This is a genomic window from Mesorhizobium sp. B2-3-4 (genome assembly GCF_006442315.1).
Classification (GTDB): domain Bacteria; phylum Pseudomonadota; class Alphaproteobacteria; order Rhizobiales; family Rhizobiaceae; genus Mesorhizobium.
The window spans coordinates 1-109,790 of record NZ_VFVY01000025.1; the positions used below are offsets into that span (position 1 = coordinate 1).

Sequence of the window (109,790 nt, forward strand, 5' to 3'; positions counted from 1 at the left end):
GCGGCGAAGGTGTCTCGGGGGCGGCCGGGGGCGGCGCCGGCGGCTTTGCCGCCTGCGGCGGGGCCTGGGCTGGCGGCTCCGGCCTTGGCGCGGGTTCCGCCGGCGGCGCGCTGGCGACATCCTGGCCACCCTCATGCGACCGCCACGTGCTGAGCCGGTCGCCAAGCAGGGCCAGCAGCACGACCACCGGCAGCACCAGGAAAGCCCGGCGCAGGCGCGGACGACCCACCGGCTCCACCTCGGCGTCCCGGCCGAACAGCGGCACTCCTGCCGCGTGCGCGGGCCGGCCGGGCAACTGGCCCGAAAGGAACAGCAGCGCGCCGATGAAACAGACGAGCGCTCCCGCCGAATACGCGCCCAGCTTCAGCGTGGCCGCGTCCAGCCCGTAGGAGCCGCGCTCGGCAACGATGTCGATCAGCGGATAGACCCGGCCCAGACAGGCAGCCGTGACCACTGCCAGGACAAGCGCCGGCACCCTGTCAGCCACCCTGTTCATCGCGCTTTCCCCTCGCCGGCCTCGGCCAAGACTATCAGCGTCGCAGGCGATCGCAAATGCGGCCGGGACCTGGCATATGGCAGGCGCAAACGCCTGAATTGTGAAGAATTCGGCGTCGTTCCCGCTCTAGAATCAGTCGAGGTCGATGGCTCTACGCTCGCCAATTGCCGTCACGACCTCATCGGAAAAGCTCCGGCAAGCTCGGCAGTGTCCAATTTGACACGGTTTTGCCGGCAAAACCGGTCCATTCCCGGCGAAACGTTGACAGAAGGCAGCGGTGTGGCACACTCCGGCCGGGATATATATTGGAGAGCTTGATCATGAAGAAGATCTATCAGCGGCCCGCCTTGGCCAAGAAAGGCAATCTGAAATTGATCACAGCCGCGACCAACGGCCCGGTCGTGACCTCAAAAGGCGGCCCCACCTGATCAGCCCGCAAGAACCAGATCGTCCATAACCATCTGCCAATGGTGTTTCGTCGAAAGGCGGACGCGAGTTACTTGCCCGAGCATCGGCGCATAATACAGCGGCGTTAGCGCCGACAGCATCACCTCGTCGCTGGCGACCAGCCGTTCGCCGAGCCAGCTTTCGATCAGCGCCGTTTCCCCTTCTGCCTTCAGCCAGGCAGCGCTGAGCAGCACCGAATGGAAGCCGAACGGCGTCTCGCGGCCGAACTCGGCCGGATAGCCGCTACTGGTGTAAGCCACGTGGTCGCCAGAGACATTGCCGTTGACATAGCCCTCGCTGTCCTTGGTGTGGTCCTTCGCCATGGCGTTCAAATTGCGCCAATCGAGCCCGGCATGGCCGCACGGGATCTTGCGGAAGCCGCGTCCAGTGACGTCGTCGAAGCCAATCATGCGTAGCCCCGCCTCGTCCGCCGGGGCCTGGGGCGAAAGCAGGCCGAGATCGGTGGGGTAAGGCGACAGCGCCAGCCGGCGGTCGAGCCCGCCGCCGGTGATCACCGCCGTATCGGCCTCGTCGGCAAGCTCGAAGCGAAAGGCACAAGCCGGAGCCAGCGTCCGGCGCTCCACCACCTGCCCGTTCGCCAGCACCGACAGCGTCGCGTCGGCGCCTGCCGCCATCCTGCCGGCCAGGCTGCGCACCGGCGCCAGCCCGACAGGCCGCGGCAGGTCCTGCGATATCAACCCGGTGGGCGAACCGGGTGCCAGCCGGAACGCCATCGACTGCGTGTCGTTGGCGCTGGGCGAACGCCAGCCCGGCGGCACTGAAACCGAGAACCGGTAATCGCCGGGCAACCGGATCGCGGCTGTCGCCGACGATGTCGACATGGCGAAATTGGCGTAACCGCCATTGTTCGTCCGCGCCGACGTAATGAAGCCGCCACGACCGTCGAACAGCCGTACCATGATGCCGGCCATCGGCCGGTCGGCAACGCCGTAGCTGCCGTCGCGGTCGACGTCGAAATAGACGAAGGACGAGCAGTTGACGGTGCCGGTGCTGCGCCGCCAGTCGGTGCGCATGGCATAGTCGTTGGCGGGGTTCGCCCGGCGCAGCGCCCGGCGGCCGAGGTGCCGCCGCCGCAACAGCCAGATGACCGCGACGACGGCGGCAATGATCGCCAGCGCCGCGACGAGCAGGCCGACAAGCGCGAGATTACTCATGGCTGACCGGCTGGTGGCGGACCGGCTTCGCTCGCGGCCGCGAGCCACTGTCACAAATGCAATGCATCAAACGGCCCCCTTGCCGATCCTGCCCACCTTAGTCCGGGAGATGATCCGCGGAAAAGGGCGATACGCCGCCGATGATGGAGCTGATGCGCATCCCTTACCTCAATTCCACCCAGACCGGTGCATGGTCGCTGGCGCCGCCCTGCCCGCGCACGTCGCGGTCGATAGCAGCGCCTTTCAGCCGGCGCACCAGCGGCTTCGACAGCAGGATGTGATCGAGCCGCAGGCCCGCGTCGCGCGGCCAGCGATTCCGGCGGTAGTCCCAGAAGGTGTAGAGCGTCTCCTTCGGGTGCATCTTTCTCAAGGCATCCGTCCAGCCTTGTTCGAGCAGCGCCGCGAAGGCGGCGCGGCTTTGCGGCTGCACCAGCGCATTGTCGTCATAGGAACGCGTGGCGTAGATGTCGCGCGGCTCGGGCACGATGTTGAAGTCGCCGGCTAGCACGACCGGCAGGCCGGTGTCGAGCAATTCACCCGCATGCGCCTCCAGCCGCGCGTGCCAGGCGAGCTTGTAGGCGAATTTCGGCCCCGGCTGCGGGTTGCCGTTCGGCGCATAGAGACAGGCAATGACGACGCCGTCCACCGCCGCCTCGATATAGCGGCTTTGCTTGTCCGCGTCGTCGCCCGGCAAGGCATCGCGGGTCAGCACCGGTTCGGCGCCGCGCGCCAGGATCGCAACGCCGTTCCAGGTCGGCTCCCCCTTCCACACCGCGCCGTAGCCGGCATCGGCAAGTGCGGTGCGCGGAAACTGCGTGTCGCGCGCCTTCAATTCCTGCAGGCAAACGACATCGGGCTTGGCCGTGGCAAGCCAGGCCAGCAGATTGTCCAGCCGGCTGTTGATGTTGTTGATATTGAAGGTGGCGATTTTCATGATCAGGAGGCGATCCGGCCTGCCCAAGCCTTCACCGTCTCGGCCAGCGTCTTCAGATGATCGGCCGTCGAAAATCCCGAAATGCTCTTGCGCGGCTTGAGATCATGGTCGCCGTCCTCCAGCCACACCACTTCGATGCTGTCCGACAGCCCATAACCGGCCACCTCATCCCTGGTACCGAATTCGTCGCGCGTGCCTTGAAAAATCAGCGTCGGCGTTTTCAATCCGGTGAGGTGTTTGGTCCGCAGTTGCTCAGGCTTGCCGGGCGGATGGAAGGGATAGCCGAGGCACACCAGCCCGGCAATTTCGCCCTTGGAAAACATCTCGTCCGCCACCATCGAGGCAACGCGCCCGCCCATCGACTTGCCGCCGATGATCAGCTTTCCCTGAACGCCCCTGGCTCTGAGGTCGGCGATCGCCTTCACATATTCCGGGTTCACCGTGTCGGCGCGCGGCGGCGGCTTGCGCTGGCCGTAGCGGCGCGCCGCCATGTAGTGGAACTCGAACCGCGCGACCTGAAAACCCACGGCGGCGAGAGCCTTGGCGGTGGCGGTCATGGAAGGTGAATCCATGGAAGCGCCGGCGCCATGCGCGAGCAGGATGGTGATAGGGGCGGTGTCGAAGCCGTCAAAGAGGAAGGTTGTCATGGGGTGATCTTTCGGTACAGGTCACGATCCTTTGTCAGCCAGCTGTCGAGATGCACGGCCGCAAACCTGCGACTGCAGATATTCCACTTGGGCGGCCAGATATTCTGGACAGCCAGTCGCATCGATACCGCTTATCCATTTGCAAGCAGCTTCACGCCCTTGAACCTGCTCAAGCAAGCAGAAATAGGCGGTATCTCGCCACGCGCCGCATAATTGGGAATTGCCATCCATCACATTCAGCGCCGATCCCCAGGTGAACCATTGCCTGATCCATGCGCCGACCTTGCCGTCGAAGTCAGCGACACACTGGGCTATGAACCCATCCACATCCTGCTCGTCGACTGCACAGTAGGGCCATCGGCCAGGAACTGAAAAATTCGAGTAAACATGATCGACCGAAACGCGGAGAAATTCCTTGCTCTGTCGCCGAGAACTTTTCGTCTTGAACTGCGCCGAACTCGGATCCTTGATTTCATACCACTGGCCAAAGTCCTTGTATAACTTGGCGAACTTCTTCCACTTGAACACAGCCACCAACGAGCAGTCATATTCCCCATACCGGCGCTCCGCATAGCAATCGAACTCAATGGTGAAGTCGGTCAGATTCTCCGCAGACGCGACCGCCAGTTTGGGGCTGCCCGACTTGAACCATCTCTCGCCAAGGCGCGCATGGAGTTCTTCGGCAACCCGCGTTCGGATGGCCTTGGCGTCGAGTGGCACAGCCCTCACCCCGCCGACTTCGCCAGTTGCATATCCACGAACTGCACGCCCTTGGCCGCCACCCCGGCCCATTCGGAGTCGGCATCCAGTTCCAGATACCGCACCCACAGTCGCCGCGCCTCGGGCAGATTGCCGGCGTCGAATTCCAGCCGCGCCAGGTTGAACACCGGGTCGGCGTAGTTTTTGTCCAGCACGATCGCCTTCTGCAGGTGCCGCCGCGCCGAGGCGTCGCGGCCTTGTTCGCTCATCAGGCCGGCGAGGTTGAACCAGGCTTCGACGAAGGCCGGGTCGAGCTTGATCGCCCTGATATAGTCATGCGCGGCCTCGGCCACGCGCCCGGCCCCGCGCAGGCAGTTGGCGCGGTTGAAGGCGGCGATCGCGTCGGTCGGATCGATGGCGAGGCAGCGCTGGTAGAGCACGGCCGCGCCATCGTGGTCGCCGCCCTCCTCGGTCGCTTCCGCTTCGGCGAACAAGTCTTCCAGCGTGTCGTCACCCTGGGCCGCGGCGCCCAGATCGAACAGCAACTGCCCGTCGAGTTCGCTCTGGCCGCCTTCGAGATAGATGGCGTCGGGCCGGCCGAACGCCGAGCCGACATTGAGCGACTTGGCGGTGAGCGATGCGACCGGACCGGAGCGGTGGACCGAGCGCGCGATCGCGCCCCATGTCGCGCCGCCGGCGATCAGCCCGGCATATTTGCGCGCCAGGATCAGGTCGCGGAAGGAATAGGGTTCACAATCATGCTCGAAGGCGTCGAACAGGCTGAGCCTGTCGACATCGGCGCCCGACAGCCTGGATTGGTCGATCAGCGACTGGCGCGACAGCGAGGATGCCTCCGGCGCCTGCATCAGGCCGAGCAGACGCAGGAACCCGTTCTCGCTCAGCACAACACGGCCCGCCGCGCGCTCGGCGCCGAGGCGGCGTTCGATGTCGCCGTCACCGGCCTTAGCCGGCCCTGTCTTGGACAACCCCGCTTTGGACAGCCCAGTCTTGGACAGCCCGGTCTTGGACAACAAAGTGCGTCCGAACACGACATGGGTGGTGCGCCTGGTGACGCCGCGCCTGAGTTGGCCGTGCTGGCGCTCCACCTCGCGTGCGGCGAGCCGGAGCGGAAAAGCCGCCAGCGCGCCGACCGTGCCGAAGACGGCGCCCGCCGGTGCCGTCATTTCTTGCTCTTGCCGACCGCCTTGAGCAGACTGGCCTTGAGCGGATTTTCAGCAGCGCCGCCCGCTGCCGCCTTCTTGGCGGCGGGCTTGGCTGCCTCGTCGGCCTTGCTCTTCGACTTTGCCGGCGGCTTCGACTGCGACAGGCTCGCCTTCAGCGCGTCCATCAGGTTGATGACGTTGCCGCGCTCGGGCGCCGCCGCGATGATCGGCTTGTGACCCTTGAGCTTCTCGCGGATCATCGCCATCAGCGCGATCTCGTAGCGGTCCTCGTAGTTCTTCGGGTCAAAGGTGGTTTCCTTCTGCTTGATCAGCGCTTCGGCGAGCTCAAGCATTTCCTGGTCGGGCTTGCCGGCCGGGATGTTGCCGAAATACTCAACCGTGCCACGCACTTCGTTCGGGTTCCTCAACGTACACACGAACATGCCGTTTTCGCGCGCACCGATTGTCACCACGCGTTCGCGGCTGGACAGCACCAGCCGTGCAATGGCGAGCTTGCCGGACTTGCGCATCGCCTCGCGCAGCACGGCGAAGGTTTCCTCCGCCATCGCGCCGTCCGGCGCCATGTAATAGGGCGCGTCCTGGTAGATGACGTCGACCTCGTCCTCGTCGACGAAGGCCTCGATGTTCATCGTATGGTTGGATTCGATCCTGACCGCGTCGAGGTCGGTGTCATCGATGATGATGTACTGCTTGTCCTCGTACTCGTAGCCCTTGACCAGATCCGCCCGCTCGACGAGCCCCAGTTCCGGGTCGACCGGCTTCATGTTGATGCGGTTGTGGGTCTTCTTGTGCAACTGGTTGAACGAGATGCGTTCGCTGGCACTGGTGGCGGGGTAAAGCCGCACCGGACAGCTGACGAGACTGAGCTTGAGATAACCCTTCCAACTTGCCCTGGGCGCCATGATGAACTCCTACGCGGCCATGCGCTGACACTATGTTGCAGCGCTTCGTCCGCAGGACGAACAAGGCTGCTTAAATCCTACACCGACCCCTGATGATAAAGCCAAATCCCTGACGAAATGTTCCGGCGGGTACGATGGGTCCGGGCGGGAGGATAATTCAAATTGTCGAAACCGTCGACGGGCTGGCATTCGTTGGCGTTGGCGATTGGTCTGAAGGCTCCTGGGATCACGACCGTGGCGGGCCGGTTCCGGACCGTGGCGGAGCTCTGAGGTTACGGTCCGGAACCCGATCCGCCACGCTCCGCAACGGCGCTACGAAGACCGAAAAACCGGCAAATCCCTGGCGAAATCATCGATCTCCGCCCACGGATCGCCAGACGTTTCCAAGAGCCCCGGCAGCGATGAATAGTTCAAGTCCTGCGGCGCATCGATCGCCTCCAGGTCGCTCCAGCTGACCGGTGTCGAGGCCGGCAGATTGGTGCGCGCCCGCAGCGAATAGGGTGCTGCCGAGGTGTGGCCGCGCGCATTGCGGTGATAGTCGATGAAGATGCGCCGCTTGCGGTTCTCCTTGCCCATGGTGGTGGTGAAAGTGTCGGGCGCGGTCGCCGCCAGATGCGTCGCGATGGCACTGGTTGCCTGGTGCAGCTTCTTCCAGTTCTGCTTTGATGTCACCGGCACGGTGATGTGGATGCCGCTGCCGCCGGAGGTCTTGGCGAAGGGCACCAGCCCGAGCCCCTCCAGTTCGCCCTTGATGTGGACGGCGGCCTCGACCACCTCGCGCCACGAAATCCCCTCGCCCGGATCGAGATCGAAGACGATCTGGTCCGGCTTGTCCAGGCTGGTGCGGTGGGTGCCCCAGGTGTGGAACTCGACGACGCCGAACTGCGCCAGCGCCAGATAGCCCTTGGCGCCCTCGACCGAGAGATAGGATTTGGTCTCGCCTTCGGAATTGGTCGCCTGGAACGTCACCACGGAAGGCGGCATGCCGGTGAAGGCGTGGCGTTGGAAGAAGCAGTCCTTGGGCAGGCCGGTAGGGCAACGCACCAGCGACACCGGCCGGCCGAGGATATGCGGCAGCATGAAGTCGCCGACCAGCGCGTAATAGACGGCGATGTCGAGCTTGGTCGGGCCGGCCTTGCCGAACAGCCGCCGTTCCGGATTGGTCACCCAGATGGTGGCAAGGTCGGCCTCCGAGATCAGCCGCTTGCGCTTGGCCGAGACCGGCGTCGACAGGCCGACATCCCTGAGGCCGCGAAACACGCCATGGCGCAGCGAATTGTCAGCGGTTCGGTTGGCAAAGTGGATGCGCGCCGAAAACAGCGGCTTCACCCAGCGCATCTCGCGCATGATTTCGCGCGGCACGCCTTCCGGCGGCGTCGCACCCGACGTGAGCGGCTCCAGCCGCGCCAGCAGGTCCTCGGCGGTTTCGCGGTCGAAGCCGGTGCCGACCTTGCCGCGATAGTGCAGCTCGCCGTCCACCCACTCCGCCATGCCGAGCGCGGCCAACCCCTCGGCCGCTTCTGAAACGGTGTAGCCGGCGATGACGAAATCGGCCTTCTCGAGCGCCTTCGTCTTGGTCCAGCTCTTGGTGCGGCCGCTCTGATAGATCGCGGTGGCGCGCTTGGAGACCACGCCCTCCAGGCCGAGTTCCGTCACCTGGTCGTAAAGCCCCTGCCCCGAGCCTTCGACATGGTCGGAGAACTGGATGGCGGAGTTGGCGCCGAGCCCGCCAAGCAGCTCGGCCAGCAGCGCCTTGCGCGCGATGAGCGGCGCCTTCATCAGGTCCCAGCCGTCGAGATGCAGCAGGTCGAAGGCATAAAAATGCAGCTTGCTGCCGGCGCCCTCGGCCAGCGCGTCCTGCAGCAGCGCAAAGCGCGAAATGCCCTTGGCGTCGAGCACGACGATCTCGCCGTCGATGATCGCATCGCGGCACGGCAATTTTGCGAAAGCGTGCGGCAGATCGCCATAGCGCTTCGTCCAGTCGATGCCGCCACGGGTGATCAGCCGCACCTGCCCGTCGCCGACATGCGCCATGGTGCGGTAGCCGTCGAATTTGATCTCATGCAGCCAGGGCTCGTTGGTGTTTTCGGCAATGCTTTCGCCGCCCGGCGGCTTCGGCACCTGGGTCGCCAGTTGCGGCTCGATGCGGCCGGGCGCCGGCGCCCTGGCCGCGCCCGGCAGGTCGCCAGGCTTCAGCGAACCAGGCTTTGGCGCGCGCTTGGCCGCGGGTTTCGGGGGCGCCGCCAGTTCCTCGATGCGCAGGCCGGATTTCACGCTTTCCGGCCGCGCTTCGAGGATGTTCAGGTCAACGTCAGCGGCCAGGTCGCGCTCCTTGAACAGCAGCCAGTTCTTCTTTTCGGAATCCTCGCCGGGCTTTGGCTTCAGCCTGGTCAGCATCCAGCCGCCATTGAGCTTTTCGCCGGCCAGCCGGATCTTGAAGGCCCCGGTGGCGAGGCTCTTCTCGACATCGTCCATCGGCGCCCATGTGCCTGTGTCCCAGACGATCATCGGCCCGCCGCCATATTCGCCCTCGGGAATGACGCCCTCGAAGTCGATATATTCAAGCGGATGGTCCTCGGTTTCGACCGCCAGCCTCTTGTCGGCCGGGTTGAGCGACGGCCCGCGCGGCACGGCCCAGCTCTTCAGGACATCGCCGACCTGCAGCCGCAGATCGTAGTGGTCCGCCGTCGCATGATGCTTGTGAACGACGAAGCGGTTGCCGTCGGCGGTGATCGACCCGCCCGCCGGCTCCGGCGTCTTCGAGAATTCGCGCTTGGCGCGGTAGGTCTTGAGCTTGGGGGAAATTGTCATGAGCAGGCGTGGGTGCCGGCTAGACCGACGCCCGGGCGCGGCGTTCCTTTACGCCCTCCCGTCAGCATCTCCCGGCAGCGTCGCCTCACAATCTCAATCGTCGATCGCCGGCGTCAGCTCGAGCTCGGCCGGCGTGAGGCCCTGCTGCAACTGGCTCAGGCGGAATTCATCGACCCAGTAGGCCTCGCCGTCGACCAGCACGCGCGCCCGGTAGGCTCCGTCCGAAAAACTTTGCGCGGTGATGTAGACCTTGTGGCCGTCGAGCGCCTTGCGCACCGCGGCGCGCTTGGCATTCTGGCCGGTGACGGGACTGAACATGACGCTGCCCTCGGTCGCCCGATATCAGACACGGCCGCTTTCGCGGCCTGGCGACTGGGTTCAAGGATGACGGAGACGCGCCGCCCTGTCAATTTCGAGGGCGGCGGCCTGGCCCGCGGCTTACGAGCCGCTGCTGTTCAACGTGTTGCCGATCTTGGTGAACTTGCCGTTGATCGCGTTGCCCAGCGCGCCCGCACCGGTGATGATGGCAAGCGCGATAAGCGCGGCGATCAGACCATATTCGATGGCGGTGGCGCCGGATTCGTCCCGGATGAACCGGGAAATTGTTGCTGACATGTCGTTGCCCTTGGCTTCTGATCCCTCGCATAACCCTATAGACACCGCAGGTTGCGGTTCGGTTAAATCTTTCGCAGTGTTTTGAAGAGGTTCCGGGGCCGCCTTGAATCAGGATGAGAGCAATGGCGCCCAAATGTCCCGCCAGGACCGGCGGCCGTCAGTTCTTCAGCCGCCGCAGGCGGCGCATCACGCCCTGCACGGCCTTGTAGAGCCGCGGCTTGGAGCGCACGAAAAGCTCGGTCTTGCCGCGCAGCCTGATATAGGCGGTCGAGCCCCTGCCCTTCAGCGTCATCGGCTCGCACAGTTCGGCCAGCACCGAGCTCGATGCACCGATATGCTGCTTGTAGCCCTGGCTGCCGACCGAAAGGTCGAAATAGCCGAGCCCTTGCGACCGTCCCCACATCATCAGCTTGCCGATCGTCGTCAGGCCCGGAGAGACGTTGGGCACCGCGTCCTGGTCGATCCCGAGCAGCAGCGCATGCAACGTGCCCTTCATGACAAGCACGTAGATCACCGCGAGATAGGCTTGACCGACCCGCAGCCCGAACAACCGCACGGAGCCGTCTGAAAGCCCAGTCAGGGCCGCATTGCGGTAGAACTCGACGATCGGCGCCTGCGTCAGCAGGTCGAAGCGCCCGAGTTCGCGAAAGCGGTTGAGCCTGAGGTCCAGCAGCGTCGCGAACTGCTCCTCGATCATGCCGGGCGTCTCGGCTTCGACCAGAGCGAGCCCGCCGAGCTGTTCGAAGCGGCGGCAATGCTTGTTGAAATTCTTCGAAAAAGACTGTTTGCAGATGCGCTTGATCAGCGTTTGCGGATCGCCGTCCATGGCCAGGCCGGAGGCGATCTGGATGGAGTCGCGCGCCACCGAAAGCAGCGCCAGCGGATTGGCGACACCGTGGATTTCCTGCGGGATTCCCGCAACATGGATGCGGTCGGTCGGCGGCAGCACGGCGCGCACGGCCGCCCAGACGGCGTCGGCGCCTTGCGTGGTCCACGGCCTGGCGTCGGCCAGCAGCGGGGCCGAATAGTCGCAGACGCCGCAGCTCAGCCATTCGATCACATAATGGCCGAGCGCCCGGCGCCGCATCAACGGCATCAGCATGACGGGCGCATCCGTGGCGGCATCGTTGACCTCCACCACCAGCAGCTCGGCGGTTTTGGGCATCAGCCGGTTTGCGATCCCTTCCACCCAGGCAAGGCCCTGGTGGCCGGTGCACAGGCCGGTCTCCTCGAGGCGCAGCCATAACGGCCTTACGGTGTCGAAGCTGGTGTGCAGCCGGGCGGTATAGTGCGTGGCGACGCCGGCGCCGGCGGTTGCCGGAGAATGGGGGCCACCGGCGACATTCGCCACCGCGGCCTTTCGCATTGCCTGGCTTGCCACATGCTTCTCCTGTCGTTCCGGCCCGCCCTCAGCATCCTCCACGCAAGCGCCGCAAGCCTCGCATCGATCCCTGGACCGCCGTGAGCAGCCTTGGATTGGCGCGGACGAAAGCCTCGGCCCGGTTACGCAACTTGATGGCGGTGCTCGCGGCACTGCCCTTCATCGTGAACCCGTGGCAAAGCTCGGCCAGCACCGAACCCTTGGCGCCCATATGTTCCTTGTAGCTCTGGCTGCCGACCGACAGGTCGAAATAGCCGAAGCCTTTCTCGCGCGCCCAGCTCATCAGCCTGCCCATGATCAACAGGCCCGGAGACACGTTGGGCACCGCGCTCTGGTCGATTGCTATCATGAGAGCATGAACGATGCCTTGATGAGCCAACAGATATTGCACCGCGATCAGGGCCTCGCCGACGCGCAGCCCGAAGATCCGCACCGATCCGTCCGAAAGGCCCTGAAGGGCCGCGTTCCGGTAGAACCCGACGGCCGTCTCCTGGGTCAGGAGGTCGAAACGGCCAAGCTCGCGAAAGCGGTCGAGGCGCATCCTGACCAGCCCGCCAAAGACGGACTCCACCTTGGCAGGTGTGTCGGCTTCGACCAGTTCGAGATCGCCGAGCCGCTCGAGCCGGCGCCAGTCCTTGTTGAAGGCCTTGACGAAGGAGGGCCGGCACAGGCGCTTCAGCAAGGTCTCGGCATCGCCCTCGATGGCGAGGCCGTAGGTGGTCTGGATGGAATCGCGCGTCGCCGGAAGCAGGGCCAGCGGATTGGCGACGCCGTTGACCTGCCGCGGTATGCCCACGATGTGGACACGGTCCGCCGGCGGCAGCACCGAACGCACCGCGGCCCACGCGGCCTGCGCGGATTGCGTGGTCCACGGGCTGGCATCGGCCAGCAGCGGCGCCGAATAGTCGCAGACGCCGCAGCTCAACCATTCGATCACCCAATGGTGGAAGGCCCTGCGCCGCATCAGCGGCACCAGCATCCTGGGTTGGCCGGTCGCGGCGTCCGCCACCTCCACGATCAGCAGCTCGGTGCCTTCCGGCAGCAGCCGCGCGACGATCCCTTCCGCCCAGGCGTAATTCTGGTGGCCGGTGCACACGCCCTGCGCCTGCAGGCGCAGCCAGAGCGGCCTTACCGCATCGAGGCTGGTGTGCAGTTTTGCCGTATAGGCGTCGTTCGCGGCGACGGCGGCGGGATGCGAAACCTGCCCGTCCGGCAGATCGGTCACCGCGACGATTTGCGCTGCCTGTCCTGACACATCGCTCTCCTATCGTTTTACCGCGGCGAACGTAACCGCCCGCCGCCAGGAGCCCAGACGGCTGTTGCGCTGCTGGTCCGGATGCTCGATGTTCCACATGCGGTGATGCACGAAATACCATGATGCCGCGAGCACGAAGATCTCGGAAAGCGCCGAACCGGCCAGCGCCCATGGCGGCGGCGCGATTGCCAGCGAGATGGCGATCAGCACCAGCCCGACAATGGCGCCGCCCATGGTGATGAACGCCACGATGCGGAAGTCGCCCATGATCTCCAGCACGATGCGCGGCATGATGTAGAGCATGATCGGGACGAAGTTCGCGATCACGAAAAGCCCGATGAACCCCACCGATGCATCCTGAAGCGCCTGGGACTTGATCATCGGCAGGAGGAACATGATGGCGCATCCATAGACCAGTGCGCCGAACCCCATGACGGCGGCCCAGATCTTCGACTGCGCCCAGACACGGCGCGTTTCGTTGTTGCGCATCAGCTTGGCCAGTTCCGGCTGCGTCATGTTGACGAAGGCCAGGCTGATGATGCGCAGCGGTGCGAACAGCACCAGCACCGCCGCCAGCGGCGCGTAGGCTGCAGGCCCGGCAATGCCCGCGACCAGCAGCGCCAGGCATTGGCCCTGAATGTTGGTGGTGGTGGCGCTGAAGGCCGACCAGCAGAGCTGCGACCAGAGTTTTGCATAGCGCCGCCGCGTCGGCATCCGAAAACTGATGCGCAGCGTGCGGGGCGCCAGCCGGACGAGGACGAAGATGCCGAACACATTGGCCGCGGCAAGCGCGTAGAACACGGTCTGCAGCATGTCCTTGGCCAACCAGATCGCCAGGCCAGCCATGACGGTGCCGGCGATCGTAAAGGCGCCATCGCTGATCGAGACGATCAGTTGCTGACGACGCGCGAAGAAGGCCGTGCGCATATGGCTGCGCAGGGACCACGCGCCGACGAAGCAGCCGGCGGCTATTCCGCTGGGATCGCCGAGCAGGCGCATGACGATCGCCGTGCCGAAGGCCATCAGCAAGGCCACGACCAGCGCCGCCGTCCCGAAGGCCACGTCATAGGCATCGACGCCGGCGCTGTTGGTGCTCTTGCCCATCCATATCGAGGCGGGAACCGCGGTGAGCGACCTGATATAGGACAGGCCGACGCCGCCCATCACCATGCCGATGGCGAAGAGACCGTAGCCTTGCGCCGACAACATGTGCAGCAGCGCGATGTTGAGAGCGAAGTGGAAGCCGCTCTGCATCGCCTCGCCGCCGATCATCAGCACCAGGCGCCGCACCAGATGGCCAGGGAGTTTCACGGCCGTGTCTCCGCCTGGCGCACGGTTGCCGTCCGGCCCGGCTTGGCGATGATCGCCTTCAGCTTGTCGGCGGCTATCGCGGCAATGGCCGCCGCCGCGACCGGCTCGCTGAACAGCGCTTCGTAGCGCGCCCGCCCGGCGGCGACAAAGGAGCGCCAGGCTTCGGGCCGCAGGATGATCTCCTCGAGTTTGCCGGCAAGCGCGGCGGCGTCGCCGGGCGGCACATGCCAGCCGGTTACGCCGTCCGCGACCACCTCGACCAGCCCGCCGATCGCCGACACCAGCGGCGGCCGGCCATAGGCCATGGCCTCGATGGCGACGCGGCCGAGCGATTCGGGACGGCGCGACGGCACAGTGACGATATCGGCCCAGCGATAATGCTCGGACGGATCGGGAATGAAGGGCAGCACGCTGACGCGTCCGGCAAGTCCCATGGTCTCGACCAGTTCGGCAAGCGCGCGCTCGCGCTCGACGCTTTCGAAGGCGCCGCCGACCAGCCGTACCTCGACGCGCGACTTCAGCTCCGCCGGCAGCGAGGCGATCGCCTCCAGAAGCACCTCCTGGCCCTTGATCCGGTTGATGCGGCCAAGCAAAAGCACCTTGAGCGGACGCTTGCCGTCATAGGTCATCGCTTCGGCCGCCGCCGGGCCAGCAACGCCGTTATAGACCACATGGGAACGCGCCGACCTCGGCTCGCCGAACGCGGCGCGGGTGGCGCGCGAGTTGAAGATGAGGTCGGCATGGCTCCAGTGCATCAGGCCGACAAGGATCCTGCGCATGGCGCCTTCGGGGATTTCGTGGATATGCAGCACCGCCTTGCGCGGGAGAAGGCGCGCCGCCAGCGCGTAGTCGGCCACAATCGAGGTGTTGACATAGGTGAGGTCGCGGTCCCGGAGCCGCCGCCATGCCCTCAGCACCGCGACCGGCAGCCGCGCCATCTCGATGGTGGCAAGGCGCGCAATGGCCTGGCGCCTCAGCACCCACAGCGGCTCGAAGACGATCCGGGTCGCATGCGGTTCGAGGATCTTGACGATCGGTCCGCTACGCGGCAGCACCACTTCGATGTCGGCTGATGGAAACGCGGCGCGCAGCGCGGCCACGCTCTCCGCGAAGCTACGGTCGGAACCATAGAGTTCGTAGCCCTGATGGATGCAGGCAATCCGCATATTCACATGCATCTTTCTGTCAGGGGTGGTGTGACGATTCCGCCGCCTGACGATATCAGCGACCGGAAAACTTCAAGTCCAACACCCCTTTGGACTTCACTGGTTGTCAGCATGGTCATCACCACACCAATGCCGCGCGCCTCCGCCGATTCTGGCGCGCAGAAGTCCATGAGCAAGGATCATGCCGGGCCTGATCTGGCCATCCGCGGGTCTTCAGGGCCCGGCAACGCCTCGTTTCGATACATAACCGGGGAAGGTTGACCGATAGTGAAACAACCCCAGCGGCCGGAAGAAATATTTTACAACCCGGTGAGATAATGGTGCCGACCCTGAGTCTGGCATGGATATCGCATGGCCGGGGTCCAGGGGTTTGGGACAGCACTCGCAGTGCGAATCGAGCGGATTTGAAAGCGCCAGCAACGATGAAATCGGCAACGCCCACCATCCTGATCCTCGGGACGCGTGGCATTCCCGCGGCCCATGGCGGCTTCGAGACCTTCGCCGAAAGGCTGGCGCTGTTTCTTGTCGCGCGCGGCTGGAAGGTCGGCGTCTATTGCCAGGACGAGGTCGAGCGGATCGACCGGCGGGTGCGCACCGAAACCTGGAAAGGCATCGAGCTCATTCATGTCCAGGTCGCCTCGAAAGGTCCGCGCGCGACGCTGGAATTCGACTGGCAATGCGTGCTCGACGCCGCCCGGCGGCCAGGCGTCTGCCTGGTGCTCGGCTATAATGGCGCGGTCTTCCTGACCTGGCTGAGGCTGATGCGCCGCAAGATCGTCACCAACATGGACGGCATCGAGTGGCGCCGGCCCAAATGGGGGATGGCGGCGCGCACATGGTTCTGGCTCAACGAGTGGATCGGCGCCTGGGCCTCGCACCGTCTGGTCGCCGACCATCCCGTGATCGCCGACCATCTGGCGACGCGCCGGCCGCGCAGCGCCATCGCCACCATCACCTATGGCGCCGACCCGGTGACGGCGGCGCCGGAGGAACCGGTGCGCGCGCTTGGCCTCGAGCCTGGCAGATACCTGATCTCGATCGCGCGCATCGAGCCCGACAACAACATCCTGCCCATCGTCGAGGCCTTCTGCGGCCAGAAGCGCGACATGAAGCTGGTGGTGCTTGGCACGCTTTCCCCCGACATTCCCTATCATGCCGCCATCCGCAAGGCGGCCAACGCCTCGGTGGTGCTGCCAGGAGCCATCTACGACCAGGCCGCGGTGAAGGCGCTGCGCTTTCACGCGCGCGCCTATCTGCATGGCCACACCGTCGGCGGCACCAATCCCTCGCTGGTCGAGGCACTGGCCGCCGGCAACATGGTGATCGCCCACGACAACCCCTATAACAGGTGGACCGCGGGCGCGGCCGCGATCTTCTTCACCGACAGGCAGAGCTGCGCCGAGCGCATGCAACAGGCGCTGGACGATGACGCCCTGGTCAAATCGTGCGGCGCGGCCGCAAGGGCGCGCGCCGACGAGGCGTTCCGCTGGGACGATGTCCTGCTTGCCTATGAAACCGAGGCCTACCGGCTTCTGGGCGTGAGCGCCGCCGGCGCCGTGCCGGTCGATCGGCCCTCGCCCGGCGCCGTATGACGGGCTGGTCGCGACGGCGGCTGCTGCGCACCGCGCTGTCGGGCGCGCTGGTGCCTGCAGCACTTTCGTCCGGACCACCCGCTCTGGCCGCCGCCACCGGCGCGTGGCGCTTTCGCCGCGGCGTCAATGCCTGGCCCTGGTTCGCGCTGACGCGTGAATTTCCCGCGCCGCGCACCGATTATGCCTGGCCGCCCTTCCAGTCGCAGCGGCCGGTGCCGACCCCGGCCGACCTGCGCCGGCTGCGCCAGACCGGGCTCGACTTCATCCGCCTGCCGGTCGATCCCGGGCCGTTCCTTGCCGCCGACGCCGCCACCCGCACGAAATTATTGGCGACGCTCGACGATGCCGTCGCGGCCGCCATCGATGCCGATCTCGGCATCATCGTCAACGTGCAGGCCAACGGCGCCACCCATTACTGGAATCCCGACCGCATGGTCTCCAGCACCGCCGCGCCGGAATTCGAAGCCTATCGCGCGCTGGTCGGCGAGCTTGCCGGCAGGCTGCAGCGCTTCCCGGCTGATATGGTGGCGCTGGAGCCGGTCAACGAGCCGCCGCAATCCTGCGACTCCAATGTCTGGTCGCTGGTCCAGGCGGCGCTCCTGACCGCGGCCCGGGCATCGTCCGCGACCTTGCCTCTGGTCGTCACCGGCGGTTGCGGCTCGATGGTGAGCGGGCTCGCCGCGCTCGACCCGCAACCGCTGGCGGCCTTCGAACCGATCCTGTTCACCTTCCACTTCTACGAACCCTATCTGTTCAGCCACCAGGGCGCGCCCTGGATGCGCGAGCCCGTCTACCGCGCGCTGAACAATGTGCCATGGCCGGCCTCCGCCGGTTCGCTCGAACAGACACTGGCCTCCGTCCGGGCACGCATGGCTCAGGATACGCAGACATCGCAAGCCGACAAGAAGGCCGCCTATGCCGAAACCGAACGCGTGCTGAAAGTCTATTTCGACGCTGGGCCCGATCGCTGGTTCATCGACAAATATCTCGGCCAGGCGCGCGCCTGGGCCGACGCCCACGGCATTGCGCGCGAACGCATCATCATGGGCGAATTCGGCGCGCTGCGCACGGATGCCCGCTACACAGCCGCGCCCAACCCCGACCGCGCCCGCTACATCGCCGATGTCCGGCAAAGCGCCGAGGCATCGGGCTTTCCCTGGGCCTTCTGGGATCTCTTCGACGGCATGGGCATGATGGACGACACCACGCGCGCGCTGGACCCGGCCATGGTCGAGGCGCTCGGGTTGAGGACGCCGGCCGACTGAGGCCGCGGGCTCATAAGGCGAAGCGACAATCCGATGGCCGCCAACCGCCTCCGCCGTCGCGGCTAGTCCATTTGGCAGCCGGCTGCCTGTGCAGACCTCGGGTGAACCTTCCGACAACAATCGATCTGGCGCTCGGAACATCCGGGCGGGATCGAAGTTGCCCAAACGCCTCGCCAAGCAGGCGCATTCACCAGGAGGACGATCATCATGGCAGCCCCAAAGACAGCGTCCCGCAAGGGCCTGAACGAACTCTTCCACGATACGCTGAAGGACATCTACTTCGCCGAAAAGAAGATCCTCGCCACGCTTCCCAAAATGGCGAAAGCCGCGCAGAGCGAGGAGCTGAAAGCGGCTTTCGACAAGCACCATGGCCAGACAAAGGAGCATGTCGCACGCCTGGAGGAGGTATTCGAGGTGATCGGCAAGAAGCCGCAGGGCAAAACCTGCGCCGCGATCGTCGGCATCACCGAGGAAGGCGCCGAGATCATGGAGGAATACAAGGGTGCACCGGCGCTGGATGCCGGCCTTCTCGCGGTGGCTCAGGCCGTCGAGCACTATGAAATCTCGCGCTACGGCACCATGAAGACCTGGGCGAGTGAGCTGGGGCTTGCCGAAGCGGTTTCGCTGCTCAACTTGACGCTCGGCGAGGAAAAGGACACCGACGCCGCGCTCTCGAAACTGGCCGAAACGGCCGTGAATGCCGAGGCCGAGGCGCGATAGGCGATGCCTGCGGGAGCTCTGGCGTATTTCTTGAGTTGGAGCTCCCCAATGGCCGAAGACGATCGCTTGTGTCGAGTGTCGTAATTGGGCGCCAGTGCAGCGCATTAATGTCATGCCCTGCATTGCGACCGGCATAGACTGTCGGGCCAATCTGTTGCTTCAAGGAGAAGTCGGATGCGTGGCCGTTGCCTATGTCGCGCCGTTGCTTTTGAAGTCGATGGGCCGATACAGGCCTGCGTGGTCTGTCATTGTGAAAGTTGCCGGCGGCAATGTTCAGCGCCGATGACCGCCTACATTGGCGTCCCGGGCGGCCAATGGCGATGGCTGGGCAAGCCACCGAAAATATTCAACTCTTCTCCCGGCGTGGAAAGAACATTCTGCGAGCATTGCGGCACGCCGCTTTCCTTCCGCTCGAAAAACATGTCCGGTGTCATGCACTTCTTCGCGGCGGCGATGGAGGAGCCGGAGACATTTGCGCCCACGCTGCATGTCGCCTTTGAAGAGAAGCTGCCTTGGTTGAAACTGGCCGATGGCCTGCCGACCCGAGTCGGGCCTGACTATACGAAAGACCCGGGATGACGAGGCGCGGGGCTGCGTCCGGGGCCGCCGCGCCCCGCCGGCACCGGCCTGTAAAGCACCAGCGCGATCAAGACGAACTTGCTGAGCAGCGTCGTCTTCGAGGCGAGGCTTTCGGAGGTGTTGAGCAGGATGATCCAGCCCAGCATCAGCAGCCATACGCCGGGATGGCAGCGGCGCGCCACTTCGAACATGAACAGCACGAAGCCGAACAACAGCAGCAAGGTGAAGAAGGCGCCCTGATAGAGGACGGTGCGGATGATCGGGTTCTCGATGCCCTGTTCGAGACCATTGATGCGGCGCAAGGTTTCGATCAGGTCGATATCAGGCCCTATGATGAGGTCGCGCAATTCCAGATGCTTGAACAGCTCGAACATTTCGACGCGGGCATTGGCGCTGCCGCTGTCGGAGACGAAGCGCTCGAGCAGCGCGTCGAAGAAGCCGTAATAGGCCGCGAGCGCGAGCGCGACGGGCAGCAGCGCGGCGAGAATGAAGGCGAGCGCCGCCCCAAGCAGGTTGACGCGCCCGGCGCGCAAGGTGCTGAAGCCATGGATAAGCATGTAGGCGCCGCCGAGGATGATCGTCAGCACCATGGCCGAGCGGCCGCCGAAGGCGACAAGGGCGCAGAATTGCAGGCCGACGAGCCCGAGCCGCATTGGCGTCGACAGCGTGCGTGAACCCGAAAGCAGCGCCAGAACGTAGATCGCGGTGACCGTGGCATTGGAGAGCGGATGGCCCTGCAGCGCGGTGGAACGCGTATCGTTGGCGAACAGCACGCCGTCGAGCCGGTAGGGGAAGACCAGCGTCTTGGTGGCGAACTCGAACAGCGCCAGCAGCGCATTGGCCGTCATCACCGCATGCACGACGCCGCGCAGCCGCGCGAAGGTCCGCTCGTCGGCCTCGCTCAGCATCAGCACGAACAGCGCCGCCGCCACGAAGGTATCGATCATGCCGGCCATGCCGGGCCGCTGCCGCGCCACCACCACCACCAGCAACGCGATCGCGATAAGCGCCATCAGCGCCGAGGCCGGCCGCCTGTCGGCGACGCTGACGCAGTAGCCGATCGGATTGCCATAGGTGCAGGAGCGCCAGGCGAAGACCAGCACCAGCACATAGGTGGAGGGATGGATCTTGGTGGCCGGATTGCCGAAAAGGCCGTCGTAATTGTAGCCCACCAGCCACAGCATGCCACCCGAAACGCTGAACAGCAGCGCCACCGAAACGACCAGTCCGGCGGCTGTCACCCAGTCGATGGAGGCTCCCGCCCGGGGCGCGGCGGCAGGGTGGCCGGATGCGGCCCATCCGGCAACCATCTCAGGCCGCCTCGTCGACCAGCAAGGCGCCTGTCGGCAACCGCCCCATGACGGAGATGGCCTGCGAGACCGCCGTGACATCGCGCATCGGCGTCGTGTTCAGCGTGGCGACCAGCACGATCTCGTCGACCATGGCGACCAGCGGCGAGGCGTTGAGATTGTCGGCCAGCGCACCGCCGTCGACGACGACGAGGTCGAAATTGCGGCTCGCCTGGGCGAGCATGTGCTGCGTGAAATAGACCCCTTGCGCCTCCGAGAAGGCAGCCTTCGGCCGGCCCTTGCCCAAGATGGCGACATTGCTGCCCGGCGCGGAGTGGCTGATCGCCTCGAAGGCAAATTCGCCGCGCAGCACGTCGAGCAGGCCGGGCTGCGGCTCCTTCTGGCTCTTGCCGGAATTGGTGTCGATGAACAGGACGCGGCTGCCGCGGGTCGCCGCCGCATTGGCGAGCAGGCGCGCTGCCCGGCCCCGTTGCGCGGCGTCCTCCGGTGCCGATGTCACCAGGACCGACGGCACGAGCGGCCAGTTCGGCGGACGCCGGCTGGAGGAAAACAGGCGCCTCAGCGCCAGACCGGCGATCGCGTCCGTCTTCTGCCCGGCCGGCCCGGCGGCCTTGCCGAAAGGCCACCAGCGGCGGCGCGCCGCCTTTGCCGGCAGCACGCCCACCACCGGCGCCTCGATGGCCGATTGCATCTGCGCGCTGGAAAGCACCGTCGGCGAGGAATATTCCGCGATCAGCGCCATGCCGGTGCCGAGCCCCAGCCCGCCGAAGAACGCGCCGAACACCAGCAGCAGCAGCGGCGGCCAGCTCTTCTTCAGCGCGGGCATGGCCGTGGAGATGATGCGCGCATTGGTGCTGTCGACGTTGATCTGCTCGCGCGTTTCCTGCGCCCGTTGCAGATAGGTGGCGTAGACGGAGCGCACCGCCTCGAGATCGCGCTGCAGTTCGCGCAGCTTGACCGAGGCCTGGTCGGTGTCGAGCGACTTGCTCTTCATGCCCGCGACCTTGGCCTCCAGCGCCTGCTGGTTGGCCAGCGCCCGCTCGTAGTCGGTTTCGACGGAGGCGCTGATGCGGGTGAGTTCGCGCGTGATGAGGGCGCGCGTGTCGCGCAGTTGCTGCTGCGCCGCGATCATCGAGGGATGGCGCGGCCCGAGTTCGGTGCCGAGCTGCGAGAGCTGGTCGACAAGCGTCGCCTCCTGCGCCCGCAGGCTCGAAATCACCGACGAGCGCATCGCCTCCGAGGTCGCGTCCGGCGCGCCGCCCGACCGGCGCAACTGGTCGACCTGCGCCTTCAGCGCCGCGGTGCGGGTTTGCGCCGCCGAAAGCTGCGTATTGATCTCGGTCAGTTCCTGGTCGCTGACCAGATTGCCCGCCGCCATCACCATGTTGTTGGCGGATTTGTAGGCCTCGACCGCATTCTCGGCCGCGAGCACGCGCTTGCGCTGCTCGTCCAGCCGCGCGGTGATGGAATCGGATGCGTCCGTGGCCATCTTGGCGCGCGCGCTCGCCTGGTCGGCCAGGTAGGCCTGCGCGATCGCGTTGGCGAGCATCGCCGCCTTGTCGGCGCTCTTGGCGGTGACGATCACGTCGAGGACCAGCACCTTGTCGGCCCGCTTCACCGCCAGCCGCCGGCGCAGCGCGTCGAGTGTCTTGCCTGTCCTGTCGGTTTCGGCCGACCCCGAGCCCAGCACGCCGCCGAGCAAACGGTTCAACAATCCGCCCTGCCCGTTGAATTCCGGGTCCTTGGTAAGGTCGGTCGCCTCGATGGCCTTGAGCAGCACGCTGTTCGACTGGACGACGGCGACCTGGCTTTCCACCATGGTGATGCCGCCGTCGGGCGGAACGCGGCTCGGGTTGACGTCGTTGGTGACCACCTGCAGGTCTTGCGGATCGACGATGATTTCAGCCACCGAACTGTAGAGCGCCGGCGTGAACAGCCCATAGAGCAGCGCCACAAGGGTCAGCAGCAGGGCGGTGGCCAGGATCAGGAAACGCCGGCGCACCAGAATGCGCTTCAGGTCACCCAGCTCGACGGTGGAGGATGGATAGGACGCGACCGGCTCCGGCGCGGCATATTGCATCACCTCCGGAGCGTGTTGTTGCGGCAACGAGAGCAGGGATGATTGCAAAGGTCGCTCCGACAACACTCCATGTGCCTGCAAAGGTTAAATTGCGGCTTCATCCTAGCTATTCCTCCAACTGTTAAAACACTGTTAATTATGTTGGGAGCTCTTCTGAATTTCGGCCCGGCGTTTACGTATTTTTGGCATGGAGCTTGCGTAAAAGAGCACGGGGCGTGTTGACAGGACGCAAGCGAGCGGGAAACGAATGGAACGGTGCAGAACCTCCCTCCGGCCTGCCCGTCCGCCCATCGTCATGCCCAAAACTCGACCACCGGCCAGTTACCGACCATCAGAATTCTAGGGGTACGACATGCAGGTCAGCCTGCGTCTGGACAGCGACTGCCTCCGTGGCTTTCACCTGATGCTGCTGCGGCGCCTGGCGGCGCTCGCCGACGTTGAGGTTTGCGTCGACGCACGACCGGGCGCGAGCGGCGTTCCGGGCAGCATCGCGGCTCTGTTCCAGCTTGAGGCGGTGATCCATGGCTTGCCCGCGGACGGGTTGGCCAAGCGCCTGCCGCCGTCGGCGCTGGCGCCCTATCGCGCAGGGCAGCCCGCCTCGCCGGACCTCGTGCTCGACCTCTGCGGCGACGTGCGGCCGGAGGCGGCACGCGTCTGGCGCGTGACCTATGACGGGGCCGCCGGCGAAGCGGCCCTGCTGGCTTCGATCCTCGATGGCCGCACCCCGGTGGCCCGCATCGAGGAGAACGGCGCCGCGGTCGCCGAAGCGCGGCTCGGAACCGAGTATGGCGGCATCGCGCTCGCCGCCTTCCAGGACATGCTGGCGCGCACCGTAAGCCTGATCCTTGCGGCGGTGACGGGCGCGGCGCGCGGTGCCTTGCCTGTCCTGCCCGAACCAATTGACGGCAGGCCCCAGCCGTCGCTGCCGTCGGCCGGCAAGCTCGGCGTCCGCGCGGGCAAGGCGCTGGCGCGGCGCGTCGTCCAGAAGATCTACCATCTCTGCTACAACGCTCCGCACTGGAAAGTCGGCTGGCGCGCGACGGGCGGGCGGGACCTGTTCGACCTGCGCGCCCATCCGGCATCCGGCTGGCAGGAATTGCCCGACGACGGCAGCCGTTTCTACGCCGATCCGTTCCCGATCCTTTACCGGGGCCAGGTGACCCTGTTCGTCGAGGATTACATCCACCGGCAGGGCCGGGCCATCATCTCAGCCGTGCCGTTCGGCCCGGCGGGGCCGCTCGGCCGCCCGGAGCCGGTGCTCGACCTGCCCTACCACCTCTCCTACCCCTTCGTCTTCGAGCGTGACGGCGAGGTCTGGATGGTGCCGGAAAGCTGCGCCAACCGCACGGTGGATCTCTACCGCGCCACCGCTTTCCCCGGCGGATGGGTGAAGGAAGCGACGCTGCTCTCCGATATCGTCGCTAGCGACGCCACCCTGGTCGAGCATGGCGGCTCGTGGTGGCTGTTCGCCACCGTCCGGGACGATGGCGGCGCCTTCTCCGACGCGCTGCATCTGTGGTCGGCGCCGGACTTTCGCGGCCCCTGGACCCCGCATCCCAAAAATCCGGTGCTGATCGACATCGCCTCGGCGCGGCCGGCCGGCCGCATGGTGGAACGCGGCGGCGAGCTGCTGCGCCCGGTGCAGGACTGCCGGCGGAGCTACGGCGCGGCACTCGGCATCGCACGCGTCACTCACCTTGATTTGAATGGCATGGAGCAGCGTGTCGAGACGATCTTAACTCCGGGCGCGCTATGGAGCGGGCGCAAGCTGCACACGCTCAACGAGGCTGGCGGCCTGGAATTCATCGATGGCTCGGCGATCGCGCCGCGCTGGAAACAGAAGAGGCGACCGTGATTAACCTAAACAATTGTTACTACCAGCCACTCGCGCTGGTTGCTTGAGGTTGATTGTGGTCCGGAAGATATTTCCACTACAGATTGTGGAGAGGAACGATGACTAGCGTGAAGGGCAGCGAAATGACCACCGCCGAGGTTGCCCCGGCCGAAGTCGACGTGGCGATCGTGGGCGCCGGAATGGCCGGCACGACCCTGGCGATGGTGCTGGGCAAGGCCGGGCGCAAGGTGGCGCTGATCGACCCGCACCGCATCCATCACGACGAGTTCCGGGCCGAGAAGATCGGCGCCGACCAGATGCAACTCTTCACCAGGCTCGGCCTCGAAGAGGCGGTCATGCGTCACGTCACTCCGGTGAGCAGCATCCACGTGTTTCGCCTGGGCCAGCTGTTCGCCCGCGAGCAGAAGTGGGAATATTCGTTTTCCTACGGCTCGCTGATCAACGGGTTGCGCGACGCCCTGCCGCGCGAAGTGCCGATCACGGTCGGCAAGGTCGCCGAGGTGTCGACCGGGCCGGACCGGCAGCGCCTGGTGCTGGCCGACGGCAGCGTCATCAATGCCCGCCTGCTGGTGGTGGCCACCGGTTACAGCGAAGCGGTGCGCCGCGCCGTTGGCGTCGAGCGCATTGAGCTGTCGAAGGCGCACTCGCTCTCCATAGGCTTCGACCTCGCCATCCCGCCGCACGAATGCGCCTACCAGGCGGTAACCTGCTACGGCAAGCGGGCGGCGGATCGCGTCGCCTATCTCACGGTTTTCCCGCTCGGCAACAAGATGCGGGCCAACATGTTCGTCTATCGCACCGTGGCCGAACAATGGACCAGGGATTTTCGCGAAAACCCTCAGAAGATGCTTAACCAGCTGATGCCCGAAATATCAGCCCAATGCGGCGACTTCGCCGTCGCCGGTCCCGTCGAGGTCAGGCAGATAAACCTGACCACGACGCAAGGCCACCGGCGCGACGGGGTCGTCTTTGTCGGCGACGCCTTCTGGACGACATGCCCGACACCGGGCGTCGGCATCGGCCGGGTCATGGTCGACGTCGAGCGCCTTTGCACGGTCCACATCCCCGCCTGGCTCGCGACACCGGGCATGGCGGCCGACAAGATCGGCGCCTACTATGACGACCCGGTCAAGGTAGCCTCCGACGAGGCCGGCATGCGTGTGAGCCTCTACGCCAAGCAGATCACCACCGAAACCGGACTGGAATGGCGCGCGCGGCGCCTGCGCAACAACGCGGCGCGCCAACTCATGATCATCGGCCGCAGGGTGCGCCATCTAGGGTTGCGGCGGGAGCCCGGCATGGCGTGAGGGTCCTCCCACCCTGGGTCGCCATCGAAGGCAGAGGCGTCTTCCCTTCTCCCCACCCTGCGGGAGGAGGGAAGCGCCGTAGCCCACCAGGACGGAGCGCCTCCACGGCGGATGCCGTGCGCTGAAAAAGAAATCCAGTATCGTTCAGCCGGAACAAGCGGCGCGCCGACAGGTTATCCCCGCAGGAGAGCCTGTCATGGTCAAGAATATCGACCGCGCGTTACAGGATGCTATTCTGGCAATGCGCATTCTACGCAAATCCATCATTGATCATGGCCACATGGAAGCCATGGCCGAATTTGACGGCTTGATGAGCGTAACCATCTCCGAGGCCGAGCGCGAACTGACCCGCTGGCAGTCAAGTCATCGCGCCGAGCGATCGGGCGAGGCAAAATGATGACGCTCTCGCCCGGACCCGGCATCGGCGGAACTTTGCGGCACAGGATTGGTTTTATGGAATGAGCATCGCGCCGGAGAACCAGGTGACCCGATCGGTCGACAAGCAAAAGCTCGAGAGGGCGGATCGCGTGTCGAGGATCATCCTCGACGCCGAGCGGCAGGCGCGGGACGCAAAGACTGCCCGCCTTCGCGAGCAGCGCCTGTCCGCCGCGCCAAGCGGCAAGGCTCCAAAGTCCGCCGCGCCAAGCGGCAAGGCTCCGAAGTCCGCCGCGTCAAAGCGGCGTGGGTGAGGGTTGCGACGGTGGTCGAGCCTCGCGGCATGCCGCGGCCAAGGTCAGCGCGGCGATGAGATCGGCTGGACAAGACTGGTCGCCATACATATCCGCAAAGACCTCGCGCACGATCGTCTCGGCGGGCCTGCCTGGGTAGGATTTGACCATCTCGCAGACGACGTTGCGGATCGTCTCGAAATCATAGGAATCGATGTGCTGGTCGCTCGAGGTCGCCATCGCCTTCTTCCCGGTCGGGGCGAAAGCATGATGACCGCTCTCAAGCATCCGCTTGCCTGGAGACGATGCGGATGACGCAATCACCATACGCTTTTCCAGGGGCGCGGCGAGTCAATTATTCCTGCCCGATCCGGCGCCTGGAGACCCTTCGCCCGGTCGCACGTTCAGTTCGAATTTCCGAACCGGCAACCCCGAGGCCTCCGTCGGAAGGCGCGATCGACCGATCGCGCCTTTGTCTTGACAGGCGAGTGATTCAGGCCGCTCAGGGCGGCGGCAGGCTGGAAGGTCCGCTGAGAGCGGTCACGGCAGAGAGCCGCTCGCGCTTCTGCCAGGTTGGCTTCTCGTATTTCTTCACCAGTTGTTGCTCCTCGCGTTGGGTACCGCGCCAAAAGAAACGCTTCGCTATCGGGTGTCAATTGTGCCACGGCACGGGCTCACGGTTTCACCACTGCGCAACGCGGTTTCGGCCCGCCTCATGAGGCAGCCCATTCACAGTGGGGATCGATGTCGCAGTCGATCGTGTGAGGATGGAAACACTCGAACGCGTCCGGCTCCCTCATCCCAGCCGCAATCCCGCTTTCGCGGCCGCCTCGCGCAGGAACGGCAGGCCGACGGCGATGACGTCGTCGGGATTGTCCGCCACCGGCCGCCAAACCGCCAGCCCGCCGGCGATGTCGGCATCGACATGGTTCATGCTTTCGAGCGTGATGGCTCCGGTATAGCCGATATCGGCGATCGCCTTCATGCAGGCCGCCCAGTCGAGCATGCCGCGCCCGGGCACGCCGCGATTGGCTTCCGAGACATGGACGTAGCCGAGATAGGGCGCCGCCGCCTTGAAGCCGGCGGCGAAACTCTCCTCCTCGATATGCATGTGGTAGGTGTCGAGATGGATGAAGATGTTGTCGGCGCCGACGCGCTCGATGATGTCGGCCGCGTCGACGCCGCGGTTGATCAGATGCGTCTCGTAGCGGTTGCAGGGCTCGATGCCGAGCTTCAGCCCATGCGCTTTGGCCGCCTGTGCGGCGTGCCCGAGGAAGCGGCACATGCCGTCGATTTCGGCTGGTGCCGGCGCGCGGCCGGAGGTCTTGCCGATCGTGCCGTAGGTGACGCCGCCAAGCGCCTTGCTGCCCACCGCCTCGCAGACGCCGAAGGCCGGTTCGAGGAAGGCCAGCGCCTCGTCCGGCCGTGCCACGACGTCGAGCGAGGCCGGCAGGCCAAGCGAGGGAATGAGCTCGACATTCCAGTGTTCGGCAAAGGCGCGCGTGCGTGCCGTATCGATCTCCTCGGGGCGCAGCAGCGGGATTTCCAAGAGGCCGATGCCGAGGCCTTTCAGCCGCTCCATCTGCGGCTCGATCAGATCGAGATCCCAGACCGGAGCGATGGCGAAAGTGTGCAGTCCAAAGACGTTCGTCAACTCAACCTCTCCCTTCATGCGCCGCCGTATTGCCGGCTGGCGGACCCACGGAATCCCGCATCAGGAGCCGGCACGGCTGCAGCCGCGCGGCCGGCGGCCCCTGCGCGCCCTCGATCCTGGCAAACAGCGCCGCCATGGCGTGTTCCGCGATCCGGTTCACCGGCTGCACCACGGCGGCGATGGCCGGCCATGTCACCTGCATCCATTCGGCATCGTCGAAGCCGATCAGCGAAATGTCGTCGGGGCAGTGCCAGCCGCGCCGGCGAAATTCCGACAGCACCACCAGCGTCCCCCTGAGGAACAGCGAGTAGACCGCCGTCGGCCGCTCCCCCTTACCCTCCCAGGCGCCGAAATAATCGCGCAGCCGCGCCCTGAGCGGCTCGACATCGCTTTCAGCCAGCACCACATCGATGCGCGTATCGGGTGCCAGCGCCAGCGCCGCGGTGCGGAATCCGTCGAGACGGGCGCGCACGGTGGCCGCCTCGACGCCAAGGCCGACCACCAATATGCGGCGGTGACCCCTGCCGACCAGTTCGCGCGCCACCTCGGCACTGGCCGCCGCACTGTCGGCCGAAACGGTGTCGAAAACCTCGTCCGACAGCACGCGGTCGATCAGCACGCCGGTCATGCCGTTGGCCTTCATGAACCAGGCCGCCGGCCCCTGCTCGTTGCGCACCGGCGCCAGCACCACGCCGGCCACCCGCCAGTCATGCATGCGGGCGAGGATCTCCTTTTCGCGCGCCTCGGATTCGCGGCTGGAGGCGGCCACCAGCGTATAGCCATGCTCTTCGGCGAGGCTTTCGAGCCGGGTGACCATCTGGCCGAAGAACTCGCTTTCGAATTCCGGCACGATGGCGCCGATGATGCGGCGCCTGGCCCTGCGCATGTCGGATGCCAGCGGATCGACCCGGTAACCCAGATGCTCGACCGCATCGAGGACGCGCCGCGCATTCTCCTGCTTCACCGTGGCGACGCCGGACAGCACCTTGGAGACGGTGGCCGCCGACACGCCGGCGCGGTCCGCCACGTCGTGGATCGACGGACGCCGCTGCTGGTCCTGTCGATGCGCCATTGGCCTCCTCCCCGAGGGCAGGCCCGCATTGGCCTTGCACGGCATGAGTAAATCGATTTATCGAGCTTGTAAATCGTTTCATCCGAGATAGATTTGCAAGCGAGGAAGCGCCAGGAGCCGCTTCGGGAGGATTTGTGCCATGTCAGACACCGCCTTGCCGCTGGTCATCAGCGCGCCCGAGCCGCGCACGCTCGACCTGATCTTCACCCCGCCGCAACTGGCGCGGCTCAAGGCGAATTACCGCATCGTCGAGACGACGGCGGACGGCGTGGCGCGGCTGCCGGCGGAGGTGCTCGCCGAGGCCCGTTACATCGTTGGTCAGCCGCCGGTCTCGCCGCAAACGCTTGCAGCCCTGAAGGCGCTGCGCTGCGTCTTCAATGTCGAGAGCAACCTCCTCGACAACATGCCCTATGAGACGCTGTTTTCGCGCGGCATCCATGTCGTCACCACCGGCCTGGTCTTCGCCGAGCCGGTGGCCGAGCTCGGCCTTGCCATGGCGCTCAACCTTGCCCGCGGCATCGTCGATGCCGACCTCGCCTTCCGCCAGGGGCAGGAATTGTGGGGCGGCGACGGCAACCGCAGCGCGCGGCTGCTTTCGGGCGCCGATGTCGGCATTATCGGCTTTGGCGATCTCGGCCGCGCGCTGAACCGGCTGCTGTCGGGTTTCCGCACCCGCACCAGGGTGTTCGACCCCTGGCTGCCGCCGTCGATCCTGAGGGAGAATGGCGTCGAGCCGGCCTCGCTGGACGACGTGCTGTCATCGAGCGACTTCGTTTTCGTCGTCGCCTCGGTAACCTCGGAAAACCAGGGCTTTCTCGGCGCCGACGCTTTCGCCCGAATGCGCAAGGGCGCCGCCTTTATCCTGCTCAGCCGTGCCGGCGTGGTGGATTTCCCCGCTCTTATGGCGGCGGTCGAGAGCGGCCATATCCTTGCCGCCAGCGACGTCTTCCCGCAAGAGCCGCTGGCGGGCGACCACCCGGTCCGCGCCCTGCCCGGCTTCCTGCGCTCCGCCCATCGCGCCGGCGCGCTCGACATCGCCTTCAAGCGCATGGGCGACATGGTGCTGGAGGACATGGACCTGATCGACCGCGGCCTGCCGCCGTTGCGTTCCAAGCGTGCCGAGCGCGAGACGGTGTCGAGGATGCGTTCGAAGCCGTCTGACCGGAATTGAGCCTGCGCCTTCTATGCGTGATTTTAGCATCAGTAGCAGCTAAAGTAGCACGATCGTGAACACCAAGCGGTTGAATCGCTTTGACATCCCCGTTCCCTCCGGGTCAGGTCCCCCGGTTAAATCTGGGCAAAGGGGACACGAAATGAAGAAGAACTATGTCAGGCCGACGCTGCTTAAGCGCCAGAAACTGTCGTTGGTCACGGCGGTTGCCTGTCCGATCTCGCAGTGCATCAAATAAGTCGACACCGGGATAAGATGAAGGCCTGAGGGGGACGTCGCAGTCCTCCGGGCCTGGTTATGACCTGGGGCGGCTGGCATTTTGCCCGGCCGACCTGTCATCTATGTAAGATATCCGACCACCAGCCGCGTCGTCTCGTCGACGAGCGTCCGGACCGTTTGATCCGGCAGCATCTTTTGGCTGCTGAGAACCGCCGTGTGCGCAAGCGCCTCGATGGTTGTCACCGCCACGAACGCCGCCATATCGAGATCGGCCACGCGCAATTCGTCGCTATGTGCGGCGAGATAGGTCCTGAAAAGCGCATAGGTCTGACGGCCGAATGCTTCGACATCGGCGAGCCGGCCCGTGCGCGGAATCTGCTCTGCCAGCACGCTATGCAGCCGGGGATCGATCCGGTGCGCCTCGATCGCCACCGCGACCAGCCGGCGCACCCCGATCTCGACCGGCAGCATGTCGATTTCCGCGAAAGCAGGCAGCACCAGCCGCATGATCTCCTCGTTGTGCCGGTCGATGACGGCCGCGACCAGCGCCTCCTTGCCCGGATAGTACTGGTATAGCGAACCGATGCTGACACCCGCCTGCTCGGCGATCCGATTGGTGCTGGCCTTGTCGAAACCCTCCTTCACCAGAATGCGAGCGGTCGCCTCGACCAGCGCGTCGACCGTCGCGCGCGACCTGTCCTGGGCGGCGGCTTTCCTGGGTTTGGTGAGTGGCTTTCGCGCCATCTTCGGCTGGTCCCAATGCGAGTAGGGGAATACGAGCAATAGCTCATATTATAGGCGAACGCGGCAGCGCTTGGACAGGGTTGCCGGAGAAATTCGGATGGAGATGCCGGCATGATCGTCGACAGGGTTGTTTCAGCGCAAGTGCGGCGAGAACAAAATGTCGGGGGAGAACCCCATGCGGACGAGCGCGTGCCGAGCCGACGAAGCCGCTTCGTCAACGCCATGCTGCGCCTCCTGCCCTCGAAGAAGCGGCTGGGGTCGGCTGCCGCCGTGCGCGACAAGGCGCGCCGCCTGGCGTTGCGGCCGGCCTCGCACCTGCCAAGGGGCCTTGGCGGCGGCCTCACCGTCACCTTGATGCATGGGGCGGGCTGGCCAGTCTACCATACCGCGCCCGCGATCCGGCCGTATGGCGGCAACATCGTCGTGTTCCTGCATGGTGGTGGCTACATCCACGAAATCGTGCGCGCGCATTGGCGCTTCATCGGCCTGCTTACCCGTGACGGCAACCGCTGCGTCGTTCCGATCTATCCGCTGGCGCCGGGCGCCACCGCCGCCGATGTCGTTCCGGCGGCCGGCCAGTTGCTGCGCCAGTCCATGCGGGAGGCCGGCGATGCGAAGGTGATCGTGATCGGCAATTCGGCCGGCGCCGGTCTCGCCCTTGCGGCCGCGCAGTGGCTTCGTGACCGGGAATACCGCCAGCCGGATGGGCTGGTGTTGATCTCGCCCGGCGTCAATGCATCGCTGAACCATCCGGAGCGGCGGGCAATCGCCGCCCGAGATCCCCTGCTGGATATTCCCGGAACCGTCGAAGGCGCGCGGCTCTATGCCGGCGGCCTCGATCCCAGCCATCCCTATGTCAGCCCGCTGAACGGCGATTTCGACGGCCTGGCGCCGATGATCGTCTTTTCCGGCACACGCGACCTGCTCTATCCCGACAGCGTCGCCCTGGCCGACAAGGCGAGGGCCGCTGGCGTCAGGGTCGAGCTTCATCTGAGAAAGGGCCAGCCCCATAATTATCCGGGGCTGCCCACCCCGGAGGGTCGTGAGGCGCGCTCGATCATCCTGCGTGCTGCCCGTCGAGGATTGGGGTGATCCGCGCGCGGAAAGAAATCCGCGAAGACAAGGCGGGAACCGCTTCAGGGGCATCCGCGTTTCGTTGTCGGATCGTCTCCCATTCGATCCGGAATGCCTCCAATCAACCCCGCCGCGCCTCAGGCCGGCGGGGTTTCTTCATTCAGGGACTGCCATTGAGGGGCTGTTATCTAGGGGGCTGCCAATGAGGAGCTGCCATTTAGGGACTGCCATTTAGGGACTGCTTGACAAAGTTTGCCGGCACGCGCTTACCTCCGGCGTGGCAACTGCTTGGGGGATTGCGTGAAAAAGACCTACCAGAAACCGCTTTTGGTGAAGCGTGACAAGCTTTCATCCGTAACCGCATTCTGCCCTCCGTCCGTTGTTTGCGGCTGATTGCGCCGATGGCCAGGAGAGACGCATGAAGAAAACCTACATCAAGCCGACGCTCTTGAAGCGTGAGAAACTGTCGGCGGTCACTGCCGACAACTGCACCTCGGTCTGCATCTGACCGAACGCCTGCCGAAGGGCTGAGACACGGGGGCTGATGCGGGGTCTTGCGGCCTTGCAAGGACCGTCCCTGGGCGATTCAAGATTCCCGCAGCCTGCCTCCCTCAGGGGAGCCTGCCTCCCCCAGGAAGAGTCGGCCTTTCGATGGAACGATCGTGCCGCCGGCTTGTTTTGCTTGCAGCCGGGCGGTGGGACGCCCGGTCTACTCCAGAAGGCCCGTCGCGAGTCGCGTCGGTGGCGGGCCTTCCCTTGATCGACACGCATGCGATATTGACCGAAGGTCCCATTCGCGCCGTGGCGGTCTTGTGCGAGATTGCCATATATAAGCAATCTCTTGAGTAATGGTCCGGACCTCTGTCGGGGGCGGTGTCGTGCCAATTCGCAGGAATCTTGCCGCGAACCTCAGACGGCTGGTCGCCAGCCATCCGTCCGTGAGCGCCGTTTGCCGCGGACTGGACATGAACCGCACGCAGTTCGAGCGCTATCTGCAAGGCAAGAGCGTGCCCAACCGGGCCACCGCGAGACTGATCTGCGACTATTTCCGGATCGACGAGGATGAATTGTACCGTGCGCCGGAAACCGCGGCACCGGAACGCCCGCTTCTGTCGCCGATGCACGAGACGCTTTACGAAAACATGGTGCGCGGCCCCAATCCCGCCATCGCCGGCGGAACCTACTTCACCTACTTTGCCGTACCCGGGCGCCCCGATCTCCTGATGCGGTCGGTCACCTTCATTCGGCGTCGGGCCGATCTGGTAACGTTCCGGCGCGTGACCCGGTGGGCCGAGGGCAATCGCCAGGGCGGGCCTCGGGCGCCGGGCTGGCACTACGGCGTGGCGATCTCGCGTTTGAACTGGATCTATTTCGCCGGCATCAACCGCCGCCAGACCGGCGAGCCGTCGATCGTGGCCGTGCAATGGGCGCCTTTCTCGGAGCCGGTCCTGGTCGGCAAGGCCTTCGTCCTGACCGGAGCCGGGCCGGCCTGCATACAGGTCATCATGCGCCAGCAAGTCGGCCGGACGAGCCTGCGTCAGGCGATGACGATGTGCGGCGTCGTCAGCCTCGACGACCCGCGGCTGGACCAGCTTGTGGCCAGCATCGCGCGCGAAGGCTAGAGTGCGTCCAGGCCACGGGGTTGGCCGGCCAGCAAGAGGATCGCGATGCTGAACACGGTCGACTATGGCGGCAAGGAAGCCGACATCGTGCGCACGCTGGAGGAAGACATCATCTTCGGCCGGCTGGCGCCCGGCACGCGCCTGGTCGAGGACGTGCTTCTGGCCCGCTTCCCGGTCTCGCGCCACACCATCCGCCAGGCGCTGTACCAGTTGGAGAGGCTCGGCGTCGCCACGCGCGAGCGCAACAAGGGCGCCACGGTGCGCCGGCTCGCGCCGCAGGAAGTGCGCCAGATCTACGAGGTGCGCGAAATGCTGCAGCGCCAGGCGGCGCTGATGATCCGCTTGCCGGCGAGCGACGCGCTGATCGCCGAACTGACCGAAATCCACCGTGTCTACAGCGCCCATGTCGACGCCGGCTATCTCCGGGGCATCCACGAGGCGAACGACCGTTTCCACCTCACCATGTTCTCGGCCTGCGGCAATGCCTATCTGGTCTCCTCGATCGAACACTACATGCGGCTCAGCCTGCCGGTGCGGGCCAACTCGCTCGCCGACCGCGAAAAACTCGAAATCTCGCGCCAGCACCATCTGATGATGATCGAGGCGCTGAAGCGCAGCGACAACTGGGTGCTGGCGCAGCTCTGCGTCGACCATCTGCAGCCGAGCAAGGCGTTTTATCTCCGGGAGGTCGAGGCGGCGACTGGTGGCGGCGGCGCCGGCTGAAGCCTGCCACCGGAAAAGCCGCGGCCAGCGATGCTGTCGGGCGCCCAGTCCATGAGAGCGGACTGATTCCACCGCTGGCAACAGCCGACGCACATTGAAAATTCTCGCGTGCGGTTCTCAATGGGCCTGAGAACGCCTCCCAGGCGATCGGTCGGGCGCAATGCAAATTCTCATCCCATCGCGTCGGGTTGCCGCAGACTTGAAACGGTATCGTTCCCTCCCCCGGTGGACAATCCATGCCGATATCGTGCTAGGTTAGTTCGCAGAACTTCACTTAGGGGCATGCAATGGAAATCGGCGGTCGCTTTGGATGTACTTTTACGGCGACCCCAGCCACGATTTTCGACCAGTTCAGCAGCTACGCATTTGCCAGCCTGATGTACGACTTCGTGGCAGTAGATTCACTCGACTATTGTATCGATCTTCATACGAATGGATATCATCCAAAGGAAGGTATGCGCCGTGCTTTTACTCTGTTCAGAGATAAGAAAATTGTTTTCGAAGCAGCCGAATTGAAGGCAGAGGGCGTTACGGCGGAACAAATCCTTAAGGCTTATCCAGATCCCCAAATTGCCATGGCAAGGTTGACAGAAATCCATCAGGCACATGAGTTGGCTAAGAATGCAGATGCCAAATTAAATAATATTGAAGAATTTATCAGAAAAAAAATCGACACACCTTCCGCCAAAAGAATGGCTATACCAAGCGAATACCACGAAGAATTTATGGAAGCCATTTCAAATATGAATAGTTGCTCAGCGGAATTTGACAGATTATCTACAAAGATAATTCTTGAAATTAGAGGATACAAGATTGATAGTGGTCATCTCGTAAAATGGGATCACGGAAATAACAACTTACTTAGACCACTGTTGGATGAAGGAAGAATTCCTCTACTATCTCAAAGCCCTGTAAAATCGACACAAAGATCTTTGTTGGGAGGCACAGAAACCTACGCTTTGGTTTTACAGCGCCTTCCTTTTCCTACCGACTTACCCGCCGATGAGTTCGTCGATTTTAGAAACGACAAGAAGGTACGCAGGAGTATTAGAGCATTCAGAGAGATCGCAGATAAGATTGCAGAAGGCGGGGCTCCCTTGGCCTTTGTGCTGGAAGAAATTTCAGACCTCTACGACGAATACGCAAAGCAGGTTGATCGCCTTAGAGCACGGCGTGTGTTGGCGAATATCAAGTTCATAGCGTCGAATCTTTTTGGTTTTGCCGAAGATATTGCCAAGCTACGCCTCGAAAATTTTGCAAAGCGACCTTTCGAGATCGTCGATTATTTTCTGGATTACAAGGAGAAAGAAAAGGCAACGGAGAACTCACCTTTCTTCTTTGTTCATGAGAAAGCGCCTCAATAGACTTATCAAAGCCCTTCACCTTCGAGGTGCGGTTGACCACCGCCGTTAGGTCGCGACGTCCACCTGAAACAATTTTTGTGCCCGGAGGTAGCTACTTTAGCTACGGGCCGGGTGGTGTCCTCGAGAGAGGTGTGGAGACAGCACATTCTATGTCGAGAGAGCGCTTCCCAAGAATTCAGCGGCCTATTGGTCGAAAAAGCTGGGAAGCCTGATCCTTAGGACGGGCTTGGTTCATTCGGCCGACCGGATGAACAATACCTGCCGATCGAAAACGCTGGCCGCACAAATTGACCTAAGACTTTAAAACCGCCCAGCCGAGAACGGCGCCAGTCTTTCGCTGTTCAGCCGCCGGCCGGCGACGACATCGGCGACCATGCGCGCCGTGATCGGGGCGAGCGTCAGGCCGAGATGGCCGTGGCCGAAGGCGTAGATCACGTTGGGATTGCCGCGCGACGGGCCGATGACGGGCCTCGAATCCGGCAGCGACGGCCGGAAGCCCAGCCATTTCGACGAAGGCTGGCCGAGCGCCGGGAAAAACTGGCGCACGCCGCGATCGAGCAGCGCCAGCCGGCGCGGATTGGGCGGCGATGCCTGCCGGCCGAGCTCGACCGTGCCGGCGACGCGCAGCCGGCCGTCCATCGGCGTCATGTAGAAGCCGAGATCGACCGGGCACACCGGGCGCGTCAAAAGGGGCGCACTGGTCGGGAATTCCAGGTGATAACCGCGCTCGGTTTCGAGCGGGATGCCGTCGCCGGCCTGTGCGGCCAGCGGCCGCGAGAAGGCGCCGGCGGCGATCACCACCTTTTTTGCCCGCACGCTCAGGCCCGGGCCGCTCAGCGTCACCCCTTCGGCATCGGCGCTGAGCCCGTTGATCTCGCCCCGGCGCAAAACCGCGCCTTTGGCCGTCGCGGCGCCGAGCAGCCGCGCCATCATCGTCCTGGGATCGGTCAGGTTCATCGACTGCGGAAAAAACAGGCCGCCGCCCTCCACCGCAGGCAGGCCGGGCTCCAGATCGGCCACCTCCCGCGGGTTCAGCAATGCCTGGTCGACGCCGAATTCGGCACGCAGCGAACGGCTGGACGCGCCTCGAGCAAGATCGCCAGGGCGGCGGTAGAGATAGAGGCAGCCATTGCGGCGCAACAGGTCGCCGGCGCCGGCCTCGGCGGCCATTTCCTCCCATGCCGGCAGCGCATCCGCGAGAAGGCCGGCCATCGCCACGGCGTTGGCATGGGTGGCCGCCGGCAGCGACTGGCGCACGAAACGGATCAGCCATGGCGCGAGATGAAAAAGCGCCGTCCAGCGCAGCGAGAACGGGCTGTCGGCATCGAAGAGCAGCTTCGGCAGCGCGCGCAGCACGCCCGGATTGCCGACCGGCAGGCAGGCGTATTCGGCGAGCGTGCCGGCATTCCCGAACGATGCCCCCGAGCCCGGCTCGTTGGGGTCGACGAGCATCACCTCGCGGCCCTCGGCGGCAAGCTGCAGCGCCGTCGCCAGCCCGACCACACCCGCGCCGACAACGGCCACTTCAACGCTGTTCGAAGATGCCACGGACTTGTCCCCTCATGCCTGTCGTCGCCAAATCCCGGCCTTCGGGCCTCAGACGAAACCCGGCAGTTGCAGATGCCCGGCCGACAACAGCTCGGCCATGGTGGTCAGCGCCGTGCGCAGATCCTCCTGCGAACGCGCGGCGCCGACATTGATGCGCACACCGTGCTGCACGGGCTCGCGGCCGACTGCGAAGGCGTCGCCCGGCAGCACCGCCACGCCGCGCTCCAGGCAGGTGCGGGCAAAGCCGGCGCCGCGCCAGGGTTCGGGCAGCCTGAGCCAGGCATGGGTGGCGCTCGGCTGGCTCTGCACGTCGTAGCGGCCGAGGATTTCGCTGAGGATCGCCTGGCGCTGGCGCAATTCCTGTTTCTGCACCTCGATGATGCGCCCCGCCGCCCCGTCCTCGATCAGCCGCGTGCCGACCAGCGCCGTCAGCGGGCTGATGCTCCAGCAATTGATGCGCAGCGCCGCCGCCACCTGGCCGGCAATGGCGCGCGGCGCGATGACGAAGCCGAGGCGCAGGCCGGGCGCCAAGCATTTCGACAGCGCGCCGATATGCACCGTCAGTTCCGGCTCCAGGCTGGCGAAGGAGGGCAAGGGCTCGTCGGCCAGCGGCCGGTAGACGTCGTCCTCGATGATCAGCACGTTGTGGCGGCGCGCCACGGCGGCGAGCTCATGGCGGCGCTCCTGGCTGAGCGTGATGGTGGTCGGGTTGTGCAGCGTCGGCACCAGGAATACCGCGCGGGGGCGCAGCTGCGCGCAGGCGGCCTCGAAGGCGTCGGGCCGCATGCCGCCGCGATCCATGGCGACGCCCCTGAGATCCAGCCCATGCACGCGGCACAGCGCATTGATGCCCTGATAGGTCACCTCGTCGGCCAGCACCACCTCGCCCTGCCGCGTCACCGCGCCAAGCAGGCAGTCGAGCCCGTGCTGGGCGCCCGCCGCCAGCACGACGCGGCCCGGATCGCCCTCGCCGGCCGCCTGCTTGAGCCAGTCGGCGATCGCCGCGCGTGCCCAGAGCGGCCCCTCGGGCGGATGGTAGTCCTGCAGCGAGGCATAGTGCCGGTCCTTGGCAAGGCGCGGCAAAAGGGCGGCGACGGCATCGAGATAGGCCGAGGTCGCCGGCCGGTTGACCGAAAGGTCGATGATGCCGCTCTGGTCGCTCGGCGCGGAGACGAAGCCCGGCCGCTCGCCGGCGTCGCGCGCCGCCACCGTCGTGCCCCGCCCCGGCCGTGCATCGAGCAACCCGCGCTCCTGCAGCGTCGCCAGCGCGCGCGTCACCGTGGTGACGTTGATGCCCAGCGCGCGTGCGATGTCGCGCTGCGGCGGCAGCCTTTCGCCAACGGCCAGGCTACCCGCGGCGATGCGCTCGGCGATCGCGTCGGCAAGACGGCGATAGACCGGGCTTTCATCCTCGGCGAGGCGAAGATCTTCAAGCATGCGGGGATTCGGTTGCGGCTGACATCTATGGCGCATCTAGCATGAGACAATATCCCACACAATAGGGATTGTCTGATATAAGGCCTCAAGCCATCCGGTCAAAATTATCACACAACTTCGCAAAAATCGGCTTGACGGGCCAAGTTGTCTGCTCATATGGTCGATTAGACACTAATTGTGTGACCATACAAGTTGGATGACGCGCCTTTGAGCGGGTCATTCCGGGAGGACGAGGCATGGATCGCAAATCGCACCTCGAATCGGCCGGCCGAACCTTGGCCGTACAAACCTTGGCCGGCTCGGCCAGGGATCGCGCACGATGAGCGTCGCCCAGGCCGCGGCGTCCACGGCCGCGATCACGCCGGCCGGCCAGGAGTTCGTCGAATTCCGCGACGTCGAGAAATCCTATGACGGCCGCGCCTTTGCCGTGACGCGGATGAACCTCAGCGTCGCGCGTGGCGAATTCCTGACCCTGCTCGGCCCGTCCGGCTCGGGCAAGACGACGACGCTCAACATGCTGGCCGGCTTCGAACGGCCGACGCACGGCACGATAACGCTGGAGGGGCGGCCGGTCGACCGCTTGCCGCCCTACCAGCGCAACATCGGCATGGTGTTCCAGAACTACGCGCTGTTCCCGCATATGAGCGTGGAGGAAAACGTCGCCTTCCCGCTCTCGGTGCGCCAGATCGCCAAGGCCGACATCGCCGGCCGCGTCGCCCGCGCGCTCGACATGGTGCGGCTGAAGCAGTTCGGCGACCGCAAGCCGGCGCAGCTTTCAGGCGGCCAGCAGCAGCGCGTGGCGCTGGCGCGCGCGCTGGTGTTCGAACCGAGCCTGGTGCTGATGGACGAGCCGCTCGGCGCGCTCGACAAGAAACTGCGCGAACACATGCAGCTCGAGATCAAGCAGATCCACACCATGCTTGGCGTCACCATCGTCTATGTCACCCACGACCAGAGCGAGGCGCTGACCATGTCGGACCGCGTCGCCGTGTTCAACAATGGCGGCATTGCCCAGCTCGGCTCGCCCGACGACCTCTACAACACGCCCCGCAATTCCTTCGTGGCGAGCTTCATCGGCGAGAACAACACGCTGCAAGGCACTGTCGGCGCGATCTCGGGCAAGCAATGCCGCGTGCGCCTCGATGGCGGCGGCGAACTCACCGCGCTCGCTGTCGGCGTCGCGCAAGGCGATGCCTGCCACGTCGCCATCCGGCCCGAGCGGCTGCGGCTGGGAACCGCCGCCGAGGGCGAAAACGCGCTGGCCGCGTCCGTCGATGGCCGCATCTATCTCGGCGACCACCTGCGCCTGCTCGCCAGATTGCAGAACGACCAGGTGCTGACCGTCAAGGTCGACACCGAAGCGACGATGGCGAACGGACAGGCCGTGACGGTCTGCTGCGCGCCCAATGACTGCCGCGCCTTTCCGGCCGACGCCGGAACGGCCGGTTCCAACTCGAAACAGGGGAAAATACAATGAAATCGAGAAGAACAAGTCTGCTCGCTCTGGCCGCCGCCACGGCCTGCATCGGCATCGCCCAGGCGGCCCTTGCCGACGAATTGTCGATCATGGCCAGCGGCGGCGCCTGGCAGGACGCGCAGCGCAAGGCCTGGTTCGAGCCGTTCAGCAAGGAGACCGGCACCAAGATCCTCGAACAGGAATATCTTGGCGATCTCGGCAAGGTCAAAGCCATGGTCGACACCGGCAACGTGCCGATCGACCTGGTGACAGTGGAAACCGCCACCGTGCTGCAGGGCTGCGACGCCGGCATTCTCGAACGCCTCGACTATTCCAAGATCGGGCCGCGCGACAAATTCATCGAAGGATCGGCGCTGGATTGCGGTGTCGGCCTCGACGCTTACGGCGACATCCTCGCCTACGATCCGACCGTGCTGAAGGAAGCGCCGACCTCGGTGCTCGACCTCTTCGACACCAAGAAATTCCCGGGCAAGCGCGCCATGCGCAAATTCCCGGCGCAGAATTTGGAATGGGCGCTGATGGCCGATGGCGTCGCACCCGCCGACGTCTACAAAGTGCTGGCGACGCCCGAAGGCGTCGACCGCGCCTTCAAGAAGCTCGACACCATCAAGAAGGACATCGTCTGGTGGGATGCCGGCGCGCAGCCGGCGCAATTGCTCGCCTCGCAGGAGGTGGTGATGACCACGGCCTGGAACGGCCGCATCCAGAACGCCATCGACACCGACAAGAAGCCCTTCAAGATCGTCTGGAACAACCAGATCCTCGAATATGACATGATCGCCATCCCGAAGGGCGCCAAGAACCCGGAGGCGGCCTACAAATACCTTGCCTACATCTCGACGCCGGAAAACAACGCCAAGCTCGCCAGTTACATAACCTACGGCCCGGTGCGCACAGATGCGGCTCCCTTCGTCGCGGCGGACGCCTTGCCGAAGCTGCCCAACGCGCCCGACCACCTGGCCGGCGCCTATCTCGTCGCCGACACCGAGTTCTGGGGCGACTATGGCGAGGACCTGGTCAAGCGCTTCAATGCCTGGCTGGCGCAGTAGGCGCTGATGTCGGCGATGCTGCCCAGCGAACTCGACCGGCCGGCGCTGGCCCGCGGCCGGTCGGCCGCCGATGCCGATTTCAAATCGGCGTCGGCGGCGATCCGGCGCGCCGAATTCGGCGACCGGCTGCGCACGCTGGCGCTGGCGGCACCCCTCCTCCTGCTTCTTGCGCTGAGCTTCGGCATTCCGATCGTGCTGTTGCTGTCGCGCGCCGTCTATGATCCCACCATCGCCGACGCCTTGCCGCAAACCAGCCAGGCGCTCGGTGAGTGGAACGGCCAGGGCCTGCCCGCCGACGCCGCCTTCACCGCGCTCGCCGCCGACCTCCGGGACAATCAGGCCAAGGGCACCGCCTACGAACTGGCCAAGGCACTCAACGCCCGCCTGCCCGGCGCGCGCAGCCAGGTCTTGAAGACCGTGCGCCAGCTCGAAGGCGCCGGCGGCAAGCCGCCGCTGGAGATCATGAAATCGGTGCCGTTCTGGTCGGCGCCCGGCACCTGGCCGGCGATTGCCAACGGTACCCATGCGCTCACCTCTTTCTATCTCCTGAGCGCACTCGACCTCAGATGGAACGCCGATGGCGGCATCGAACGGGTGCCGCCCGAACAGGCGATCTTCCTGCAAGTGTTCCTGCGTACCTTCTTTGTCGCCGCCGCCGTCACGCTCGCCACGCTGCTGCTCGGCTTCCCGCTCGCCTATCTGATATCGAGCGTGCCGAAGGGGCTGGCGGCGATCCTGATCGTGGCCGTGCTTTTACCCTTCTGGACCTCGATCCTGGTGCGCACCGCGGCCTGGACCGTGCTGCTGCAGAAATTCGGCCTGGTCAACGACCTGCTTCTGTGGCTCGGCTTCGCCACCGAGCGGCTCGACCTGATGTACAGCCGCATCGGCCTGATCATCGCCATGACCCATATCCAGCTGCCGTTCACGCTGCTGCCGATCTACTCCGTCATGCGCACCATCGCGCCTTCGCAGATGAAGGCCGCCTATTCGCTGGGCGCAAGGCCCTTCACCGCCTTCCGCCGCGTCTACCTTCCGCAGGTCTTCCCCGGTGTGATGGCGGGTTGCCTGCTCACCTTCATCCTGTGCCTGGGCTACTACATCACCCCGGCGCTCATCGGCGGCGCCAGCGACCAGTTGATCAGCAATTTCATCGCCAATTACGTCAATGTCGAACTGAACTGGGAGATGGCGGCGGCGCTCTCCTTCATCCTGCTGGTCTTCACGCTGGCCCTGTTCGGCATCTTCGCCCGTATCCTCGGCCTCGACCGACTGAAGATGGTGTAACCCATGCTGCTCTCGCCCTACCCCACCACAGGCGAACGCATCCGCATCACGCTGCTGTGGCTGTTGTGCGGAATGGTCATCCTGTTCCTGCTGGTCCCGATCCTGATCCCGGTGCCGCTTTCCTTCAACAGCGGCGCCTTCTTCATCTTCCCGCTCGAAGGGCTGTCGACGCGCTGGTACGAGGTGGTGCTGGGCACGCAGCGCTGGCAGTCGGCGATCGGCAACAGCCTGATCGTCGCCTTCGGCACCACGGTGATCGCAACCGTGCTCGGCACGCTGACGGCGATAGCCTTGTCCAACGAGAAATTCCCCGGCCGCCGCATCGTCATGCCGCTGCTTCTGTCGCCGCTGATCGTGCCTGTCGTGATCACCGCCGTCGGCTCCTATTTGTTCTACGCCCGCGTCGGCCTCGCCAGCACCTACGCCGGCATCATCCTGGCGCATACCGCGCTCGCCAGCCCTTTCGTGGTGGTGACGGTGGGGGCCAGCCTCACCGGCTTCGACCGCAATCTGATGCGCGCCGCCGCCATTTCGGGGGCCAAGCCGCTGACTTCGTTCTTCCGCGTCATGCTGCCGCTGATCCTGCCCGGCGTGCTGTCGGGCGCGGCCTTCGCCTTCGTCACCTCCTTCGACGAGGTCGTGGTGGTGCAGTTCCTGGCGAGCGCCGGCCAGCGCACCATGCCGCTCGAAATGTTCATCGGACTGCGCGAAAAGCTGTCCCCGGCCATTACCGCCGCCGCCACGCTGATGATGGCGCTGTCGATCGTCTTGCTGGTGGTTGCGAACCTGCTCGCCCGGCGCGGCCAGGGCCGCCGGGCAGCCACCGGCTGAAAGCGAAGCGCCCCGCGAAGACAGACATCGAAAGCTGAAACTTTCCGGCGGCCGCCCTCGTTGCTGCGGTATCGCCTCTCGAGGCGATGACAAGACCCTCCAATCAAATGCCCCGCTGGCTTGCCCGCGGGGCTTTTTTCGCGGCGCCATTTCGCCGTGCCGGGACCTCCGGAACCATCGGCAAATCGCGAAGTTGTCAGGGCAGCCGAAAGCCAGGCTTACCTCCGGGGATCCGCCGCATTCGCGTCGGTGGCGGCAGCAGGCCGGCCCAAGCTGAGAAGATTCTTGAAAATAGGTCCTATACGATCAAACATCGACAGAGTTTCAAGATATTTCAAAATATATTTTGGTTTTTCGGAGAGATTTTCACCTCATAATTCGGAACTTTCAGCCAAATTGTTTCGTTAGAAAGCTTGATCGTTGCTTCGACGGTCACCAAGCAACAGGGAAGGACCCAATCATGAACATCAAGATTATCTGCCTTGGCGCGATGGCGCTTTCGATGGCTGCCGGTTCGGCTCTCGCAGGGGGCGCCAACGGAACCTCCGCTCTCGATGATCCGGCCAAGATGAAGCCCTTCTATACCGACAGCGGCATGAAGACGATGGTCGGCAATGACGACTTCGTCAAAGCCTGGAAGGCCCTCACGCCCGACGACCAGACCGCGATGAAGACCGCTTGCGCCGACGAGGTCAAGAATGCCAACCCGTCCAACACGCATCCGGAATTCTGCAGCAGCGTGAAGTTGAACGGCGGCAGCTGACAAGGCACCGGCGCTACAGTCATGGAACAGCCCCGTTCGCGGGGCTGTTTTTTTGCCAGCCAGGCGGCCTTGGCTTGCACCGTCCGGGATAGTTGGGCAATTCTCCCGCGAACCGGATTTGATATCTCGCGAGGAATGAAATGGAAGCGGTCAGGCGCAGGCGCGGCTTCTTCGGCTGGTTCTTCCTGCTGTTGTTCATCGGCTTCAACATCCTGATGCTGTGGGCCGCCGATGTCGGCACGGGAGCCGCCGGCAGGCTGCCCGGCCTGAGCAGCAACGTCGTCAGCCTGGGCGTCGATCTCGGCGCCGCCATCGGCATCGCCGCCTTTGTCGTGTGCTGGGTGGTCGGTTTCCTGCTGCTTGGCCTGCTGGCCTATCTGACGCGCGGCCGCAAGGTCACCGAGCCTGTTGGATAGTCAGCCGGAGAAATCGATGTCGCTCGACCCTCTGTTCCATGCCTCGCCGCTCATCCAGGTGCACGCGCTGGCGGCGATCGCGGCGCTCCTGCTCGGCGCCGTCCAGCTCTGGCGCACCAAGGGCGACCGTCTGCACCGGGCGCTCGGTCGCGTCTGGGTCGGCCTGATGGCGGTCGTCGCCCTGTCGAGCTTCTTCATCTGGACGATCCGGCTGTGGGGGCCGTTCAGCCCGATCCACCTCCTGTCGCTGCTGGTTCTGGCCGGGCTGTGGCGGGGCATGCGCATGGCGCGCCGCGGCAACATCGCCGCCCACCGCCGCATCATGCAAAGCACCTATATGATCGGACTGGTCATAACAGGGCTTCTCACCTTCATTCCCGGCCGCACCATGTATGCCGTCGCGTTCGGCCCGCAAGGCGCCACGCCGCTGAAGCTGACGGTTTTTGCCGTCCTGGTCGTGGCGGCGGCAGCGGCGGGCCTCTACGCCGCGCGCAGCGCGAGGCCGGTTGCTGGATCAGTTCCAGGCAAAGTGTGAAACGGTGAAATGCAATAGCCGGGGCTGGAACGCATCAGCAACCATACCAGCAAAGACGCAATGAATTCGCGCACCGGGCCAAGTCGACAGGAAAAACGACTTGACGCCACAAATGAAATGTCAGCCTAATAAAGCCATACCTAAAACAAAAACAGGAATTGCTTGGGAGTAACCTGAACCAGGGGAAGACGGCACCATCACGGTGCGCCCGGCATGCGTTGCGAGGGCTGGGATCTTCGGCAACGCAGAGCGACAGTCACGGGATTCGCGGGGGGCGAAGGACCAATGGCCTTGGATGTCTGGAACGATCCGGGCGTCGACAGCCTGCTTGGCGAGATCAGAACGCTCGCCGGCCGGCCGGAGGTGGACCAGTTCTTCTGGCTGAAGGCGGTTGCCGCCAGGAACAGGGCGGCGGACGACAGATCCCATGAACTGAGATTTTTCAATGCCGCCGCGCCACCGCGCAACGCAAAGCCGCCGCGCGATGCCGTCGCGCCCGCCGACGGCATCTACAGGATAGCCAACATCGTCCTCCAGGGTGGCGGCGTTCTGGGCATCGCGCATGCCGGTTTCGTCACCGGTATGGAAACAGCCGGCGTCCGCTTCGCCGGCATTGCCGGCGCCTCGGCCGGCGCCATCATGGCCATGGGTATGGCTGCCGTGCGTGGCGACGACCTGCTGACCCCGACGCACAGGGATGTCGTGGCCATCGTCAACGCCATGCCGATGAGCGCCTTCATCGACGGCCCGTACCGGACGCGCCGCCTGATCAAGCAGTTCCTGCTCAAGCGGCAGTCTTTCCTGCCCTCGTCCTGGCCGGCCTGGCTCGGCGCCTTTCGCCAGATCCTGCATCAGCGCGGACTCAATCCCGGCAATGCTTTCGAAGACTGGATCCGGGGCGTGCTGGCCCAGCATGGCTTGCGCACCATCGACGATCTGCTTGCCCGGCTGAGGACCATCTCGCAACAACTGAACGCGGCCATCGTCGCCGCCAGGAAACTCGGACAACAGCCTTTGTCATCCCTGGAACCGGTTGACCACGAGGGCAGGCAATTGCTGCAGGTGATGGCCTCCTGCATGCCGATCGGTGTAAAATTCCAGTTTCCCGACGATGTCAGATATCTGTCCGGCGAAACCGGCGCCAACTCGCCGGCCTCGCTGGTGCGGGCATCCATGTCGATCCCGTTTTTCTTCGAGCCAGCCATCTTCGGCGTCGACAAGACCAACTGGAAAGCCTTCATCGACAGCAAATTCGGCGGGCTTGCCAGCAAGGAAAAGCTGGATGATTTCCGCGCCGTCAACGAAGTGGCCTTTCTCGACGGCGGCATATTCTCGAACCTTCCGGTCGATGCGTTCAGCGCCATCCTTCCGGACGTGCCGACGATCGCCGTGCCGCTGATGAATGCCACCCCCACCAAGCCGTATCGCCGCCGCGCGCGGCTGAGCAGCCTGGCCGGAGATGTCGGAACGGTCGCCTTCATGGTGCGCGACCAGCGCGACCGCGATGCCATCGACGTGCTGGACCGCAGAAGGCAGGTCTTCGAGAGGCGGCAGATTCAAGCCGGCGCGACGATGCCGGCGAAGTTTCCCTTCCGCCTCGCGGCCATCAACGTCCAGGACGCCGACTGGCTCAACTTCGCCATGGGCGAAAAGGACCAGAGGGACCTGTTTGTGATGGGCCTGGAGCGGGCGCGCGATTTCCTGGAACAGGATCTTGGAGGATAGGCAATGAGCGACAGCAGCAACTGGCCGGGCGGCATCCAGCAAACTTCGGGCGCAACGCCGGCGGCAGGCGCAACGGAAGACTGTTCGGATGCGGCCAAGGCGATTTTCCACAATGTGTACGTCCTGGTCAGCCGACAGGAAAATCCCGCCATCTTCTACAATGGCAAGGGCAATTCGCTACCGACGCCCAAGGGTGTCGACATTGTCGAAGAACGCAAGGCGCTGGGGTCCATCGAAAAAGTCGCCATCTCAAGCAGCGACACTGTCAAGGAGATAAACCGCCTTCTCGACCTTGCCAGCGCCAAGCGCATCGCCGAGGAGATGGACATCGTCACCTATCAGTCGAACGCGGCGCGGCTGTTCGACAGGGTCAAGGACGAGTTCGACCAGCGCCTGAAGGCATTCGAACTGGATCAGCATTCGATCGACGCCATGCTGACGGAGATCGACAATTTCCGGTCGCCATTGAAGCCGGCACCGACCAGGCAGGCCGTCGGCAATCCCGACCGGTCCGCAGCCGACGACACACTGCTGGCCGAGGCCAGCAAGGTCCTCCTGCGGTATCGCAACTTCCTGGACTACGCCCGCAATTACGCTGAGAGGACCGGCCGCGATGTCTACACCGAGGCTTCCGTCGACGCCTACAAGGAGGCGACGCGTCCCTGCGCCATCCGCATCGAGAAGAATGGGCTTTTCGCCGCCAAATCAGCCCTCATCACCGGCGGATTGACCGGCCTGGCCGTTGCGATCGCCGTGGTCGTTTTCGACAACAATCTGGTCCTGAAGAACTGGATCTTCGCCGCGACTGCGATCGCGGTGATCGCGGCCTATGTGGGTTCGGTCATATTCGAGAAGGTCAGACGCGACAATTTCATGAGCGCATTGCGTGCGGCGATTTATGGCAGCGTTCTGGAAAACAAGGCCGAACTGGGAGGAAACGGCGCGGACAGGGCGAACCCTACCAGGATGGACCGGCTTTTGAACACCGTGAGGGGGAGGCGGTCCGACCAGTATTTCAGCTTCAACAAGTTCAACTGGAATGACTGCGATAAGAGGCGCCTGAAAACCGACTCGAAATCGAAGCCGCTCGCGTCGGAACTCGATGCATTCGTCAAAACGTCGTCATCCAGGGAAAGCGTGACATTCCTGGGCAACGCGCTGATATCGATGTTCATTATCGCGCTGATGCTGTTTCCGTCCTATGCGTCGGGAACGCTGGGCCGCGACAAGCAATTCGCCTTCATTTCGCGAACCACGGAACTTGGTACATGCCTGCTGGAGCGTGGCCGTGTTCTGCTGGCCAATGGCAACAGCTATTTCGTCGAGACGCGTGGCGGCAATCCTGTCACCGAGGTCGACAAGTCGCTTGTGGTGCGCATCGAGCCAGTTCAGCTTCCCGAGCCGGACCAGGCGGACGCAAGCAAGAAAGGCAAAAATCCGCAACCCGTAAATGCCGACCTGGTGGCATCGACCGAGCGCGTCGCCAAGCTGCCGCCCTGCGACACGCCCCGGGAGAAAACGTCGGACCAGACCGCCCTGCTGGGCGCGGCCAACCTGCTGGCGGACAATATCAAGGGCGGGTTCAACACGGTCGCCGACAAGCTTGGCCAGGGAACCGGGACAGGCGGCGCGCCATCGCTGGACGGCCTGGTAAACGCCACCAATGGCTTGGCCGCCAGTGTCCAGACCGGGCTCGGCGCCGTCGCGGACAAACTCGGCAAGGGTACCGGGCAGGATGATGCCTCGCCGCTCGCCAGGCTGGTGGGCGCGACCGGAGGCCTTGCGGCCTCGATCCAGGAGGGTGCGGGCCGCATCGCCGGCACGCAGCCATCGCCCGTTGTCGTGCCCGTCATCATCGACGCCCCTGCCGCGCCGGCCTCGGCCCCCGAAGCCCATGCCGGGCCGACCTTCATCACCCAGGTCTATACCGCCGGCGGCAAGGTCTACGACTATGGCGGTGGCACCATGATGCTGCCTATCTTCCTCGACCCGGTAACCGGTGTTCAGGACAAGTCGTTCGGCGAGACAGGCATCGATACGCCGGCAAAGGCCTTCTATTTCGGCCTCACCAGCCTCACCAACCGGAATTTGCCCAACAGCGAGGCGAAAAGCGCATTGCTGCGCGAGATTGCCGCCCGCTACACCGACTGCATGGAGCGCACCAAGGCCATCTATGAGAAGGCGGGCAATGCCGCCGCCGCGCCCAGGCTGAAGCTGAGCATCGAAGGCTATGCCAGCGAGGACTGGAAAGCCGCCCGCAACGACCAAGACAGGCGCGATCTGAACCTCTATCTGGCGGAGGGCCGCCGCGCCGCCATCATCGAGGCGCTTGGCATCGACCACGCCTTGATCGACATCGACAGCAAGCCGCCACCGGCCACATTCGGCCGCTGGCAGGATGTCGACGCCGGCAAAGTGTCCAGATCATTCCTGTTCAAGGACTATGACGCCATGGCGGCCAGGCTGGACCAGAGGCTGCCGCCGCTGTCGAAGGACGGCAAGCAGCCCTCGCCGGATGAGAAGGCCGAGCAGGCCGGCATACTGGCGCATGCCGCGATCATCAGCATCGAGGGCGAGACGCCGCCCTTGTGCCGCCCCGGCGCGGGCTAGAGCAATTCGAGCAAAAGTGTGAGCGGTTTTCCCGGGGAGAAGCGCGCAGCACTTCCCCCTTGGGAATTGCGTAAAAACAAGGAGTACCCGCAGCCGGCTCAGCCCAGTTCCTGGGCGAGCCCGATGAGAAGCCCCTCTGGCCCGCGGATGTAGCAGAGCCGGTACACGTCCTTGTACTGGACGACGCCGCCGACGAGCCGCGCGCCGCGCTTGCCGAGCCTCTCGAGCGTGTCGTCGATATCGTCGACGGTGAACATGGCGCGCAGATAGCCCAGGGCATTGACCGGGGCGTCGCGGTGATCCGCCACGACAGCGGGCCTCAGGAAGCGGGAGAGTTCGAGCCGGCTGTGGCCGTCCGGCGTGCGCATCATGGCAATCTCGACATGCTGGTCGCCCAGTCCGGTGACCTGCCCGGCCCACTCGCCCTCGATCGTGGCCCGCCCTTCGAGCTCGAGGCCGAGTTCGACAAAGAAATCGATCGTCGCCGCCAGATCCTCGACGACGATGCCTATATTGTCCATCCGTTTGAGCGTCATGGTCCCGACCCTACAGGCTGCAATCCAGGCCGTAAACGCATCCGTCCTTGTTCTGGCCATGTTGCACTGCGAAAAGTGTGCTGCATTGCGATATCGGTCATCCGGCCGGGACGTGGGGCGGGCTGGGCGCAAACGAGGGAGCTGTCGTGGCGGCATCGTTTCGGCCTGATATACAGGGCTTGCGCGCATTGGCGGTCGGCGGCGTCGTCGCCTATCATTTCGGCCTCACCGCGCTCCCCGGCGGCTTTGCCGGCGTCGACATCTTCTTCGTCATTTCCGGCTGGCTGATCACGACGCATCTGATGGGCGAGATCGGCGAGACCGGCCGGCTCGACCTCTGGCGCTTCTATGCCAGGCGCGCCCGGCGGCTGCTGCCGGCCGCCATCTTCGTCATCGTTGTGACGCTCGCCGCCGGCTATTTCATCCTGGCGCCGCAGGAACAGGCGCTCTATTCGCGCGGCGCCATGTTTGCCGCGGCCTACACCATCAATCTGTGGCTGCTGCGCTGGTCGTTCGACTATTTCGCCGCCGATGCCTTGAGCAACCCCTTCATCCACTTCTGGTCGCTATCGGTGGAGGAGCAGTTCTACCTGGTCTGGCCGGCGCTGCTGGTGTTCGCCGCCTGGCTGCATCGGGGCCGGGCCATGACGGTCGCCGTGATCGGCATCGTCGGCCTCGCCTCCTTCGCCGCCTGCCTGTGGCTCACCAGCCTTTCGCCGGCCTGGGCTTTCTACTTCTCGCCGCTGCGTGCCTGGGAATTCGCCGCCGGCGGTCTGGCGACATTCGCCGCGCCGGCCCTTTGGCGAGACCGGACCTGGCTGCGGGCCATGCAGGGCTGGCTCGGCCTGGCGCTGATCGCCGTCGCCTATCTCACCTTGAGCGAAGACCTGCCCTTCCCCGGCTGGTACGCGCTGCTGCCGGTCGCCGGCACCGTGCTGGTGCTGCTGAGCGGCGCCGGCGCACAAGGCGACGTGCCGGGCGTGTCCCGCTGGCCGGCCCTGGCGCCAGCCGCCCTGCTGTCGCTGGCGCCCCTGCAACGGATCGGCACGCTCTCCTATTCGCTCTATCTCTGGCACTGGCCCGTCATCGTCTATGCCGGGATGCTGGAGCCGAACCTCGGCGTGGCGCAGCGCATCGGTTGCGCCGTGCTGGCGCTGGTCCTGTCGGCGGCCACCTACCGTCTGATCGAAAATCCGGCGCGGCGCGGCGATTGGCTGGCCGGCACCTTGCGGACCCTGCGCTTCAGTGCCGGCGCTGGCGCAAAACCGCTTCGGCTTTTTCCCGGGCTTGCCCTTGCCCCCGCGCTTGTGCTGACCGCCGCCGGCGTGGCGGCCGCCTATGCCAACGCGCATCTGGCCACGCGCAACATCGACCCCGCCCAGCGCGGCATCGAAGCGGCGGCCGAACAGCCCTCCATCGCGCGCGCCACCGACAAGAACTGCCTGCTCGACTTCCACACGGTGAAGCCCAAACCCTGCACCTTCGGGCCGGCCGACGCCGCCCACACCATCGTGCTGTTCGGCGATTCGCATGCCGACCACTGGTCGACGCCGCTGGTCGAGGCGGCAAGCCGCAACGACACCAAAGTGGTCACCTATCTCAAATCCTCGTGCCGCGCCTCGCGGCTGTCGACCTTCAACACCGTGCTCAAGCGCGACTACACCGAATGCGACGCCTGGCGCGAACAGGCGATATCGGACATCATCGCCCGCAAGCCGCGCCTGGTGGTGATCTCGGAATTCTCGATCGGCAACCTGACCCGCGACATGCCGGCCGCCAGCCGCAAGGCAGAGACCGCGCGCTGGCAGGCCGGCCTGCGCTCCACATTACAAGCCTTCAGCCGGGCCGGCGTCGAGACGGCTGTCATCCGCGACACGCCGATCGCCAACAGCTTCGCCGATTCCTGCGTTGCCCGCGCTCTGTGGTGGCGCGAGGCGCCGTCGCTGTGCGACACGCCGAGGGCCGAGGCCGCCAATGACGGTGTCGCCGCGCAAGAGCGCGCGGTGGTGAACAGCGTTCCCGACACGCTCTACGTCGACCTCACCGACCGCTTCTGCAACAGCGCCACCTGCCACGTCTTCATCGGCGGCAGGCTCGCATTCAGGGACAGGCACCATCTGGCGACGGCGTTTGCCGAAACGCTGGAAGGACCGCTGGAAAAGGCGCTGTTTTAACGGATTACCTTCCTTCGCCCGTTCACGGGAGAAGGTCGACCCTCCGTGGCCGCAGGGCAGCGAGGGACGGGCAGGCGGATAAGGGATAGCGCGACGTTCCCAGTACTCGCCTAGCCAACCCCGGCCAGATCAGCCACATAGCGTTCCAGCGTCACCTTTCCGCGCTCGGGCCTGGTCGACGGATCGTAGGTCGTGTCCACGGTCACCTCCGTCATGCGCGCATAGGATTGGGCTGCCGCCGGCGAAAAACCCATCTCCTCGAACGCCTCGACCCAATGTCCGCGGGGCGTCGAGACCACGTGAACCTGCCGGCCGAGCGCCTCGCCAAAGGCCGACGCGACATCCCCGGCGGTATAGCGCGAGGGTCCTTCGACATGATGCAGCCCATTCTTTTGCGCCGGCTCCATCAGCAGGCGCGCCGCCGCCTCGCCGAGGTCGCGTGGCGCCACCATGGGCAGTTCGAAATCCACGGGCAAAAGCGTGTTGACCACGCCGTCGCGCCGCGCCGTCTCCAGCGAGGCGTCCCAGTTGCTCATGTAATAGGCCGCACGGATGATGCTGGCCGGGATCGCCTGGCGATGCAGCTTCTCTTCCAGCCCATGCAGGACGGTGAGATCGCCGGCCCGTTCGCCCGCATGCGCGCCATAGGCGGATTCCGCGACCACTTTCTCCAGCCCCGAACCGTCCAGCGCGGCAATGATGGCGTCCACGGTCCGGCGCTCCTCGGCATCCGTGTCGGTGGAAGGATCGGCCGGCGGATTGAGCAGGAACGCCCGCCTGCCGCGCCTGAACACGCCGCGCAGCGCCTCGACATCGAGCACGTCGGCCACCGCCACCTCGGCCCCTTGCGCGGCCAGGGGCGCCGCCTTGGCCGCATCGCGCGTCACCACCGTCACCGGTTCGCCCTGCCGCAGGAGCGCTGCTGCCGCCGCCGAGCCGACATGCCCGGTGCCTCCGAGAATGATGTGCATGGTTCCATCTCCCGTGTCTGTTTCCATGGCGAGGTAATGGCTGGCGGCGGCCAAGGTTCAAAACCGGGTTCACCATGCTGACAGGTACGGCCATGCACCGTCCCGCAGCGAGGCTCGGGCATGCTGCCGGAAACCAGGGATTCCACGATTTATGGGAACAGGGCCGTGGCCGCGACGTTTATTAGGCAGACCTAAAGAAGGAGGCTGTCATGAAAAAACTCTTGCTGGCATCCGTGATCGCGGTCGCCTCGGCGGCGGCGATGATCGCCCCCGCAGACGCCCGCAGCCACGTCTTCATCGGCATCGGCGGCTATGACAACTATTACGGCAACGACTATTACGATGGGACCTATGGCGGCCGCTACGTCTATAGTCCCTACGACACCTATGACGACGGCTACAGGCCGCGTTATTTCCACCGGCACCACCGTTGCCACCTTGAGCTGGTGACGCACTGGCGCCATCACCACAGGATCACAGAGGAAATCCGCGTCTGCGGATAATCCGATGTCATGAAACTGGTCCGGCCGGCATCGCCGGCCGGACCATCGCCCCGCCCCTCACCGCCCCATCATCATCCCGTAGTGCACGGCCAGCAGGTCCAGCCCTACCTTCAACAGCTTCGTCACCACATCGCGGCTCTCACCGTCCTGCTCGGCCACGGTCTTGACCGGCTGCTCCAGGCAGCAGACCTTGCGCACCACCGCCGCCACGTCCCAATGTCCGAGCGCGCGTGTCGCGGCGGCGTGGGCGCGGCCGGCGTTGAGCACGCTGTCGGCGATGCCGCCGGTGCGGCCGCCGTCGACGCGCTCGGTCCAGCGCATCGGCTTGATGTCGGCCTGCTGGCTGCGCTGGAAATGCTCTCGGTAGCGCAGGCCGGCCTCGCGCTGCTGGCGCGACAGCGAGGTGATGCCGACGAGCGGATCGACATTGCGCACCCGCACGATGCCGCCGGTGGAGGTGTGACCGTCATTCGACACCTCGTAGACGCGCCGCGCCTCTGCCGTGCCCGGTGTCAGCCGCTTGCGGCCGAAGGCGTCCTCCCTGAGGGCGAAATCATGGCCGACCTCGCGGCGGATGCGCACCTGCTCGGCCTCGCCTTCCGGCAGCTTGGGCGCCTGCGGCCTGGTGGGTCTGGTTTTTCTCGGCATGGTGCCTCCTTGCGTTGGGTACGGTGTTTTTTTTAAAAGGCCGGCTATCGAGGGCAGTCATTCTGCCGCGTGCCTGGCGGGCACTTGCGCACCTCTTCTCGCCAGCAATTCCCGCATCACGCGCCGCTCGCGCACTTCGATGCAGAGCTGCGCGCTCGACGGGCAGAATTGCGCGTTGCCGCTTCTCACCTCGCCGCGCACGAAGCGCTGGATGGCGGCCTTGAGGTCGGCAAGCTCGGCATCGCTGACTGCGCCGAGATAGCCGCGCATCTGCATCTCGACATCAGTCAGGGCGGATTGCGGGAAGCATGAGAACATCGCCGCCAGCGCCTTCGTCGCCTGCTGCAGTTCGGCTGCCGTCATGTCCGCGGATCTCCTCGATGATGGTGTTGGCGGCGTCGCTATGGGTTTTAGGCCTGACCCAGCCGGGGGGCTTTCTGGAGCGGCTGTTGCCATGCCCGGCCGAAATGCCCCTGCCGCTGTCGTCCTGTCCAACCGCGACCCCCACGCTTTCGCGCGCCCCGCGCGCTGAAAAAGCGAAGGCTTTTTCCATCTGGTTTCTGGATTCTGGAGAATGCCGCGCCAAAACATCGGCATTTGCCCTGGCATGCGCCTTTGTTTTCAAGGCGGTGGCGGCCCCGCCGCGCGCGCCGGCGGCCGCCCTCGCCTCGCTCTTCAGTTGTGCCTTGCGCAACTCCCTGGTCAGCCTTTTATGGCCGATCTCGCCGCCCTTGCGCTCGAAGAAGCAAAGCAGCTCGGCGCTGATCGCCCGCCATCGTTTCAGAGGCAGCCGCGCTACGCGCGCCAGCCTGGCATCGTCGTCAGGCAAGGTCCCGCCGGCGTTCCACATGGCCATCAGAAGCAGCATGTAGGCGCCGATCTGCTCGGTCGAGAGCTGCAGCGTGTCGCCGACGAAATCGGAGACGTAGAGCTGCATGAAGGGCCGTTCGCTCATGCCGCGCTCCACGCTGTGCTTCCATCCTGGCTAATGGAACCAGCCATTGGTCCGGACGTTGTGACGCGTCCATGCCAAGGAGAAAACTGCCGATGACGGCCTTCATGCCGGTGACCCTGCGCTTTTGCGACAACAAGACCATGCTGGTCGGCTCGGTGGCCGACGCGGCAATCGCGCTTCGTCAGCAATGGCCCGACAAGGCCGCGCCGGCCTATCTCGACGCCGCCCGCCTTGTCGGCCTCGCGGTCGAGGGCACATGCTGCCCGCGCCCGGCATTCGAAGCCTTCCGCGACGCGGCCAGGCAACAGGGAATATTGGTGGCCAGGCCAAGAAGCCGCGCGCATGACTGGCTCGACGCCGCGGCCAGCCCCTGAAACGGCGGCGATGCAACCGCCTGCCGGCCTTGTGCGTTTATGAGCGTCGGCTTGAAAGCCGCGCCTGGACCGGAGGTGAACGCCGTGGGTACCATGAAAACCGGAGTGCCGCTCAAAGTGTCCCTCGACGGGCATGTCGAGGAGATCGACAACGTCAGTGATGCCGCCGATTTCCTGCAGCGCTGGCCGATCGAGCGGCGGGGCCATGTCTACCGCAGCGCGCTCAACGCCTGCAGTGCGGCCATCGCCGCGCAGATCTCGCAATCGGATGCGATAAAAGTGTTCACCGGATTTGCCCGTGTCACCGGCATCCTGGTTGCCCCGGCCGGCCCCGATATGATGCTGGAAGCGCGCACGGTGCAGAGCCGGATGCCCAAACAGGGCCGGCAGATGCCGAAATAGGCCAAGCGTCTTTCTCCACGTCACCATATGGCGAGAAATGTCCAATTCACCCCCCGTGGCCGCAACCCGGCCGCGAAGGACGGGCAGGGCAATGAGAGGCGGCGGCGCCGCTTCGGCAAGTGGCATCCGAATGAGATGCTTGACGTTTGATCCCGCCATGTCAGCGCTTCCCTCATCCGCCTGCCGGCAAGCTCTCATTGACAAACACGGCGCTGGAAACGCCCCTGGTGGTAGCTGCAGTAGCTTTTCAGCGCCCTGGTGCGCATGCCGCAGCACAGCATGTCCTGGCCAGGCCGCTCGCTTTGCGGGTCTTCCTCGAGCGTCAGGTCGAGCGGCGCGCGGCAGCGGTCGAACAGGCAGTCGATGAAGCGCATCGCCACGCCATGCGGCTGCCGGCCGATCGGACCGCGCGGCTGCACCGGCGGCTCGAAACGATAGGTTTGACCATCGGCGACCAGCACGCCCGCCTCGCGCCGGACAGGCCGGGACCGGGCGGGCGGCAGGTTCCGCTTCAACCGGCCGGCGGACTTGCCTGGCACCACCGGCGACGAGGCGGCGCCCCCACGGCTGGTGGCGCCCTGCATCTTGCCGGCGCCTTTCCGTTCGACCTTGGCGGTGCGGCCCGCTTTGGCCAGCGCCGTATGGTCCCCCGGCAGGCCCTTGCCGTTGGCAAAGCCAATCGCGCCCAGCATGGCGTTGCGGTGGACGATGCCGATAATGGCATTGCGGGACACCGGGGCCCCGCGCCGGGCGCTGAACGCCGCCGCGATCCTCGATGCCGAAAGCCCGTCCCTCAGCCAGCCGGCGATCGCCTGTATCTCACTGTCGCTGTAGCTTGCCATGTCGTCTCCATTGCGCGGCCGGCGGCGGCCGCGCACGGCGCCGTCGGGCAAGCGTCGGGTTTTGCCCGCGGCGCCATCGGCGCTGCCGGGACTGGTCTGGCCTGTCGGCCGTTGGGATTTCCTGCGGTTGGGCGGTTCAGCCCGGCCGGCTGGTGCGGCCAGGGGCGCAAACCGCCCTGCCCTTTGTCGGCTCGTCAGGGATGCCGTCCCGCGTCCGGATCGGAAAACGGCAGCCGGTTGGGCGGGATTGGGGGCCGGAGCCGCGGGGAGCGGCGGCTCCGGCCGTTCCGGCCGCCGGTGACGGGCGAACCGGACGCGAGGCCGATGCGTCAAGGCGATCGGCTTCGCGCGTCGCCCGGGCCGGGGAGGAGGACGGCCGGGGCGGAAGGGAAAGGACGTCGGCATCCGGCAAGATCGGCCTGGAGGCGCTGTCGACTCTGAAGGGGTTGAGCTTTTGCATGAGGTGATATAAGCATAACTCAAAAATTGATGCAAGCCATTCTTTCATGGACGGAAGCAAGACTTGTCGATCACATGAGGCCATGGTGAAAACGCAACTGTCGATCAGGGTCGGAGCCGCGATCCGCCAGGCCCGCAAGCAGCGCGGCCTGGTCATGCGCCACATCGCCGAGCACAACGACACCGATGTCGCCGCCGTCGGAAATTGGGAAACCGGGCGCAACCTGCCCAAGACCGAGAACCTTTTGAAGACCGCCGCCTTCCTGCGCGTCGACCCGGTCGCGCTCGGCCAAGGGCAAGTCGTCTTTCTCGACGATGCCGGCCCGGTGGCGGATGCCGAGATCGTCACCGATGCCGGCCCCTTGCCGGCCGGAGCGATGGATATTCCGGTGCTGGGCGCCGCGGTCGGCGGCGATGACGGCGACTTCACCCTCAACGGCGAGACGGCCGGCTACGTCCAGCGCCCGCCGGGCGTGCGCAGCCTGCCGAAAGTGTTCGCTCTGCATGTGCTGTCGGATTCCATGGTGCCGCGCTACGAGCCCGGCGACATGATCTATTGCGGCGGCCGCGACGCCGTGCCGGGCGACCATGTGGTGATCGAGACCTTTCCGGAAGAAAACGAGAAAAACGGCAAGGCCTTCATCAAGAAACTGGTCCGGCGCACGGCGGGCGAACTGGTGGTCGAGCAATACAATCCGCCCAGGACGATCACCTTCAACCGCTACGCCATCAAGCAGGTCTGGCGCGTCATCCCGCTGAAGGAACTGCTGGGCTATTAGGGCCGAGACGCTTCCCCTTGCGGGAGAAGGAAGAACCCGGCCCTCAAGCCCGCCTAACCCGCCTCGCGATCGCTCAGCATCCGCGCCTCGGTGCGCACGCGCTGGCGTTCGTCGATAAAGGCGGCCTGGATCGAGATCGCCGTGCCCGGCAGCCCGTCGTCGCGACAGGCCGAGCACACGATGCGGCCCGACAGCGCGGCCAGCGGCGTGTTGCCGTTCACCCCGAAGCGCTTCAACTGATCGGGCCGCCACCACCTGTTGCGGCCGCAATCGGCGCACTCGACCGACAGCGAGGCGACCTGCGCGATCACTGCTTCCCTGCCCGGCAACGCCATCATCCCCTGTCCTTTTGTTTCTGATTTGTTCCTATCTTCCCGTGTTTTGAAGCGGGAGTCGAGTCGCAGTTTTCAACCCTCTTCAATAGTCTCTCTTTTATGTCTATTTGAGTTATGCTTATATATGACTTGCAAAATGTGAGTCGGCGCGGAACTGCCCGCGCCCCGGACGCGGGAGAAAGAATGGATGCCGCCGATTTCGCCCGCGCCTGCGGTTACACCGGCGACAGTCCAGCCCTCATCGAGGCTTTCGAGGCGATCCGCCGCAACGGCATCGCGCAGGCCCGCCTGGATCATTTCAGACGCAAGGCCGTCATCGATGAATTGAAACAGTCGGAGCAGCTGTTCCTGGCCGCGATCGGCCCGGCGCTGTCGGCGCACGAAGCCGTCGAGGACGCCGCCCGCTTCATCGCCGGCTGGCGCGCCATGCCGGGCTGGCGCCAGGAACGGCGCCAGCGCGATCTCGCGCGGTCGAGACAAAAGCTTCTCATCGCCCGCTTCTTCCGCCGCTACGGCCATCGCCTGTGGGTGCTGGAAGCAGCCTGAAGCCGGGCATCGCTGGACCAGCCATTTGCGGGTTCCAATCCCTGCTTTTTCTTTCTAGATTGCGCGTGGGTGGCTGATCGTTCGACGTGCATAGTTTGGAATGTTTGCGACTGCCCGCTCAAAAATTCAGACCTGGATCACGGCCGGCGCTGGAACCATCGCCGCTTTGTTCGTCGCCGGCCTGATGGGGGCGTTCGGCGCCCTGCCCGCCCATGCTCCGCCGCAATTGTCGCCGGACGCCGCCATCGAGGCCGGGCGTTGGCGCCTGCAGCCGGTGCGCGCCTATGTCAGCCATGCCAGGGTGTATGGCGTGGCGCTGAAGCCGGGCCAGAAAGCGCTGGTGCTGGAAGTCGACATGACCAACCGCACCGCGCAATCAGACAAGGGCTATTTCAACGTTTTCACCCCGGAAGGCATCGCCCTGCCCGACCCCTCGCCGATGATCGCGCTGGTGCGCGACTCCACGCTGACGCCGGAACTGCACCCCGGCATGACCGAGCGCATGGCCTATGTCTGGCCGCTTGCCGGCGATGCCGCCGTGCCGGCCAATCTCGCCTTCGCCGTCACCGCCGAAATCTTCAAGCCGCATGACAATCTCTACGGCACGCCCGGCTGGTACAACCCCTACCGGCTCGGCACCGTCACACTGCCGGTCGCCGACCTGCCGGAGGGCGGGCAGCCGCAGAGCGGGCAGTCCGGGAGCGGCTCATGAGGATCCGCGTGCTCGGCAATCTCGCCATCCTGTGCGCGACCGTGGCGCTGAGCTACGGCATGCAGGTGACGAAGCCGCATTATGCCGAGCTCACGGCGCCTGTCCCCATCGATGGCGCCATGCATGACACGGTGCGGGCGCGCAGCTTCGATGTCAGGCTGGATAAGGTGATCTTCGCGCGCCGGCTCAAGACCGATCAGTTCGGCCAGGAAAAGCTTTTGACGACCAGCGGCCTGTGGGCGGTGGTGACGACAAACCTCACCGCGGTCGGCACGTCCACGACGGTGGCCGACGGCACCTGGCAGGGCCCGACCGGGCTGCGCTACCACCAGACGGAGCGGCTGGGCTACCGCCAGGACATGCCGCCGCATGGCGTCGATCCGGGGCTGGACAAACGCGGCCTCTTCGTCTTCGAAGTGCCGCCGGACCAGATACGCGGTGCCAGGCTGCTGATATCGGCGCGCCAGTTCGGCCCGCTCGACGCGCAGGCCCGCATCAGCCTCGATGGGCTGACCATCGGCGCCGACGGCCAGCCGGCCGGCATCCTGCCGGAATTCGACCTCGACGCGCCTCCATCCCAGGGCAAGTCATGAGCGCTGTTTCGACAGGCACGGAGGCGGCGGCCGACCGGCAGGCCGAGCGAAAATGGCGCCGGCGCGGTCTTGTCGCGCTTGCCATCCTGCTACCGCTGACGCTGGCCGAAACCAGCTATGACAGCGTGCGCGAATGGCTGCGTGGCGAGGATCTTGTCGCCCGCGAGGTCGCGTTCGGCCAGTCCGTGCCGTTCGGCGGCAGCGACTGGAAGCTCGCCGACCTGCGCGGCGGCAAGGCCGGCCGCCTGCCCGGCGGCGCCTTCGCCGTCATCGCCACCTTCACCGTGACCATCGGCGACCCCGACCTGCAGAAGCAATGGCTGGGCTGCAAGCTGATGCTGACCGACGCCGCCGGGCGCCGCTGGCTGCCCGATTTCATCAGCGGCGTCAGCCTGCCGGAAGGCACGATGAACTGCACCTCGGCGATCTTCTCCGGCGCCAGGAAGGGCGACACCGTGACCGTCGGCGACATTTTCATCGTGCCGCAGGACGCGGTGAAGACCATTCGCCCGGCTGTGGGATTGAGCGGCGAGCGGCCGTGGTATCTGCGTTTTCAAAGGCCGCCGAAGTGAGCGTCCTTCTCCCCGTCCCTATACGGGGAGAAAATGGCGGCAGCCAGATAAGGGGCAGCGCCAGCGCTTCGGTAAGTGGCTGCTACGCCCAATATCGCGGTCAGCGCTGGCCTTGCGAATCCAAGCTCTCAGTTCTTTTGCGTCAGCGCCGCCCCTCATCCGCCTGCCGGCACCTTCTCCCCGTGAACGGGGAGAAGGGAGCTCAGCGAAAATGCCGTCTCCAGCACGGCGGCCAGGAAACATATGCGCAGCGGCTCGATCAGGATGCCGGTGGAGGAATCCTGGAACGGGCTGCCGAACAGCAGCGTCACGCCGCGCGAAAAGATCTGCCAGACGTCGAGTTCGTGCGGGCCGATCACCCGCGTCGCGCCAAGCCATAGCCAGGCCGCGCCCCAGTCGAGCAGCCGGTAGCCGACAACAAGCGTGCACAACAGCACCAGGCTGGAGCTCACCGTCAGCCGCACGCCATTGGCGATCGGCAGGTAGCGCGAGCGGTAGCCCTTGACGAAATGCTCGACGAAATCGCGCAGGAATTTCGGCATGCCGGCATAGCGCTGGCCTAACCGCTGGACGCGGCCGTGGACCTGCATCAGCGCCGCATCGTCGCGCACGTCATAGCCATAGATCAGCGCCGCCATCACCAGCCAGATCAGCGGCAGGAGCATGTAGAAGAACAGGTTGATGGCGATGGTCGAGGGCAGGATCGAGGTGATCTCGACCGGCACCACTGGTGCGGCGCTCGCCGCCGTCACGGGGCTCGCCAGCCCGTCGCCGGACGCCTGCAGCACGGACCAGAAATTGCGGCTCATCAGCCATTGCAGCGCCGAGTCCTTCCAGCGGCTGATGACGTAGAGACCGACGAAGATCCAGTTGGTCTCGCAGATCACCACCACGATCTGCCAGAACGAGTTTGCTCCGATCCTGGTCTCCGAGGTCTTGCCCTGCATGAGCTTGGCGAGCCGCCGGATCAGCCAGGACACGGCCACCGAGATCAGGAGCCAGCGCGAATCGAGCACGTCGAGCACGTTGGCGCTCTGGCCGAAATCGGCCTGGTCGAGCGTCTCGCGCGAATATTGCCGCACGATATCGCCGAGGAACCCCCAGGCCGCGTAGTAGGCGAAGAAGGGGAGCAGCGCGATGGTGATCATGCGCACCAGCCGCGAGCCGTGCCTGCCGGCGCCGTCCGCATGCTTGCCGGCGGCCTCGCTCTCGGCGGCAGCGGCCTTGTCGGCGCCGCGCTGCGCGGCCAGCAGATTGGGCAGGCCCGGCCGCAGCACATGGAACATCGCCACCGTCACCACCAGTTGCGCCAGCGCCACCAAGGTGAGCATGGCAAGCCCGGCGAAATGATTGGCAAGTGCCACGCGCGCCGCCAGCTGCATGAGGAGATCGCCGGCCAGCACCCCGGCCAGTACAAGGGCCATGAGTTGCGGCCAGAAGCGCCGCAGCAGCGAAAAACTCAAGCTGATCGGTCTGATTATATCGGCAACCATGAGCTTCTCTCACGCTGCCACCCGCCAAGGCCTTTCTAGCAAGGCTCCAAGGTTTTGCAACCGGCGCGGCCTGCCTTGCCGGCGAGTGGCGACGTCAGCCGCGCCGGCCCTCTTTCCGTCGGATTGCTGCGCTGATTGACGGGTTCGATACACACCGGAAGGACCCGCCATGAAACGCCTTGTTCTCGCTGCCTTGTGGATGATGGCGCTGGTCTGGTCGGCCCATGCCGCCGGCGACACCGCATCGGGGCTTGCCGACGCCACCGTGCTGATCGTGCGTCATGGCGAGAAGCCCGACGGCGGCACCGGCCTGTCGCCGGCCGGCGAGGCCCGCGCGCAAGCCTATGTCGCCTATTTCCAGCCTTTGATGCTCGACGGCACGCCGTTCCGGCCCGACATGCTGGTGGCCAGCGCCGATTCCAGAAACAGCGCGCGCGAGCGGCTGACGCTGACGCCGCTCGCGCAAGCCCTGAAACTGCCGATCGACCAGCGCTTCGCCGACAAGGACGTCAAGGACCTCGTCGCGGCGCTGGCCAGCGAAACGCACGGCAAGTCGATCCTGATCGCCTGGCATCACGGCCAGTTGGGCAAGCTGATCAAGGCCTTCGGCGCCGATCCCAAGGCGCTGCTGCCGAACGGCAAATGGCCCGGCGATGTCTTCAACTGGGTGGTGGTCCTGCGCTTCGACCACACCGGGCAGCTGGTGCCGGGCTCGGCGCGCATCATCGAGGAGAAACTGGACGGTTAAAAGCCTTTTTTCCCTTGTGAGAGAAGCGACGGTCAGCGCTACCGCCTCACCCTTGATTTCAGCCAGCGGTCGAACGCCACCGCCAGGATCAGGATCAACCCGATCACGATGCTTTGCGTGTAGGACGAGACGTTGTTGAACTGCAGCCCGTTCTGCAGCACACCGATGAGCGCGGCACCCACCACCGTGCCGCCGACCGAGCCGATGCCGCCGAACAGCGAGGTGCCGCCGATGACGACGGCGGAGATGACCGTCAGTTCGTAGCCGATGCCGGCGACCGCTTCGGACGAATTCAGCCGCGCCGACAGCACGAAAGCGGCGAGCCCGGCGAAGAAACCGACGATGACATAGACCGAGACCAGGATGCGGTCGACGCGCAGGCCCGAAAGCCGCGCGGCTTCCGCATTGCCGCCGACGGCGTAGACGGCGCGGCCATAGCGCGTGTAGCGCAGCACGATGTGGCACAGGATCGCGGCGATGGCGAAGATGATCGCCGGCACCGGCACCGGACCGATCAGGCCGGTGCCGAACCAGCGCATCGAAGCATCGAAGCCCGAGATCGGGCCGCCATTGGAGATGGTCAGCGTCAGTCCGCGAAACACCGTCAGCCCGCCGAGCGTGACAACGAAGGGCGGCACTTTCAACCTGGTGATGGCGAGCCCCTGCACGCCGCCGGCGGCCGCGCCCACCACGGTCGCGGCAAGCAGCGCGGCGAACCAGCCATAGCCCTGCGTGCCCGAAGTCGACAGCGACAGCGTGTTGGCCGCGCCGCCCTTGGCCACGACCGCCGCCACCATGCCGCAGAAGGCGAGCAGCGAGCCGACCGAGAGATCGATGCCGGCGGTGAGGATGACGAAGGTCATGCCGAGCGCGATCAGCCCGGTGATCGAGATCTGCCGCGTGATGTTGAAGAGGTTGATCGGGTCGATGAAGCTCGGCTTCAGCACGGTGAAGACGACGACCAGCGCCGCCAGGAACAGCAACGGTCCGAAGCTCATCAAAAGCTTTGCGAGCGTCGCGCCGCCGCGCTGGCTCTGTTCATCGGCGATGCTCATCGTGCCTGCCCCTCCTGCTCACGCCCATCCTGCCTGTCGAGCGCCATCAGTTCCATCAGTCTTTCCTCGCTGGCCTCGACGCCCGGCATCTCGCCGGTGATGCGGCCGCGGCGCATGGTGACAATGCGGTCCGACACCGCCAGCACCTCCGGCAGTTCGGACGAGATCATCATCACCGCTATGCCGCGCGCCGCCAGTTGCACCAGGATCTGGTGCACCTCCGCCTTGGCGCCGACATCGACGCCGCGCGTCGGCTCGTCGACAACAAGCACTTTCGGATCGCGCGCCAGCCAGCGCGCCAGGATCACCTTCTGCTGGTTGCCGCCCGACAGGCCCTCGATCGCCTGCTCGGCCGAGGCCATGCGGATCGACAGCATTTTCCTGAAACCCGACAGCGCGTCGCGCTCGCGCCGCTCGGCCATGAAGCCGAAGCCGTTGCTGAAGCGGCCGAGCGAGGCGACCGAGAAATTCACCAATATGCCAAGCGCGGCAAAGATCGCCTGGTGCTTGCGGTCCTCCGGCACGAGGCCGATGCCGAGTTTGATCGCGTCGGCCGGCGAGGCCGGCGCTATTGGTTTGCCGTCCAGCGTGATCGTCCCCGCGGCGATCCGGTCGGCGCCGAAAATAGCGCGCGCCAGCTCCGTGCGACCGGAGCCGACCAGCCCGGCGACGCCGAGGATCTCGCCCGCCTTGAGATCGAGGTCGACGCCGTCGAGCACGATGGCATGCGGCGCCTCGGGATCGCGTACGGTGCGCAGACCGCGCACCGAAAGCACGACATCGCCGGCCACCGCGCGCTGTGCGGGCCTGGCGTAAAGCTCGGAGGCGGCGCGGCCGACCATCTTTTCGATGATGGCGGGCAGTTTGATCGGCCCGCCCTGGCGGTCGAGATGCCCCGCCAGCCGGCCGTCGCGCAGCACCGTCATGCGGTCGCAGATGGCGGATGCCTCCTCCAGCCGATGGGTGACGAACATGATGGCGACATTGTCCTTGCGCAGCCGGTCCATGATCGACAACAGCCGTTGCACCTCGGTCTCGGTCAGCGCCGAGGTCGGCTCGTCCATGATGATCAGCCGGCTCTTCAGGGACAGCGCACGCGCGATCTCGACCAGTTGCTGCTCGGCCACCGACAGCGCCGACACCGGCGTCATCGGGTCGATGGCGAGGCCGACACGGGCGGTGATCGCGCGCGAATCCTCCTCCATGCGTCGCCAGCTCACCAGCCCGAGCGGCCCGGTCGGCGCGCGGCCGATGAAAATATTCTCCGCCACCGTCAGCGTCGGGATCAGGCTGAGTTCCTGGTAGATGGTGACGATGCCGAGCCGCTTGGCGTCCTGCGGGTTGGACGGGGTGTATTCGGCTCCGTCGAAAGTGATGCGGCCGCCCGATGGCGGCATGACGCCGGACAGGATCTTGAGCAGCGTCGACTTGCCGGCGCCGTTCTCGCCGAGCAGGCCGAGGATTTCGCCGGGACGGACGTCGAGCGAGACGTCGCTCAGCGCCGTGACGCCGGCGAAATGCTTGGTGACGCCCTCGACGGCGAGCAGGACGGGGGACGGTGCGGCTTCAGCTTGCAAGGGCGGCTTCCTCAGTGAAGTTCATCCGGTCTCCGTCAACGCTTGAACGCCCCTCTCTGCCCGGCAGGGCAGAGAGGGGTGATGCCCCGCCGGCCTTTCCAGCCTACTTCGTCTCGTTCAGCCTCTCCGCCTTGTCGAGATTGTCCTTGCCGATGACGATCGGCGTCAACAGCACCAGCTTCTCCTTCGGCTCGGTCTTGTCCTTGGCGAAGGCGACCGCGATCTGCACGGCGGTGCGCGACTGCTTGCCGGGGAACTGTTCGACCGTGCCCGCGAGCTTGCCGTCGCGCACGGCCACCAGCGCTTCCGGCAGCGCGTCGAAGCCGTAGATCTTGACGTCGGTGAAGTTGCGCGCCGCACAGGCTTCCAGCGCGCCGAGCGCCATGTCGTCATTGGCGCAGATGATGGCGTCGGGCTTGCCGTTGGCGGCAAGGCCAGCTTCCGTCACCGTCAGCGCCTCGGCGCGGGCGAAGTTCGCGGTCTGCTCATAGATGATCTGGTACTTGTCCTTCAGCGGATCGAGCACATTGTGCACGCCCTTGTTGCGGTCGATCGCGGGGCCGGCGCCCGGCTGGCCCTGCAGGTGGAACAGCTTGGCGCCGTTGGGGAACGCCGCCACCACGGCTTGCGCTTCCGCCTCGCCGCCCTTGACGTTGTCGGCGCCGACATGGGCGAGAATGCCTTCCACGCCGTCGACACGGCGGTCGATCGTCACCACCGGAACCCCGGCCTTGACGGCTTCCTCGATGGCCGGCGCCAGCGCGTTGACGTCGAGCGGCGAAATGACGATGGCATTGACCTTCTGCACCAGCGCCGCCTCGATGTCGGCGGTCTGCTTGGTGGCCGAGTTCTGGCCGTCGCTCTCGGTCAGATTGACGCCCTGGGCCTGCGCCTCGGCCTTGATCTCGTTCAGCATGTGCACGAAGAACGGAAAGCCGAGACTGGGCACCGAGCCCAGTATGGTGAGCTTGTCGTCGGCGAAGGCCGAGCGTGCGGCCACGACCATGGCGCCCGCGGCCACGGACGTCATCAGGAATTCACGTCTGTTCATGGGTTCCTCCTCCACAGAAGCGCACGGTCCCTAAAAACCGGGACCGGTTTCAGGAAGGATCACGCGCCGGTTCAAAGTGTTGGAGCATCCTCCTTGCGCCAATAACGCATGCCGCTCCAGCTGAGCGCCGCCTAAAATTCCTCCGATCGGCGTCAACAAGAGGATGCTAACCCAGGGTCAACCATTTGTGCAACATCGATATAACAGAGCCGGGCACCGAATTGTCGGAATTATCGGAACTTTGGATCGCGGGCGCGAAAGCTTTCTACGCCAGGAACGCCAAGGCACGGCTCCACAGCAGCGCGGCCGCGGTTTCGTTATGGTCGGGCAGCGCCGGATCTGAAAAATAATGTCCCGCGTCCGGGTAGCGGAAAACCCGCACGTCCGCTCCCGCCGCCTCCGCGCCGTGCTGCCAGGCGCGGACGTCAGGAGCGGGAAAGAAGGGATCGGCATCGGCGACATGGAGCTGCACGGGCAGGCCCGATCGCAGGGTCGGGGGGGCGCTTGCCAGCCCATGCAGCAACAGCACTCCGGCTGACGCCGGACGCGCGCCCCAGAACTCGGCCACCACGCCGGCGCCCATCGAAATCCCCGCCAGCACCGCGTCGCCGGGTGTCGAGGCCAGGGCATCTCCAGCCCTTCGGCGGATCAGGTCCCAACCGATCCGGTCCTTGATCGCGAAGCCTTCGTCGAGATTGTCCGTCGCCGCGCCGCCATAGAGGTCCGGCAGCGTGACGGCATGCCCCGCGCCGCGCAGCCGCTCGGCGGCACGCCGCTCGTTTTCGCGCAGCCCCAGCACTGAGTGGAAAAGGATGATGGCGGCCATCAGAGGGGCATTGTCCTATTGCGCATCTGCAACACCGGCCAAACAGTTGAGGCTACATTAGCCAGGCCGATTGACAATTCGTCGGCGAGCGGCACTTTTCATGGATTGAGGGACCAACAGGGGGATTCCCAATGATGAAGAAGACATATCACAAACCAGTGCTGTCGAAGAGGGAAAAGCTGTCCAACGTCGTCGCTTGCCCGACCTCGGTGTGCGCGGCCTGACAAGCAAGCACAGCCGATGAGCAAGAAGACATATGAACCGCCGCGGCTGGTCAGGCGCGGCAAACTGACATTGCTTACCGCCGAGCCAATACCGATCTCGCCGCCGACCCGGTGAGTGACTGGTCGCCGGACCCGTCTGTTCGGGTCTTGCTGTTCGAGCCTCGGCCGGTTGACAGGCGGCGGCCTTGCCCCAGGTGATGGCGCAAGGCAGGGGACCGCGCAATTGACACTTCACGAGAAGCCCGCTGCCCTGGAGGTGGCGGGCTTTTTGCTTGGACTTTCGTTTTGGAGAATTCCCATGAAGCCGCATATCATCTGCCATATGCTTGCCTCGCTCGACGGCAGCCTTCATCCGAGCCGCTACACCGAAAGCCCCGATGGCAGCCGGGCCGAATGGTCGGGCCTCTACGAAGAGATCCACGGCGATCTCGAAGGCGACGCCTGGATCGTCGGCCGGGTCACCATGGCCGAGATGAGCAAGGCCGCCGCGCACCCGCCCGCGCATGCGGGTAAGGTCGAGAAGCCGCATCATTTCGCGCAGCGCGATGCCGGCTGCTTTGCCGTGGCGCTCGACGCCTCCGGCAAGCTTCACTTCGCCAAGCCGGATATCGGCGGCAACCATGTCGTGGTGTTGCTCGGGCACGATGTCGCCGACAGCCATCTGGCCGAGCTCGCCGCCGACGGCGTGTCCTACATCGTTTCGCAAACCCCCGACATCGATCTCGCCGCCATGCTGGACGTGCTGGCACGTGAGCTCGGCATCCGCCGCTTGCTTCTGGAGGGTGGTGCTGGCATCAACGGCTCCTTCCTCGCGGCGGGGCTCGTCGATGAGCTCAGCCTGCTCATTGCCCCCGCGCTCGATGCGCGGGCGGCAAACCAGGGTTTTGTCGAGTTCGGCGAGGCCGGCCTGGCGGGCAAGATGCAACTGTCGCTGACAGGCTGCGAAACGCTGGCGCATGGCGTGATCCACTTGCGCTACGCCGTCACCTCCAGTTGAGGCGCGCGGCTCAGTATTTCATCGCGTCGAGATCGGCGATCAGCGTCGGGCCGGTCGGATGCCAGCCCAACCGCTGCCGGGTCAGCGCGCTGGAGGCCGGCAGGTCCATCGGCGCGAACAGCGCCATCCAGCCGAAATGCTCCGCCGCCTGTTCCGGCGCGATCGAAACGACCGGCAGGTTGAGGCCCCGGCCAAGCGCCTCGGCGATGGCGCGCACCTCGACGCCTTCCTCGCCGACCGCGTGATAGCGCGCGCCCGGCTGCCGCTTCTCGACCGCAAGCCGGTAAAGACGCGCGGCGTCCGAGACATGACCCGCCGAATACCGATTGCGGCCCTCGCCGACATAGGCCGAGACGCCCTTCTGCCGCGCGATCTCGATGAGCGGCGAGATCAGTCCCTGCTTCACCGTGTCATGGACCTGCGGCAGGCGCAGCACCGACAGGTTGATGCCGGCCTCCAGCAACGCATTGCCGGCGAGTTCGGAGGCGATGCGGGGATTCTGGTGGCCGGGATTGAAGACATCCTCGACCGCCAGTTCGCCATGTCCGGGGCTGCCCATGCCGACGCCCGAGGTGATCACCAGCGGCCGGTCGGAGCCGGCGAGTGCCTGACCGAGCGCAGCGATGACACGGCTGTCCTTTTCGCAGTTCTCGGCGAAGCGCGAGAAATCATGGTCGAACGCGGTGTGGATCACGGCGTCGGCCCTGGCCGCGCCGTCACGCAGGCCCTCCGGCTCTTCGAGGGTTCCGCGATGCACCTCGGCGCCCGCGGCGCTGAGAGCTTCGGCACCGGCATCGGAGCGGGTGACGCCGACCACCTGATGGCCGGCCTTGAGAAGTTCGGGAACGATGGCCGAACCGATGAAACCGGTCGCGCCGGTGAGAAAGATACGCATGCAAAATCTCCTGCGGTTGCCTGCGTAATATTGCTGGTCTATTATTCCATTAAAGTAGTGACTTTATCATGGTATAATCTTTAACAGGATGACCAACAGCATGCCCACCGGTGCCCCCGGCTCGCTCGCCGCCTTCCTGAAGGACCGGCGCACCCGGCTCGACCCCGCCTCGTTCGGCTTTTCCGGGCGCCGCCGCACGCCGGGCCTGCGCCGCGAAGAGGTCGCCCAGCGCGCCAACATCAGCCCTACCTGGTACACATGGCTGGAACAGGGCCGTGGCGGCGCGCCTTCGGCAGACGTGCTGAACCGCATCGCCAAGGGCCTGCTTCTGACCGAGGCGGAACGCGAACATCTGTTCATGCTCGGGCTCGGGCGCCCGCCCGAGGTCCGCTACAGGGGCGACGAGGGCGTCAGCCCCCGGCTGCAGCGGCTCATCGATACGCTGGAGGCAAGCCCTGCCTTGATCAGGACCGCGACCTGGGATGTCGTTGCCTGGAACAGCGCCGCTCAGGTCGTGATGACAGACTACAGCGCCCTGCCCGCCAACCAGCGCAACATACTGCGCTTCATGTTCCTCAGCCCGGCAATCCGCGCCAGGCAGCACGATTGGGAAAACCTCGCCCGTTTCGTCGTGGGTGCGTTCCGCGCCGACGCCGCGCGCGCCGGCGCGGTTTCCGAGGTCGCACAGCTGGTCGACGAACTGTGCGGCGCCAGCCCGGAGTTCGACGCGCTGTGGCGGGAAAACGACGTGCTCAGCCATGGCGACGGGACCAAGCGCCTGAAGCATCCCGAGCTCGGCGACATCGAGCTCGAATACTCGGCCTTCGCGGTCGACGGCCGGCCGGATCTCAGCCTGACCGTCTACAATCCGGTCGACGGCGCGGTCGCCGACCGCATCCGCGACCTCGCCCGCCGCCGCAAGGAAAGGGACGCGAAGCTCACCGCTCCTTAAGCGCCTTCGCACATTGCCTTCAGGATCCGCAAGGTCGGCCCCCAATAGAGGTTGGCATGCGGGCGGATCGACGGCTCGGCAAAGCCGCTCAGCGTCACAGTCAGCAGCGTTCCCTCTTCCGCCGGCGCCAGGGTGAAGCCGACCACCGTACGGTTCTCGGGCACATCGGCGAGCCGCGAGGCCGACAGCGTGCTCCAGTAGTCATAGGCGAACGCCCGCTGCGGCTCGAACGACCGCACCATGCCATTGTTCTCGAACGGCATGCCATGCAGCAGCCCACGGATCACGATCGCGCCGCCGGTATGCGGCTCGAGGCTGACATCGAGCTCCTCGTCGGACATCCATTGCGCGATCATCGCCGGCGTCGTCAGCACCCGCCAGACCTTGGCCGGCTCGGCATGGATGGCGATGGCCTTGACGATCGGCGCGCAAGGATCGGTCACGGCGCGGCGCTTTGGCCGGCGGGCTCCGGCGCCAGCACCAGGGCGATCTCGTGCGCCGCTTGCGCCGCATGGCTGCGCACGGTGGCCAGATCGAGCATGCTGTAGCTGGTCGCCACATAAGGCACGGTCAGTGCCGCGACCGAATGGCCGAACGGTCCGATGACCGGAAAGGCAAGATCGATGACACCAGGCTGCAGCCCGTCCGCCACCTCTTCATGGCCGGCGGCGCGGATGCGCGCGAGCGCCTCGCGCATGTCGCCCTTTTCGTCAGCAATGCCAGAGGCTTGCAGCCATTGATTGATTCTGTCCTGCGGCTGGAACGCCATCAGCGTGCGGCCGGTCGCGGTGTCGAACAGCGGAAATTCGGCGCCGACGCGGACCCGGAAGCCGAATGCCGCCGGGCTTTCGACCTGGGCCAGGATCAGCACCCTGCCGGCATTGTGGACGCCGAGATTGCAGGATTGCTGGATGGCGTCGGACAGCCGCCGCATCGACGGCAGCGCCGCCTGGACGAGGCCGCGCAGCGGCTCGTGCCGGTGCGCCAGTTCGAACAGGCGCGGCGACAGGAAATAGGGTCCGGCCGGCCGGTCGCGAAAGATGTAGCCGCGCCGCTCCAGCGCCTGCAGCACACGGTAGATCTGGTGGATCGAGCGCCCGACAGCCTCGGAAATCTGGCCCTGGTTCAGCCCGTCCTTCTGCTCGGCCAGGAGTTCGATGATGTCGAACGCCTTTTCCAGGGCCGGTACCGAATAGTCCGGCGCTTCCGCGGTCTTGCCAGCCATGCCCCACAATCCTTCAGGCGTCAGACGGAGAGAATCAGGGGCCTACCATAGCTACAAGGCGGCCCCCATCGAAGCCGTCATCAGGCGGGCGATGCGCCGGTTAATGTCGTCGGGCACCGGCTGCGCGCCCGCCGCGAGCCCCGCGCCCGTGACCACCCGCTCCAGCGACAGCGCCTGCAGCATGAAGCCGATATCCATGGATTCGATCGAATTGCCCTTCGGCTCGACGCCGGCAAGGTTGAACATGCGCCCCTCGGCGATGAGGATGACATGCCTGCCATTGGCGAGGTCCAGCCGCCGCAGAGTGCCGTCGATATCCGTGACGGCATTGGTCATGGCGTCGAGACCCGCGGTGTCGATCTCCCAGGGAAAATGCCCCGAATTGGCCAGCACCGCGCCGTCCGCCATGGCGGCGATCGCGCTGGCCGGCAGCGCACCGGCGCGGCCGGTGGCGGTGATGAACACTTCCGCCCAAGGGGCAAGATCGGCGAGCGGCGCCACGCGGTAGCCGTCGAGCGCGGCCTCCAATGCCTTGATCTCGTCGACCTCGACAACAGCCACCCGGCCACCCAGCGCGCGCAGATATTGTGCGATGCCGCGCCCGCACCAGCCATAGCCGACGACGCAGAAGCGCCGGCCGGGGATCATCAGATTGGTGATGCGCATGAAGCTTTCCACCACCGATTGGCCGACCGCGTGCTTGTTCTCGCCGATCGCCTTCAGCGGGCTGTCGTTGATGACGATGGAGGGGAACGGCACCTTGCCGGAGAGTTCGCCGCGCAGCCGGTCGCCGCCCGAGGTCGTCTCCTCTGTGCCGCCCAGGATCGACGATGCCCCGCCCCTCCCGACGATGCCGGCGGCAAGGTCGGCGCCATTGTCGAGCAGGATGTCGGGCCTGGCGTCCAGCACCCGCCCCAGATTGGCGTGATGATCGGCGAGCGTGTCGGCGCGGCGGCCGAACATGCCGATGCCCCGGCTCTGCAGGAAGGCCACGACATCGTCCTGCGTCGAGCCATGATTGCCGGTACCGACGATCTCGGCGCCGCCTTCGGCCAGCACTTCGAGCAGCACGGCGGTCTTGGGCTCGACATGCAGGGAGACACCGATGCGCCGGCCGGCGAACGGCCTTGTGCGGCTGAACTCATCGCGAAGCCCCGCCAGCAGCGCCATGCGCGAACGGATCCAGGCGATGCGGGCGCGGCCCCTCTCGACCAGTTCGGTGTTTCCCGGGTTGGCATCAGCCGGATGGGCATCAGCCGAATTGGTAGGGGCTTGGGTCATTCGAACGCTCCGATCTTAATCCAGATTCAGCACTTGCAAAAAAGTTTTTTGCATGTGACAAATCTTGCAGAGGGTCGTCAAGCCCCGACAAGGGGACAACGAACAGAACTGCGCGGCGCGCCCGGTGTCCGGCGCGCGTCATCGGCTTCGCATCTGAAGGGGTAGAAAATGGGAAATCTGGATATAGCGGTCGTCGCCGTCTATCTCGTGGCGGTCACCGGCATCGGGCTCTACTTCGCCCGCTCGATCAGGACCGAGGAAGACTACATCGTCGCCGGCCGGCGCATGGGGCCGCTCTGGCTGACCATCTCGGCATTCGCCTCCTGGACCGGCTTGGCCGGCCTGTTCGGCACGCCCGAAATGGTGGTCCGCTACGGCATAGCGGGCTCATGGTGGTGGTACACCTTCCCGATCGGCCTGCTGCTGATGGGCATCTTCCTGGCCAGGATCGTGCGCCAGCGCATGCATGTGACGACACCCGACATTGTCGCGCAGGATTATCCGGGCTCGGTGCGTGTCGCCGCATCGCTGGTGACGAGCTGGAACTACCTCGCCTGGGCTGCCGCCCAGGTGTTCGGCATCTCCATGGTGTTCACCCTGTTCTCCGGCATGGACCCGACAACCGGCGCCATCGTCGCCTTCCTCGTCGTCATCGTCTACACCATGCTCGGCGGCTTCCTCGCCGTGGTGGCGACCGACGTGCTGCAAGCCGTCATCTTCCTCCTCGTCATCGGCGTCGTGGCGCCGCTCTTCGTCATCTTCGGACCCGGCGTGCCGCACATCTACGAGGCGACGAAGGACATTCCGGGTTTCTACAATCTGTTCGCCAACGTGCCGCCGGCGACGCTGTTCGTCTGGTTCCTGCTGTTGCCGGCCGGCTTCATCGACACGATCGGCTTCCAGCGCGTCTTTTCCGCCAACTCCCCGGACACGGCGCGCAGGGGCCTGATCAACGGCTTCATCATCATGGCCATCTTCGGCCTCGTCCTCACCTTCCTCGGCATCGCCGCCAAGGCGCTGCTGCCGGCGGGCGCCAACCCGGTCAACGCCATGCCCGACCTGATGGTGCAGCTTCTGCCGCACGGCGTCATCGGCGTGCTGGTGGCCGCCTTCCTGGCGGTGGCGATGTCGACGGCGAGCACCACGCTGCTGATCACCGCCACCACGCTGCAGCGCGACGTCATCTCGCGACTGCGCCCCGACGCCAGCGACCGGGAGAGGTTGTGGACCAGCCGCATCCTGCTCCTCGTGCTCGGCCTGGTGGCGTTGGTCGTGGCGCTGTCGGTGCCCGGCATCGTCACCATCCTGATGCTCGGCTTCTCGGTCTATGTGCCGGGCCTGCTCTTGCCGGTGCTGTCGGCCACCTTCGGCTGGCGCATTCCCTCCTGGTCGATGCTGGCGACCATCGTCATCGGCGCCGGCTCGACCGCCATCCTGGTGCTGATGGGTGAACCCGGCGGCATTCCCGCCTCGCTGATCGGCTTCCTGCTCTCGGTCGTGCCCTTCGTCGCCGGTCTGATGACGCGACCGCAACGGCAGCCGGCGTGAGCACCGGACAGGAACAGCCAAGGTCCAGGAAAAGCAATGATAAAGCTCCATCCTGAATCAGTTCCGGATGGAGCCCGATACGGAGAAACCGATGCAGAAGACCAGCTTCGACAGACTTTCGAGCGCCGACCAGGCACTCGTCACCGCGGCGGCGCAAGCGCGTGAAAAGGCCTACACACCCTATTCCAATCACAAGGTCGGCTCAGCCGTGCGCACCGCGTCGGGCCAGGTGTTTTCGGCCAGCAATGTCGAGGTCGTCACCTTGCAGCAATCGGTGCATGCCGAGCGCAACGCGGTGATGCAGATGGCCGCCGCCGGCGAACGCCAGATCGAGGCCATCGTCTGCCATGGCCCCTATTCGGGCGTGCCCTGCGCGGAATGCAGGCAGGTGATCTGGGAGTTCTGCTGCGACGATCCCCAGGTGAAGATCATCGGCTCGACCCTTGACGGCGAGATCGAGCTGATGACGATCGGCGAGATTTATCCGAGCCCCTACGGGCCGGGCACCAAGGGCATCGACCCACGCAAGTTCTGATTGCCTGGGCACGCTCCAGCCGGCCCGCCACGCTCAAGCGGCGGGCCGGGCGCCGTTACTGGATGATCTTGATGATCTTGTGGGTGCCGGGGTCGACGATGACGGTCCGGTCGTCGATCACGGTGTAGCGATATTTGACGTTGGGGACTTCGTGCAGCTCGACCGTGTCGGGCAGAGCCGTGCCGATGTTGAGTTCCACGCCGGGAACCTTGACCGAAGCCAGCGGCTGCTTCTTCACATATTCCTTGATCACCGTCTCCTGCTCGGGCTGGACGATGATGTCTTCGGCGGCGGCCGCACCGACACCGGCGAGCAGCAGGGCGGCGGCCATGGCGGCGAGATTCTTCTTCATGAGTTCCTCCATCTGGAAGTTGCACGGCACAGGATTGTCGCCGCGCCGAGGGTCGAACTTCAGCCATGGTTGAACGTTCCCGGCCTGGGCTTCGGTCCTGCCTGCCCCGGACTTAAGCCCAATCAAAAAACGCAATAGTCCGGCCAAGGCGGCCGCCGGGAACAGCCATCTTTTGCGCTCGTTGTCGCTGCAAGTTCAGGCATTGGTGCAGCAACGTCCCTTCCTGCGCCAATAGGGTTCGCCCACCGCTTCCAGGCCGTGGGCGAACCCTCAATCCCCCGGCGGGGACCGGGAGGTGAGGTGGATCCGATGTTCAGCGACAAGGAAACAAGACTTGTCGAGGCGGTATTGCTGCTGGCGGTGCCGCTATCGGCCTTGATCGCCGTTTTGCTCGTCAGCGTTACGGTGAGCTGGTAGCTGCCTTCATCGGCAATGGGGAGGTTCGGCGCGCTTTCCGCCAGCCCGTTGATTGGGCATTGCCTTCGCCGCGTGGTCAACGCTCTGCCCTGCCCGTGGAAATCGCGGTCCGCCTGTGAGGCTTTCCCTGCAGGAGCCCGGCCCGCTTTGGCGGAAGATGCGGCACGTTGGCGAGCAGGCCGGGCTGTGCCCCGGCTGCCCCGCTTGGGGGAGGCTCGGCCGATGCCTGGGCAAGATGTGCGTTTGTCGTTCCATCCGCAACCCGGACTGAGGTCCGAAGTCGCGACGCATTGGTCCCATGTGCCGAACATCGCCCGCCGATGTTCGTTGCGACGACAGGCACGTCATCTTGAGGAGGAATACATGCAGCCCGGTGAAATCCTCGCCAACATCCTGGCCACGCTCCTGGTGGTCTGCTTTCTCGCCAGCACGTTCTTCCTTTTCGGCAAGCCGCTCTGGCCTGGGCAGCATGCCCGCATGGTCGTCATCGTGCCGGTCGACACCATGACGACAGCCTCGACCGGCCGCGGCGGCAAATCCTTTCTTCCCGACACTTTCGACACCGGCCTTGCCCATCCAAGGCCGTCCTGACGCCGCGTCACGCGGATGCGCCACAGCCAAGCCGGCTTCGCGCGATCCGCCCGGAACCAAAGCGACCGGCAACGGTTTTCCAATGGAAGGGACCGTAACCACGGAAGCGGAGCAATGGAACTTTTCACCTTGGAACTGGCTACGGCGAGGCAGCGCCTCAATCGGGCGGAACTCGCTCTCGAGCGGGCAAACGCGATGCTGGACGAGGACTGTGGTGTCGGTATCAATTTGAGGCTTTGCGACAGGATAAGAGCCGCGCGGCAACGCGTCGGCGAAGCGAAGGCCCGCCTTGTGAATCTCGGCCCCGCCAGCACGGATTGAGCTGGATCAGGCTGAAGCCCGGACGCTGCGTTCGCCAGTTCAATCCCATCGAATTTGCCTGGAAGATGCGGCCCTGGAAGAACCGGCCCCGGAACCGGCAAGCTTCACGTCTTGCGCCGTGTACCGGTCGAGCGTTGATCGCTGAGATGCGGACGCCAGCCATGCACCCTGTCGCGTCCGGCGGCCTTGGCGCCGTAGAGCGCCTCGTCGGCGCGCCGTAGCAGTTCGGCGATCTCCATCGCGGCGGCGCCCGCGTCGAAAGTGCCGACACCGATGCTGACGGTGACGATGCCCTTCTCGCTGCCCGCATGCGCGAGCGCGAGGTCGCGCACCTTGCTCCTCAGGTTTTCGGCGATGACAAAGGCGCCCCGCGCGTCTGTCTCGGGCAGGACAAGCGCGAACTCCTCGCCGCCATAGCGGGCCGCCGCGTCGCCCGGCCGGCGGGCCGTCGCCTCGATGGCGCGGCTCACGGCGCGCAGGCATTCGTCGCCCGCCGGATGGCCGTAATGATCGTTGAAGCGCTTGAACCAGTCGACATCGATGATCAGCAGGCTGAGTGGCGTCGTGGTGCGCCGGGCGCGGGAAAATTCGCGCGCCAGCGCTTCGTCGAAGGCCCGCCGCGTCAACAGTTCGGTCAGCCCGTCGCGATGCGCCAGAAGGTTCAGCTTCTCGTTGAGCGCCAGAAGTTCGGCCTCGACCTGCTTGGCCTCGGTGATGTCGGAAAACACGCTGAGGCTGCCGCCGTCGCCGGTCGGCCGGGTGCGCACGTCGAGCCAGCGCCCGTCGGCGAGCCGGACCTGGCGGTGGCTGACAAGCTTCTGCGAGGCCATGATGTCCTCGATCCAGTCGTCGACCGCTTCCGGCGGCGTGATCGCTTCACCGCGTTGCGCGGAGGCGCGCAGGATGTCGCGGTAGTCGGCGCCGGGCACCCTGATGTCGGCCGTCTTCGGAAACAGCGCGCGGTATTGCGCGTTGCACAGCATCAGCCTGCCCAAGGGATCGAACATCACCAGCCCGTCAGCCATATGCGTCAGCGCATCGCCGAGCCTCGCCTGGCTCTCCGCCAGCTCGGTCTCCAACTGCTTGCGCTGGGTGATGTCGCGATTGTGCGTGATCAGGCCGACGACCGTCCCCGCCTTGTCGCGGAACGGCGCCTTCAATGTCGCCAGCCAGCCTTCAGTGCCGTCGTCGTGGTGAAGGCGCTGTTCGATGGTGGACGCGGCGCCCGATTTGAGCACGGCAAGTTCGTCCTCGCGGAATTGCTGCGCAGTATCGCGGGGATAAAAATCGAAATCCGTCTTGCCGATCAGCGCCCTGGCATCGGCCGCGTGCATCAGTTCAGCCGTTGCCGGGTTTGCGACGATGAACCTTCCGTCGAGATCCTTCACGTTCAGGCAATCGGGCAAGGTCTCGACCACGGCCTTGAAGATACGCCGCGACTGCAAGGCTTCGAGGCGACGCCGCTCCTGGTGGAGCGTGAGCCCGGACAGCGCGACCGAAACGAAGATGAGCAAGGTGGAGGGCAGCGCCACTTTTGGCAGAACCATCTCCACGACGGAATGCGGCAGCACGCTGAGACCAAGCAGCGATCCGGCCGCGGTTGCCGCGCCGAGGATCATGATGTCCGACATGGCGGGCGCACGGCCCCTGAGCGCCAGGTTGCCGGCAACGCCGACCAGCATGGTGGCCGCGATCCCGACTGCGCCGGCGAAGGCGCCGACGCCGCCCGCGAAAGTCCGGTAGGCGCCGGCCATGACCCCCGCGACGATGCCGGCGACAGGCCCGCCGAAGAAGCCGGCAACCGCAATCATCGTCGCCCTGAGATCGACCAGCACCCCCGGCTGCAACTGCATGGGCGTCAGCATCAGGATGATGGCGCCCGCACCCATCAGCAGGCCGAAGGCCGCCGCCTTTGCCGCGGCCGGCCTGCGGTCCAGCCACACATGCGTGTGAATCCAGACCGAAACAAACATCGCGACGACCGCGAGATTGGCCAGCAATTCGGACCAGGGCGAACCCATTTTCTTACGCGTCCCCCTTCATTTTACCTCTCGAGGGTGCATCGGGCGTTGGCGAAACCGCCCTTGTGGATACGTCGGGCAAGGAAACAAACCGTTACGGATCGCGCTTGGATTGTCCGGATGTGGCTGCAAAGCGGGCCCTGGAAGCCGCTAGCCCATCCCGGTTGCCTCCCTCACCAGCGCATCGCGCCGACGAAATCGATGAAGGCGCGCAGCGGCGCCGGCGTCAGGCGGCGGCCGGGATAGTAGAGGAACGGCCCTGAAAACTCCTGCCACCAGGGCTCCAGCACCGGCTCCAGCCGACCATCGTCGAAATAGGGCAGCAGCCAGTCCTCGAACAGCGAGACGATGCCGCCGCCGGCGACCGCCACTTCGAGCGCGAGCGCCATTGCCGTACCCGTGCTGACCAGCAGCGGGCCGGTCGGCTCGACGCTCACCACCTCGCCGTCGCGTTCGAACTCCCAGGGCGGCGTGAAACCGCTGGCGAAGCGGCCGCGCAGGCAGGCATGGTCGAGCAGGTCGCGCGGATGGCCGGGCCGGCCGCGCCGGTCGAGATAGGCCGTCGCGGCGGCGGTGGCGAAGCGCTGCCGGCGCGGGCCGATCGGCACGGCGATCATGTCCTGCTCCAGCCGCTCGTCATAGCGGATGCCGGCGTCGCAACCGCTCGCCAGTATGTCGACGAAACTGTCCTCGGCGGTCACTTCCAGCCTGATGTCGGGATAGGCGGCAAGGAAAGGCGGCAACAGGCGCGGCAGCACCAGTTTCGCCGCCACGACGGGCACGTTGAGCCGCAGCGTGCCGGCCGGGCGGCCGCGAAAACCGTTGACCACGTCGAGCGCCGCCTCGACTTCGCCGAGCGCGGGGCCGAGCCGCTCAAGCAGGCGTGCGCCGGCCTCCGTCGGCGCGACGCTGCGCGTCGTGCGATTGAGGAGCCGCACGCCGAGCCCGCTCTCCAGCCGCCGCACCGTCTCCGAGAGGCTGGAAGCGCTGACGTTTCCCATCCGGGCCGCCTCGCGAAAGCCGCCCGCGCGCGCCACCGCCATGAATGCCTGGAGATCACCAAGATCCGTTGCCATTGTTCGCCACTCCGCACAGCCTGTGTCGATTGCACCATATTATCGTGCGGATCCCGGCCGTCTATATTGGTCCTATCCAAAGGAGAAAGATCATGACGGACATCAGCAAGGCCGGAAGTTTCAAGCTCGGCGACCGCACCGTGAAGCGCCTCGGCTACGGCGCCATGCAATTGGCCGGACCCGGCGTCTTCGGCCCGCCGAAGGACCGCGACGCGGCCCTTGCCGTGCTGCGCGAAGCCATTGCCAGCGGTGTCGACCACATCGACACATCGGATTTCTACGGCCCGCACGTCACCAACCAGATCATCCGCGAGGCACTGCACCCCTACCCCGCCGGCCTGACCATCGTCACCAAGATCGGCGCCCGGCGCGACGACAAGGGCGCCTGGCTTCCAGCGATGGCGCCCGAGGAACTCAGGCAGGCGGTGCACGACAATCTGCGCAATCTCGGCCTCGATGCGCTCAACGTGGTCAACTTCCGCCGCACCGACGGCTTGCATGAGCCGTCCGAAGGCTCCATCGCCGGGCAGGTCTCGGTCCTGGCCGAGCTGCGCCAGCAGGGCCTGATCAGGCATATCGGCCTGAGCAACGTCACGCTTGCCCAGGTCGAGGAGGCGCGCCGCATTGCACCCGTCGTGTGCGTGCAGAACCTCTACAACATCGCCCATCGCAACGACGACGCGCTGGTCGATGCCCTTGGCGCCGACGGCATTGCCTATGTGCCGTTCTTCCCGCTCGGCGGCTTCACGCCGCTGCAGTCGGACACGCTGGCCAATGTCGCGCAGAAGCTCGGCGCGACGCCGATGCAGGTGGCGCTGGCCTGGCTCCTGCGCCGCGCCCCCAACATCCTGCTCATCCCCGGCACCTCCTCGGTCGGGCATCTCAGGGAAAACCTGGCGGCGGCCGAACTGGAGCTGCCGGCCGACGCGCTCGCCGTGCTGAACGGCATCGGCGCCGAGGCCAAGGCGGCCTGAGCCGCGCAAACGAGCACACGTCAAGTTCAGGAACGGGGTTTCGAAGTCGAGAAAAGACTTCGAAACCCCGTTCCTGTCCCGTCATTTGCAATGGACTTTGGCTTCATCTGGGATAAGATGTATAAAATCTGGTCACAGTAAGTATTTGGCGGGGAAGCAAGAGACCGATCCTGGCGGGGCATCGAAGCCAGAACCGGAACGCAAGGCGCTGGCTGGGGTCCGGCGCGAACGGTCGCGAGAAGCTCGAGCAGAACCCGGCGCGGAGCCGTGAGACTGGCTCCCGCATGGCATGAGTCATTGCCGAAACGGGGGGACGGGCATGTCGATCGATGGCTTCACGCGCGGTGTCGAGAACGCCGACAAAGCTCCGGTTCTGGTCGTCATCCTGCATGGCTGGCGATCGACGCCGCAAATGATGGAAGGTGTCGCGCAAGCCAGCCGCAGGGCGCTGGGAGCGGATGCCAGCGGCAAGAAATACCGCGTCGACACCTATGTTCCGCTGTTGCCCTATCATCGGGCCCTCAGCACGAAACGGGCTGTCGACATCGTCCTCGACATACTGCGCGCCATCGACGAAATCGACAGGCAGGGCGGCTATGCGCGCATTGTCCTTGCCGGGCACAGCATGGGTGCGACGATAGCGCGGCGGGTGTTTCTCGTCGCCGCTGCCAATCTTCCCGAGATCCAGTCCGAAAAGAAGCTGGGCAAGGAGACGCCGCGTGCATGGGCCGGCAAGGTCGACCGGATCGTGCTGCTGGCCGCCTTCAATCGTGGCTGGCACATATCGCAGCGCCTGAGCTGGAAGTATTCGATCGGCCTCAACATTTGCGGGCTGCTCGGGCACCTCGCGCCCAGAAGCGGCTGGGTACCCACCATCTTCGACATCAGGCTGGGTGCTCCCTTCATGGTCCAGACGCGCCTGCACTGGCTGGCCTACCGCCGCCAATGCCTTGTAACGGCCGCCGGCAATGCCACGCCGCTGCCTGCCGCGACCCAGCCCGCGACGCCACCGCCCGAACCCATTCTGATCCAGCTCCTCGGCAGCCGGGATGATCTGATATCCCCGTTCGACCAGGTCGACATTGCCGTCAACGGCAATTCATCGGACGAGCGCACCTACTACCTGATCCAGTTCGAGGAAACCGACCACAACACCGCCATCCGCTTTACCGGATCCGAGGCGGCCGAGGCCCGCGGCAACCTGTTTGTCCGCGCGCTGGCCGATAGCCCGGCCGAACTGGGCAAAATCGCCTTGAAACCCGAGTTGCTGATCGACGAGATCGACAAGCCGGACGATACGGTCGAGCAGACCGTGTTCGTCATCCACGGCATTCGTGACGACGGCTTCTGGACCCATCGCGTCGCCGAAAGGGTGCGCGCGCTCACCAACCCGCCGATGATCTCCCGCGCGTGGACGCCAAGCTATGGCTATTTTGCCATGCTGCCCTTCATCCTGCCCTGGATAAGGCGCCAGAAAGTGGAATGGTTCATGGACCAGTATGTCAGCGCCGTCGCGCAATATCCGCGCTCGATATTCCACTATGTCGGCCATTCCAACGGCACCTATCTGGCAGCGAAGGGGCTTGCCGATTATCCCGCCTGCGCTTTCACCAACGTGCTGTTTGCCGGCAGCGTCGTGCGCAGCGACTACGACTGGAAGACACTGGTCGAAAGAGGTCGGGTGGCACGCGTTCTGAACGTCGTCGCCAGTGCCGACTGGGTCGTCGCCCTGCTGCCCAAGAGCCTCGAACATTTCCGCAAGTTCGACCTCGGCGGAGCCGGCTTCGACGGCTTCAGGCAGGCGAAAAAGGCGGCCGCGACCCATCCGGGCATCGCGGAACGCGAATTCGTGCGGGGCAGCCACGGCGCCGGCATCGCCGAGGGGCAATGGGAAAACATCGCGCAGTTCATCGTCAATGGTCACATACCGACCGGCGACGACCCCGCTTTCGTCAAGCGACAGCCTCGCTGGCTCAAGGCCTTGTCGGATACCCGCGCCACCTTGTGGGTGGCCGCGGCATGCTTCGGCCTTGCCGTGCCGGCGGCGATCGTCTCGTCGCGGCTGGACGCCTGGCTCGGCCTGCCTTCATTGGCCTCGCTGCCCAACGAAGACGTGGTGCGGGCAATCGCCCTGGTCATCTATCTTCTCGTGCTGAAATTCATCATCACGCGCGTTTGAGGAGTGCCTTGCCTGGCGCGCCGAGGCGTCACTTCCGCTTGAACATGCGCGCCAGCCGCTTTTTCAGCGGCCGCAGCGACAGGCGCCGCCTGAGCGAAAACCCCGCTATGCGCCGGCGCACCGCCCGCATGGCGTCGGCATGGGCGGCATCGACGCTGATGCCGCCGTCGCCGAGCAACAGGTCCGGGCCTGAGGCCGGCCGCATGATGCCGCGCAGCGCCCGGGCGTGCATGGTGGCGTAGCGGCTGTAATCCGCGCCCGGATCCCAGCCCGCCGGCCGCGACATGACGGTCGGATTGTTGTTGATCTCGAACGTCTGGATGCGGCCGTCGACGATGCAATAGTCGATGCGGCCGTAATCGATGCCCGCCACCGCGAAAATCCGGTCGAGTTGCGCGGCGTGCGGATTCTCCTCCGCATAGGCGCGGCTCTCGGCCCGTTCGGCGTCACCAAGGATGGCTTCGGCGAACTTGATGTACCATGAATGGCTGCTGAAGCAGTGCTGCGCATAGATGTCGTCGCCAACCTTGAACGCCGAATATTTGCGGAACCGGCCGTCGGCCGATGGTGCGGCGCCAAATTCAACGATCATGACGTCGGGATTTTCCCGGACGGCACGCGGCATCGCCGCGATCGCCTTTTCCAAACCGTCCGCACTGTCGATCAGCCCGGTCAATGGCGGATCGTGCCTGCTCTCCCAGCGCAGGAACACCGGAAAGCGCCCGATCTCTCCGCGCTGGTCGAGGCGATGCACGTCGAAATCGTTGAAGCCATTGGCTTTCAACCGCTTCAGCAGGTCGAAACGGCCGAGCACGGCGGCTGGATTGTTGAGCAGCGGCAGGTCGGGATTGAGCCTGGCAATGCGGGCATAAAGCGACGTCACGTCCTGCATCTGAGGAGGAAGCAGCCTCTCAAAATCCGTGAAGATGAACGTGCCGGGCGCGACGGCCCCGAGCCTCGCGACATGCTCATAGGGAATGATCCGCACCTTTTCGCCAAGTCCATGGTCGTAATAGCCAAGCAGCACGCCCATCGTGTAAGCGTGTTGGCGGGTGCAGAAATAATAGATCGGCCCCTGGGCGATGGTCATGGGCCGCCATCCAGGGACGCGTGCGGCGGGACCGGCCCGGCCGGCAAAGTGGGGTTCTTCGAAAGACAATGCATGCCATGCCTTCCTCCGCCGCCACATCCGGCGCCGTCGAGCATCCCTGGCACGGGGTCCGCGCCGGCGCTTTCAGGGGAGCCGTGGACACCTATGCGCTCCATGATGAAATGCGCCGGCTGGCCCCCGTCTGGCAGGCGCCGTGGGGCGATGTCTATGTCACAGGATACGATCTCGTCTCGGGCAGTCTCGGCGATCGCAGGCTCTCGCATGTGCCGCCGGGCAGCGATGCCAGCGGGCCGGGTTCGGCCATACGCGACTGGCTGATCTACCAGGAAGGCGCGGCCCATGCCGCGCTGCGCCAGGCCTTGCGGCAACCCTTTGTCGGCAAGGGCATGGCGGCCCTGCGCCCGGTGGTCGCGCAAGCGGTCGAGGAATGCGTCGGCGCTGCCGCCCTGTCGGGTCCGGTCGATGTCGTCGCCGCCTTTACCCGCGCCATCCCCGAACGCGTCATCGGCCGCCTGCTTGGCGTGCCGGACGAGGACATGCCGCTGATGCGCGCCTGGTCGGTCGCGGTCCGCACCATGCTCGATACCGGCTTCGACGATGCCTTTGACGGCGGCGCCAACCCGGCCGACGAGATGTCCGGCTATTTCGTGGAGCATCTGCGCCACCTGCTCGCGGCCGGGCGCCTGCCGCCCTTGCTGACGGGCCTGCCGGCCGTGGTCGATGCGCTGGGCCTGACGGCGGCCGGCCGCAACATCGCATTCCTTGCCTTTGCCGGCCATGAGACGACGGTGCACCTCATCGGCAACATGCTGTTCCACCTTGCCCACCAGCCGGACCAGTGGTCGGCGCTGCGGGCCGACCGACGGCTTGTCGCCAACGCCGTTGCCGAAACGCTGAGGCTGGAAAGCCCGGTGCAGAAGATCTGCCGCTGGCCGCTCGAGCCGGTGGTCCTTGGCGGCCGGCAGATCGCCAGGGACCAGATGGTCGTGCTGCTGGTCGGGGCGGCCAATCGCGATCCCGCCCAGTTCGCCGATCCATCGCGGTTCGACCTGCGCCGCGCCGCCAGGCAGAACCTCGCCTTTGGCCGGGGCGCGCATGTGTGCATCGGCAGGGCGCTGGCCGAGATGGAAGGCAATGCCGTGCTGGAAGCCGCGCTCGCCCGCTGGAAAACCATCGCGCCCGTCGCCTGGCAATGGCTGGACAATTCCTCCATCCGTGGCCTGGATGCGCTGACCTTGCGCCTGGCGGCCTGACCCGCACAGTCCCCGCGAAACCCGGGGCCGAGGGACCAGGCCGGCAATCCGTGCTTCGGCCTCAGCGGCCATCGCTCAACCCCTCGGCAAAACTCCTCGCGCCATAGCGCTTCAGATTGCCGGTTTCGAGTTCGGTCAGGCAGGCGAGTTCGACCCCTCTGAAATGGTCAGGGTTGGCCCTGACGAAAAAGGCCGCCAGGGGATTGTGGGCCGCCGTTTGCCTTGCGTCGGCCCATCGTTCCCGAAGATGGCCCTGCGATGGACCGAAATCGATGAGCCCGGTCGAAGGATCGAAATAGTCGCCATAGCGGGCGCAGGCTATCGCATTGCGGATTGCCAGAAGGCCGGGCGCTCCCTGGCCTTCGATGGCGGGAACGAACTCGTGGAAGAAATCGGGCAGGATGCGAAACGTGCGGTGCCCCTTGATGATGGGAAACCAGAACAGCCGGCCGTCGACCTTTGCCTTGGCCGCGCCCGCGGCGCGGAAAAAACCTTTCAGCAGCACGGGATTGCCCCAAAGCGAGGCGTGCAGGACGGTATCCCCGGAGAAAAGGTAATGCACCGTCTCCGCGCCGATCGCCTGCCGGCTCACGAGATAGGTCGAGAAGCCGATGACCTCGCGGCCGAGGCGGATCAGCACGACGGCGTCCTTCTCGGACAGGTCGCGCTCGAAAAGGTTGCGGTCGATCGCTTCGTAATAGGTCTCGTAGAGGGCAAACATCCGGGCGCGATCGACCGGCGCCAGTTCCGCGACCGGTATCGTCAGCGACTCCAAGGATTCCGTCTGGCCCGCACCAATTCCCAAATAGTCTGCCCGCCCTATCAGACTCGATCTAACGAATATCAGTCTCCGCTTGAAAAGTTCAACCCGATCCCTGACGTTTCCTTCCCCGGGCCGTCCAGCGGCATCGGTGGCGCCGCTTGCGGTGCCCACTTGCCCCGTGGCATCTGTCGGCTGAAAGGGATCATCGGCAAAACCATGGCAGCACGATCACCACCGCCCGGCAGGCCACGCGGCGCCGGGCCTGCCGGCGTCAGCCTGAACCGCGCGCTCTCGAAGCTCGGCCTGTGCTCGCGCACGCAGGCGCAGGTGCTGATTGCCGAGGGCCGCGTGCGCGTCGGCGGCAAGGTGGTGCGCGATGCCGCGCTTCGCGTCGACATGAACCGCGACCGCATTGTCGTCGACGGCGATGCGGTCGTTGCCGGGCGCAAGGTCTATGTCATGCTCAACAAGCCGCGCGGGTTGGTCACCACGCGCGACGATCCGCTAGAGCGCGACACCGTCTATGCCTGCCTCGAAGGGCTCGATTTGCCCTATGTCTCGCCGGTCGGCCGCTTGGACAAGGCGAGCGAAGGCCTGCTGTTGATGACCAACGACACACGTTTTGCCAACCGGCTGATGGATCCGGCCTCGCATCTGCCCAAGACCTATCACGTGCAGGTCGCCACGGTGCCGGATGACGCGATGCTGAGCAGACTGCGCGCGGGCGTCACCGTCGACGGCGAGACGCTCGGCGCCAGTTCGATCGGTCTCCTGCGCAGCGGCGGCCGCACCGCCTGGCTGGAGGTCGTGCTCGACGAAGGCAGGAACCGCCACATCCGCCGCCTGCTTGCCGCACACGGCATCGAGGTCAAGCGCCTCATCCGCATCGCCATCGGCGGCCTGCCGCTGGGCGACCTCGCCAAGGGCGCCGCGCGGCATTTGACGCCCGGGGAGTTGGCATTGCTGACGCGGTGAAGAGCGTCGAAGCCTCTATTGGACGTCGATGCTGACGACGGCCTGATGCGCATTGCCCATATAGGTGTGGACCGAAAACGTGACCTGGTCGCGTCCCTTGTATCCGGGGTTCGACCGGTAAAGCCCCTTGATGCCGTCGACCTTGTGGGCGTTGCATTTCCAGCGCTCGTTCGATTTGGCGAAACCGGTGTAGATCTTGGCATGCACGAGCCTGACCTTGCCGTGGCTCGGACCCGCGATGATCCTGACATCGTTCGCGCCGGCGCTCGAACAGTCGGCATTCAGGCTGACATCCCTGAAAATATAGATCTCCTGTCCCGAAAGCGCCGACTTTCCATAGCTTTCCGCCGCTGCCGGCCAGGCGGCGCCTGCCAGAACCGCCAATACCGTTATCAAACCTGTCGTTCGGCGCTTCATGTCAACGATCCTCCTGGCTGCACGATTTGCCGCCCGCGGCGGCATGCGGGCGGCTATTGCCGCGCCGCCCTTACGGCGGAAAGCCCGCTACTCGACCTTGATGTTGGTGACATAGGTGTAGGCGTTGCCGCTATAGGTGTGAACCGAGATGGTCACCTGGTCCCAGCCCTTGAAGCCAGGGCTCGACCTGTAGAGCGCCTTGATGCCATTGACCTTGTGGGAATTGCATTTTGCCCGATCGTTCGACTTGCCGTAATGCGTGAACACCTTGTCGTGGACGAGTTTTACATTTCCGTGGCTTGGGCCGGAGACCACCCTCACATCGTCCCTGCCCTCGCTGGAACAATCCACGTTCAGGCTCGCGCCGCCGAAAAAATAGACATCGTGGCCGGAAAGCGCTGTCTTCTGATAGGTGAACGAACGGTTGGAAGCAGCCGCCGGACTGGCCGCGAAAGCCAAAAGCGCCAGGCCCGTCATGATGCTTGTCGCGCGGTGAGACATGTCTTTTCCCCCGGTTTCAAAATTTTCCACCGGCGATTTTATGACGCCCAAAGCAAGGCTCCAATCACGGAAGCAGCCACGCCAATCAATTCATGGTTATCAGAATAAAATCGAGAAAATCCCCGCAGGACGCCCGTATCAATACTCCACCCGGCTGAATGGCAGTATTCCTGTCGAAACAACACCATGCAAACCGGCAAGCCGCAAAATACACCAAGAACAGATTGTCGATTGTGCGGCTTGATCACCTGCCGATGATTCCTCCCTCGCGCTGTCCAGGCGCCGGTCAGGCCCGAATAGACCATCGTATTCCCTCTCCTGACAGAAAGCTGGCAGGAGACCTGGGCTATGCATTGGCCGGGAAGCCCGCTCGCGGCTTCAGCGTTGAAGGAGCCAAGGCCATGAATTTCGTCTCTGTCCGCATCATCACGTCGGATGTCCAGCGCCTGGTGCGTTTCTACGGTGAGATCACCGGCATGCCGGTGACGGTGTACACGCAAGACTTCGCCGAACTGGCAACGCCGGCCTGCACGCTGGCGATCGGCAGCACGCGCACCCTGATGCTGTTCGGCGGCGACATCGCCCGCCCGGCCGACAACCACACCGCCATACTCGAATTCCGCGTCGCCGACGTCGACGCCGAATTCGCCCGGCTGTCGGATCTCATCAAGAAGACGACCGTGCAGGAGCCGACCACCATGCCCTGGGGCAACCGCTCGTTGCTGTTTCGCGACCCCGACGGCAATCTGGTGAATTTCTTCCAGCCGGTCACGGCGGAAGCCATCAGGAAGTTCGACAAATGACCTATTTCAGGTTCCACTTGCGCACGACCGGCTCGGTCAGGTCGTGCTCGTAGCCCAGCACGCTGAGGCTGGCCGTGTCGAGCACGAACAGCGCGCCGCCTTCCGGCGCCAGGCCGAGCCAGCGGGCGGCGAGCACGCGCAGGAAATGCGCGCTGGAGAAGATCAGCACATCGGCATTGGCCTGGCGCAGCGCGGCGATGATCCTGTCGGCGCGCGCACCGACATCGGCCGCCGTCTCGCCTTGCGGGCAGCCATCGTGAAACACGTTCCAGCCCGGGCGCCCGGCCAGGATCTCCTTGGTCGTGCGCCCCTCATAGGCGCCGTAGTCCCACTCCTGCAGGTCGTCCATTTTGACGCAGCGATCACCGAAGCCGGCAAGCACGCTGGTGTTGTAGGCGCGCTGCGAGGGGCTCGACCACACCGCCGGGAAAGACAGGCCATTCAGCCGCTCCGCGACGCCGCGCGCCGCCGCCTCGCCCGCCGGCGTCAGCGGCATGTCGGTACGCCCGGTATGCTGTCCCGAAAGGCTCCACGCCGTCTCGCCATGCCGGACCAGATGGATTTGCGGATACGCGCTGCTCATGGATACCCCTCAAAGTCGCAGGCACCTTAAAGGACGATGCGGCAAAGGGAAATCCGCTGGCGCGCCGCGTGCCATGCCTCTTCATAGGTTGGCGCCAACGATTGACTGCCCGAGACACCAGCGTCTGGATATCAAGCCGCCTGGCTGGCCCTGATGCCCGTCGCATTGGCACAATGAACGAGCGCGGCGCGTAACTATATCCATTGCATAGGCATCACCGGGACGCGTCCACGCAACGGATGGTCCTCACATCACGGGCAACATCATCATGTACAAACATCTGCTCATCGCCACCGACGGCTCGGAACTGGCCGACAAGGGCGTCGCTCACGGCCTCACCCTGGCCAAGGGCATCGGCGCCGCCGTCACCTTCGTCACGGTTTCCGAGCCCTACCCCATCTTCGCCTGGGGCGGCGCCATGGCCGGCTATGCCGCGGGCGACGAGTTGGTCACCTACAAGGAAGAGGCGAGCCGCTACGGCAAGGAAGTGCTCGACAAGTGCAAGGCGGCCGCCGACGCCGCCGGCGTGTCCGCCAAGGTTATCCATGTCGAGGACAAGAGGCCCGCCGAAGCCATCCTGGAACTGTCGCAGGCGCAAGGCTGCGACCTGATCGTCATGGCCTCGCACGGTCGCCGCGGCCTCGGCAGGCTGCTGCTGGGCAGCCAGACGGCCGAAGTGCTGTCCTACACGGAAATTCCGGTGCTGGTGGTGCGCTGACTTCGCCCGCCTTCGATCAGGGCTGCCTCGCGGGTCCATCCGCCAGGGCGTATTCGACCCGTGGCGGATGCCCGAAGAGCTGCTTGTAGGCGCGGCTGAAGGCGGCCTCGGACTCGTAGCCGATGCGCAGGCCGATCTCGCCCACGCGCGCGTCCCGCCTGGCCAGGAGGTCGCGGGCCAGCCCCAGGCGCCATTCGTTCTGGTAGCGCAGCGGTGAGCGCCCGACGAGCGCCGTGAAGCGCTCGCAGAAGCTGGAACGCGACATGCCGGCCTTGTCGGCCAGTTCAGTGATGCTCCAGCGCTGCAGCGGCCTTTCGTGGATGGCCTTCAGGGAGCGGGCGATGCGAGTATCCGAAAGCCCGCCGAGCCAGCCCGTGGCATGGCCTTCATGGACCCAGCTGCGCAAGGTGCGGATGACCATGAGATCGATGATGCGCGAGATCATCAACGCCGCGCCAGGTTCGGCGCCGCTGGTCTCGACCATCAGGAAAGGCAGCATTCCATCGACCCACCCTGCCCCCTCGGCACGCCGGATGTGGATGCATTGCGGCAGAGCGAAGATCATCCCGCGAAGACTGTCGGGATCGAACCAGAAGCGGCAGGCGACGATCGCCGCTTGCGGATGCGCCGCCGCCAGCCGCGACGCGCCGGGACCACGGGGCAGGAGCAGGAGGTCGCCTGCCTCGATGATGGCGGGGGCCTGATCCTCGCTCTCCATGCGCAGCGCGCCGGCGGTCACCACGACGATATGGGCCTGCCCCTCGTCGAGTTCGAGCGATTCCGGCTCCTCGAGCGCGCGTGAAAAAACCTCGTCCCCGGTAAGCCTGATCTGCGCCAGCACATGCGAGAGAAGGTCGCTGGAGACGCCGGCGCGGGGGGCCCCATCCGGAAGAATGGTCAAATTTTCAGGCGATTCAATCATGGATGCAACCGGCCGGCTCTCATACATTCCTTGGCAAGGATAGCGCATTTCTCGCTGACTATGCGCTGTTTTCGCCCTGGATCAAAGACCTTCCCGCAAACTCAGACGCGAGATCGGGCTGTTCCAATCATCCAACCCCAGGCACGATCAAGCGGGTCAACCCGCGGCCTCGGCTTCGGGCCGTTCCAACAAGACAGGAAATTCCAATGAGCACTCAAACCCTACAGGCGCCCGATGGCGCCGCCGCCTCGCAATGGCTGAAGTCCTATTATTTCATCCGCGCCGGATTTTCGGTCGCCTGGGTGGCGGCCGCCTTCACCATCGGCAAAAACGCGCCGCCGGTCGCCGCGCTGCTCCTGGTCGCCTATCCCTTGTGGGACGCGATCGCCAATGTTGTGGACGCGCGGCGCAGCGGCGGCCTGAAGGCCAATCCCAGCCAGACGCTCAACGCGGCGGTCAGCACGATCACGGCCGTCGCGGTCCTCATCGCCCTTGGACAGGGTCTGCACGCGGTGCTGGCGGTGTTCGGGGCATGGGCCATCCTGTCCGGCCTGTTCCAGTTTGCCACCGGCGTGCGCCGCTGGCGGGCGGGCGCACAATGGGCGATGGTGCTGAGCGGCGCGCAGTCGGCCCTTGCCGGCGGCTTCTTCATCAAGCAGGCGATCGGCGCGGCGATGCCCGGCATCACCGACATCGCACCTTACGCCGCATTCGGCGCCTTCTATTTTCTGGTCTCGGCCGTCTGGCTGAGCGTCGTGCAGGCACGCAGGCGCGCGGCCTGATGGGTGCGTGCGTCGGAACTGGCCGGACACGCCCGGCCTAGAGAACAGCCTCCAGCGCAAGATAGGCCCCAAGCGCCAGCAGGCCGGCGAAGAACACCGTGCGGAAGGTTTCGACGCTCATTTTCCGGCGCAGCGCCTGGCCAACGAACATGCCGGCCAGCGCCGGAGCCAGCGCCAGGACCGAACCCGCCAGTTGCGCCGATGGCGAGACCAGCGCGCCGGTCCTGAACACTCCGATGCCAAGGGCCACCGTCGATACGGTGAAGGAGAGGCCGAGCGCCTGGATCAGGTCTTCCCTGCCCAGCCGCAGGGATTGCAGATAAGGCACCGCCGGAATGACGAAGACACCGGTGGCGCCGGTGACCAAACCGCTCGCCACCCCGACCAGCGGCGATAGCCAGACTTCGTGGCGCGAAGGCGTGGTGAAGCCGGCCCTGGCGAGGCCGACAAGCGCATAGAGCACCAGAGCCACGCCAAGCCCGGCCTGGGCGATCGTGGTGTGCGCGCCGGCCAGCAGGCCGGCGCCGGCGACGGTGCCGAGGACGACGCCGGCCATCATCGACGACAGCCTTTTGCACAAGCCGCCGAAGGATGGGCCGGTGAACAATTGCCACAGATTGGTGACCAGCGACGGGATCAACAACAGGGCGGCGGCCTGCGCCGGCGGCATGGTCACCGCCAGCAGGCCCATCGCAACCGTCGGCAACCCCATGCCGACGACGCCCTTGACGAGGCCGGCGGCGAGGAAGACGGCGCCGACGAAGGCGATGGCGCTAACGCTCAGCATGGATGGACACTCAGCACGGGTAGGCCCCGGACACGCAAGGTCGCTCAATCATGCAACAGCATATCGCTCGCCTCGGCATCCCGATCGGGTTTTGCCGGCGTGGCATCATGGCTGACCGAAGCCGCAGCCACGGCGCATCCCGGCGAACCGGGCCGCGCCTGCGCCACGGCAAGCGAGGCCACCGCGACTGCCAGCACGATCGCCGCGCTTTCGAGAATGCCGAGCCCTTGCCGGCCTGTCGCTTTTTCGGTCATCGCACATCTCCATTGCAAATGATTTGACGGATGCGCGGGCCGCCCACAATGTGGAAGTTGCGCTGTCAGCCTTCGCTCTGGACGAAGGCTGAGCCCAGGCGCGGCACGATTTCCGGGAGCGAGAAATGCGCTTCGACCTGACCGATCTCCGGCTTTTCCTGCTGGTCGCCGAACGCGGCAGCATCACGCATGGCGCCGAACTCGCCGGCCTGGCGCTTGCCTCTGCCAGCGCGCGCATCAAGGGCATGGAGGACAGCCTCGGCGCGCCGCTTCTGGAGCGGCGCCGGCGCGGCGTCGTACCGACGGCGGCCGGGCAAGCGCTGCTCCACCATGCGCGTGCGGTGCAGAACCAGATCGAGGCGATGGCCGGCGACCTCGGCGCCTATGCAACGGGCCTGCGCGCCCGCGTGCGGCTGATGGCCAACACGGCGGCGACCAGCGAGCTGCTGCGCGAAGCGCTGCCGGCCTTCCTGGTCGCGAATTCCGGGATCGACATCGACCTCGAGGAACGCCCCAGCCATGAGATTGCCGAAGCGGTGGCAAGCGGTGCCGCCGATCTCGGCATCGCCGCCACATGGGCGGGGCTTGCGCATCTCGAGCAGAGACCCTTCTTCGTCGACCGGCTCGTGGTGATCGCCGCGCGGAACCGACCCGGCCTCGAAGGGCAGACCGTCGGCATGGCCGATATTCTGGGCGAGGCTTTCGTCGGCTTGAGCGCCGGCCATCCCCTGCAGGAGCATATCGCCCGCCAGGCCGCCCGGCTCGGCGGTCACCTGCACTTTCGCATACGCGTGCCCGGCCTCGACAATGTCTGCCGGCTGGTCTCGCAGGGCGCCGGCATCGCCATCGTGCCCGAAAGTGCGGCGCGCCACGCCGCCCGCACGCTGCGCAGCCTGCGGCTCGGCGATGACTGGGCAACGCGCCAGCTCAACCTGTGCGCCCGCAATTTCGAGGCGCTGACGTCGCAGGCGAAACTGTTGGCGGCGGCGCTGGCGTGAACCGCCCTACGGCGCCTTGCCCATCGCCCGCACGGCGGCAAGGGCCGCCGTGTATTCGGTGAAATCGCGGGGACAGTCGCGCAGCGCGAGCTGATAGAGGCGCAAGGCCTCTTCATCGCGATGCTGCAGCCGCTGGAACTCCGCCACGAAGACACGCGCCTCGCACAGATGCTCGTTTTTGGTCATGGCGTCGGGACCGTCGGCGGCGGCCAGCGTCGCTTCGGGCGTCTGCCGCCCAAGGAACATGCGAACCACCGGCGCCGGCCATTTGGCCGTGTCGAGCCTGACATTGCCCAGATTGGCCGGCAGCCCGTTGTGTCGTCGCGCAAGATCGATCCACATCGCGTAATAGGCATTGTATTCGCCGTCGGGATCGATCGCGGCGGCCTGTTCGAAATCGGCCTGCGCCTTTTGCGGCGAACCGGAATAAAAGTTCACCAGCCCCCGGTCGCCATAGGTGCCGGCATCCCTGGGGTCGAGGCGCAGCGCCTGGTCGTAGTCGGCGAGCGCCTGGTCGTATTGCGCCTTGTACATCCGCACGAGACCGCGGCATGCGAAGGCCGAGGCATCCTTGGGGCCGAGGCTGACGGCCTTGTCGCAGTCCGCCAGGGCCCGGTCATAGTCGGCCCTGTAGAGCCGGACACGGCCCCTGCCGCCATAGGCGCCGGCATAGTCGGGTTCGAGGCTGATCGACTGGTCGTAGTCGGCGATGGCCCGGTCGTACTGGCCCTTGCGTGCCCACAACCAGCCCCGGCCCCTGTAGGCAACGGCGTATTTCGGGTCGAGGCGGATCGCCTGGTCATAGTCGGCGATCGCGCTGTCGTACTCGCGCTTGCGGCTGAACACCCAGCCGCGGTTCCTGAAAGCAACGGCCATGTCGGGCTTGATCATGATGGCGACGTTGTAGTCCGAAATGGCCCTGATGTAGTCGCCCTTGGCCGCCCAGGCCCGGCCTCTGTCATTGTAGATCCAGGCATCTCCCGGCGTGATGATGATCGCCTGGTCGTAGTCCGCGATGGCGCGGTCGAAGTCACCCTTGTCGGACCAGATCACGCCCCTGTTGTAATAAGCCTCCACATAATTTGGATCGAGCCTGATCGCCTCGTTCAAATCCGTTATGGCGCGGTCGGGGTCCTTCTTCAGCGACCATGTCCAGCCGCGTGCGTTGTAGGCCACCGCATCGCCGGCATCGACATCGATGGCCTGTCCGTAATCGGCGATGGCACGGTCGTAGTCCTTCCTGCCGCGCCAGACGTCGCCGCGGTCGCGGAAGGTCGCGGCATCCCTGGGATCGATCCTGATCGCTTCGTCGTAGTCCGACAAGGCGCGGTCGGTGTCGCCCATCTTCTTCCAGGCATTGGCGCGCCAGCGATAGGCCTGGACATGGTTCGGGTTGAGGCTGATCGCCTGGCTGTAATCCGCGATGGCGCGTTCGGGATTGCCCTTGGAGGTCCAGGCCAGCCCGAGATTGTAATACTGGTCCGGATCCTCGGGATCGAGAAAGATGGCCTGGTTGTAGCTGGTGATGGCCTGGTCGTAGTCGCCGGTGCGCAGATACGCGTTGCCGCGCACATTATAGACGGCGCTGTTTCCCGGATCGAGGCGGATCGCCGCGTCGAAATCCGCGATGGCCTTGGCATAGTCGTGCTTGATGTCGCTCCAGATCATGCCCCGGTTGCCATAGGCAATGGCGAGTTGCGGGTTGAACTCTATCGCCTTGTCATAATCGGCCAGGGCGCGGTCGTAATCCTGCTTGTGCCCCCAGGCCAGCCCCCGGTTGTTGAAGGCGTCGGCGTCCTTCGGATCGATCATGATCGCCTCGCCGTAATCGGCAATGGCAAGATCATAGGCGCCCGTGTCGGCCTGGGCGTTGGCGCGGTTGAAAAAGGCCAGCGCCCGGTCGGCCGAAGCGGTCGCCTTGTCGTCGATGACGCTTTTGCAGGCGGCAATCCGCTTGGCGGTATCGAGCTTGTCGTTAGCGCAGTCCTCGAGGCCCCCGGCCATGGCTGGAAGACCAAGCGCAAGCAGGATAGCGGCACCGGCGAATGCCCGCCGCACAGCCGAAACCGGTCGCTGAAATCTATGAAGCATCATGTCAGCCGGATCTGTGTCGCAATTGCAGGTTGTTGGCCTTACGCCGACTTGATCAGGCAAATTCCCGATCGCCGCAAGCCACCGCCAAAAAGAAATCCGCTCAGCCGGTCTCGATCTCCGCCACGCAGGCGACGTGCCCGCCCGCGCGGATCAGCCGGATCGGCACGCCATAGGCGCGTGACAACACCGCTTCGGTCAGGATTTCGCCGGTCGCACCAAGTTCCGGCGGATGCCCCGGCGACATGACCAGCGTACGGTCGGCCAGCGCAAGGGCGTGGTCGGGCGCGTGCGTGGTGAAGATGACGGCAAGACCGCTCGCCGCCAGGCGCCGCACCAGCGCCAGGAAGCGGGCCTGGTTGGCGAAGTCGAGATGCGCCGTCGGTTCGTCGAGGATCATCAGCTTGGGCGCCTGCACCAGAACCCGTGCGATCTGCACGAGCTGACGTTCGCCGCCGCTGATCTCGGAATAGGCGGCATCGATGAGATGGGCGATGCCGAGCGTGGCCAGCGCATCGCGCGTCATCCGCGCCGCCTCCTCGCCCGGTGCATCGAGCAGACCGAGATGCGGCGCGCGTCCCATCTCGACCACGGTGCGCACGGAAAAGGCGAAGACCGTCTCGTAGCTCTGCGGCACCAGCGCCAGCAGCCGCGCGATCGCCGCGCGCGACAGCGAGGCGATCGGCTGGCCTTCGAGCCGCACCGTGCCTGCGCTCGGCGCCGCCAGTCCGGCGAGGCAGCGCAGCAGCGTCGACTTGCCGACGCCGTTGGGCCCGAGCACGCAGACCACTTCACCCGCCGCGACATCGAGGCCCGTGCCTGAAAACACAGGCATGGCGCGGCCGGCATAGGAAAAGCCGAGATCGGTGGCCGACAGGATCATGCCATCAAGCCCAGCCCAGCCTGCCGCGCCCGAGCAGCAGCATGAAGACAGGCGCGCCGATCAGCGCGGTCAGGATGCCGAGCGGCACTTCGGCCGCCGTCACCGTGCGGGCAACGTCGTCAATGACAAGGAGATAGCAGGCGCCGAGCGACAGAGTGGCCGGCAACAGGCGTCTGAAATCCGGTCCGACCAGGATGCGCGCGAAATGCGGGATGACCAGCCCGACCCAGCCGATAATGCCGCTGATCGACACGGCCGACGCCGCGATCAGCGTCGACAGCAGGATCATCGCCAGCCGCAGGCGCGCGACCTCGACGCCCATGATGCGCGCCTGCTCGTCGCCCATCGCCAGCAGGTTCAGCCGCCAGCGCAAGGCGAGCAGCGCGGCGACGCAGGGAATCGTCACCACCAGCACCGGCACCAGATCCGCCGTCGACACCGAGGACAGCGAGCCGAGCAGCCAGAACTCGATGACCGGCAGTTTGGAGTTGGGGTCGGCGACATATTTGAGCAGCGACAGCAGCGCGGTGAACAGCGAGCCGACGATGACGCCGCCCAGCACCAGCGCGATGGTCGAGTTCAGCCGGAAGAAGCGGTTCATGGCAAAGCATATCGCCACCGCCAGCAGCCCGAAGACGAAAGCGCAGGCCTGCGTCGCATAGCGCTCGCCGAACAGCAGGATCGCCACCGCCGCGCCGAATCCGGCGCCGGCCGAGACGCCGAGCGTGAAGGGCGACACCAGCGGGTTGCGGAACACGCCCTGATAGCAGGCGCCGGCAATCGCCAGCCCGCCGCCGACCACCATGGCGGCCAGCACGCGCGGCAGCCGGACGTCGAGCACCACCGAGCCGACGACAGGCGGCCAGTCCTGCGCGATCGGCAGGAATTGTGACGCGATGACCTTGATGACGGTGACGGGTTCGACCGGATAGCGGCCGAGCAGGAAGGAGAGGAGAAAGAGAATGATCGGCAAGAGAACAAGCAGCAGAGCAGCGAGGCTCCGCTTGGGTTTGGAGGTTTGAGCGGGCACCGCTTACACTCCCTCGAACCGCGCTTGGCAACCACTTTTCGAGGTGCCAGCGCTGCCCCTCATTGTCCTGGCGGGCATTTCTCCCCGTATGGTGACGGGGAGAAAGACGCTCCCGCCGGCGATTTCACCAATCGCAAATGGTGTTAAAAAGGCGGCGACGCGGACACAGCTTCTTTCTCCCCGTTTACGGGGAGAAATGCCCGGCAGGGCAATGAGGGGCGACGCGACGTTCACAATCCGCCTTCGACCTCAACGCGCAATTAGTTCGGCCCCGTATAAGCCTGCCCGTAGAACTGCTGATAATACGCATCGGCCTGTTTCTGCATGTCGATATCGGCGAAGCGTTCGGGATAGAGCTTCTTCGCCATCCACAACTCACCCAGCGCCAGCGCTTCCGGCAGCGGATAGCCCCAGGGCTTCACATATTCGGGGGTGATGTAGATGCGCTTGTTCTCGACCGCGTCGACATGCTGCCAGGCGGCTCCCGCCTTGATCTCGTCGGCGACCGGCGCGTAGCGGTCCTGCACGAAGATCACTTGCGGGTTCCAGGCCAACACGTCCTCCATCGACACTTTCGTCGCCCCGCGCACGCGTGCCGCGACATTGACGCCGCCCGAGCGCTTCATGATCACGCCGGTGTATTTGCCCGAGCCGTAGGTGTTCATGTCCGGATTGGCCATGTAGAGCTTCACCCGCTCGGCATCCGGGATCGACGCAACGCGGTCTTCCACCTGCTTGCGCTGCGCGAAGGCGTAGTTGATCAGCTTGTCGGCGCGCTCGCGTTTTCCCACGATGTCGCCGATCAGCCGCACGCCGATCTTCAGCCCTTCCGCATAGGCGACATCGTCATCGGCAAAGGTCGGGTTGAGCTTCGGCGCCTCGACGCCCTCGCCCTTCGACAGCGAGATCGCCACCACCGGCAGCCCGGCCTGCGACAACTGGTCGATCATCGCCGGCGGTGCGTAATTGGTGACGAACACGACATCCGGCTTCAGCTTCAGCACCTCCTCGACATTGGCGGTCGAGAGGTCGCCGGGCATCGGCAGGCCGGTCAGCTGCGGCGCGTATTTTTCGAGCCCCGGAATGAGTTTTGGCCAGGTGCGCAGCACGCCGACGATTTTGTCGGCCGCGCCGAGCTCCACCAATATGTCGAGCGTCTGATGCTGCAGCACGACGATGCGCTCGACCTTGTCGGGAACGGTCACCGTGCGGTTGAGCTGGTCGGTGATGGTGCGCGCCATCGCCGGCGCCAGCGCCAGCAGGGAGGAGATCAAGGCAAGGGCCAGCACGCGGCCGCGACGCAGATTCATTGGGGACCTCCCGAGGGCATTCGATGTGTTCGAATGCATATAGCGTTGATGGGAATGCGGCAACCGGGCAACCGCCAATCTCCCTCATGTGGGAAATGGCCGCGTCACCCACCGCCCCTCATCCGCCCTGTGGCAAAGCCACCGGCAGAAAGCCGAAATCGCGCAGGATCGCCTGCCCGACCGACGACAGGATGAACAGGGCCAGCGCCTTTCCCGCCGGGGCGCAGCCCTCCAGCGTCGCCAGCCCGTATTCCGGCACGACGTTGACCGACGCCGGAATCTCGACGATGTCGACGCCCTCGGTCTCCTGCGCCAGCCCCTTGAGGCCGGTGCGGTAGCCGAGGAAGACATGCGCGGTGCCGGCCGCAAGCGCTGCCGCGATCGGGTCGTAACGCCCTGGCGTGTTCGAGGTCTCCGAGCCGCCGACCAGCTTCTGTGCCTTGGCGTCGAGCAGCGCGAAACTGCCGGGCCTTGCCTGGTCGATGCGGCGGAAGATCGCCCAGGCATAGTCGCCGGAAGGGTCTTTCAGCGGCGTCGAGGTGGCGATGCCGATTGCCGGATCGAGCAGCCTGTCGATGAAATTCCTCGTCGTGAAGCCGGCATCGCGGCGCACGGCGGCGGCCATCGTGTTGCGCGCGAACACCACCGCCGGCCGCGCCAGCTTCAGTTCGGCCAGGCGCGCCGGATGAGCATAGCTCGCCGAAAGGAATATGTCGGGCCGCTCGCCCGCCTCGATGCGCTCGCGCAGCAGCCCGGCCGGCCCAAGCCGCGTCTCGGCCGTCACTCCCGTCATTGCCTGGAAAGCCGAGAGCAGCGAAGGCAGGACATGACGCAGGCTGCCCGCCGCATAGATCATGAGCACGGGCTTTTTTGCTGGAGCCATATCTTCAAACCTCTGCTGGCCAGTCGGCCGAATCGGCTGCCGGGCGCCGATGCCGTCGCATCTTGCGCCGATGCCGATCGTTCAACTGCACGTGATGGACGTTATATCCGTAACAAAATAGCGTTTGCCTTCGTAACGGTCTGTATGTCGCCTTGATCGAATGATCAATCCGGCATGCGACGCCAAACGCCTGACAAGGAAAGCCCATCATGATCCTGTTCCTGCTTGCCTATCTCGGCGGCGTCCTGACCATTGTCAGCCCGTGCATTCTGCCGGTGCTGCCTTTCGTCTTCGCCCGGGCCGACAAGCCCTTCGTCAAGAGCGGCCTGCCGATGCTGGCCGGCATGGCGGCGACCTTCGCCGTCGTCGCGACGCTGGCGGCGGTTGGCGGCGGCTGGGCTGTCGAGGCAAACCAGTATGGCCGCTTTGCCGCCATCGCGCTGCTGGCGCTGTTCGGCATTGCCCTGCTGGTGCCCGAGATTTCCGAGCGGCTGACCAGGCCGCTGGTCGATCTCGGCGCGAAACTGTCGATGTCGGCCGACCGCAATGTCGCCAATGGCGGCTCCAGCATCCTGCCGTCGCTGCTGCTCGGCGTCGCCACGGGCCTGTTGTGGGCGCCTTGCGCCGGTCCGGTGCTGGGCCTGATCCTGACCGGCGCCGCCCTGCAGGGCGCCAATACCGGCACGTCGCTGCTGTTGCTGGCCTACGCCCTGGGCGCCGCCACGTCGCTCGCCCTGGCGCTGCTGGTGGGTGGCCGCGTCTTTGCCGCCATGAAGCGCTCGCTCGGCGTGAGCGAATGGGTGCGTCGCGGGCTCGGCGTGCTGGTGCTGGCGGCCGTGGCCGCGATCGCGCTCGGCCTCGACACCGGCTTCCTCACGCAGGTATCGCTCGCCAGCACATCCTCACTTGAACAAGGCCTTCTCGACAAATTCAACGCCGCCAGGACCGATCAATCCGCCATGTCCGGCGCCATGAAGGGCGGCGAACCGGCAATGACCATGAGCGGTGCCCCCGCGATGGCGATGACCGGCAAACCGGCGATGAACGCCGCCGTCGATCTGCCGGTCGAAGGCGCCATGCCCGCGCTTGACGGCGCGGTGGAGTGGATCAATTCGCCGCCGCTGACCGCCGAGGCCCTGAAGGGCAAGGTGGTTCTGGTCGATTTCTGGACCTATTCCTGCATCAACTGCCTGCGCTCCATCCCGTATGTCAAAGCCTGGGCGGAGAAATACCGGGACCAGGGCCTGGTGGTCATCGGCGTGCATTCTCCCGAATTCGCCTTCGAGAAGGTCCCCGCCAATGTCAGGAAGGCGGTATCAGACCTCAACGTCGGCTACCCCGTCGCCATCGACAACGACTATGCCATCTGGCGCGCCTTCAGGAACGAGTACTGGCCGGCGCACTATTTCATCGATGCCAGGGGACAAATTCGCCACCACCATTTCGGCGAGGGTGACTATGACGGCTCCGAACGCATCATCCAGCAATTGCTGGCCGAGGCCGGCAACACGAAAGTGGCGAGCGACATCGTTAAGGTCAGCGCCAGCGGCGCCGAGGCCGCGGCTGCCGAGGCGGACATGCAGTCGCCCGAAACCTATGTCGGCTACGGCAGGGCGGAAAATTTCGTCTCGCCAGGCGGCGCCGTGCAGGATGCCGGCCATATCTACGCCGTCGGTGCGCCCGCGCTCAACCAATGGGGCCTCGCCGGCGACTGGACGATTGCCAAGGAGAACGCAACGCTGAACCAGCCCGGCGGCGGCATCGCCTACCGTTTCCACGCCCGCGACCTGCACCTGGTGCTCGGCCCGTCGGCCGACGGCAAGCCGTTGCGCTTCAAGGTGACCGTCGACGGCAAGGCGCCAGGCGCCGATCACGGCACCGATACCGATGCCGACGGCAATGGCACGGTGACTGGCCAGCGGCTGTATCAGTTGGTTCGGCAGAGCGGCGCGGTGGGCGACCGGCTGTTCGAGATCGAATTTCTCGATCCGGGCGCGCAGGCCTTCGCGTTTACGTTTGGGTGATGACGGAAGAATAGGCCGATAGATCGTCGGGACTGCGGCCCCCTTTGTCCTGCCGGACAGAGGGGGCGCCGTAGAGCGCAATCTTGTCTGCGTTAGTCCCGTCACGCCGCCTTTGGCATCGTCGCCATGTCGATCACAAACCGGTACCGAACATCGCTCTTCAGCATCCGGTCATAGGCCTCGTTGATTTCGTCCATGTCGATCATTTCGATGTCGGAGGCGATGCCGTGCCTGGCGCAGAAGTCCAGCATCTCCTGCGTCTCGGCAATGCCGCCGATCATCGAACCTGCGAAGGTGCGCCGACCGGGGATCAGGCTGAAGGCGCTGACCGAGAGCGGCTTTTCCGGCGCACCGACCTGGACCAGGGCGCCGTCACGCTTCAACAGATTGAGATAGGCGTTGATGTCGTGGTCGGCGGCGACGCAGTCGATGATCAGGTCGAGCGAGCGGCTTGCCGCCTGCATCTGCGCGGCATCCTTGGAGATGATGACGGCGTCGGCGCCGAGCTTGCGCGCATCCTCCGCCTTGTCGGGCGACGTGGTGATCATGGTGACATGGGCGCCCATGGCGTGTGCGATCTTGACGCCCATATGGCCGAGGCCGCCCAAGCCAACGATACCGACGGTCTTGCCGGGGCCGGCGTTCCAATGGCGCAGCGGCGAATAGGTGGTGATGCCGGCGCACAGCAGTGGCGCCGCGGCTGCCAGATCGAGACCCTCGGGAATGCGCAGCACGTAGCGGTCGTCGACGACGACATGGCTGGAATAGCCGCCAAATGTATGCGCGCCCTCACCCATCTCCGGATCGGCCCCATTGTAGGTGCCGGTCATGCCCTTCTCGCAGAACTGCTCCAGCCCCTGCACGCAGCTGGCGCATGCGCGGCAACTATCGACGATGCAGCCGACGCCCACCGTGTCGCCGGCCTTGAAGGCGGTAACTTCGGAGCCGACGCGGTTGACGCGCCCGACGATCTCGTGACCGGGAACTGTCGGCCACAGCGTATTGCCCCACTCGCCGCGCGCGGTGTGCAGGTCGGAATGGCAGACGCCGCAGAACAGTATCTCGATCTCGACGTCGCGCGCCCCGGGATCGCGACGGTTGATGGTGAAGGCATGCAGCGGCGTGGTCGCATCTTCGCAGGCAAAGGCGGCGGCTTTGAACATCGCGGTTCTCCAGATGGGCAGGAATTGGCAGGATTGGCAGGGGATATGGCGGGAAGGCAATCATGACGGATATAGATGACATCCATGCCATCAACAGGACATCAGCTCCCAAAGAGCCAAAAAGTCGCAACCCGCGAAAGCCTGCTCCCGCCCCTCGTTCTCGCGTTCCATGCGTTCGGCAAGCGCCGGATCGACGCCGCTCGCCAGCCTGTCGATCGCGCCTTGCGTGTCAGGCAGCGGTTGTACATCGCTTCCCCCGCGCCGGACGATTGAACGCCGGATCAGATCACCCAGGGCTGACGGGCGCCGAGATCGACGATCACCGACTTGACCTCGGTGTATTCGTCGATGCCGGATGGACCGGTCTCGCGCCCCAGACCAGACTGCTTGTAGCCGCCGATCGGCATTTCAGGCCCTCCCGTGATGGTGGTGTTGATCCACATGCGCCCGGCACGGATGCCGCGCATCAGATCCATGCTGGCGCGCAGGTCGCTCGACCAGATGGTGGCGGCAAGGCCGTATTCGGTGTCGTTGGCCATGCGGATCGCATCGGCGGTCGACTTGAAGGTGGAGATGCCCAGCACCGGGCCGAACACTTCCTCGCGTGCGATGGCCATGTCGGGCGTTATGCCTGTGAACAGGGTCGGTTCGACGAAATATCCCGCCTGCGGTTCCATGCGGCCGCCGCCGGTCATCAGCCTGCCGCCTTGCGCCTTGCCCTGGTCGATGAGGCCCAGGATGCGCTGCATCTGCGTCTCATTGACGATGGCGCCGACGCGGGTTTCCGGCAGCAGCGGATCGCCGGTGCGCACCTTGGCCATCAGGTCCAGGATGCGGCCGGTCAGTGCCTTCTCGACGCTTTCATGGACAATCAGCCGGCTGCCCGAAACGCAGCACTGGCCGGCATTGTGGAGCACGCCGTAGACGATACCGTCCGCTGCCTTGTCGAGATCGGCATCGGCGGTCACCACCACCGGGTTCTTGCCGCCAAGTTCGAGGCTGACCTTCTTGATGTTGGACGCCGAGGCGATGACCGTCGAGCGGCCGACACGCGTCGAGCCGGTGAACGACACCATGTCGATATCCATGTGGTTGACGATCGCCTGCCCCACGGGATCGCCATAGCCGGTGACGATGTTGACCACGCCTTCGGGCAGGCCGGCCTGTTCTAGGATGCGGCCCATCATCAGCGTCGTCGACGAGGTGTGCTCGCTCGGCTTCATCACCACGGTGCACCCGGCCGCGAGAATGAAGGGCAACCTTTCGGCCAGGATGTAGAAGGGGAAATTCCACGGCGTGATCAGGCCGACAACGCCGATCGGCTCGCGCAGGACGAGGCCGAGCGAATCGTGGCCGAGATTGTTGAAGGTCTCGCCATGCATGGCCTGCGCCTGGCCCGACGCGTAATACCAGAGGTCGGCGGCACCCGTCACTTCATTGACCGACTGCCATAGCGGCTTGCCGCTTTCGAGCGTCTCGATCAGCGCCAGTTCGTGCTTCTGCTCAACGATGAGGTCGGCCGCCTTGCGCAGGATCGCCGCGCGGCTCGAAGCGGGCAGCTCGGCCCAGCCGCCGCCCTCGAAACGGCGGCGTGCCGCGGCAACCGCCTTGTCGACATCGGCCGCGGTGCCGCGCGGCACCACCGAAACCGGCACGCCATGGGCGGGACTGACGCGCACGATCTCACCGCCATCGCTGTCGCTCCAGGTGCCGCCGATCAGGTTTTGCGACTTGCGCGGGGCGGATGGCAGTTTGGGGTGGGCAGTCATGTCTGAACCTCTTGATCAAATATCGGGAAGGCAATGAAGGCGTTATTGCCCGATATCGACTCCCGGACAAGAACCGATTGCGGGACCGCCGCGCGTCGAACGCTGCCCCAATCGATCGGGGCCGCCGGACCACTGTGGAGGATTGAGGCTTCAGGACCGCCGCTGTATTTCTTCAAACATATCGAAAAGGAGAAAAGATGGAACACGCGACCGGCCGGCACGACGAGGCAGCACGCACCCAGGCACTGCGGGGCGCGGAGCGCATGGCGCTCAACCTCCTAGACGCGATCGAGGAAGCGCGGTTCATCCAGGCCGGCCGCACCGAACGCGAGATCGAACTGGACATTCGCGCATTGGCCAAGGAGAAATTCGGCATCGAGCGCGACTGGCACAAGCGCATCGTGCGGGCCGGCATCAACACGCTCTCCACCGCCGCCGACAACCCGCCGATCCGTATGGTGGAACATGACGACATGGTCTTCCTCGATCTCGGACCCGTGCTGGAAGAGTGGGAGGCCGATGTCCGCCGCAGCTATGCGGTGGGCGACGACCCCCGCAAGCATGCGCTCTGCGACGAGCTGCCGCGCCAGTTCGAGATCGTGAAACGCCATTTCGAGGAAAATCCCGACATCAGCGGCGCCGATCTCTACGCCTTCGCCTGCGCTTCAGCCGAACGGTCCGGCTGGAAATTCGGCGGCAAGATCGCCGGCCACATCGTGGCTGAGTTCCCCCATGCCCGTATTCCGGGCGTGAAGCAGCTTCACCACGTCAGCCCTGAAAACCCCGATCCCATGCGCAATCCCGACGCCAACGGCCGCGTGCGGCACTGGATCCTCGAAATCCATCTGGTTTCGCCGGACGGGGCCTTTGGCGGTTTCTACGAGCGGCTGCTGGAAGGCTCCTGACGGCCAGCCCGCATCGCTGGCTTCAGCGCCCGACCACCAGCTTGAGCGAGCCGTCGAATTCCGGCTGGGTGCGCAGATGCCCGTATCGGCGGTCCCATTCGCCGCTTTCGAGATCGCGCCCGAGATCGGCAACAAAGCGCTCGCCGATCGAGGCATCGACGAAACTCCAGGCGGAATTGGCGAGCCGCGCGCCTGGATCGAGCAGCCGCTCGGGACGGCCATAATAGGCCTCGCCGAAACCATCGGTGCAATCGAGCGGGATCGGCACCGGAAGCACTTGCGTCTCGCCGCCCAACGCCGCCACGATCGCCTCCATGCGGGGATAGCGCGAAGCCTCGACCGCGATGACTTCGGGCGCGTAGTCGTTGAGCCAGAAGCGGTCGAGTTCGTCGGGGGCGCAGCTCAGGATGATGACCGGTCCGCGCGTTACCCGCCGCATTTCGGCAAGCCCTTGCCTGAGATCAGGCCATTGATGCACGGTGAAGGTCGCCATGGCGGCATCGAAGCTCTTGTCCTCGAAGGGCAGAGCGCCGGCCACCGCGTCGACGGCGCGCGACAGATGCGCCGGCCGTTGCGCCCGCATCGAAGCCGACGGCTCGACCGCGGTGACATTGCGGTCGAGGGGTTCGTAGGAGCCCGCGCCGGCGCCGACATTGAGCACCTTGCCTGCATCGCCCAGCGCCTCGGCGATCAGCGCCGCGATGCGTGGCTCCGGCTGGCGATAGCTGGTGTAGTTGGTGCCGATCGCGCCGTAATTGGCATCGCCCGCGCTGCCGTCCTTGTGTCTCGAAACCAACGTCGCCTCCAAGGTCACCTGCAAAAAGATCGCCTGCAAAGGAGCGGCGGTTAGCAGCGTTTCATGACTGGCGTTTGAATGCCCTGTGGGAAACGGCGTCTCGCCGCCTCACACCACTTCCAGCACCTTGCCCGTATCGTGCTGGCGCACGAAGTCGACGCGGCCGCCATTCCAGTGATAGCTGTAGTGCCGGCCCTGCACGGGAACCGGGATGACGTCGGGCCAGAAGATGCCGATGCACTGGCCATCGGGCATGCGCACGCTGTTCCACACCAGCCCGTCGCTGCCCGCGGCGCGCAGCTCCCGCCCCTCCGTCTGTGAGGCGCCGTAGTCGTCCGGGTCGAGCACGCCGGGCACCGCGTTGACGTCGTCGAGATCGCGCTCGACGCTGCCGATCAGCACGCGAAAGTCAGCCGTCCAGCCCGGCGCTTCATTGGTGGCGCGCATGAATTTCTGATGGTGGTGGATGGTCTCGGCCAGCGCCACGTCCTCGCTGTCGCCGGCATAGTAGATGCCGTAGCTGCCATCCGAGAAGCGGCCGGGCCGCAGCGGCGAGCAATGCACGAAAGGCGCCATCACGAAGCTGGAGCCCGGGCCTGAAACGCGCCTCGCGGCCGCGACCTTGCCAAGATCGCCGATCTCCAGCCGGATGCGCGGATTGGTCTTCTCCTCGACCGCGGCCAGCGCTTCCCAGTCGCGCGGATCGGCAATGTCCTCGAACAGGTCGATCGGCGGATGGATGGAGCGGATGATGCGATAGGTCTGAGGCCAGTGGACGCGGCGGCGGACCGCGCGCCCACTCACCATGCGCCACGCTCCGCGTCGAGCCATTCGCGCATCGCCGCGAGATCGGCAATGTCGCCGCGCAGCATCAGGTCAAGCGCCGACTGGCCGCCGAAGGTGGCATTGGGCTTGCGGATCCAGGCATAGCGGCGCGCCGGCTCGGTGAAGAGATAGCGCAGCCCTTTGTGGATGCCCATCAGATGCGCCATGCGGGTGCGCAGGTCGCGGTCGATGCGGCCGATGCCGCCTTCCTTCCAGCGTGCCCAGGTACGGGCCGAAATGCCGCCAAGCAGAACGCAGGCTTCGAAGTCGGTAAGGTTCCACGCCTTGAACAGATTGACCGTGGTGCGCGCCAGGGCGCCCGCCTCTTCATCCGAAATGGCCGAGCCGACCGTGGCGGGTGTGGTGACTATGGACTGAAGCTGCATGTCTAGCCCTCGCTAATGGCAGATATATAGCATGTATCTGCCAATTGGCAAGGATAAGACCTCGGAAAGGGCCGAGAGGCCGATAACGGGCGGCCGATACAAACGCCGTGCCGGCTAGTGCCGCTGCGCCAGGTTGCCGGAAAACAGCAGGCGAAGCCCGAGGCCGACCATCACAAGTCCCGTAAACCGCTCTTGCCACACGAGCAGTTTTGGCCATCTGCGCAGCCAGTGGCCGACCGTGCCCGATGCCATCGCCACGGAGCCAAGGGAGAAGATGCCGATCAGCTTCTGGATCGAGCCGAGGATCAGGAGTTGCAGCCACACCGGCCCGGCATGCGGGTCCACGAACAAGGGCAGGAAGGTGAACATGAACAGCAGGGACTTCGGGTTGGTCAGGCTGTTGATGGCCCCTTCACGCACTGCCCTCCAATCCGAAACCGGCCGCGCCCTGGCGATGCTGGACGCGTGAGGCCCGAAGCTCCCCCGGATCAGGCGGCCGCCAAGATACAGAAGATACAGCGCGCCGGCGACCTGGAGTACGGACAGGGCAGATGGATATGAAGCGAGCAGCGACGCCAGGCCGAGAACCAGCAGCGCAACCTGTATGGGACCCGCTACGAACAAATTGCCGACGACAGTCAGGATCGCCACCTTGCGCCCCTGGCCGACGCCGCGAGCGATGATGAGCATCATGTCTGGGCCGGGAGTGATTTCCAGAACGAGCAGCGCCGTAAAAAACGTCAACAGCGTTGAGAAATCGGGCAAAGCGGTGTCTCCCGGCGTGGTCCCATCGCCATTAGCCTATTCCAGGGCTTCTGTCCGTGCTCCCGTTAAGCCAGCGCGGATTTCAAGCTGACCCACCCAGTCAAGCTCGTCACTTTGCTGTCTCGCCACGGTCAAGGCGCGCATCCTTCGGCTGGCAACGATCCCTGATGTCGCCAGCCGCTTTCGACATGCAAGAAGGTCGTGCCCTTTCGGAGCCCTAGTTCCCCAGCACCTTCGCCCTGCAGGCCGGACTCAGTTCCTTCAGGTGCTTCTTCAGGCACGGGCCGGCTTTGCCGTTCGGAAATTGCGGGCAGAGCCGCTGCCGGTCTTCCTTGCACGGCGAATTGGCGATCGTCGACTTGGCATTCGCCTCGACGCCGGCCGCAAACACCATCGCCGCCACCGCCGCGATCCCAAGCACTTTCACCAGTTTCATTCCGGCCACCCCATTGTTCAGGAATGGCTGAATTTGCCCGATGCCGGGAGATGCCGACAGCTAGCGGTATCGGGAGGTGGCGGGCTGTCTGGGCGTCAAAGGTTGGCGCTGCTCCTCATCCGCCCGGCAGGGCAATGAGCGACTATCTGTTGTGTCAAGTTGCATTTGCGAACTCCACGCGCGCATCGCGTGCTTTTG

At 65.3% G+C, this 109,790-nt stretch carries 111 protein-coding genes and 1 pseudogene; 50 read left to right on the plus strand and 62 right to left on the minus strand.

Annotation, left to right across the window (positions count from 1 at the left end; translation table 11 throughout):
* Positions 1 to 496: pseudogene (locus FJ967_RS28855) on the minus strand (WD40 repeat domain-containing protein); the annotation flags it as partial.
* Positions 497 to 816: 320 nt separating this feature from the next.
* Here FJ967_RS28855 and FJ967_RS33625 point away from each other — a divergent pair.
* Positions 817 to 924, plus strand: coding sequence for a putative RiPP precursor (locus FJ967_RS33625; protein ID WP_210243599.1), 108 nt, complete (start codon positions 817 to 819; stop codon positions 922 to 924).
* On the opposite strand, the gene FJ967_RS28860 is transcribed toward FJ967_RS33625, so the two are convergent.
* From FJ967_RS28860 to FJ967_RS28920, 13 genes are all read right to left on the minus strand, one after another.
* Positions 925 to 2,118 carry a hypothetical protein gene (locus FJ967_RS28860; protein ID WP_140735708.1) on the minus strand — a complete coding sequence of 398 codons (1,194 nt, stop codon included), beginning with the start codon at positions 2,116 to 2,118 and terminating at the stop codon, positions 925 to 927. It abuts the gene before it with no gap.
* Between the two features lie 163 nt (positions 2,119 to 2,281).
* Positions 2,282 to 3,052: an exodeoxyribonuclease III gene (locus FJ967_RS28865; protein ID WP_140735709.1), complete on the minus strand. Its 771-nt coding sequence runs from the start codon at positions 3,050 to 3,052 to the stop codon at positions 2,282 to 2,284.
* Positions 3,053 to 3,054: 2 nt separating this feature from the next.
* Entirely contained in the window at positions 3,055 to 3,699 is a 645-nt protein-coding gene (locus FJ967_RS28870) for an alpha/beta family hydrolase (RefSeq protein ID WP_140735710.1), read from the minus strand.
* A 21-nt stretch (positions 3,700 to 3,720) separates the two neighbouring features.
* Positions 3,721 to 4,419: a hypothetical protein gene (locus FJ967_RS28875; protein ID WP_140735711.1), complete on the minus strand. Its 699-nt coding sequence runs from the start codon at positions 4,417 to 4,419 to the stop codon at positions 3,721 to 3,723.
* 5 nt (positions 4,420 to 4,424) lie between these two features.
* Positions 4,425 to 5,582: a tetratricopeptide repeat protein gene (locus FJ967_RS28880; protein ID WP_140735712.1), complete on the minus strand. Its 1,158-nt coding sequence runs from the start codon at positions 5,580 to 5,582 to the stop codon at positions 4,425 to 4,427.
* Positions 5,579 to 6,484: a Ku protein gene (locus FJ967_RS28885; RefSeq protein ID WP_140735713.1), complete on the minus strand. Its 906-nt coding sequence runs from the start codon at positions 6,482 to 6,484 to the stop codon at positions 5,579 to 5,581. Before FJ967_RS28885 ends, FJ967_RS28880 begins: the two co-directional genes overlap by 4 nt.
* Positions 6,485 to 6,796: 312 nt before the next feature.
* Positions 6,797 to 9,295, minus strand: coding sequence for a DNA ligase D (gene ligD / locus FJ967_RS28890; protein ID WP_140735714.1), 2,499 nt, complete (start codon positions 9,293 to 9,295; stop codon positions 6,797 to 6,799).
* Between the two features lie 93 nt (positions 9,296 to 9,388).
* The gene (locus FJ967_RS28895; protein ID WP_140735715.1) at positions 9,389 to 9,613 is read right to left on the minus strand and encodes a hypothetical protein; all 225 of its coding nucleotides are present in this window, start codon (positions 9,611 to 9,613) and stop codon (positions 9,389 to 9,391) included.
* A 120-nt stretch (positions 9,614 to 9,733) separates the two neighbouring features.
* Positions 9,734 to 9,910: a Flp family type IVb pilin gene (locus FJ967_RS28900; RefSeq protein WP_140735716.1), complete on the minus strand. Its 177-nt coding sequence runs from the start codon at positions 9,908 to 9,910 to the stop codon at positions 9,734 to 9,736.
* Between the two features lie 157 nt (positions 9,911 to 10,067).
* Positions 10,068 to 11,291, minus strand: coding sequence for a GNAT family N-acetyltransferase (locus tag FJ967_RS28905; RefSeq protein ID WP_140735717.1), 1,224 nt, complete (start codon positions 11,289 to 11,291; stop codon positions 10,068 to 10,070).
* Between the two features lie 28 nt (positions 11,292 to 11,319).
* Positions 11,320 to 12,546, minus strand: a complete 1,227-nt coding sequence (locus FJ967_RS28910; protein ID WP_140735718.1) for a GNAT family N-acetyltransferase — start codon at positions 12,544 to 12,546, stop codon at positions 11,320 to 11,322.
* A gap of 9 nt (positions 12,547 to 12,555) precedes the next feature.
* Positions 12,556 to 13,857: a hypothetical protein gene (locus FJ967_RS28915; protein ID WP_181176185.1), complete on the minus strand. Its 1,302-nt coding sequence runs from the start codon at positions 13,855 to 13,857 to the stop codon at positions 12,556 to 12,558.
* Positions 13,854 to 15,023, minus strand: coding sequence for a glycosyltransferase family 4 protein (locus FJ967_RS28920; protein ID WP_140735815.1), 1,170 nt, complete (start codon positions 15,021 to 15,023; stop codon positions 13,854 to 13,856). The genes FJ967_RS28915 and FJ967_RS28920 overlap by 4 nt, the downstream gene beginning before the upstream one ends.
* A 422-nt stretch (positions 15,024 to 15,445) precedes the next feature.
* On the opposite strand from FJ967_RS28920, the gene FJ967_RS28925 reads away from it, so the two are divergent.
* From FJ967_RS28925 to FJ967_RS28940, 4 genes are all read left to right on the plus strand, one after another.
* On the plus strand, positions 15,446 to 16,615 hold the full coding sequence (locus tag FJ967_RS28925) for a DUF1972 domain-containing protein (RefSeq protein WP_140735719.1): 1,170 nt from the start codon (positions 15,446 to 15,448) through the stop codon (positions 16,613 to 16,615).
* Positions 16,612 to 17,880 (plus strand): cellulase family glycosylhydrolase, encoded by a 1,269-nt coding sequence (locus tag FJ967_RS28930; RefSeq protein WP_140735720.1) that lies wholly within the window; start codon positions 16,612 to 16,614, stop codon positions 17,878 to 17,880. The genes FJ967_RS28925 and FJ967_RS28930 overlap by 4 nt, the downstream gene beginning before the upstream one ends.
* A gap of 207 nt (positions 17,881 to 18,087) precedes the next feature.
* A complete protein-coding gene (locus FJ967_RS28935) occupies positions 18,088 to 18,600 on the plus strand; it encodes a ferritin-like domain-containing protein (protein WP_140735721.1) in 513 nt (170 codons plus the stop codon).
* Between the two features lie 174 nt (positions 18,601 to 18,774).
* Complete coding sequence (locus FJ967_RS28940; RefSeq protein WP_140735722.1) at positions 18,775 to 19,179, plus strand: GFA family protein; 405 nt, start codon at positions 18,775 to 18,777, stop codon at positions 19,177 to 19,179.
* On the opposite strand, the gene FJ967_RS28945 is transcribed toward FJ967_RS28940, so the two are convergent.
* Positions 19,158 to 20,489 carry a VpsF family polysaccharide biosynthesis protein gene (locus tag FJ967_RS28945; protein ID WP_140735723.1) on the minus strand — a complete coding sequence of 444 codons (1,332 nt, stop codon included), beginning with the start codon at positions 20,487 to 20,489 and terminating at the stop codon, positions 19,158 to 19,160. The two genes, FJ967_RS28940 and FJ967_RS28945, sit on opposite strands and share 22 nt — an antisense overlap.
* A gap of 1 nt (position 20,490) precedes the next feature.
* The gene (locus tag FJ967_RS28950; RefSeq protein ID WP_140735724.1) at positions 20,491 to 22,617 is read right to left on the minus strand and encodes a Wzz/FepE/Etk N-terminal domain-containing protein; all 2,127 of its coding nucleotides are present in this window, start codon (positions 22,615 to 22,617) and stop codon (positions 20,491 to 20,493) included.
* Between the two features lie 304 nt (positions 22,618 to 22,921).
* On the opposite strand from FJ967_RS28950, the gene FJ967_RS28955 reads away from it, so the two are divergent.
* The 4 genes from FJ967_RS28955 (at position 22,922) to FJ967_RS28970 (ending at position 26,420) form a co-directional block, all read left to right on the plus strand.
* Positions 22,922 to 24,424 carry a formyl transferase gene (locus tag FJ967_RS28955; RefSeq protein ID WP_140735725.1) on the plus strand — a complete coding sequence of 501 codons (1,503 nt, stop codon included), beginning with the start codon at positions 22,922 to 22,924 and terminating at the stop codon, positions 24,422 to 24,424.
* Between the two features lie 98 nt (positions 24,425 to 24,522).
* Positions 24,523 to 25,731 (plus strand): NAD(P)/FAD-dependent oxidoreductase, encoded by a 1,209-nt coding sequence (locus FJ967_RS28960; protein ID WP_181176186.1) that lies wholly within the window; start codon positions 24,523 to 24,525, stop codon positions 25,729 to 25,731.
* Positions 25,732 to 25,927: 196 nt separating this feature from the next.
* A complete protein-coding gene (locus tag FJ967_RS28965; RefSeq protein ID WP_140735726.1) occupies positions 25,928 to 26,128 on the plus strand; it encodes a hypothetical protein in 201 nt (66 codons plus the stop codon).
* A 61-nt stretch (positions 26,129 to 26,189) separates the two neighbouring features.
* Complete coding sequence (locus FJ967_RS28970; protein ID WP_140735727.1) at positions 26,190 to 26,420, plus strand: hypothetical protein; 231 nt, start codon at positions 26,190 to 26,192, stop codon at positions 26,418 to 26,420.
* Here FJ967_RS28970 and FJ967_RS28975 read toward each other — a convergent pair.
* The 3 genes from FJ967_RS28975 to FJ967_RS28985 form a co-directional block, all read right to left on the minus strand.
* Positions 26,403 to 26,639, minus strand: coding sequence for a hypothetical protein (locus FJ967_RS28975; RefSeq protein ID WP_140735728.1), 237 nt, complete (start codon positions 26,637 to 26,639; stop codon positions 26,403 to 26,405). The two genes, FJ967_RS28970 and FJ967_RS28975, sit on opposite strands and share 18 nt — an antisense overlap.
* A 556-nt stretch (positions 26,640 to 27,195) precedes the next feature.
* Positions 27,196 to 28,053: a sugar phosphate isomerase/epimerase family protein gene (locus FJ967_RS28980; protein ID WP_246675427.1), complete on the minus strand. Its 858-nt coding sequence runs from the start codon at positions 28,051 to 28,053 to the stop codon at positions 27,196 to 27,198.
* 1 nt (position 28,054) lies between these two features.
* On the minus strand, positions 28,055 to 29,125 hold the full coding sequence (locus FJ967_RS28985) for a LacI family DNA-binding transcriptional regulator (RefSeq protein ID WP_140735730.1): 1,071 nt from the start codon (positions 29,123 to 29,125) through the stop codon (positions 28,055 to 28,057).
* A 139-nt stretch (positions 29,126 to 29,264) separates the two neighbouring features.
* On the opposite strand from FJ967_RS28985, the gene FJ967_RS28990 reads away from it, so the two are divergent.
* Complete coding sequence (locus FJ967_RS28990) at positions 29,265 to 30,296, plus strand: hydroxyacid dehydrogenase (RefSeq protein WP_140735731.1); 1,032 nt, start codon at positions 29,265 to 29,267, stop codon at positions 30,294 to 30,296.
* Positions 30,297 to 30,635: 339 nt separating this feature from the next.
* On the opposite strand, the gene FJ967_RS28995 is transcribed toward FJ967_RS28990, so the two are convergent.
* Positions 30,636 to 31,259, minus strand: a complete 624-nt coding sequence (locus FJ967_RS28995; RefSeq protein ID WP_140735732.1) for a TetR/AcrR family transcriptional regulator — start codon at positions 31,257 to 31,259, stop codon at positions 30,636 to 30,638.
* 189 nt (positions 31,260 to 31,448) lie between these two features.
* On the opposite strand from FJ967_RS28995, the gene FJ967_RS29000 reads away from it, so the two are divergent.
* The 5 genes from FJ967_RS29000 (at position 31,449) to FJ967_RS29020 (ending at position 36,042) form a co-directional block, all read left to right on the plus strand.
* Positions 31,449 to 32,351 (plus strand): alpha/beta fold hydrolase, encoded by a 903-nt coding sequence (locus FJ967_RS29000; protein WP_246675428.1) that lies wholly within the window; start codon positions 31,449 to 31,451, stop codon positions 32,349 to 32,351.
* A 400-nt stretch (positions 32,352 to 32,751) separates the two neighbouring features.
* The gene (locus FJ967_RS29005) at positions 32,752 to 32,841 is read left to right on the plus strand and encodes a putative RiPP precursor (protein ID WP_140735734.1); all 90 of its coding nucleotides are present in this window, start codon (positions 32,752 to 32,754) and stop codon (positions 32,839 to 32,841) included.
* Between the two features lie 370 nt (positions 32,842 to 33,211).
* Positions 33,212 to 33,955: a helix-turn-helix transcriptional regulator gene (locus FJ967_RS29010; RefSeq protein WP_140735735.1), complete on the plus strand. Its 744-nt coding sequence runs from the start codon at positions 33,212 to 33,214 to the stop codon at positions 33,953 to 33,955.
* A gap of 45 nt (positions 33,956 to 34,000) precedes the next feature.
* Positions 34,001 to 34,678 carry a GntR family transcriptional regulator gene (locus FJ967_RS29015; protein ID WP_140735736.1) on the plus strand — a complete coding sequence of 226 codons (678 nt, stop codon included), beginning with the start codon at positions 34,001 to 34,003 and terminating at the stop codon, positions 34,676 to 34,678.
* A gap of 287 nt (positions 34,679 to 34,965) precedes the next feature.
* Positions 34,966 to 36,042 carry a hypothetical protein gene (locus FJ967_RS29020; RefSeq protein ID WP_140735737.1) on the plus strand — a complete coding sequence of 359 codons (1,077 nt, stop codon included), beginning with the start codon at positions 34,966 to 34,968 and terminating at the stop codon, positions 36,040 to 36,042.
* Positions 36,043 to 36,342: 300 nt separating this feature from the next.
* Here the strand turns inward: FJ967_RS29020 and FJ967_RS29025 are convergent, their stop codons facing one another.
* Together FJ967_RS29025 and FJ967_RS29030 are read right to left on the minus strand one after the other, a co-directional pair.
* Complete coding sequence (locus FJ967_RS29025) at positions 36,343 to 37,590, minus strand: FAD-dependent oxidoreductase (RefSeq protein ID WP_140735738.1); 1,248 nt, start codon at positions 37,588 to 37,590, stop codon at positions 36,343 to 36,345.
* A gap of 48 nt (positions 37,591 to 37,638) precedes the next feature.
* The gene (locus FJ967_RS29030) at positions 37,639 to 39,027 is read right to left on the minus strand and encodes a PLP-dependent aminotransferase family protein (RefSeq protein WP_140735739.1); all 1,389 of its coding nucleotides are present in this window, start codon (positions 39,025 to 39,027) and stop codon (positions 37,639 to 37,641) included.
* 319 nt (positions 39,028 to 39,346) lie between these two features.
* Between FJ967_RS29030 and FJ967_RS29035 the strand changes: the two genes are divergently transcribed.
* The 9 genes from FJ967_RS29035 to FJ967_RS29075 all read left to right on the plus strand — a co-directional run bounded on the left by FJ967_RS29035 (position 39,347) and on the right by FJ967_RS29075 (position 49,720).
* On the plus strand, positions 39,347 to 40,504 hold the full coding sequence (locus FJ967_RS29035; RefSeq protein WP_140735740.1) for an ABC transporter ATP-binding protein: 1,158 nt from the start codon (positions 39,347 to 39,349) through the stop codon (positions 40,502 to 40,504).
* A complete protein-coding gene (locus FJ967_RS29040) occupies positions 40,501 to 41,553 on the plus strand; it encodes an ABC transporter substrate-binding protein (protein WP_140735741.1) in 1,053 nt (350 codons plus the stop codon). The genes FJ967_RS29035 and FJ967_RS29040 overlap by 4 nt, the downstream gene beginning before the upstream one ends.
* A 6-nt stretch (positions 41,554 to 41,559) precedes the next feature.
* Positions 41,560 to 42,840 (plus strand): ABC transporter permease, encoded by a 1,281-nt coding sequence (locus tag FJ967_RS29045; protein ID WP_140735742.1) that lies wholly within the window; start codon positions 41,560 to 41,562, stop codon positions 42,838 to 42,840.
* A 3-nt stretch (positions 42,841 to 42,843) separates the two neighbouring features.
* On the plus strand, positions 42,844 to 43,671 hold the full coding sequence (locus FJ967_RS29050; RefSeq protein ID WP_140735743.1) for an ABC transporter permease: 828 nt from the start codon (positions 42,844 to 42,846) through the stop codon (positions 43,669 to 43,671).
* A 460-nt stretch (positions 43,672 to 44,131) separates the two neighbouring features.
* Positions 44,132 to 44,434, plus strand: a complete 303-nt coding sequence (locus tag FJ967_RS29055; RefSeq protein ID WP_140735744.1) for a hypothetical protein — start codon at positions 44,132 to 44,134, stop codon at positions 44,432 to 44,434.
* Between the two features lie 140 nt (positions 44,435 to 44,574).
* Positions 44,575 to 44,850, plus strand: coding sequence for a hypothetical protein (locus tag FJ967_RS29060; RefSeq protein ID WP_140735745.1), 276 nt, complete (start codon positions 44,575 to 44,577; stop codon positions 44,848 to 44,850).
* 16 nt (positions 44,851 to 44,866) lie between these two features.
* Positions 44,867 to 45,385, plus strand: a complete 519-nt coding sequence (locus FJ967_RS29065) for a DUF2306 domain-containing protein (RefSeq protein ID WP_140735746.1) — start codon at positions 44,867 to 44,869, stop codon at positions 45,383 to 45,385.
* Positions 45,386 to 45,670: 285 nt separating this feature from the next.
* Positions 45,671 to 47,110: a patatin-like phospholipase family protein gene (locus tag FJ967_RS29070; RefSeq protein ID WP_181176187.1), complete on the plus strand. Its 1,440-nt coding sequence runs from the start codon at positions 45,671 to 45,673 to the stop codon at positions 47,108 to 47,110.
* Positions 47,111 to 47,113: 3 nt separating this feature from the next.
* On the plus strand, positions 47,114 to 49,720 hold the full coding sequence (locus tag FJ967_RS29075; protein ID WP_140735748.1) for a hypothetical protein: 2,607 nt from the start codon (positions 47,114 to 47,116) through the stop codon (positions 49,718 to 49,720).
* A gap of 98 nt (positions 49,721 to 49,818) precedes the next feature.
* On the opposite strand, the gene FJ967_RS29080 is transcribed toward FJ967_RS29075, so the two are convergent.
* A complete protein-coding gene (locus FJ967_RS29080) occupies positions 49,819 to 50,256 on the minus strand; it encodes a VOC family protein (RefSeq protein WP_140735749.1) in 438 nt (145 codons plus the stop codon).
* 146 nt (positions 50,257 to 50,402) lie between these two features.
* On the opposite strand from FJ967_RS29080, the gene FJ967_RS29085 reads away from it, so the two are divergent.
* The gene (locus tag FJ967_RS29085) at positions 50,403 to 52,430 is read left to right on the plus strand and encodes an acyltransferase family protein (protein WP_140735750.1); all 2,028 of its coding nucleotides are present in this window, start codon (positions 50,403 to 50,405) and stop codon (positions 52,428 to 52,430) included.
* A 110-nt stretch (positions 52,431 to 52,540) separates the two neighbouring features.
* Here the strand turns inward: FJ967_RS29085 and FJ967_RS29090 are convergent, their stop codons facing one another.
* Entirely contained in the window at positions 52,541 to 53,401 is an 861-nt protein-coding gene (locus FJ967_RS29090) for an NmrA family NAD(P)-binding protein (protein WP_140735751.1), read from the minus strand.
* A gap of 209 nt (positions 53,402 to 53,610) precedes the next feature.
* Here FJ967_RS29090 and FJ967_RS29095 point away from each other — a divergent pair, with 209 nt between their 5' ends.
* Entirely contained in the window at positions 53,611 to 53,904 is a 294-nt protein-coding gene (locus tag FJ967_RS29095; protein ID WP_140735752.1) for a hypothetical protein, read from the plus strand.
* Positions 53,905 to 53,961: 57 nt separating this feature from the next.
* Here FJ967_RS29095 and FJ967_RS29100 read toward each other — a convergent pair whose 3' ends face one another.
* From FJ967_RS29100 to FJ967_RS29110, 3 genes are read right to left on the minus strand one after another with little or no spacing between them, the layout of a single operon-like run.
* A complete protein-coding gene (locus FJ967_RS29100) occupies positions 53,962 to 54,552 on the minus strand; it encodes a DUF6456 domain-containing protein (RefSeq protein WP_140735753.1) in 591 nt (196 codons plus the stop codon).
* A 57-nt stretch (positions 54,553 to 54,609) separates the two neighbouring features.
* Positions 54,610 to 54,915 (minus strand): hypothetical protein, encoded by a 306-nt coding sequence (locus FJ967_RS29105; RefSeq protein ID WP_140735754.1) that lies wholly within the window; start codon positions 54,913 to 54,915, stop codon positions 54,610 to 54,612.
* Complete coding sequence (locus tag FJ967_RS29110) at positions 54,836 to 55,507, minus strand: DUF1376 domain-containing protein (protein ID WP_140735755.1); 672 nt, start codon at positions 55,505 to 55,507, stop codon at positions 54,836 to 54,838. The genes FJ967_RS29105 and FJ967_RS29110 overlap by 80 nt, the downstream gene beginning before the upstream one ends.
* 92 nt (positions 55,508 to 55,599) lie before the next feature.
* Between FJ967_RS29110 and FJ967_RS29115 the strand changes: the two genes are divergently transcribed.
* Both FJ967_RS29115 and FJ967_RS29120 read left to right on the plus strand, forming a co-directional pair.
* Positions 55,600 to 55,881 (plus strand): DUF982 domain-containing protein, encoded by a 282-nt coding sequence (locus FJ967_RS29115; protein ID WP_140735756.1) that lies wholly within the window; start codon positions 55,600 to 55,602, stop codon positions 55,879 to 55,881.
* Between the two features lie 39 nt (positions 55,882 to 55,920).
* The gene (locus FJ967_RS29120; RefSeq protein ID WP_140735757.1) at positions 55,921 to 56,283 is read left to right on the plus strand and encodes a DUF982 domain-containing protein; all 363 of its coding nucleotides are present in this window, start codon (positions 55,921 to 55,923) and stop codon (positions 56,281 to 56,283) included.
* A gap of 194 nt (positions 56,284 to 56,477) precedes the next feature.
* Here FJ967_RS29120 and FJ967_RS29125 read toward each other — a convergent pair whose 3' ends face one another.
* Positions 56,478 to 57,125, minus strand: coding sequence for a GcrA cell cycle regulator (locus tag FJ967_RS29125; RefSeq protein WP_140735758.1), 648 nt, complete (start codon positions 57,123 to 57,125; stop codon positions 56,478 to 56,480).
* A gap of 542 nt (positions 57,126 to 57,667) precedes the next feature.
* Here FJ967_RS29125 and FJ967_RS29135 point away from each other — a divergent pair.
* On the plus strand, positions 57,668 to 58,363 hold the full coding sequence (locus FJ967_RS29135) for a helix-turn-helix transcriptional regulator (protein WP_181176188.1): 696 nt from the start codon (positions 57,668 to 57,670) through the stop codon (positions 58,361 to 58,363).
* Positions 58,364 to 58,416: 53 nt separating this feature from the next.
* Here FJ967_RS29135 and FJ967_RS29140 read toward each other — a convergent pair whose 3' ends face one another.
* Positions 58,417 to 58,698 carry a hypothetical protein gene (locus FJ967_RS29140; protein WP_140735817.1) on the minus strand — a complete coding sequence of 94 codons (282 nt, stop codon included), beginning with the start codon at positions 58,696 to 58,698 and terminating at the stop codon, positions 58,417 to 58,419.
* A 183-nt stretch (positions 58,699 to 58,881) separates the two neighbouring features.
* Between FJ967_RS29140 and FJ967_RS29145 the strand changes: the two genes are divergently transcribed.
* The 4 genes from FJ967_RS29145 (at position 58,882) to FJ967_RS29160 (ending at position 61,121) form a co-directional block, all read left to right on the plus strand.
* Entirely contained in the window at positions 58,882 to 59,244 is a 363-nt protein-coding gene (locus FJ967_RS29145) for a hypothetical protein (RefSeq protein WP_140735761.1), read from the plus strand.
* A gap of 100 nt (positions 59,245 to 59,344) precedes the next feature.
* Complete coding sequence (locus tag FJ967_RS29150; protein WP_140735762.1) at positions 59,345 to 59,956, plus strand: hypothetical protein; 612 nt, start codon at positions 59,345 to 59,347, stop codon at positions 59,954 to 59,956.
* Positions 59,953 to 60,549, plus strand: coding sequence for a hypothetical protein (locus FJ967_RS29155; RefSeq protein ID WP_140735763.1), 597 nt, complete (start codon positions 59,953 to 59,955; stop codon positions 60,547 to 60,549). The genes FJ967_RS29150 and FJ967_RS29155 overlap by 4 nt, the downstream gene beginning before the upstream one ends.
* Positions 60,546 to 61,121: a hypothetical protein gene (locus FJ967_RS29160; RefSeq protein ID WP_140735764.1), complete on the plus strand. Its 576-nt coding sequence runs from the start codon at positions 60,546 to 60,548 to the stop codon at positions 61,119 to 61,121. The genes FJ967_RS29155 and FJ967_RS29160 overlap by 4 nt, the downstream gene beginning before the upstream one ends.
* Positions 61,122 to 61,276: 155 nt before the next feature.
* On the opposite strand, the gene FJ967_RS29165 is transcribed toward FJ967_RS29160, so the two are convergent.
* Positions 61,277 to 62,545 (minus strand): hypothetical protein, encoded by a 1,269-nt coding sequence (locus FJ967_RS29165; protein WP_246675429.1) that lies wholly within the window; start codon positions 62,543 to 62,545, stop codon positions 61,277 to 61,279.
* Between the two features lie 238 nt (positions 62,546 to 62,783).
* Here FJ967_RS29165 and FJ967_RS29170 point away from each other — a divergent pair, with 238 nt between their 5' ends.
* A complete protein-coding gene (locus tag FJ967_RS29170) occupies positions 62,784 to 63,362 on the plus strand; it encodes a flagellar basal body-associated protein FliL (protein ID WP_246675430.1) in 579 nt (192 codons plus the stop codon).
* Between the two features lie 38 nt (positions 63,363 to 63,400).
* Here FJ967_RS29170 and FJ967_RS29175 read toward each other — a convergent pair whose 3' ends face one another.
* From FJ967_RS29175 to FJ967_RS29190, 4 genes are all read right to left on the minus strand, one after another.
* A complete protein-coding gene (locus FJ967_RS29175) occupies positions 63,401 to 64,417 on the minus strand; it encodes an ABC transporter permease (protein WP_140735766.1) in 1,017 nt (338 codons plus the stop codon).
* Positions 64,414 to 65,994, minus strand: coding sequence for a sugar ABC transporter ATP-binding protein (locus FJ967_RS29180; protein ID WP_140735767.1), 1,581 nt, complete (start codon positions 65,992 to 65,994; stop codon positions 64,414 to 64,416). The genes FJ967_RS29175 and FJ967_RS29180 overlap by 4 nt, the downstream gene beginning before the upstream one ends.
* Before the next feature lie 103 nt (positions 65,995 to 66,097).
* Positions 66,098 to 67,045, minus strand: a complete 948-nt coding sequence (locus FJ967_RS29185; RefSeq protein WP_140735768.1) for a substrate-binding domain-containing protein — start codon at positions 67,043 to 67,045, stop codon at positions 66,098 to 66,100.
* A 265-nt stretch (positions 67,046 to 67,310) separates the two neighbouring features.
* Positions 67,311 to 67,871 carry a dienelactone hydrolase family protein gene (locus FJ967_RS29190; RefSeq protein WP_140735769.1) on the minus strand — a complete coding sequence of 187 codons (561 nt, stop codon included), beginning with the start codon at positions 67,869 to 67,871 and terminating at the stop codon, positions 67,311 to 67,313.
* Between the two features lie 522 nt (positions 67,872 to 68,393).
* Here FJ967_RS29190 and FJ967_RS29195 point away from each other — a divergent pair.
* The gene (locus tag FJ967_RS29195) at positions 68,394 to 69,092 is read left to right on the plus strand and encodes a RibD family protein (RefSeq protein ID WP_140735770.1); all 699 of its coding nucleotides are present in this window, start codon (positions 68,394 to 68,396) and stop codon (positions 69,090 to 69,092) included.
* Between the two features lie 10 nt (positions 69,093 to 69,102).
* On the opposite strand, the gene FJ967_RS29200 is transcribed toward FJ967_RS29195, so the two are convergent.
* Complete coding sequence (locus FJ967_RS29200; protein WP_140735771.1) at positions 69,103 to 69,987, minus strand: SDR family oxidoreductase; 885 nt, start codon at positions 69,985 to 69,987, stop codon at positions 69,103 to 69,105.
* A 100-nt stretch (positions 69,988 to 70,087) separates the two neighbouring features.
* Here FJ967_RS29200 and FJ967_RS29205 point away from each other — a divergent pair, with 100 nt between their 5' ends.
* Positions 70,088 to 70,939 carry a helix-turn-helix transcriptional regulator gene (locus FJ967_RS29205; RefSeq protein ID WP_246675431.1) on the plus strand — a complete coding sequence of 284 codons (852 nt, stop codon included), beginning with the start codon at positions 70,088 to 70,090 and terminating at the stop codon, positions 70,937 to 70,939.
* On the opposite strand, the gene FJ967_RS29210 is transcribed toward FJ967_RS29205, so the two are convergent.
* Genes FJ967_RS29210 through FJ967_RS29220 form a run of 3 tightly spaced genes read right to left on the minus strand, consistent with a single transcriptional unit; the run spans position 70,936 to position 73,445 of the window.
* Entirely contained in the window at positions 70,936 to 71,382 is a 447-nt protein-coding gene (locus FJ967_RS29210; RefSeq protein WP_140735773.1) for an SRPBCC domain-containing protein, read from the minus strand. The two genes, FJ967_RS29205 and FJ967_RS29210, sit on opposite strands and share 4 nt — an antisense overlap.
* Complete coding sequence (locus FJ967_RS29215) at positions 71,379 to 72,164, minus strand: IclR family transcriptional regulator (RefSeq protein ID WP_140735774.1); 786 nt, start codon at positions 72,162 to 72,164, stop codon at positions 71,379 to 71,381. Before FJ967_RS29215 ends, FJ967_RS29210 begins: the two co-directional genes overlap by 4 nt.
* A gap of 51 nt (positions 72,165 to 72,215) precedes the next feature.
* A complete protein-coding gene (locus tag FJ967_RS29220) occupies positions 72,216 to 73,445 on the minus strand; it encodes an adenosylhomocysteinase (RefSeq protein ID WP_140735775.1) in 1,230 nt (409 codons plus the stop codon).
* A gap of 168 nt (positions 73,446 to 73,613) precedes the next feature.
* Between FJ967_RS29220 and FJ967_RS29225 the strand changes: the two genes are divergently transcribed.
* Positions 73,614 to 74,993 (plus strand): sodium:solute symporter family protein, encoded by a 1,380-nt coding sequence (locus FJ967_RS29225; RefSeq protein ID WP_140735776.1) that lies wholly within the window; start codon positions 73,614 to 73,616, stop codon positions 74,991 to 74,993.
* Between the two features lie 91 nt (positions 74,994 to 75,084).
* Positions 75,085 to 75,528, plus strand: coding sequence for a cytidine deaminase (locus FJ967_RS29230; RefSeq protein WP_181176189.1), 444 nt, complete (start codon positions 75,085 to 75,087; stop codon positions 75,526 to 75,528).
* A 55-nt stretch (positions 75,529 to 75,583) separates the two neighbouring features.
* Here the strand turns inward: FJ967_RS29230 and FJ967_RS29235 are convergent, their stop codons facing one another.
* Positions 75,584 to 75,880 (minus strand): DUF1236 domain-containing protein, encoded by a 297-nt coding sequence (locus FJ967_RS29235; RefSeq protein WP_140735778.1) that lies wholly within the window; start codon positions 75,878 to 75,880, stop codon positions 75,584 to 75,586.
* A gap of 780 nt (positions 75,881 to 76,660) precedes the next feature.
* Here FJ967_RS29235 and FJ967_RS29240 point away from each other — a divergent pair.
* Together FJ967_RS29240 and FJ967_RS29245 are read left to right on the plus strand one after the other, a co-directional pair.
* Complete coding sequence (locus FJ967_RS29240; protein ID WP_140735779.1) at positions 76,661 to 76,888, plus strand: polymerase; 228 nt, start codon at positions 76,661 to 76,663, stop codon at positions 76,886 to 76,888.
* Between the two features lie 114 nt (positions 76,889 to 77,002).
* Positions 77,003 to 77,209, plus strand: coding sequence for a hypothetical protein (locus tag FJ967_RS29245; protein ID WP_140735780.1), 207 nt, complete (start codon positions 77,003 to 77,005; stop codon positions 77,207 to 77,209).
* 104 nt (positions 77,210 to 77,313) lie between these two features.
* Here FJ967_RS29245 and FJ967_RS29250 read toward each other — a convergent pair whose 3' ends face one another.
* On the minus strand, positions 77,314 to 79,230 hold the full coding sequence (locus tag FJ967_RS29250; protein ID WP_140735781.1) for a diguanylate cyclase: 1,917 nt from the start codon (positions 79,228 to 79,230) through the stop codon (positions 77,314 to 77,316).
* A gap of 173 nt (positions 79,231 to 79,403) precedes the next feature.
* Positions 79,404 to 80,306, minus strand: a complete 903-nt coding sequence (locus FJ967_RS29255) for a LysR family transcriptional regulator (protein WP_140735782.1) — start codon at positions 80,304 to 80,306, stop codon at positions 79,404 to 79,406.
* A 92-nt stretch (positions 80,307 to 80,398) separates the two neighbouring features.
* Between FJ967_RS29255 and FJ967_RS29260 the strand changes: the two genes are divergently transcribed.
* The gene (locus FJ967_RS29260) at positions 80,399 to 81,280 is read left to right on the plus strand and encodes an aldo/keto reductase family oxidoreductase (RefSeq protein ID WP_140735783.1); all 882 of its coding nucleotides are present in this window, start codon (positions 80,399 to 80,401) and stop codon (positions 81,278 to 81,280) included.
* Positions 81,281 to 81,599: 319 nt separating this feature from the next.
* On the plus strand, positions 81,600 to 83,459 hold the full coding sequence (locus FJ967_RS29265; RefSeq protein WP_181176190.1) for an alpha/beta fold hydrolase: 1,860 nt from the start codon (positions 81,600 to 81,602) through the stop codon (positions 83,457 to 83,459).
* Between the two features lie 28 nt (positions 83,460 to 83,487).
* Here the strand turns inward: FJ967_RS29265 and FJ967_RS29270 are convergent, their stop codons facing one another.
* Positions 83,488 to 84,549, minus strand: a complete 1,062-nt coding sequence (locus FJ967_RS29270) for a hypothetical protein (protein WP_140735785.1) — start codon at positions 84,547 to 84,549, stop codon at positions 83,488 to 83,490.
* Between the two features lie 77 nt (positions 84,550 to 84,626).
* Here FJ967_RS29270 and FJ967_RS29275 point away from each other — a divergent pair, with 77 nt between their 5' ends.
* Positions 84,627 to 85,823, plus strand: a complete 1,197-nt coding sequence (locus FJ967_RS29275) for a cytochrome P450 (protein ID WP_140735786.1) — start codon at positions 84,627 to 84,629, stop codon at positions 85,821 to 85,823.
* 61 nt (positions 85,824 to 85,884) lie between these two features.
* Here FJ967_RS29275 and FJ967_RS29280 read toward each other — a convergent pair whose 3' ends face one another.
* Positions 85,885 to 86,598, minus strand: a complete 714-nt coding sequence (locus tag FJ967_RS29280) for a hypothetical protein (protein WP_140735787.1) — start codon at positions 86,596 to 86,598, stop codon at positions 85,885 to 85,887.
* A gap of 204 nt (positions 86,599 to 86,802) precedes the next feature.
* On the opposite strand from FJ967_RS29280, the gene FJ967_RS29285 reads away from it, so the two are divergent.
* On the plus strand, positions 86,803 to 87,561 hold the full coding sequence (locus FJ967_RS29285) for a pseudouridine synthase (protein ID WP_140735788.1): 759 nt from the start codon (positions 86,803 to 86,805) through the stop codon (positions 87,559 to 87,561).
* Positions 87,562 to 87,576: 15 nt separating this feature from the next.
* Here the strand turns inward: FJ967_RS29285 and FJ967_RS29290 are convergent, their stop codons facing one another.
* The 3 genes from FJ967_RS29290 to FJ967_RS29300 all read right to left on the minus strand — a co-directional run bounded on the left by FJ967_RS29290 (position 87,577) and on the right by FJ967_RS29300 (position 88,784).
* The gene (locus tag FJ967_RS29290; protein WP_140735789.1) at positions 87,577 to 87,978 is read right to left on the minus strand and encodes a hypothetical protein; all 402 of its coding nucleotides are present in this window, start codon (positions 87,976 to 87,978) and stop codon (positions 87,577 to 87,579) included.
* 87 nt (positions 87,979 to 88,065) lie between these two features.
* Complete coding sequence (locus tag FJ967_RS29295; protein WP_140735790.1) at positions 88,066 to 88,479, minus strand: hypothetical protein; 414 nt, start codon at positions 88,477 to 88,479, stop codon at positions 88,066 to 88,068.
* 38 nt (positions 88,480 to 88,517) lie between these two features.
* Positions 88,518 to 88,784: a hypothetical protein gene (locus FJ967_RS29300; RefSeq protein WP_140735791.1), complete on the minus strand. Its 267-nt coding sequence runs from the start codon at positions 88,782 to 88,784 to the stop codon at positions 88,518 to 88,520.
* A 96-nt stretch (positions 88,785 to 88,880) separates the two neighbouring features.
* On the opposite strand from FJ967_RS29300, the gene FJ967_RS29305 reads away from it, so the two are divergent.
* The gene (locus tag FJ967_RS29305; RefSeq protein ID WP_140735792.1) at positions 88,881 to 89,282 is read left to right on the plus strand and encodes a VOC family protein; all 402 of its coding nucleotides are present in this window, start codon (positions 88,881 to 88,883) and stop codon (positions 89,280 to 89,282) included.
* 1 nt (position 89,283) lies between these two features.
* Here FJ967_RS29305 and FJ967_RS29310 read toward each other — a convergent pair whose 3' ends face one another.
* Positions 89,284 to 89,865, minus strand: coding sequence for a histidine phosphatase family protein (locus FJ967_RS29310; protein WP_140735793.1), 582 nt, complete (start codon positions 89,863 to 89,865; stop codon positions 89,284 to 89,286).
* Between the two features lie 268 nt (positions 89,866 to 90,133).
* Between FJ967_RS29310 and FJ967_RS29315 the strand changes: the two genes are divergently transcribed.
* The gene (locus tag FJ967_RS29315; protein WP_140735794.1) at positions 90,134 to 90,583 is read left to right on the plus strand and encodes a universal stress protein; all 450 of its coding nucleotides are present in this window, start codon (positions 90,134 to 90,136) and stop codon (positions 90,581 to 90,583) included.
* Positions 90,584 to 90,599: 16 nt separating this feature from the next.
* Here FJ967_RS29315 and FJ967_RS29320 read toward each other — a convergent pair whose 3' ends face one another.
* Positions 90,600 to 91,505 carry an AraC family transcriptional regulator gene (locus FJ967_RS29320; protein ID WP_140735795.1) on the minus strand — a complete coding sequence of 302 codons (906 nt, stop codon included), beginning with the start codon at positions 91,503 to 91,505 and terminating at the stop codon, positions 90,600 to 90,602.
* A gap of 206 nt (positions 91,506 to 91,711) precedes the next feature.
* Here FJ967_RS29320 and FJ967_RS29325 point away from each other — a divergent pair, with 206 nt between their 5' ends.
* Complete coding sequence (locus FJ967_RS29325) at positions 91,712 to 92,287, plus strand: DUF308 domain-containing protein (protein WP_140735796.1); 576 nt, start codon at positions 91,712 to 91,714, stop codon at positions 92,285 to 92,287.
* Positions 92,288 to 92,324: 37 nt separating this feature from the next.
* Here the strand turns inward: FJ967_RS29325 and FJ967_RS29330 are convergent, their stop codons facing one another.
* Together FJ967_RS29330 and FJ967_RS29335 are read right to left on the minus strand one after the other, a co-directional pair.
* Complete coding sequence (locus tag FJ967_RS29330) at positions 92,325 to 93,074, minus strand: sulfite exporter TauE/SafE family protein (RefSeq protein ID WP_140735797.1); 750 nt, start codon at positions 93,072 to 93,074, stop codon at positions 92,325 to 92,327.
* 44 nt (positions 93,075 to 93,118) lie between these two features.
* Positions 93,119 to 93,328, minus strand: a complete 210-nt coding sequence (locus FJ967_RS29335) for a hypothetical protein (protein ID WP_140735798.1) — start codon at positions 93,326 to 93,328, stop codon at positions 93,119 to 93,121.
* A 125-nt stretch (positions 93,329 to 93,453) separates the two neighbouring features.
* Here FJ967_RS29335 and FJ967_RS29340 point away from each other — a divergent pair, with 125 nt between their 5' ends.
* On the plus strand, positions 93,454 to 94,326 hold the full coding sequence (locus tag FJ967_RS29340) for a LysR substrate-binding domain-containing protein (RefSeq protein ID WP_140735799.1): 873 nt from the start codon (positions 93,454 to 93,456) through the stop codon (positions 94,324 to 94,326).
* Between the two features lie 6 nt (positions 94,327 to 94,332).
* On the opposite strand, the gene FJ967_RS29345 is transcribed toward FJ967_RS29340, so the two are convergent.
* From FJ967_RS29345 to FJ967_RS29370, 5 genes are all read right to left on the minus strand, one after another.
* Positions 94,333 to 96,417 (minus strand): tetratricopeptide repeat protein, encoded by a 2,085-nt coding sequence (locus tag FJ967_RS29345; protein ID WP_181176191.1) that lies wholly within the window; start codon positions 96,415 to 96,417, stop codon positions 94,333 to 94,335.
* A 103-nt stretch (positions 96,418 to 96,520) separates the two neighbouring features.
* The gene (locus tag FJ967_RS29350; protein WP_140735801.1) at positions 96,521 to 97,300 is read right to left on the minus strand and encodes an ABC transporter ATP-binding protein; all 780 of its coding nucleotides are present in this window, start codon (positions 97,298 to 97,300) and stop codon (positions 96,521 to 96,523) included.
* 4 nt (positions 97,301 to 97,304) lie between these two features.
* On the minus strand, positions 97,305 to 98,330 hold the full coding sequence (locus FJ967_RS29355; protein ID WP_140735802.1) for an iron ABC transporter permease: 1,026 nt from the start codon (positions 98,328 to 98,330) through the stop codon (positions 97,305 to 97,307).
* Positions 98,331 to 98,590: 260 nt separating this feature from the next.
* Positions 98,591 to 99,640: an ABC transporter substrate-binding protein gene (locus FJ967_RS29365; RefSeq protein ID WP_140735803.1), complete on the minus strand. Its 1,050-nt coding sequence runs from the start codon at positions 99,638 to 99,640 to the stop codon at positions 98,591 to 98,593.
* Between the two features lie 118 nt (positions 99,641 to 99,758).
* Positions 99,759 to 100,523 carry a substrate-binding domain-containing protein gene (locus FJ967_RS29370; protein WP_140735804.1) on the minus strand — a complete coding sequence of 255 codons (765 nt, stop codon included), beginning with the start codon at positions 100,521 to 100,523 and terminating at the stop codon, positions 99,759 to 99,761.
* A gap of 209 nt (positions 100,524 to 100,732) precedes the next feature.
* On the opposite strand from FJ967_RS29370, the gene FJ967_RS29375 reads away from it, so the two are divergent.
* Positions 100,733 to 102,547: a cytochrome c biogenesis protein DipZ gene (locus FJ967_RS29375; protein WP_140735805.1), complete on the plus strand. Its 1,815-nt coding sequence runs from the start codon at positions 100,733 to 100,735 to the stop codon at positions 102,545 to 102,547.
* Positions 102,548 to 102,648: 101 nt separating this feature from the next.
* On the opposite strand, the gene FJ967_RS29380 is transcribed toward FJ967_RS29375, so the two are convergent.
* Entirely contained in the window at positions 102,649 to 103,710 is a 1,062-nt protein-coding gene (locus FJ967_RS29380) for an NAD(P)-dependent alcohol dehydrogenase (RefSeq protein ID WP_140735806.1), read from the minus strand.
* A gap of 281 nt (positions 103,711 to 103,991) precedes the next feature.
* Positions 103,992 to 105,479: an aldehyde dehydrogenase family protein gene (locus FJ967_RS29385; RefSeq protein WP_140735807.1), complete on the minus strand. Its 1,488-nt coding sequence runs from the start codon at positions 105,477 to 105,479 to the stop codon at positions 103,992 to 103,994.
* A gap of 197 nt (positions 105,480 to 105,676) precedes the next feature.
* Here FJ967_RS29385 and FJ967_RS29390 point away from each other — a divergent pair, with 197 nt between their 5' ends.
* Complete coding sequence (locus FJ967_RS29390; protein WP_140735808.1) at positions 105,677 to 106,384, plus strand: M24 family metallopeptidase; 708 nt, start codon at positions 105,677 to 105,679, stop codon at positions 106,382 to 106,384.
* Between the two features lie 22 nt (positions 106,385 to 106,406).
* Here FJ967_RS29390 and FJ967_RS29395 read toward each other — a convergent pair whose 3' ends face one another.
* From FJ967_RS29395 to FJ967_RS29415, 5 genes are all read right to left on the minus strand, one after another.
* Positions 106,407 to 107,180: a class I SAM-dependent methyltransferase gene (locus FJ967_RS29395; protein WP_140735809.1), complete on the minus strand. Its 774-nt coding sequence runs from the start codon at positions 107,178 to 107,180 to the stop codon at positions 106,407 to 106,409.
* 108 nt (positions 107,181 to 107,288) lie between these two features.
* On the minus strand, positions 107,289 to 107,987 hold the full coding sequence (locus tag FJ967_RS29400) for an RES family NAD+ phosphorylase (protein WP_140735810.1): 699 nt from the start codon (positions 107,985 to 107,987) through the stop codon (positions 107,289 to 107,291).
* Positions 107,981 to 108,391 (minus strand): MbcA/ParS/Xre antitoxin family protein, encoded by a 411-nt coding sequence (locus tag FJ967_RS29405; RefSeq protein ID WP_140735811.1) that lies wholly within the window; start codon positions 108,389 to 108,391, stop codon positions 107,981 to 107,983. Before FJ967_RS29405 ends, FJ967_RS29400 begins: the two co-directional genes overlap by 7 nt.
* Positions 108,392 to 108,505: 114 nt before the next feature.
* The gene (locus FJ967_RS29410; protein ID WP_140735812.1) at positions 108,506 to 109,156 is read right to left on the minus strand and encodes a LysE family translocator; all 651 of its coding nucleotides are present in this window, start codon (positions 109,154 to 109,156) and stop codon (positions 108,506 to 108,508) included.
* 217 nt (positions 109,157 to 109,373) lie between these two features.
* Entirely contained in the window at positions 109,374 to 109,592 is a 219-nt protein-coding gene (locus FJ967_RS29415) for a hypothetical protein (protein WP_140735813.1), read from the minus strand.
* Between the last annotated feature and the right edge of the window lie 198 nt (positions 109,593 to 109,790).

Bases quoted from the DNA above. Each gene is read 5' to 3' on its own strand.
- FJ967_RS29375 (WP_140735805.1), top strand. From the start codon at position 100,733: ATGATCCTGTTCCTGCTTGCCTATCTCGGCGGCGTCCTGACCATTGTC.
- FJ967_RS28865 (WP_140735709.1), bottom strand. From the start codon at position 3,052: ATGAAAATCGCCACCTTCAATATCAACAACATCAACAGCCGGCTGGAC.
- FJ967_RS28935 (WP_140735721.1), top strand. From the start codon at position 18,088: ATGGCAGCCCCAAAGACAGCGTCCCGCAAGGGCCTGAACGAACTCTTC.
- FJ967_RS29205 (WP_246675431.1), top strand. From the start codon at position 70,088: ATGCCCACCGGTGCCCCCGGCTCGCTCGCCGCCTTCCTGAAGGACCGG.
- FJ967_RS29045 (WP_140735742.1), top strand. From the start codon at position 41,560: ATGTCGGCGATGCTGCCCAGCGAACTCGACCGGCCGGCGCTGGCCCGC.
- FJ967_RS29350 (WP_140735801.1), bottom strand. From the start codon at position 97,300: ATGATCCTGTCGGCCACCGATCTCGGCTTTTCCTATGCCGGCCGCGCC.
- FJ967_RS29275 (WP_140735786.1), top strand. From the start codon at position 84,627: ATGCCTTCCTCCGCCGCCACATCCGGCGCCGTCGAGCATCCCTGGCAC.
- FJ967_RS29365 (WP_140735803.1), bottom strand. From the start codon at position 99,640: ATGAATCTGCGTCGCGGCCGCGTGCTGGCCCTTGCCTTGATCTCCTCC.
- FJ967_RS29170 (WP_246675430.1), top strand. From the start codon at position 62,784: ATGAAACGCCTTGTTCTCGCTGCCTTGTGGATGATGGCGCTGGTCTGG.
- FJ967_RS28930 (WP_140735720.1), top strand. From the start codon at position 16,612: ATGACGGGCTGGTCGCGACGGCGGCTGCTGCGCACCGCGCTGTCGGGC.
- FJ967_RS29060 (WP_140735745.1), top strand. From the start codon at position 44,575: ATGGAAGCGGTCAGGCGCAGGCGCGGCTTCTTCGGCTGGTTCTTCCTG.
- FJ967_RS28895 (WP_140735715.1), bottom strand. From the start codon at position 9,613: ATGTTCAGTCCCGTCACCGGCCAGAATGCCAAGCGCGCCGCGGTGCGC.
- FJ967_RS29250 (WP_140735781.1), bottom strand. From the start codon at position 79,230: ATGGGTTCGCCCTGGTCCGAATTGCTGGCCAATCTCGCGGTCGTCGCG.
- FJ967_RS28860 (WP_140735708.1), bottom strand. From the start codon at position 2,118: ATGAGTAATCTCGCGCTTGTCGGCCTGCTCGTCGCGGCGCTGGCGATC.
- FJ967_RS29405 (WP_140735811.1), bottom strand. From the start codon at position 108,391: ATGCAGCTTCAGTCCATAGTCACCACACCCGCCACGGTCGGCTCGGCC.
- FJ967_RS29260 (WP_140735783.1), top strand. From the start codon at position 80,399: ATGACGGACATCAGCAAGGCCGGAAGTTTCAAGCTCGGCGACCGCACC.
- FJ967_RS29305 (WP_140735792.1), top strand. From the start codon at position 88,881: ATGAATTTCGTCTCTGTCCGCATCATCACGTCGGATGTCCAGCGCCTG.
- FJ967_RS29340 (WP_140735799.1), top strand. From the start codon at position 93,454: ATGCGCTTCGACCTGACCGATCTCCGGCTTTTCCTGCTGGTCGCCGAA.
- FJ967_RS29195 (WP_140735770.1), top strand. From the start codon at position 68,394: ATGAAGCCGCATATCATCTGCCATATGCTTGCCTCGCTCGACGGCAGC.
- FJ967_RS29115 (WP_140735756.1), top strand. From the start codon at position 55,600: ATGACGGCCTTCATGCCGGTGACCCTGCGCTTTTGCGACAACAAGACC.
- FJ967_RS28940 (WP_140735722.1), top strand. From the start codon at position 18,775: ATGCGTGGCCGTTGCCTATGTCGCGCCGTTGCTTTTGAAGTCGATGGG.
- FJ967_RS29065 (WP_140735746.1), top strand. From the start codon at position 44,867: ATGTCGCTCGACCCTCTGTTCCATGCCTCGCCGCTCATCCAGGTGCAC.
- FJ967_RS29140 (WP_140735817.1), bottom strand. From the start codon at position 58,698: ATGGCGTTGCCGGGCAGGGAAGCAGTGATCGCGCAGGTCGCCTCGCTG.
- FJ967_RS29235 (WP_140735778.1), bottom strand. From the start codon at position 75,880: ATGAAGAAGAATCTCGCCGCCATGGCCGCCGCCCTGCTGCTCGCCGGT.
- FJ967_RS29145 (WP_140735761.1), top strand. From the start codon at position 58,882: ATGGATGCCGCCGATTTCGCCCGCGCCTGCGGTTACACCGGCGACAGT.
- FJ967_RS29050 (WP_140735743.1), top strand. From the start codon at position 42,844: ATGCTGCTCTCGCCCTACCCCACCACAGGCGAACGCATCCGCATCACG.
- FJ967_RS28925 (WP_140735719.1), top strand. From the start codon at position 15,446: ATGAAATCGGCAACGCCCACCATCCTGATCCTCGGGACGCGTGGCATT.
- FJ967_RS29075 (WP_140735748.1), top strand. From the start codon at position 47,114: ATGAGCGACAGCAGCAACTGGCCGGGCGGCATCCAGCAAACTTCGGGC.
- FJ967_RS29225 (WP_140735776.1), top strand. From the start codon at position 73,614: ATGGGAAATCTGGATATAGCGGTCGTCGCCGTCTATCTCGTGGCGGTC.
- FJ967_RS29415 (WP_140735813.1), bottom strand. From the start codon at position 109,592: ATGAAACTGGTGAAAGTGCTTGGGATCGCGGCGGTGGCGGCGATGGTG.
- FJ967_RS29320 (WP_140735795.1), bottom strand. From the start codon at position 91,505: ATGATTGAATCGCCTGAAAATTTGACCATTCTTCCGGATGGGGCCCCC.
- FJ967_RS28870 (WP_140735710.1), bottom strand. From the start codon at position 3,699: ATGACAACCTTCCTCTTTGACGGCTTCGACACCGCCCCTATCACCATC.
- FJ967_RS29265 (WP_181176190.1), top strand. From the start codon at position 81,600: ATGTCGATCGATGGCTTCACGCGCGGTGTCGAGAACGCCGACAAAGCT.
- FJ967_RS29120 (WP_140735757.1), top strand. From the start codon at position 55,921: ATGAGCGTCGGCTTGAAAGCCGCGCCTGGACCGGAGGTGAACGCCGTG.
- FJ967_RS29335 (WP_140735798.1), bottom strand. From the start codon at position 93,328: ATGACCGAAAAAGCGACAGGCCGGCAAGGGCTCGGCATTCTCGAAAGC.
- FJ967_RS29200 (WP_140735771.1), bottom strand. From the start codon at position 69,987: ATGCGTATCTTTCTCACCGGCGCGACCGGTTTCATCGGTTCGGCCATC.
- FJ967_RS29230 (WP_181176189.1), top strand. From the start codon at position 75,085: ATGCAGAAGACCAGCTTCGACAGACTTTCGAGCGCCGACCAGGCACTC.
- FJ967_RS29125 (WP_140735758.1), bottom strand. From the start codon at position 57,125: ATGGCAAGCTACAGCGACAGTGAGATACAGGCGATCGCCGGCTGGCTG.
- FJ967_RS28945 (WP_140735723.1), bottom strand. From the start codon at position 20,489: ATGGTTGCCGGATGGGCCGCATCCGGCCACCCTGCCGCCGCGCCCCGG.
- FJ967_RS28920 (WP_140735815.1), bottom strand. From the start codon at position 15,023: ATGCGGATTGCCTGCATCCATCAGGGCTACGAACTCTATGGTTCCGAC.
- FJ967_RS29070 (WP_181176187.1), top strand. From the start codon at position 45,671: ATGGCCTTGGATGTCTGGAACGATCCGGGCGTCGACAGCCTGCTTGGC.
- FJ967_RS29155 (WP_140735763.1), top strand. From the start codon at position 59,953: ATGAGGATCCGCGTGCTCGGCAATCTCGCCATCCTGTGCGCGACCGTG.
- FJ967_RS29220 (WP_140735775.1), bottom strand. From the start codon at position 73,445: ATGACCCAAGCCCCTACCAATTCGGCTGATGCCCATCCGGCTGATGCC.
- FJ967_RS29385 (WP_140735807.1), bottom strand. From the start codon at position 105,479: ATGACTGCCCACCCCAAACTGCCATCCGCCCCGCGCAAGTCGCAAAAC.
- FJ967_RS28975 (WP_140735728.1), bottom strand. From the start codon at position 26,639: ATGGCGACCTCGAGCGACCAGCACATCGATTCCTATGATTTCGAGACG.
- FJ967_RS29380 (WP_140735806.1), bottom strand. From the start codon at position 103,710: ATGTTCAAAGCCGCCGCCTTTGCCTGCGAAGATGCGACCACGCCGCTG.
- FJ967_RS29400 (WP_140735810.1), bottom strand. From the start codon at position 107,987: ATGGTGAGTGGGCGCGCGGTCCGCCGCCGCGTCCACTGGCCTCAGACC.
- FJ967_RS29135 (WP_181176188.1), top strand. From the start codon at position 57,668: ATGGTGAAAACGCAACTGTCGATCAGGGTCGGAGCCGCGATCCGCCAG.
- FJ967_RS29030 (WP_140735739.1), bottom strand. From the start codon at position 39,027: ATGCTTGAAGATCTTCGCCTCGCCGAGGATGAAAGCCCGGTCTATCGC.
- FJ967_RS29215 (WP_140735774.1), bottom strand. From the start codon at position 72,164: ATGGCTGGCAAGACCGCGGAAGCGCCGGACTATTCGGTACCGGCCCTG.
- FJ967_RS29150 (WP_140735762.1), top strand. From the start codon at position 59,345: ATGTTTGCGACTGCCCGCTCAAAAATTCAGACCTGGATCACGGCCGGC.
- FJ967_RS28985 (WP_140735730.1), bottom strand. From the start codon at position 29,125: ATGGCGCATCGACAGGACCAGCAGCGGCGTCCGTCGATCCACGACGTG.
- FJ967_RS28960 (WP_181176186.1), top strand. From the start codon at position 24,523: ATGACTAGCGTGAAGGGCAGCGAAATGACCACCGCCGAGGTTGCCCCG.
- FJ967_RS29245 (WP_140735780.1), top strand. From the start codon at position 77,003: ATGGAACTTTTCACCTTGGAACTGGCTACGGCGAGGCAGCGCCTCAAT.
- FJ967_RS29095 (WP_140735752.1), top strand. From the start codon at position 53,611: ATGAAAAAACTCTTGCTGGCATCCGTGATCGCGGTCGCCTCGGCGGCG.
- FJ967_RS29005 (WP_140735734.1), top strand. From the start codon at position 32,752: ATGAAGAAAACCTACATCAAGCCGACGCTCTTGAAGCGTGAGAAACTG.
- FJ967_RS29175 (WP_140735766.1), bottom strand. From the start codon at position 64,417: ATGAGCATCGCCGATGAACAGAGCCAGCGCGGCGGCGCGACGCTCGCA.
- FJ967_RS29345 (WP_181176191.1), bottom strand. From the start codon at position 96,417: ATGCTTCATAGATTTCAGCGACCGGTTTCGGCTGTGCGGCGGGCATTC.
- FJ967_RS29240 (WP_140735779.1), top strand. From the start codon at position 76,661: ATGCAGCCCGGTGAAATCCTCGCCAACATCCTGGCCACGCTCCTGGTG.
- FJ967_RS28885 (WP_140735713.1), bottom strand. From the start codon at position 6,484: ATGGCGCCCAGGGCAAGTTGGAAGGGTTATCTCAAGCTCAGTCTCGTC.
- FJ967_RS29270 (WP_140735785.1), bottom strand. From the start codon at position 84,549: ATGACCATCGCCCAGGGGCCGATCTATTATTTCTGCACCCGCCAACAC.
- FJ967_RS29165 (WP_246675429.1), bottom strand. From the start codon at position 62,545: ATGGCCCTTGTACTGGCCGGGGTGCTGGCCGGCGATCTCCTCATGCAG.
- FJ967_RS29100 (WP_140735753.1), bottom strand. From the start codon at position 54,552: ATGCCGAGAAAAACCAGACCCACCAGGCCGCAGGCGCCCAAGCTGCCG.
- FJ967_RS29255 (WP_140735782.1), bottom strand. From the start codon at position 80,306: ATGGCAACGGATCTTGGTGATCTCCAGGCATTCATGGCGGTGGCGCGC.
- FJ967_RS28990 (WP_140735731.1), top strand. From the start codon at position 29,265: ATGTCAGACACCGCCTTGCCGCTGGTCATCAGCGCGCCCGAGCCGCGC.
- FJ967_RS29315 (WP_140735794.1), top strand. From the start codon at position 90,134: ATGTACAAACATCTGCTCATCGCCACCGACGGCTCGGAACTGGCCGAC.
- FJ967_RS29370 (WP_140735804.1), bottom strand. From the start codon at position 100,523: ATGGCTCCAGCAAAAAAGCCCGTGCTCATGATCTATGCGGCGGGCAGC.
- FJ967_RS28965 (WP_140735726.1), top strand. From the start codon at position 25,928: ATGGTCAAGAATATCGACCGCGCGTTACAGGATGCTATTCTGGCAATG.
- FJ967_RS29015 (WP_140735736.1), top strand. From the start codon at position 34,001: ATGCTGAACACGGTCGACTATGGCGGCAAGGAAGCCGACATCGTGCGC.
- FJ967_RS29285 (WP_140735788.1), top strand. From the start codon at position 86,803: ATGGCAGCACGATCACCACCGCCCGGCAGGCCACGCGGCGCCGGGCCT.
- FJ967_RS29330 (WP_140735797.1), bottom strand. From the start codon at position 93,074: ATGCTGAGCGTTAGCGCCATCGCCTTCGTCGGCGCCGTCTTCCTCGCC.
- FJ967_RS33625 (WP_210243599.1), top strand. From the start codon at position 817: ATGAAGAAGATCTATCAGCGGCCCGCCTTGGCCAAGAAAGGCAATCTG.
- ligD (WP_140735714.1), bottom strand. From the start codon at position 9,295: ATGACAATTTCCCCCAAGCTCAAGACCTACCGCGCCAAGCGCGAATTC.
- FJ967_RS29110 (WP_140735755.1), bottom strand. From the start codon at position 55,507: ATGAGCGAACGGCCCTTCATGCAGCTCTACGTCTCCGATTTCGTCGGC.
- FJ967_RS28955 (WP_140735725.1), top strand. From the start codon at position 22,922: ATGCAGGTCAGCCTGCGTCTGGACAGCGACTGCCTCCGTGGCTTTCAC.
- FJ967_RS28970 (WP_140735727.1), top strand. From the start codon at position 26,190: ATGAGCATCGCGCCGGAGAACCAGGTGACCCGATCGGTCGACAAGCAA.
- FJ967_RS29055 (WP_140735744.1), top strand. From the start codon at position 44,132: ATGAACATCAAGATTATCTGCCTTGGCGCGATGGCGCTTTCGATGGCT.
- FJ967_RS29310 (WP_140735793.1), bottom strand. From the start codon at position 89,865: ATGAGCAGCGCGTATCCGCAAATCCATCTGGTCCGGCATGGCGAGACG.
- FJ967_RS29160 (WP_140735764.1), top strand. From the start codon at position 60,546: ATGAGCGCTGTTTCGACAGGCACGGAGGCGGCGGCCGACCGGCAGGCC.
- FJ967_RS29390 (WP_140735808.1), top strand. From the start codon at position 105,677: ATGGAACACGCGACCGGCCGGCACGACGAGGCAGCACGCACCCAGGCA.
- FJ967_RS29080 (WP_140735749.1), bottom strand. From the start codon at position 50,256: ATGACGCTCAAACGGATGGACAATATAGGCATCGTCGTCGAGGATCTG.
- FJ967_RS28880 (WP_140735712.1), bottom strand. From the start codon at position 5,582: ATGACGGCACCGGCGGGCGCCGTCTTCGGCACGGTCGGCGCGCTGGCG.
- FJ967_RS28995 (WP_140735732.1), bottom strand. From the start codon at position 31,259: ATGGCGCGAAAGCCACTCACCAAACCCAGGAAAGCCGCCGCCCAGGAC.
- FJ967_RS29040 (WP_140735741.1), top strand. From the start codon at position 40,501: ATGAAATCGAGAAGAACAAGTCTGCTCGCTCTGGCCGCCGCCACGGCC.
- FJ967_RS29295 (WP_140735790.1), bottom strand. From the start codon at position 88,479: ATGTCTCACCGCGCGACAAGCATCATGACGGGCCTGGCGCTTTTGGCT.
- FJ967_RS29290 (WP_140735789.1), bottom strand. From the start codon at position 87,978: ATGAAGCGCCGAACGACAGGTTTGATAACGGTATTGGCGGTTCTGGCA.
- FJ967_RS28900 (WP_140735716.1), bottom strand. From the start codon at position 9,910: ATGTCAGCAACAATTTCCCGGTTCATCCGGGACGAATCCGGCGCCACC.
- FJ967_RS29190 (WP_140735769.1), bottom strand. From the start codon at position 67,871: ATGGCCGCCATCATCCTTTTCCACTCAGTGCTGGGGCTGCGCGAAAAC.
- FJ967_RS29035 (WP_140735740.1), top strand. From the start codon at position 39,347: ATGAGCGTCGCCCAGGCCGCGGCGTCCACGGCCGCGATCACGCCGGCC.
- FJ967_RS29300 (WP_140735791.1), bottom strand. From the start codon at position 88,784: ATGGTCTATTCGGGCCTGACCGGCGCCTGGACAGCGCGAGGGAGGAAT.
- FJ967_RS29325 (WP_140735796.1), top strand. From the start codon at position 91,712: ATGAGCACTCAAACCCTACAGGCGCCCGATGGCGCCGCCGCCTCGCAA.
- FJ967_RS29185 (WP_140735768.1), bottom strand. From the start codon at position 67,045: ATGAACAGACGTGAATTCCTGATGACGTCCGTGGCCGCGGGCGCCATG.
- FJ967_RS29105 (WP_140735754.1), bottom strand. From the start codon at position 54,915: ATGACGGCAGCCGAACTGCAGCAGGCGACGAAGGCGCTGGCGGCGATG.
- FJ967_RS29090 (WP_140735751.1), bottom strand. From the start codon at position 53,401: ATGCACATCATTCTCGGAGGCACCGGGCATGTCGGCTCGGCGGCGGCA.
- FJ967_RS29020 (WP_140735737.1), top strand. From the start codon at position 34,966: ATGGAAATCGGCGGTCGCTTTGGATGTACTTTTACGGCGACCCCAGCC.